Genomic DNA, 86,300 nt, shown 5'->3' with positions numbered 1-86,300 from the left:
TTGACCGCTCCGATCCAAGCACCGGCCGCGAACAGCAGGCATCCCAGCCAAAACTGCCGGCGCACCTGCTTGATGGATGCGAAGCTTGCTTTCATTCGATTGCTCATTCCATTTCCCCCTAAAATTAGGCTGAGGCGAATATCCTCTACGGACGGGCATAGATTGTACTAATCCATACAGCAAGCCAAGCTTGCCGCGAAAGGAGCCCGTTCATCGATGAATCATTTTTATGTGTTCAACGGAAGGAAAATCAGGCGTTATTTCTTCTTGGCCGTGGCCGTCATTTTTGCCGCCGGTGTCATTTATACCGAGAAGGACCAGATCTCCGTGTTCGCGAACGATCAGCCCGCCGCTATCTATGATGTGCCGACCAGCAAAAAAATCATTGCTTTGACCTTCGACATCAGCTGGGGAGAAAAGCGCGCGGAGCCGATCCTTGAGATCCTGAAAGAGAAAAACGTCAAGAACGCAACGTTCTTCCTCTCCTCTCCCTGGGCGCAAACTCATCCGCAAATCGTCAAATCCATCGCTGACAGCGGCTGGGAGATCGGCAGCCACGGCCACAAGCACGAGAACTACAGCAAGCTGACCGACGAGGAGATCAAGACCCAGATCCAGACAGCCCACTCCATCCTTACCCAGGAGACGGGAAAAGCACCCCAGCTCATCCGCCTCCCCAACGGGGATTTTGACAAAAGGGTGCTTCAAGTTTCGGAAAGCTTGGGCTACAAGGTCATTCAATGGGACACCGACTCCCAGGACTGGATGAATATCGGAACCCAAAACATTGTCGACCGCGTGCTCAAGCGCGCCCATCCCGGCGATATCGTGCTGCTCCATGCCAGCGATTCCGTGAAGCAGACCCATGAAGCGCTCCCGATTATCATCGACCAGCTGCGCAGCCAGGGTTATGAATTCGTCAGCGTCTCCCAGCTGATCAGCGGCACGGAGGCTTCCGGCAAGGAAGTGCGGGACAACGGCGTCTCCAGCGAGCCGGTCACCATCAATATGTAGGCAGCCGCAAGAATTGCTTCAGGCCGTCTTCGCCTCCGGCGCGTCGACGGCTTTTCTGCTGCCCGTAATGCGGTGGAGAAGCAGAATCTGGTAGGCATTGCAGACGACAAGCGGAGCCATCATGAAGAGGATGGCGCTGGTGCTTACACTGCCGTCATCTCCAGGCTGGAAGCTGGGCCATGCCTCGATCGCGGTCACGACCACCATCAGGAACAGCGTCGGGATGAAGGCATGGTTGTTCGTCATCCGGCTCTTCCATGCTCCGACCGCCCAAGACACGGCAGCGATTCCAAGCGGCAGCGCCCAGAAGACGACATTGCCCAGGTCGCCGCGGGCGCCGTATAGGACATAACCGAGAAAGCCGAGCGCGAAGATCGTCGTATACGCTTGCAAGGCATTCCAGAGATAAGCTTTGCGGAATACGCTCAGGGCGATGTAGTTGACCGTCAGATAAGCAAAGAAGCCCATCTGGCTGAAGGCGCCGATCAGCAAGCCCACCAGCATCATGTTGAAGAGGTTGAAGCCGAACCCGGACCAGCCGAATACGCTGAAGCTCTTATCGGTCAAAAGCATCAGGACCCCGACGATCAATGTCGTCGCGGCGCCCAAGGCTAGCGTTGTCCAGAACAGGTGAAACCACTTGCGGATCGTCATGCGGATGTATCCCCCCAGAGAAGTTGGCCATATCCTTCATCTTACCATGAACGGAATAAAAAGCTAAGGCTTTCCCTGATATTCGCCCTTCCCTTCGCGCATACTGTACGTATCATCGCCGCTATCCTACACTTGGCGGCACAGCGAAGAAAGGGGAACCTCGACATGAAGCTCAAGCGGGCCTTGTACTGCTTTTCGATATCGGCTTTTGCTGCCGTTCTGCTGACTGGATGCGGCGCCGAGCCGCAAGGAGGAGGCGGCCAGCAGACCAGCTACAAAGACATGAAATCCATGGTGATCGACATTCTCAAGACCGAGGACGCCCAAAAAGCGCTGCAGGAAAGCCAAATGAGCGCTGCGGGAACGTCGAGCAGCGGCATCAAGTCGCTGTCGGTCCAGGATGCGGAGAGCGTGCGCATGGCTGTCAAGGAAACGATCACATCGCCGGATTACGACAAAGTGATCAAGCAGCTGATGACGGACACCCGTTTTGCAGGCGATTTCGCCAAAGCGGTCAACAAAGAAAACAAGGATATCCACAAAGAGCTGATGAAAGATCCCGGATACCAGAAGGAATTGATCTCGGCGATGAAAACGCCGGAGATGGACAAGATGATTCTCGAAGTGCTCATGAGCTCGCAATACCGCAAGCAGGTCATGACCATCATGCAGGAATCGATGTCCAATCCGCTCTTCCGCGTGGAAATCCTCGACCTGCTCAAAAAAGCGGTTCAGGAGGAGCTTCGCGTCAAGCCGGGCGAGAAAGTGGATACAAGCTCCGGCGGTGGCGGCGAAGGCGGCGACAGCGGCGGTGAAGACGGCGGCGGTGGAGGCGACGACAGCAAGGATAGCGGCGAAGGCAGCGGAACATCAAGCTGATGAGGCAGATAGGCGGCGACGACAGCAAGGATGGCAGCGGAGGCAGTCGAACATCACGATGTTGAGGCGGTCAGGCGGCGACGACAGTCGAACATCACGATGGTGAAGCAGACAGGCGGTTGAGCTTTATGCCAGGCTTTCAGCAAAGCAGGCAGCTAAGGATGACGCCAAAAAGGGCAGCACCCGGATCGAACCGGGGCTGCCCTTTTTGAATGGCAAGGAAGACAATCAATGAGCCGGCGCCAGCTTGATCACCTGATCGGCCAGCTCCAGATAGATGGTTCCCGTCTCCGTCTCCGCCTTGTAGACCGACGGAGAGAAGTCCGGCTCGGAGACATGGTTGTCCGGGGCGCCGAGAGGCACTTGAGCGAGCAGCGAGGTGTGGAGCGTCTCCGCCAGCTTCGCCCCTCCCCCGCGTCCGAACACATACTCTTTCTCGCCGGTGGACGGGCTCAGGTAATAGGACATGTTCTCCACGACACCAAGGATCTCATGCTGCGTCGTGATGGCCATCGCGCCGGCGCGGGCTGCGACGAAAGCGGCTGTCGCATGAGGGGTCGTCACGATGATTTCCTTGCTCTGCGGCAAGATCTGGTGAACGTCGAGCGCGACATCGCCCGTGCCCGGCGGCAAGTCCAGCAGCACATAATCCAGCTCGCCCCACTCGACCTCCTGGAAGAAGTTGCGGAGCATCCGGCCAAGCATCGGGCCGCGCCAGACGATAGGGCTGTTGTCCTCGACGAAGAAGCCCATCGAGATGACCTTCACGCCGAAGCGCTCGATCGGCTCAATCCGGCCGTCCACGATCTCCGGCCGCGATTCGATGCCCATCATGTCGGGCACGCTGAAGCCGTAGATGTCGGCATCGATCAAGCCGACCCGCTTGCCCCTGCGGGCGAGCGCCACCGCCAAATTGACGGTGACGGTCGACTTGCCGACGCCGCCCTTGCCGCTGGCGACGGCAATGAACTGCGTGCCGCTGCGCTCCGCAAGCAGCGGCAGCGCCTCCAGGCCCGCCCCGTGCCCCCGCACGGGTGCGGCGCCTGTGCCTGCGCCGGCAGCGGGCTTCGCCTCCGCTGCCGCGCCCGGGGCGCCTGCCGCGGCGGCAGCTGCGCCGCCGGCGGGCGCCTCGAGGGGCCCGCAGCCGCAGATGCACGGCTTCGGCCCCTGTCCGCGCCAGCGCTTCGCGCAGCGCGGCTTCCAGCGGCGGCTGCGCGCCGCCGCCGGGGGTGAGGACGGTCAGCGATACCTGACCGTCCCTCACCATAATATCGCGGACGGCAATCCCGTCCGCGGCAAAAGCGGCCGTCACCGAATTGACGGCCTCTATCACGAGTTCACGTGTAAGCATGTTCCACTCTCCACCTTCCGCATAAATCCATTCCATTATAGCATAATGAAATCGGATTTCTCTCCTCTCCTACGGCTTTGCGGCAGGAGATGGAAGCGGCGAAGACGGGCTGGAGGAGCTGCCGGAAGGGCGCTCCCCGCTGCTGTAGCGGAGAATGCCCTGATAGACCGCCGCCGCCACCTGCTTCTGGTAACCGGCGTCGCCAAGCCTGGCGGCCTCGCCCGGATGCGACAGGAAGCCGACCTCGACAAGAGCGCTCGGAACCGTATCGACGGCTTTGAGCAGATACACCGTATTGGGAGCCTTGGCGGCCACGCGCTCCGTATTCTGCAGGTTCACGCGGATCTCGTCCTGGATGAGGGCGGCAAGCGCGGCATTGCCTTCATGATTCGGATAGTAAAACGTCTGGGCTCCCGACCATTTCGGGGAAGGAATGCTGTTCATGTGTATGCTGATCATAAGATCCGCTTGATGCTCCTTCACGAATTTGGCCCTCTGCGCCAAATCCTCGCTTTTCCTTTTTCGGTAGGCCTTCGTATCCGGGGAAGCGAGATCGTTGTCCCCCTCCCTCGTCACGTATACTAGGGCGCCCGATTGCTGCAGATAATCCCGCAGCTGGAGCACGATCGCCAGGTTGAGATCCTTCTCGACCATGCCGCTTTTGCTGACGGCGCCGCCGTCCGGTCCGCCATGTCCCGCATCCAGCACGATCGTCTTGCCGCTCAGCGGCATCGACCAGTCGCTCCAGGTGCGGGCCGCCGGCATCTGCTCCGTCAGCATCCAGGCGAGAATCGCCAGCATGCCCGCGATAATGCCCAGCCGGGTCCAGCCCCGCGCATTCATCCAGACGACAAAGCGCCTGCGGCTGCGGTACAGACCATGCCTATTTTCTCCGGCCGCTTTTTTTATCAAAAAAACACCCCATCCCGCATACATGATCGGCAGCCGCGGGGCTCATGCAGCAAGCCATCCGCGCTCTAATCATTTATATGGGACAGGGCGTTCATTCATTCCGGTTTGTCCGGCTCAAGCGTTCGCAGGCTGCTCCTGCATGCCTTCGATGAGAATCTGGGCCACTTCCGGGCGGGAGAACTCCGGAGGCGGACAGATGCCTCCGCGCAGCATCTCGCGCACCTTCGTGCCCGAGAGCGCCACATGCTCCGACTTGTCATGCGGACAAGTCTTGCTCGTGGCCATGTTGCCGCATTTCTTGCAGAAGAAGCTGTGCTCGAAATACAGCGGGGTGATGTCCAGATCCTCCGCAGGGAACGTCTTCAGCAGATCCTGGGCCTCATAGGTGCCGTAGTAATCGCCGACTCCGGCATGGTCGCGCCCGACGATGAAATGCGTGCATCCGTAATTCTTGCGCACGAGCGCATGGAAGATCGCTTCGCGCGGGCCCGCGTAGCGCATGGCCGCCGGGAACACCCCGAGAAACGTCCGGCTCTCCGGATAGTAATTGTCCAGCAGGGCCAAATAGCTCTTCATCCGCACATTGGCCGGCACATCATCCAATTTCGTCTCTCCGACCAGCGGATTGAGGAAAAGGCCGTCTACAATCTCCATCGCGCATTTCTGGATGAATTCATGGGCGCGGTGGACCGGATTGCGCGTCTGGAAGCCAACGACGGTTTTCCAGCCTTTGTCGGCGAAGATCTGGCGCGTCTGGACCGGATCGAAATAGAACTCGCCGAACTTTTCCGGCTGCGGCCGGTTCAGCACGGTGATGGGACCGCCCACATACGTGTTCGGCCGGGAAAAGAGCTTCTTGACGCCGGGATGCTCGAGGTCGCCGGTCTTGAACACCTGCACGGCTTCATGCTTCTGATCGACCGAATAAACGCTCTCCACGTCCAGCAGCGCATAAACGACTCCATCCTCGCCCCTGAGAGCGACGCGCTGTCCCGCCGACAATTCGGAAGCGAAGGCTTCATCTACAGCCAGCGTAATCGGAATGCTCCATACGATTCCGCTTGTCAGACGCATCCGGTCCACGACCGAACGGTAATCCTCTTCGCCGAGGAATCCCGTCAACGGCGAGAACGCTCCGACGCCGATGAGATCGAGATCCGAGATCGTCCAATTGTCTACGGTCAAAGCCGCAAGGCCGCCTGCTTCCTGCAGCAGACGCTCGCGCTCGGCTCCTTCGGCGATCCGGTTCACCAGTTCTCCGCCATGAGGCTTGATGCTTGCCATGTCCTTATCCTCCCCGCGGCTCATTTATGCAGTCCGCATTCGGTTTTGTCGTTGCCGGACCAGCGTCCGGCGCGAGGATCCTCGCCCGGAGCGACTTGGCGCGTGCACTGCTCGCAGCCGATGCTCGGGAAGTTGCGGTCATGCAGAGGGTTGTAGATGATTTCATTCTCCCGGATATAGTTCCAGACATCCTCGGAAGTCCAATGCGCGATCGGGTTGAATTTGACGAGCCCGAATTTCGTATCGTACTCGATCTTCTTGGCGTTGGCGCGCGTAGGAGCCTGATCGCGGCGGATGCCGGTGATCCACGCCTCGTACTGGGACAGGATGCGGGTGAGCGGTTCGACCTTGCGGATGTTGCAGCAAGCGTTGGGATCGCTCTTCCACAGCTCCCCGCCATGCTGCGCCGCTTGTTCCTCCGGCGTGAGCACCGGCTTCACCTGAACGAATTTGATGCCGTATTTGGCTTCCATCCGGTCGCGTGTCTCATATGTCTCCGCAAAGTGGAAGTCGGTATCCAGATAGAAAATGTCCGACCGCGGGCTGACTTTCTGCAGCATGTCGACGAGAACGACGTCCTCGGCTCCGAAGCTGCAGGCAAACGTAATATTCGGGAAGGTGTCGACTGCGTATTTGAGGATTTCCTCCGGCGATGCCGTTTCCAGCTTAACCGCCTGCTCGGTAATCAGGGCTTCTTTTTCCAAAAGGTTCAAGGTGGTTCCCCTCCTAATCATCAATACCAAGTAATAAACTATGCTTTACTATGATTATAAGGGGAACGATGCCGTTGAGCAATTGTTTAATTCACCAAAAAAGCCCGAAATTCCTTGCTGTATAAGGGTTTCTTATCCAAGGGATAAGGCTACCTTATGCGGTAGACTCCATCCTTGTCCGCGTTGCGGGCAAGCTCCGTCAAGTACTCGAAGAAAGCATCGCGGTTCACGTCGTCCACGACCGTGACCTTTCTTCCGTCTTCCTTTTCCACCGTGCGTCCTTGAGAAGGACCGGAAGGAATGACGTCGCAAGTCGCATCTCTCGAGGATACGAGCTCAGGCTTGCCGATGATCGCGGTCGTCAGGACATCCCACAGGTAATAAGTGGAGTTGGTGGCGAAGTGAACGAGCGGAGGAACGGTCGCATAACATTGGCCCAGGAAGTCGATTCCCTCGTGACGGCGGTTTTGCGCCCACTCCTTGCGGGTTTCCACCATGAGCGGCACCTTGTTCGTGCTTTCCAGCGCGACCATGTCGATGGCGATGCCGCTGTCCCATACACGCTTGGCTGCCTCCGGATCCCAATAGCTGTTCCATTCCGCCGTGCCGTCATGCTCGGGCTCATGCACGTTGCCGTCCGGGAGGAACGTTCCGCCCATCCAGTACAGCTTCTCGATTTTGCTTTCAAGGGTGCTGTCCGCATCGAGAGCTCGGGCAAGATCCGTGAGCGGACCCGTGAACAGCAGCGTCACCGGCTCCTTGCTCGCCAGAAGCTTGTCCACGATATCCAGATGCGCCGGCTTCGCCGCCTCTTTCGTGAGGACCTCTGGACGCTCATTCAGCAAAGGAAGGGCATCGACATAGAATGCGTGCATGCGCCAATCCTTTGGAAACGGGTTCTTTCCCCGGGAATTGGAACGGGCTACTTCCAATCCCTTCAGCTCCGGAGCGCCATAACGGTCGATGATCTTGCGGCTCGCCGATACGGCCGGCTCCACGTAGCAATCCGCATCGATCACGGATACGCCGATCAGATCGACATCCCTCATCTGCAGCAGCAAAAAGAGGGAGACGAGATCGTCGACGCCTCCGTCATGATTGAAGTAAACGGGTTTCTGGGTATTCGAATTCATTGGTCATCTTCCTTTCTTATGTAAGCCTCGGTGATGGATCCCTTCATTGCCTTCGACGAATAAGTGTTCCTTCAACCAAGACCATAGGCTGCCTCTTTTGCGATTGCAGTCCTATATATCCTTCGCCAGCCACCTACAAAAAACACCTTTTCCGCGACAGCGGAAAAGGTGCTTGTAGAACATATTAACGTTTGGAGAACTGAGGAGCACGACGAGCTGCTTTGAGGCCGTACTTCTTACGTTCTTTCATCCGCGGGTCACGCGTCAGGAAGCCTGCGCGCTTCAGGGATGGACGGAACTCCGGATCTGCTTTGAGCAGAGCGCGGGAGATGCCGTGACGGATGGCTCCGGCTTGACCGGAAGTGCCGCCGCCATGCGCGATGACGATAACGTCGTATTTGCCGACTGTTTCCGTCAGGGCAAGCGGTTGTTTAACGATCAGCTTCAGCGTTTCAAGACCGAAGTAATCATCCATTTCGCGCTTGTTGATAATGATTCGTCCTTCACCCGGCACGAGACGTACGCGTGCTACGGAGTGCTTACGACGACCAGTTCCATAGTATTGAACTTGAGCCATTGTAGGGTCCTCCTTCTAATTAACCGCGCAGCTCGTAAGCTACCGGATTTTGTGCTTGGTGCGGATGTTCCGATCCAGCGTATACTTTGAGCTTCAGCTTCATTTTGTTGCCGAGACGGTTTTTAGGAAGCATGCCGTGTACGGCGTACTCAACGAGGCTCTCAGGCTTCTTGATCAGCTGGTCCTTGGCAGGAGTCACTTTCAGACCGCCTGGGTGCATGGAGTGACGGTAGTAGTTCTTGTCATTCCATTTGTTGCCGGTCAGAACGATTTTCTCTGCGTTGATGACAACGACGAAATCGCCGGTGTCGATATGTGGAGTGAATTGCGGCTTGTGCTTGCCGCGGATCAGGCTTGCAACTTCGCTGGCAAGACGGCCAAGCGTTTGGCCTTCAGCATCAACGATGTGCCAGTTGCGTTGAACTTCGGTAGGCTTAGCCATATAAGTGGAGCGCATGAGGGGATCCTCCTTCAATGTTTACGATCATTTATCATGAAACACACGTTTCAAGGTCAATTATCATGGTAGGTTGTTGCTTGTGTTGCCTTTCGGGTTGTGACTTTCTTACGCGGGGCTGTGGGAGAGCCAATAAGAAAGCACAAGTTATATATTACAATAACGGAGCGCCCAGTGCAAGGATTTTTGGAATCGAATCACGATAAAATCACGATAACAGACCGGTATATTTATCCTAGGAATCTGTTCCAACCATCTGTTGACAGGATTGCTCTCCATAATCCACTTCAACCAGCGTCAATCCATAAGGAACGGCCGTCGGACCGGCTGCTTGACGATTCTTGGCCAGAATGATTCCGCCCATCGAATCCGGATCCAGCTTGCCTTTGCCGACGAGCAGCAGCGTACCGGTTATGATCCTGACCATATTGTAAAGGAAGCCGTTCCCCGTCAAGTAAAGATCCAGGTTAGGGCCCTCCTGCCGAAGCTCCGCCTCGTAAATCGTCCTCACATGCGAGGTTTTGTCCGAATGGACCGTTGTGAACGATGTGAAGTCATGTTCGCCAACGATATATTCAAGCGCTCTGCGCATGGCCCCGACGTTCAACTGTGGTGCTGGATGATGAAAATGATAATTACGGCGGAAGACGTCATTGAACTTGCCCGTATAGATCGAATAGCGGTATGTCTTGCGCTTGGCTGCATACCTGGAGTGAAATTCCAGCGGCACTTCCACCGCATTCTCCACAATTCTAATATCGGAGGGCAGCCGGCTGTTGAGAGCCAGGGACCACCGTTCGACCGCTATCTGCGCCTCGGTGTAAAAGTTGAATACCTGACCCAGGGCATGCACTCTGGCATCCGTGCGTCCTGAGGCCGTGATATGGGTCTTAGCATCCGTAAGCACCTCGATAGCCTGCTCAATGACGTCCTGGACCGTATTCCCTCCCGGCTGGGATTGAAATCCGCTGTAGGCGGTGCCGTCGTAGGCTACCTTCATCCGTATGTTTCTCAAAGCTTTTCTCTCCTTGGCCGCCTTTGAAAATTCTATCCTTGGCTTTGCAAAGATTCCTCGTGTTCAGACTGCCTGCCGGCTCCGCCGCTGCGCAATCAAATGATCGTTCCGATCGCTGTTGAAGCCGTATTTCCTGATCAGATTCAACAGGGTTGAAATCCGTCTTCAAAGGCGAACACTAACGTTTCTCCACGATTCATTCGATTGCTCCGCTGCTATGTGCAAGCATCTTCCATCGCGGAACCTTTGCATCCCGTCTGAAATTCCACACGCCTCCAAAGGGGTCAAAGGCATGCTGCACGGCCAGCCGGAGGGCAAAAGAAAAAAGGTGGCCGCTTAGGTCCACCTTTTGCTTGCCGCCGGCAGCGGCAGCGGGTGCTATTTACGCGCGGTCAACCAGTTCGAGGAAGACCATAGGAGCCGAATCGCCGCGGCGAGGTCCCAGCTTGAGGATACGAGTGTATCCGCCAGCGCGCTCGGAGTAGCGGCTCGCAAGTTCCGAGAACAGCTTTTGGATTGCGTCCTGCTCTCCGTCGATCGTCTCGCGGCGCACGTATGCAGCCACTTGACGGCGGGCGTGGAGATCTCCGCGCTTCGCTTTCGTGATCAGTTTTTCTGCAATCGAACGCACTTCTTTCGCTTTCGCTTCGGTCGTTTGAATGCGCTCGTACAGGAACAGGTCGGTAACAAGGTCACGGAACAGTGCTTTCCGCGCGCTTGCGTCGCGTCCCAGTTTAGAGTATGCCATCGATTTCCCCTCCTTGATGCTTATTCTTCCGTGCGGAGGCCAAGACCCAGCTCTTCGAGCTTCTCCTGAACTTCTTCCAAAGACTTGCGGCCCAGGTTGCGGACCTTCATCATGTCTTCTTCCGTCTTCAGGGTCAGTTCTTGAACGGTGTTGATGCCAGCACGTTTAAGGCAGTTGTAAGAACGGACGGACAGGTCCAGTTCCTCGATCGTCATCTCGAGAACTTTCTCCTTCTTGTCCTCTTCCTTCTCAACCATAATTTCCGCGTCTTTAGCTTCATCGGTCAGTCCGACGAACAGGTCCAAATGCTCGGTCAGAATTTTAGCGCCGAGGCTTACAGCCTCTTCGGGGCGGATGCTTCCATCCGTCCATACTTCAAGCGTCAGCTTGTCGTAGTTGGTCACCTGACCGACACGTGTATTCTCAACGCTATAGTTCACACGAGTAATTGGCGTGTAAATCGAATCAACGGGGATGACGCCAATCGGCTGGTCTTCACGCTTGTTGCGGTCTGCTTGCACATAACCGCGGCCGCGATTGGCGAAAATCCTCATATGGAGCCGTGCGCCGGAAGCCAAGGTTGCGATATGAAGATCAGGGCTGAGAATCTCGACATCGCTGTCTGCGCGGATGTCGCCCGCCGTTACGTTCCCTTCGCCTTCTGCATCAATTTCCAGCACCTTCTCTTCGTCGGAGTGGATCTTGAGCGACAGGCCTTTCAGGTTCAGGATCATTTCGGTAACGTCCTCCATGACCCCCGGAACCGTGGAAAACTCGTGAAGAACTCCGTCAATCTGCACGGACGTCACTGCCGCGCCGGGAAGCGACGAGAGCAGGATGCGGCGAAGCGAGTTTCCGAGTGTCGTGCCGTAACCCCGTTCCAGGGGCTCGACGACAAATCGGCCATACGCTCCGTCGTCACTCAGCTCAACGGTTTCGATTTTCGGCTTTTCGATCTCAATCACTATAGTACCCTCCTTCAAAACGTCGCTCCGTATCAATAACGTTCAATGGCGTCAAATCATGTAGTATGCCAAACCTTCACAACCATTATTCACAAGTTGCAGCAATTTGATACCACAGACCGACGAACTATACGCGACGGCGTTTCGGCGGACGGCAGCCGTTGTGAGGAACCGGAGTTACGTCCTTGATCAGGTTCACTTCGAGGCCAGCGGCTTGAAGGGAACGGATCGCGGCTTCACGGCCGGCGCCAGGTCCTTTAACCATGACTTCAACGGCTTTCATGCCATGTTCCATAGCGGCTTTAGCAGCGGATTCAGCAGCCATTTGAGCGGCGTAAGGCGTGCTTTTGCGCGAGCCTTTGAATCCGAGGTTGCCGGAGCTTGCCCAGGAGATGGCGTTGCCGTGCGGATCCGTAATCGTGACGATCGTGTTGTTGAACGTCGAGCGGATGTGCGCTACGCCGGATTCGATATTCTTCCGGTCACGGCGTTTGGTGCGAACCACTTTTTTAGGTTTAGCCATTGTTCTTTATCCCCCCTTATTTCTTCTTGTTCGCTACAGTCCGACGAGGACCTTTACGCGTACGGGCGTTGGTCTTCGTGCGTTGTCCGCGAACCGGCAGACCGCGGCGGTGGCGGATACCACGGTAGCATCCGATTTCAACAAGACGTTTGATGTTGAGGGAAATCTCGCGGCGGAGATCGCCTTCCACTTTAACAGACTTGTCGATTACTTCGCGCAGCTTGCTTACTTCGTCTTCCGTGAGGTCGCGAACGCGCGTGCTTGCGCTGACGCCAGTTTCAGCCAGGATCCTCTTAGCGGTCGTTTGACCGATGCCGAAGATGTACTGGAGAGCAATCTCAACGCGCTTGTCGCGCGGCAAATCCACACCAGCTATACGTGCCATGGGCAGTGTCCTCCTTTCTTAACCTTGTCTTTGTTTGTGTTTCGGATTTTCGCAAATGACCATAACGTTGCCTTTGCGGCGAATGACTTTGCATTTCTCGCAAATAGGCTTAACCGAAGGTCTGACCTTCATTGGTAATTACCTCCCGATTCCTTCTTCCGTCGAACCCGCGGTTCTACTTCCGATAGGTAATGCGTCCTCTGGATAAATCGTAAGGCGACAACTGGATAACCACTTTGTCTCCGGTCAGAATACGGATAAAGTGCATTCTGAGCTTGCCGGATACATGAGCGAGAATCTGGTGACCGTTCTCCAGTTCAACCCGGAACATGGCGTTAGGCAGCGGTTCGATAACCGTTCCTTCGACTTCAATGACGTCTTCCTTGGCCATCCTCATTCTCCTTTCGATCAGCGTACTTCTGTATGACGAATCTAAGCTTGGCATTGGTCACCCGGCCCGTCTCGGACATGCTGTCCGAAACTTCGCTGCTGAGAGCCGGCAGTAACTGAAGATGCTGGATGTTTTTCTTCTTCGGCGAGTCGAAGCGCCGACCGTCTCCATCGGCGATCAAGACGAACCGGTCGTCGATCAATCCGATGATGATGGCGCAGCTGCCCTCGTCCTTGCCTCGAAGCACTTTGACAAGACGGCCGATCTGAGCCAGCGGATCCAAGTTCCTCTTACTCCGAATCCGGCAGCTTCGTCAAAATCTCGCAGCCGTTCTCCGTGACCGCAACCGTGTGCTCGAAATGAGCGCACCAGGAGCCGTCAACCGTTACAACCGTCCAATTGTCCGTCAGTGTCCGGACATAACGCTCCCCGATGTTCACCATCGGCTCGATGGCCAGCACCATGCCTGGTTTGAGCCTCGGGCCCCGGTCCGGAATGCCGTAGTTCGGAATCTGCGGCTCTTCGTGAAGATCCTGGCCGATTCCGTGACCTACATATTCGCGAACGATGGAGAAGCCCTCGTCTTCCACCGCTTTCTGGATGGCGTGCGAGACCGTATACAGCCGAACATCCGGTTTGACCTGTTCAAGCCCGGCGAACAGCGAACGTTCGGTGACCTCCAGCAGGCGGGAGACTTCATCCGTAACCGTCCCTACCGGATAGGTCCAAGCCGAATCCCCGTGGTAGCCCTCGTACTGAGCGCCGATATCGAGCGTGATGATATCGCCTTCGTTCAGCTTGCGGGATCCAGGGATGCCGTGCACCAGTTCTTCGTTGACAGAAGCGCAAATGCTGCCAGGAAATTGATTGTAGCCTTTAAACGACGGAATAGCGCCTTGACTGCGAATGTAGCGATCGGCGATATCATCCAGCTCGCGGGTCGTAATGCCCGCCCGCACAGAAGCAGCCATAAGACGGTGTGTCTCGGCTACTATGCGTCCCGCCTCTCTCATGAATCGCAGTTCGGCTTCAGACTTGCAGATTATCATTCGTTCGAACCCCGCAGAGCGGCAACGATCTCGGCCGTTACTTGGTCAATTTCCTTCTCTCCGTCCACTTCGCGCAGCAAGCCTTTGCCGCCGTAGTATTCCAGAAGAGGAGCCGTCTTCGAGATGTACTCGTCGAGGCGTGTACCGACCTTCTCCTCGGTGTCGTCCGAACGCTGGTAAAGCTCTCCGCCATCCTTGTCGCAGATGCCTTCAACCTTGGGAGGGTTGAACATCACGTGATAAGTGGTGCCGCAGGTTTTGCAGATGCGGCGTCCCGTCAGCCTGGCGAGCAGCAGACCGCGATCGACATGTAGGTTGACTACATGGTCGATGCCGCGTCCCATTTCCGCCAGCATGGCGTCAAGCGCTGCAGCTTGCTGAAGAGTGCGCGGGAAGCCGTCCAGCAGGAAGCCTCTCTCGCAATCAGCCAGCAGCAGGCGTTCCCGCACGATCCCGTTGGTGATTTCATCCGGGACAAGAAGACCTTGATCCACGAATTCCTTCGCCTTCTGGCCAAGCGGAGTGCCCTGCTTCATCGCCAGCCGGAACGCATCGCCGGTGGAGATGTGAGGAACGTTGAACTTTTCTACGATTCTCTCGGCCTGGGTGCCTTTGCCGGCCCCCGGAGGACCCATGAAAAGAATGTTCATCCTGTCTTCCTCGCTTTAAGCACAATAGGCACGCGCGGGCCGACCACTACCTCCAGCTGGAGCCAGCAAGCCGCCCGTTCGAAGCCCAGTGTTATTTATTGATAAACCCTTTGTAGTGACGCTTGATCAATTGGGTTTCGATCTGCTTCATCGTGTCGAGAGCGACGCCGATGACGATCAGCAGCGAAGTACCGCCAAGCTGAATCGAACGATCCAAGCCGGCCAAGGATCCGAACAGTATCGGCATCAGCGAGATAACCGCCAGGAACAGAGCTCCGAAGAGGGTTATGCGGGACATGACGCGCGTAATGTAGGTCGAGGTCGGTTTGCCCGGGCGAACGCCTGGGATATAGCCGCCGTTCTTCTTCATTTGATCCGCCATCTGTACAGGGTTGATCTGCACGAAGGTGTAGAAGAAGGTGAAGCCGATAATCAGTATAACATAGATCACCATGCCGAGCGCCTTATCGTAGCTCAGGTGGTTGATGATCCATTGAGCCCAGCTGTGGCCGGACCAGAACTGAGCGATCGTCGATGGGAACATCAGCAGCGATACCGCGAAGATGACCGGGATAACCCCTGCGCCATTGACCTTCAGCGGAATATGCGTCGATTGTCCGCCGTACATCTTGCGTCCGACAACACGCTTGGCGTATTGGACAGGGATCTTGCGGATGCCCTGTTGGACGAAGATGACGCCGACGAGCACGGCCAGAACCACAATCAGAATGGCCAGAACCTTCAGCACGCCCATGAATACTTCACCAGGCTGATCCACGAAGTACGTCGTGTAGATCTTCCCGATGTGGCCCGGCATGGCCGCGATAATACCCGCGAAGATAATTACCGAGATGCCGTTGCCGATGCCGCGCTCCGTAATCTGCTCGCCCAACCACATGAGGAAGGCTGTACCGGCCGTCAGGATGACGGCGATCATCGCATAGGTAGCGAAGCCCGGATTTTGAACCAGTTCCATGTTAGTGAGACGATTGAAGCCTACTGCCGTGGCAAAGCCCTGAACAAGACCCAACACAATGGTACCATAGCGCGTAATCTGCGCCAGTTTCCGTTTGCCGTTCTCGCCTTCCTTGGCCCATTCTGCGAAGCGCGGAATGACATCCATGGAAAGCAGCTGCACGATGATCGATGCCGTGATGTACGGCATGATTCCGATCGCGAAGATCGAGAATTTGAAGAGCGCGCCGCCCGTGAACGTGTTCAGCAAACCGAACAGATCCGAACCTTGGTTATTGCTTGTGAAGACGCTCTTGTCGATGTTGGGCACCGGAATGAAGGAACCGATGCGGTATACAAGCAAAATGAAAAGGGTAAAGAGGATCCTCTTGCGAAGGTCTTCCACTTTCCAAATGTTTGAAACCGTCTTGAACAATTAGATCACCTCGGTTTGACCGCCGGCAGCCTGGATCTTCTCTACCGCAGATTGAGAGAACTTGCTTGCTTTAACCGTAAGTTGAACCGTTACTTCGCCATTGCCGAGAATCTTGATTCCTGCGAGAGGGTTTTTGATGATGCCCTTCTCAACGAGAACTTCAGGAGTTACTTCGGAGCCAGCTTCAAATACATTCAACTCTTCGATGTTGACAATCGCGTACTCTTTGCGGAATGGATTGTTGAAACCACGCTTAGGCAGACGACGATACAGCGGGTTTTGACCGCCCTCGAATCCAGGACGCACGCCGCCGCCGGAACGGGCATTTTGACCTTTATGGCCTTTGCCCGCCGTTTTGCCGTTGCCGCTACCGATACCGCGTCCTTTGCGGAACGGGCTCTTGCGGGAACCTTCAGCTGGTTTAAGATCATGCAATTTCATCGTTCGTTGCACCTCCTTGTTGCTCTTTGAAAGTCTATGGATAGCGATTTGCTCGCTCTTATACTTCTTCTACTTTAACCAGGTGGTTAACCGTGTTCACCATACCGCGGATAGCGGGGCTGTCGTTAAGGACAACCGTCTGGCGAATTTTGCGAAGACCGAGCGATGCGACCGTTGCGCGCTGCTTCTCGTTGCGGCCGATCAGACTGCGGACGAGGGTTACTTGCAATTTAGCCATCGTGTTCCCCTCCTTAACCCAAGAGCTCTTCGACAGTTTTTCCGCGAAGCTTGGCAACATCTTCAGCGCGTTTCAGGCGGGAAAGGCCTTCGAGCGTTGCGTTAACCATGTTCATGGAGTTGGAAGAACCGAGGGATTTGGTCAGGATGTCGCCGACACCTGCCAGTTCCAGTACTGCACGCACAGGGCCGCCGGCGATAACGCCGGTACCTTGGGATGCTGGTTTGAGCAGAACTTCACCAGCGCCGAAGTGGCCGAGCACCAAGTGCGGGATCGTCGTGTTCACAAGCGGAACAGAGATCAGGTTTTTCTTGGCATCCTCAATACCTTTGCGAATGGCTTCAGGTACTTCAGCTGCTTTGCCGATACCAGCGCCTACATGTCCTTTGCCGTCTCCGACAACAACCAGGGCGCTGAAGCTGAAGCGGCGTCCGCCTTTAACTACTTTTGCTACGCGGTTGATGTGGACGACCTTTTCAGTCAGTTCACCCAACGCATTTGCATCAATACGCAAGTCGATTTACCTCCTTTTAGTTAGAATTGGAGACCCGCTTCACGGGCTGCATCAGCCAGTGCTTGAATCCGTCCATGGTACAGGTAGCCTCCACGGTCGAATACGACGCTCTCATGGCCTTTATCCTTCGCACGCTTCGCGATCAGTTCGCCTACGAGCTTAGCGGATTCGACGTTGCCGCCGTTGTTCACTTTCTCAGCAAGCTCTTTGTCCAGCGTAGATGCGGACGCGATCGTTACTCCAGCCACATCGTCGATCAGCTGAGCGTAAATGTGCTTGGAGGAGCGGTAAACGGAAAGCCGAGGACGCGCTACAGTGCCGTTGATTTTCTTGCGCACGCGCAGGTGGCGTTTCAGACGGGCTTTGTTTTTGTCGCCTTTGGTGATCATTGAGGGATCCTCCCTTCTTGAATAGATGAACCTCTATACCAATAAGCATAGCCTTATGCTTATTTTTTCTTACCGGCTTTGCCTTCTTTGCGGATAATGCGCTCGCCTTCGTACTTGATGCCTTTGCCTTTGTATGGCTCTGGCTCGCGTACGGAGCGGATTTTCGCAGCCGTTGCGCCGACAAGCTCTTTGTCGATGCCGCGGACCGTGATTTTGTTGTTACCGATCACTTCGAACTCGATGCCGTCAGCAGGCACGATTTCGACCGGGTGGGAGTAGCCGACGTTGAGGACGACTTTCTCGCCGGATTTGCTAGCGCGGTAACCAACGCCTACCAGCTCAAGATTCTTGGAGAATCCATCCGTTACACCGCTGACCATGTTCGCGATGATGCTGCGGGTCGTGCCGTGCAGGGAGCGGTGCAGCTTGTTGTCGGAAGGACGTTCCACGAGGATCGTGCCTTCTTCCAAGTTGACTTTGATATCTTTGTGAACCGGACGGCTAAGGGAACCTTTCGGTCCTTTTACCGTGATCACCGTTTCGTCCAGGGAAACATTCACGCCGCTAGGGACGGTAATCGGTTTGCGACCAATACGGGACATTGTTGCACCTCCTATCGTTGTGGCGATTTATTACCAGACGTAGCAGACGACTTCGCCGCCAGCTTTGCCTTGACGTGCTTCTTTGTCGGTCATAACTCCCTTGGATGTGGAGATAATCGCGATTCCGAGACCGCCGAGTACGCGCGGAACCTCGTTGGATTTCGTGTAAACGCGCAGGCCAGGCTTACTGATACGTTTCAGACCAGTAATGACACGCTCGTTGTTGGAGCCGTATTTCAGGAAAATACGGATCATCCCTTGCTTGCTGTCCTCGATATATTCAGCGTCACGAATGAAGCCCTCGCGCTTGAGAATATCAGCGATTTGCTTCTTGATTTTCGAAGCGGGCATTTCAACGGTTTCATGACGAACAAGATTCGCGTTGCGGATACGGGTAAGCATATCTGCGATCGGATCAGACATAACCATTCTTGTGTACCTCCTTCCCGACTAAAGCTGATTACCAGCTGGCTTTTTTGACGCCAGGGATCTGGCCTTTGTATGCTAATTCACGGAAACAAATCCGGCAAATTTTAAACTTTTGCAGAACCGAGTGCGGACGTCCGCAACGCTCGCAACGAGTGTAGGCGCGGACTTTGAACTTCGGAGCGCGTTGCTGCTTAACTTTCATCGAAGTTTTTGCCACTTTGGTATTACACCTCCTGATTCGCGATTACTTCGCGAACGGCATTCCCAGTTGGGTCAGCAGCTCACGAGATTCTTCGTCCGATTGAGCCGTCGTTACGATAACGACGTCCATACCGCGGACTTTATCGACTTTATCGTATTCGATCTCCGGGAAGATCAGCTGCTCTTTAAGGCCAAGGGTGTAGTTGCCGCGACCGTCGAAAGCTTTGGTCGATACGCCGCGGAAGTCGCGTACGCGAGGCAGGGCAACGTTGAACAGCTTGTCGAGGAAGTAGTACATGCGGTCACCGCGCAGTGTAACTTTAACCCCGATCGGCATATTTTCACGAAGCTTGAAGCCGGCGATGGACTTCTTAGCACGCGTGATAACCGGTTTTTGACCGGAGATGAGGCGGAGATCTTCGACAGCGACGTCAAGCACTTTGGAGTTGGCAACAGCTTCGCCTACGCCCATGTTGATGACGACCTTCTCGATCTTCGGCACTTGCATCACCGTCTGGTAGCTGAACTTCTGCATCAGAGCAGGAGTGATTTCATTCAGAAAACGATCTTTCATTCTTGCTGCCATGGTAAAGGGTCCTCCTTTCCGTAAAGAGTAATTAGTCGATAACTTCGCCGGAGCGCTTAGCTACGCGGACTTTTTTGCCGTTATCAAGCACTTTGTAGCCGATGCGCGTTACTTTGCCGCTCTTCGGATCTACGTGCATCACGTTGGAAACGTGGATCGGAGCTTCCTGCTCGAGGATGCCGCCCTGCGGGTTCGCTTGGGAAGGACGCGTATGCTTCTTCACCATGTTAACGCCTTCGATCAGGACACGGTTCTCACGAGGGTAAGCTGCGATGACGCGGCCTTTTTTGCCTTTATCCTTGCCCGTGATGACGATAACGGTATCGTCTTTCTTCACGTGCAGCTTGTTGTTGTGGGATTCCAGAACTTTTTTAACCTTTGGCATGTGTTACACCTCCTGCTCCTTGACTTCAATCACGCCGCCAGGGCGTTAATTAGATAACTTCCGGTGCAAGCGATACGATCTTCATGAAGTCTTTCTCACGAAGCTCACGGGCAACTGGTCCGAAGATACGGGTGCCGCGCGGGCTCTTGTCTTCCTTCACGATGACTGCTGCATTCTCGTCGAATGCGATGTAGGAACCGTCCTTGCGGCGAACTGTACGCTTCGTGCGCACGATAACCGCTTTGACTACATCGCCTTTTTTGACAACGCCACCGGGTGTTGCTTGTTTGACAGAGCAGACGATCAGATCGCCGATGTGTCCTACGCGACGTCCCGTACCACCCAGAACGCGGATACACATCAGTTCCTTTGCGCCAGAGTTGTCAGCAACCGCAAGGCGTGTAAAAGGTTGAATCATTGAAATGTCCTCCTTTCAGTCATGATGGCCGAATCGTCTTAAAGTACAACGGCTTCTTCGACGACTTGAACCAGTCTCCAACGCTTGTCTTTCGACAGCGGACGAGTTTCCATGATTTTAACCGTATCACCGATTTTCGCAGTGTTGTTTTCATCATGGGCTTTGAATTTCTTCGTGTATTTGATGCGCTTATGGTAGAGATCATGTTTTTTGTAGGTTTCTACAGCCACCACGATCGTTTTATCCATTTTGTCGCTGACCACTTTGCCAATCTGAACTTTGCGGTTGTTGCGTTCGCTCATGTTCTTCCTCCTTCCTCAGGCTGGGCCGTTCAGGCACAGGGCTGAATTAGCTGCTGATTCCCAGTTCTCTTTGGCGCAGTACCGTTTTGGCACGTGCGATTTCTTTCCGTACCGCGCTGATGCGGGTCGGATTATCCAATTGGCCGGTAGCCAGTTGGAAGCGGAGGTTGAACAGCTCTTCTTTAAAGCCGGCAACCTTTTGGTTCAGCTCGTCAGTGGTCAGGTTGCGGAATTCATTAGCTTTCATTTGCTTCACCACCCACTTCTTCGCGTTTCACAAACTTCGTTTTTACCGGGAGCTTGTGGGCCGCAAGGCGCAATGCTTCGCGCGCGATTTCCTCGGATACGCCGGCAAGCTCAAACATCACTTTGCCCGGTTTAACGACGGCAACCCATTTCTCCACGTTACCTTTACCGCTACCCATCCGGACCTCGAGAGGCTTCTGGGTGATTGGCTTGGAAGGGAAGATCTTGATCCATACCTTACCGCCACGTTTGATGTAACGGGTCATGGCGATACGAGCGGATTCGATCTGACGGTTCGTGACCCAACCAGGCTCAAGCGCTTGAAGGCCGAATTCACCGAAGTGAACTTCCGTGCCGCCTTTAGCGCGGCCTTTCATATGTCCGCGTTGTTCTTTGCGGTGTTTGACGCGTTTAGGTACCAACATGATTAGTTGCCTCCTTCCTGGACGGCTGCTTTCTTCTTCACAGGAAGGATTTCACCGCGGTAGATCCATACTTTTACGCCGATGCGGCCGTAAGTCGTATGTGCTTCAGCTGTGCCGTAGTCGATATCGGCGCGCAGCGTATGAAGCGGCACGGTTCCTTCGCTGTATCCTTCTTGACGAGCGATCTCGGCGCCGCCGAGACGACCGCTGACAGAAGTTTTGATTCCTTTTGCGCCTGCGCGCATCGAGCGCTGCAGAGCTTGCTTCATCGCGCGGCGGAACGAAGTCCGGCGCTCAAGCTGTTGTGCGATGCTTTCGGCAACGAGCGTTGCGTCCAGATCGGCTTGTTTGATTTCGGAGATGTTGATGTGCACTTTTTTGCCGTTCGTCAGGCGAGTCAGCTCGTTGCGAAGGTTCTCGACTTCAGAACCGCCCTTGCCGATGACCATGCCTGGCTTCGCGGTGTTGATCGTGACGTTCACGCGGTTCGATGCGCGCTCGATCTCGATGCGGGACACAGCAGCGTCTTTCAGCTTGCCTTTGAGGAATTCGCGAACTCGAACGTCTTCCATCAGAAGATCGCCGAAATCTTTACCGGCGTACCATTTGGATTCCCAATCCCGGATGACCCCGATGCGAAGACCAACCGGATTTACCTTTTGACCCACTCGTTATCCCTCCTTATTTTTCAGATACGACCAGCGTGATGTGGCTGGTGCGCTTGTTGATGCGGCTTGCGCGGCCCATAGCGCGCGGCATAAACCGTTTCATAGTCGGCCCTTGGTTAACGAATACCTGGGATACGACCAGTTTGTTCACGTCGAGCTGGTAGTTATGCTCGGCGTTCGCAATTGCAGAGTTCAGAAGTTTTTCCACGATCGGGGATGCAGAGCGCGGAGTGTGGCGCAGGATTGCGATCGCTTCGCCAACTTGCTTGCCGCGGATCAGGTCAACAACGAGCTGAGCTTTGCGGGGTGCAATGCGCACTTGGTTAGCATGTGCTTTAGCTTCTGCCATGACAGGTACCTCCTCTCAAACAGCGATGGTATGGAAAGGGCAACGCAACTTAACGTCTGCCCGTTTTTTTGTCGTCGTCGTGACCTTTGTAGGTACGAGTCGGCGCGAATTCACCGAACTTGTGTCCAACCATGTCTTCCGTCACGTATACCGGCACGTGCTTGCGGCCGTCATAAACAGCCAGCGTGTGTCCGATGAATTGCGGGAAGATGGTGGAACGGCGGGACCAGGTTTTGATCACCGTTTTCTTGTTCGCTGCATTCAGTTCTTCAACTTTCTTCAGCAGGTACCCGTCGATGAAAGGACCTTTTTTCAAACTACGACCCATGGATCTGCTCCTCCCTTCCTCGAAGCGTTAGCGTGACGTACTTACGTCACGCACAATCGCTCAAGCGGTTATTATTTCGTACGGCGACGAATAATATATTGGCTCGATGCTTTCTTCTTCTTGCGCGTTTTGGCACCAAGGGTTGGTTTGCCCCATGGAGACATAGGCGACTTGCGTCCGATTGGAGCGCGGCCTTCACCACCACCGTGAGGGTGATCGTTAGGGTTCATGACTACGCCGCGAACTTCAGGACGCTTGCCCAGCCAACGGGAACGGCCGGCTTTACCGATTTTCACGAGCTCGTGATCCTCGTTGCCAACAGAGCCGATCGTTGCACGGCAAGTTTTCAGGATGCGGCGCACTTCACCGGAGCTGAGACGGATAACCACGTAGGTTTCCTCTTTACCGAGAAGCTGAGCTTCCGTACCGGCTGCGCGAACAAGTTGTCCACCTTTGCCAGGCTTCAGCTCGATGTTGTGGATAAGCGTACCGACCGGAATGTTTTCCAGTGGAAGCGCGTTGCCCACTTTGATGTCTGCGGATGGACCGGAAACGATCGCATCGCCGACTTTAAGGCCTTTAGGCGCGATGATGTAGCGCTTTTCGCCATCGACATAGTTGATCAGAGCGATATTCGAAGTGCGGTTCGGATCGTATTCGATCGTCGCTACGCGGCCTTCGATGCCGTCTTTGGTCCGCTTGAAGTCGATGATGCGGTATTTGCGCTTGTGCCCGCCGCCGTGGTGACGAACCGTGATTTTACCCTGGTTGTTGCGGCCGGCTTTTTTGAAAAGCGGCGCCAGGAGCGATTTCTCCGGTACGTTTGTTGTGATCTCTTCGAATGTCGAGACCGACATGTGGCGACGAGCCGGGGAAGTCGGTTTGTACTTCTTGATAGGCACTTTGTTTCCCTCCTTATCTTGTCAGGTTAGACCGACTCGAAGAATTCCAGCTCTTTGCTGTCTTCGCTCAGTTGAACGAAGGCTTTCTTCCACTCGGACGTATATCCGGAATGACGGCCGTAGCGTTTAGGCTTGGCTGGCACGCGAAGCGTGTTCACGTTCGTCACTTTAACGCTGAAGATCTGCTCGATGGCAGCTTTGATTTCCGTTTTGTTGGCACGAATGTCAACTTCGAACACATAGCGTTTTGCGCCCATGAGCTCAGTTGTCTGTTCCGTGATAACCGGGCGCTTGATAATATCGCGTGGATCTTTCATTACGCAAGCACCTCCTGTACTTTCTCGACCGCATCCTTGGTGATGATGAGTTGGTCATGCGACAGCACATCCAGAACATTGATGCCCGAGGCTGCGACGAACTTCACACCAGGAATGTTGCGGGCGGACAGAGCCACGTTGTTCTCGAATTCAGCCGTTACGACGAGCGCTTTGCGGCCTACTTTGAGGTTGTTCAGAACGGCTTGGAATTCCTTGGTCTTCGGAGCAGCGAAGCTCAGTTGATCGAGAACGATCAGCTCGCTAGCGATGACTTTGGAAGAAAGTGCCGAACGAATAGCCAGACGACGAACTTTGCGTGGCAGCTTGAAGCTGTAGCTGCGCGGAGTCGGTCCGAATACCGTACCGCCGCCAACCCATTGCGGGGAGCGGATGGAGCCTTGACGCGCGCGTCCGGTTCCTTTTTGCTTCCAAGGTTTGCGGCCACCGCCGCGAACTTCGGAGCGTCCTTTGGTTTTGTGCGTGCCAGCGCGCTCGGCTGCTTGTTGCAGCAGAACTGCGCTATGCAGGACGTGAGTGTTAGGCTCGATGCCGAAGACATGCTCGGAGAGCTCAATGTCGCCGACTTTTGCGCCGCTCACATTTACCACATCTACTTTAGGCATAGCTTGTTCCTCCTTTCTTCAGGCGGCGAGTTATTTCTTCACCGTTTGTTTGATTTTAACGAAGCTGTTTTTAGGACCCGGAATGGAGCCTTTAACGAGCAGTACGTTGCGTTCAGCATCGACGCGTACGACTTCAAGTTTCTGAATCGTAATCGTCTCATGGCCCATGTGTCCTGGAAGGCGTTTGCCTTTAGGTACGCGGTTCGCTTGGATGGAACCCATCGAACCAGGACCGCGGTGGTAACGCGAACCGTGCGCCATAGGGCCGCGGCTTTGTCCCCAGCGTTTGATCACGCCTTGGAAGCCTTTGCCTTTGGATACGCCCGTCACGTCAACGAACTCGCCTTCAACGAACAGGTCAGCTTTGATTTCTTGGCCGACTTCGTATTCGCCCAGGCTGATGCCACGAATCTCACGAACGTAGCGCTTAGGAGCCGTATTGGCTTTTTTGGCATGGCCGACTTGCGGCTTGTTGGCGTTTTTCTCTTTTTTGTCAGAGAAACCGAGCTGAACAGCTTCGTAGCCATCATTTTCTTGGTCTTTCTTTTGCAGGACGACACATGGGCCGGCTTCGATAACCGTGACTGGCACGACATTACCTTCAGCTGTGAACACTTGCGTCATTCCGAGCTTTTTACCTAAGATACCCTTCATGTTGACACCTCATTTCGTTCTCACTTTAGCTTACGCTTGTGGATAACTTACAGTTTGATTTCGATATCTACACCGGACGGCAGGTCCAGGCGCATCAGAGCATCGACCGTTTGCGGAGTCGGGTTCACAATATCGATCAGACGCTTATGCGTACGCTGTTCGAATTGCTCGCGCGAATCCTTGTACTTGTGTACTGCACGGAGAATGGTGATGATTTGCTTTTCCGTCGGAAGCGGAATCGGACCGGAAACGCCTGCCCCGGAACGTTTTGCAGTTTCAACGATTTTCTCTGCAGACTGATCAAGAATGCGGTGATCGTATGCTTTCAAGCGAATACGAATCTTTTGCTTTGCCATATAAGTCCCTCCTTCTATCGCCCAATTTAGTATCGGACATACTCCGCGTGAACTCCTTACACATGCTCCATGGCAAAGGAGCCGGGTGTGTCAGCAACCTCCCGCATCATCGCAACGTCACAGACCAACAGACAATATTTTATCACGTCACACATGCTAATGCAACATGTAAATAGGCTCGAGCTCATGTTTCCTTCTTTTGCTCTAAAAAGCCTTCTAAAGGCCGTTTTTTCGTTGACCGCTCAGCACGTATTCGAGCTTTCGGAAGATTGTATTCCTTTCTGGAAGGGAGAAGTTAGAATGAGTTTCTTCTATATAAATAGAGATGCCGAATAAACATGCTTTTTATGGTCTTATAGGTGAGGGAAGCTCATCCGCCTCATCCCAAATTCTTTTGCCTTCAACCAAGCGCTGGATCGATTCTGGAATACAAAAAAGCCCCCGCCGAAGCGGGGGCTTGTCCGGTCCGCAGCTAATGCTGCAGGATCCTTATTTTTGGATGGATGCTACGGCGCCAGCGCCTACCGTACGGCCGCCTTCGCGGATCGAGAAGCGAGTTCCTTCTTCGATAGCGATTGGAGCGATCAGTTCAACGGTAACCGTGATGTTGTCGCCAGGCATAACCATTTCCGTACCTTCAGGCAGGTTGATGATGCCCGTTACGTCCGTTGTACGGAAGTAGAACTGTGGACGGTAGCCTGTGAAGAAAGGCTTGTGACGTCCGCCCTCTTCTTTAGTCAGGACGTAGATTTGAGCCGTGAAGTTCGTGTGCGGCTTTACCGAACCCGGTTTAGCCAGAACTTGTCCACGCTCGATGTCTTTACGGTCAACACCGCGAAGCAGTGCGCCGATGTTGTCGCCCGCTTGAGCGGAGTCCATCAGCTTGCGGAACATTTCCACGCCCGTAACGACGGATTTGCGGGATTCTTCAGCCAGACCGATGATTTCAACTTCATCGGAGACTTTGACTACGCCACGGTCGATACGGCCAGTTGCAACCGTACCACGGCCCGTGATCGTGAACACGTCCTCGACAGGCATAAGGAAAGGCTTAGCCGTGTCGCGCTCAGGAGTCGGGATGTACGTATCAACTTGCTCGAAGAGCTCGATGATTTTGTCAGCCCAAGGACCGTCTGGGTTTTGCAGAGCTTCACGAGCAGCGCCGCGGATGATTGGAGTGTCGTCGCCTGGGAACTCATACTCGTTAAGAAGGTCGCGAACTTCCATTTCAACCAGCTCGAGGAGCTCTTCGTCTTCAACCATGTCGCATTTGTTCAGGAATACGACGATGTAAGGCACGCCTACTTGGCGGGAGAGCAGGATGTGCTCGCGCGTTTGCGGCATAGGGCCGTCAGCTGCGGATACAACCAGGATCGCGCCGTCCATTTGAGCTGCGCCGGTGATCATGTTTTTAACATAGTCGGCGTGGCCTGGGCAGTCAACGTGTGCATAGTGACGGTTAGGCGTTTCGTACTCGACGTGAGCCGTGGAGATCGTGATACCGCGCTCGCGCTCTTCTGGAGCTTTGTCGATTTGGTCGAAAGCCGTAGCTACGCCGCCGTATTTTTTGGAAAGAACAGTCGTGATGGCAGCCGTCAGCGTCGTTTTACCATGGTCGACGTGACCGATCGTACCGATGTTAACGTGCGGTTTATTACGTTCAAATTTAGCTTTTGCCATTGAACTTAATCCTCCTTAAGGTCAGGAAAGTTTATGTTAGGTGACAGACGAACGCCGCAAGCGGCTCTTCGCCTGTCACAGCGAACCTATATAGAGATTACTCCGATTTGCTCTTGGAAACAATCTCTTCTTGGATCGATTTCGGAACTTCTTCGTAGTGCGAGAGTTCCATGGAGAACACGCCGCGACCTTGGGTACCGGAACGAAGTGTCGTGGAGTATCCGAACATCTCGGCGAGAGGCACCTTGGCACGAACGATTTGCGCGCCTGCGCGCGAATCCATGCCTTCGATGCGTCCGCGACGGGAGTTCAGCATGCCCATGACGTCGCCCATGTACTCTTCAGGAATCGTGACTTCGACCTTCATGATCGGCTCGAGAATGACAGGCTTACACTTGTCTTTCGCGGCTTTGAGGGCCATGGAGCCTGCGATCTTGAACGCCATCTCCGAGGAGTCGACGTCATGATAGGATCCGTCGACGATCGTAGCTTTGATGTCGACCAGCGGGAAGCCGGCTACGACACCATTCTTCATGGACTCTTCGATACCCGCTTGAGTCGGGCCGATGAATTCACGAGGTACGACGCCACCGACGACTTTGTTCTCGAAGACAAAACCGCTGCCCGGCTCGAGTGGCTCGAATTCGATCCACACGTGGCCGAACTGGCCGCGTCCGCCGGATTGGCGAACGAATTTGCCTTCGACCTTAGCCGCTTGACGGAAGGTCTCACGGTAAGCTACTTGCGGCTTGCCGACGTTCGTCTCTACTTTGAATTCGCGGAGCATGCGGTCAACGAGGATTTCAAGGTGAAGCTCACCCATGCCTGCGATGATCGTTTGTCCCGTTTCTTCGTCCGTATGAGCACGGAACGTCGGATCCTCTTCCGAGAGCTTCTGCAGAGCGATACCCATCTTGTCTTGGTCAGCCTTGGTCTTAGGCTCGACCGCGAGTTGGATAACCGGCTCAGGGAAGTTCATGGATTCGAGGATGACCGGATTCTTCTCATCGCACAGCGTATCGCCAGTCGTTGTATCCTTAAGGCCTACTGCAGCGGCGATGTCGCCGGAGTAAACCGAACTGATCTCTTGACGGCTGTTGGCATGCATTTGAAGAATACGTCCGACCCGCTCGCGCTTGCCCTTCGTTGCGTTCACAACGTAAGAACCGGAGTTCAGCACGCCGGAGTAAACGCGGAAGAAGGTCAGCTTGCCGACGAAAGGATCCGTCATGATTTTGAATGCGAGAGCCGAGAACGGCGCTTCGTCGGAAGATTCGCGGGTCGTCTCCGTTCCATCCTCAAGGGTACCCTTGATTGCAGGAACGTCGATTGGAGCCGGCAGATAGTCAACGACTGCATCCAGCATCATTTGCACGCCTTTGTTGCGGTACGAGGAGCCGGCGATGACCGGGAAGATCTTCACTTCGACAACGCCCTTGCGGAGCGCCGCTTTGAGTTCTGGAATGGTGATTTCTTCGCCTTCCAGATACTTCATCATGAGTTCTTCGTCCAGCTCGGCCACTTTCTCGACCAGCTCTGCGCGGAGCTCTTCGGCTTGCTCAGCCAGCTCGGCAGGGATCTCGACTTGCTCAGGATCTTTCCCGAGGTCGTCTTTGTATTTGTAGGCAACACGTTCAACGAGATCGATTACGCCGACAAAATCATTCTCGGCGCCAATCGGCAGTTGAATCGCGACAGCATTGGCTTGCAGACGATCGCGCATGTCTTTGATGACATTCAGGAAGTCAGCGCCGATGATGTCCATTTTGTTGATGTAAGCAATCCGGGGAACGTTGTAGCGGTCAGCCTGGCGCCATACAGTTTCGGACTGAGGCTCAACGCCTTCCTTTGCACTGAAAACACCAACTGCCCCGTCCAATACGCGCAGGGAACGTTCAACTTCAACGGTGAAGTCAACGTGTCCCGGGGTGTCGATGATATTGATGCGGTTGCCCTTCCACTGAGCGGTCGTCGCGGCAGACGTGATCGTGATGCCGCGCTCCTGCTCTTGCTCCATCCAGTCCATCGTCGCCGCACCTTCGTGCACTTCGCCGATTTTGTGGGTACGGCCTGTGTAGAACAGGATCCGTTCGGTCGTGGTGGTTTTACCCGCATCGATATGCGCCATAATCCCGATGTTGCGCGTATTTGCCAAGGAGAACTCTCTTGCCATTGGAATGTCTCCCTTCAAATTGTACTGCTAGAATCCTACCAGCGGTAGTGAGCGAATGCTTTGTTGGCTTCCGCCATTTTGTGCGTGTCTTCGCGTTTTTTAACGGAAGCGCCAGTGTTGTTGGAAGCGTCGAGAATTTCAGCTGCAAGACGCTCTTCCATCGTTTTCTCCCCGCGGTTACGCGAGTAGTTCACGAGCCAACGGAGACCAAGCGCGGTACGGCGCTCAGGTTTAACTTCGATCGGCACCTGGTAGTTGGCGCCGCCTACACGGCGGGCTTTAACTTCCAGTACAGGCATGATGTTCTTCAGGGCTGCTTCGAACACTTCCATTGGATCTTTACCGGAGCGCTCTTGAATCAGTTTGAAGGCATCATACAGCAGCGTTGCGGCAACGCCGCGCTTGCCGTCGATCATGATGCGGTTGATGAGACGTGTAACGAGCTTGCTGTTGTAAATAGGATCCGGCAGTACGTCGCGTTTTGTTACAGGACCTTTACGTGGCATGTAGCAAGTCCCCCTTTCCCTCAGTATCTAATAAGTTGAAGTTTATAAAAGTCTTACTTTTTAACTTTAGGACGCTTAGCGCCATATTTGGAACGAGCTTGCATACGGTTGTTGACGCCAGCCGTATCCAATGCACCGCGAACGATATGGTAACGTACGCCCGGAAGGTCTTTTACACGTCCGCCGCGAATCAGAACGACGCTGTGCTCTTGCAGGTTGTGTCCGATACCCGGAATGTAAGCCGTAACCTCTACGCGGTTCGTCAGACGAACACGAGCGTATTTGCGAAGTGCGGAGTTAGGCTTCTTCGGAGTCATCGTGCCTACGCGAGTGCAGACACCGCGTTTTTGCGGAGCGCTGATTTCCGTTGCCTCACGCTTCAGGGCATTGAATCCCCGCTGCAGTGCTGGCGATTTGGACTTGACCACTTTTGCTTGACGGCCCTTGCGGACCAGTTGGTTAATTGTTGGCATGTCGGTTGCCACCCCCTTCCCATAATTCATGAAACGCTGAACTGATTGACGCTCATTATTTAAGCCCACAGATCCAGGCGGTTCATCTTTGGACAAACAAAAGTTTTTGCCTGACGTATTGAGCGGAAAAATCCGAACCTTACCGGCAAAAACAACGTCCTACTCTTCATCTCCAACCATTGCCGCCATCGCGGCTCCGACGTCAATCCCGCATTGCTCTCCGAGATCGGTCATCGTCTCCGTCCAAGTCACTGGCACGCTCATTCTTCCGCATAACTCGACGATAGCGCCGGTCAGCCTGTCATCAGCGTCTCTGGCTACATAGACGTGAATCGCCTTGCCTAATTCAACGGTCTTGGTCGTCTGTTTCGTGCCAATCTTGTAAGCCATGGATTCACCATCCTTGCTTAAGCACAGAAATCCACTCACAGGCACACTTCGATATAGTAGCACTAGACTTATCCCCATGTCAAGATGGGCTTGTCCATTTGCTCGAAAGATATTCCGTCCCAAAGAGCGCGCCCATAAAAGAGCAGCCGCCCGAAGGCCGGGCAGCTGCTGATGTTGAGCGGTGTCGCAAGGCCCGTCGAATCAGGATTCGACCGGAACCGTCTCGCTGAGCTCGGCTTCCGCAGCTACGGTCTCGAGTTCGTCCTCTTGGCCGACGAAGCGGATGCTGCGGTAACGGTTCATGCCCGTACCGGCAGGGATCAGCTTGCCGATGATGACGTTCTCCTTGAGGCCGAGCAGCTGGTCGACCTTGCCTTTGATGGCAGCGTCGGTCAGGACGCGGGTCGTTTCCTGGAAGGATGCCGCGGAAAGGAAGGAATCCGTCTCCAGGGAAGCCTTGGTGATGCCGAGCAGGACCGGCTTGGCGACTGCCGGCTCGCGGCCGGACAGAAGCACCTCGCGGTTGGCTGCTTCGTATTCATGCACATCGACAAACGCGCCAGGCAGAAGCTTCGTGTCGCCGGCATCGACGATGCGGATTTTGCGGAGCATCTGCTTGATCATGACTTCGACGTGCTTGTCGTTGATTTCTACGCCTTGGTTCCGGTATACGCGCTGAACTTCCTGCAGGATGTAGTTCTGTACCCCGCGGATGCCTTTGATGCGCAGCATTTCCTTCGGATCGATGGAGCCGTCTGTCAGCTCGTCGCCGGCTTCCAGATGCTGGCCTTCGATGACGCGGATCCGGGAACCGTAGCTGACCGGATACACTTTGGACTCGGCTTCGCCTTGAACTTCGATCTCACGGCGGTCCTTCGTTTCGCGGATGCTCTTCACGACGCCGTCCAGTTCGCTGATGATCGCTTGGCCTTTAGGGTTACGCGCCTCGAAGAGCTCCTGGATACGCGGCAGACCTTGCGTGATGTCGTCGCCGGCAACGCCGCCGGTATGGAACGTACGCATGGTGAGCTGGGTTCCCGGCTCGCCGATCGATTGGGCCGCGATGATGCCTACGGCTTCGCCGATCTCTACATGCTTGCCGGTCGCCAGGTTGCGGCCGTAGCAGATCTTGCAGACGCCGTGACGGGCGCGGCAGCTCAGTACGGAACGGATCTGAAGCTTCTCTACGCCTGCATCGACGATCGCATCGGCCTTCTCGGCGTCGATGAGCTCGTTGCGGGCAACGATGACTTCTCCCGTCTGCGGATGACGGATCGTCTCGAAGGAATAGCGGCCCTCGATACGGTCGTACAGATCCTCGATGACTTCCTTGCCGTCCTGAATCTTGGCGACCATGATGCCTTTGTCCGTGCCGCAATCGTCCTCGCGGACGATAACGTCCTGGGCGACGTCGACGAGACGGCGGGTCAGGTAACCGGAGTCGGCTGTACGGAGGGCGGTATCGGCAAGACCTTTACGCGCGCCGTGAGTCGAGATGTAGTACTCGAGTACCGTCAGGCCTTCACGGAAGTTCGACTTGATCGGGAGCTCGATGATGCGGCCGGATGGGTTGGCCATCAGACCCCGCATGCCGCCCAGCTGGGTGATCTGCGATTTGTTACCCCGCGCTTTGGAGTCCACCATGAGCATGATGGAATTGTAGCGGTCCATCGATTTCATGAGGATTTCGGTGATCTGGTCTTTGGTCTTGCTCCAGATCTCGATGACGCGGTCATAACGTTCTTCGTTGGTGATCAGGCCGCGACGGTACTGGTTCGTGACGACTTTGACCTTCTCGTCGGATTGCTTCAGGATTTCTTCCTTCTCCGGCGGCACGATGACGTCGGAGACGGCAACCGTGATGCCCGCGCGGGTCGAGTACGTGAATCCGAGCTCCTTGATCTTGTCAAGGATGACCGACGTCTTGGTCGTGTGGTACTGGCGGAAGCATTCCGCGATCAGAAGACCGAGGTATTCCTTGCCGACAGCGCCCATTTGCGGCACGTTGTCCAGGAAGGAGTTCAGGTCCGCGCCTTTTTCGTACACGAAATATTTATCCGGCGTTCCATCCATCAGGTTGGTCTTGGTAGCCTCGTTGATGTAAGGGAACGAGCTCGGGAAGATCTCGTTGAAGATGACTTTGCCGACCGTCGTCGAGATGAGCGAGCTGTTCTGCTGATCCGTGAAGGCATCCTTCTTGAGGACCTTCGCCGGAATGAAGATGCGCGCATGCAGCGACACGATGCCCCGCTGGTAAGCGGAAACGGCTTCGTTGACGGAGCCGAAGACAGAGCCGGATCCTTGGGCTTCCTTGTTGTCCATCGTCAGATAGAAGGAGCCGAGGACCATATCCTGGGACGGAGTTACGACCGGCTTGCCGTCCTTAGGGTTGAGGATGTTGCCTGCCGCCAGCATGAGAAGGCGGGCTTCCGCCTGCGCTTCCGCGGACAGCGGGACGTGGACGGCCATCTGGTCGCCGTCGAAGTCGGCGTTGTAGGCCGTACATACGAGCGGGTGAAGCTTGATGGCGCGTCCTTCGACAAGGATCGGCTCGAAAGCCTGGATGCCGAGTCTGTGAAGCGTAGGGGCACGGTTCAAGAGAACCGGATGCTCCTTGATGACTTCTTCAAGAACGTCCCAAACCTCGGCGCTGACGCGCTCGACCTTGCGCTTGGCGCTCTTGATGTTGTGGGCGAGCCCTTTGTTGACCAGTTCCTTCATGACGAACGGCTTGAAGAGCTCCAGCGCCATTTCCTTCGGAAGGCCGCATTGGTACATCTTCAGGCTCGGTCCGACAACGATAACGGAACGGCCGGAGTAGTCGACGCGCTTGCCGAGAAGGTTCTGGCGGAAGCGGCCCTGCTTGCCCTTCAGCATATGGCTGAGGGATTTCAGGGGACGGTTGCCGGGACCCGTAACCGGGCGGCCGCGGCGGCCGTTGTCGATGAGGGCATCGACGGCTTCCTGCAGCATGCGCTTCTCGTTCTGCACGATGATGTCGGGAGCGCCGAGATCGAGCAGGCGCTTCAGACGGTTGTTGCGGTTGATGACGCGGCGGTACAGGTCGTTGAGGTCGGAGGTCGCGAAGCGTCCGCCGTCCAGCTGGACCATCGGACGAAGCTCCGGCGGAATGACCGGGAGCACATCGAGAATCATCCAATCCGGCTTGTTGCCGGAATGGCGGAACGCCTCGATGACCTCGAGACGCTTGATGGCGCGGTTGCGGCGCTGGCCTTGGGCCGTGCGCAGCTCTTCCTTGAGCTGATCCAGCTCGCGCTCGACGTCGATGTCCTGAAGCAGCTTCTTGACGGCTTCGGCGCCCATGCCGGCTTGGAATCCATAGCCGTATTTTTCACGGTAGCTGCGGTATTCCTTCTCGGACAGAAGCTGCTTTTTCTCCAGCGGGGTTTCGCCCGGATCCGTCACGACATAGCTTGCAAAGTAGATGATTTCCTCGAGCGAGCGGGGCGACATGTCGAGAGCCAGCCCCATCCGGCTAGGAATTCCTTTGAAGTACCAGATATGGGAGACAGGAGCGGCAAGCTCGATGTGTCCCATGCGCTCGCGGCGCACTTTGGCGCGGGTGACTTCAACGCCGCAGCGGTCGCAGACGACGCCTTTGTAGCGGACGCGCTTGTACTTGCCGCAGTGGCATTCCCAATCCTTGGTCGGGCCAAAGATCTTCTCGCAGAAGAGCCCTTCCTTCTCCGGCTTGAGCGTCCTATAGTTAATGGTCTCCGGCTTCTTGACTTCTCCGCGGGACCAAGAGCGAATCTTCTCCGGCGATGCAAGGCCGATCTTCATGTACTCGAAGTTGTTCACATCCAACAAGGAGCAACCCTCCTTAGTTCAAGTATGGCTTAGGCTTATTCCGCGCCAGCTTCGGCGCCTTCCAGGTTGAGGTTCAGCTTGTCGCTGGTGCCTTCGTCCTCGTCGTCGATTTCCTTCATTTCGATCTCGTTTTCGTCCTCGTTCAGGATTTTGACGTCCATGCCGAGAGACTGCAGCTCTTTGATCAAGACCTTGAACGACTCCGGAACGCCCGGCTCCGGCACGTTCTCGCCCTTCACGATCGATTCGTACGTCTTCACCCGGCCGACCACGTCGTCGGATTTGACCGTCAGGATCTCCTGGAGGGTGTAAGCCGCGCCATAGGCCTCGAGCGCCCATACTTCCATCTCGCCGAAGCGCTGGCCGCCGAACTGGGCTTTGCCGCCGAGAGGCTGCTGCGTCACGAGCGAGTATGGACCCGTGGAACGGGCGTGGATCTTGTCGTCGACCATGTGCGCCAGCTTGATCATGTACATGACGCCGACGGTGACTTCGCGCTCGAACGTCTCGCCCGTGCGTCCGTCATACAGAACCGTCTTGCCGTTGCGCTGCATGCCCGATTCTTCCATCGTGTCGAACACGTCGTACTCGCGCGCTCCGTCGAATACCGGCGTAGCGGCGTGGATGCCCAGACGCTTGCAGGCCATGCCGAGATGGACCTCAAGCACCTGGCCGATGTTCATCCGGGAAGGTACGCCCAGCGGGTTAAGAACGACTTCTACAGGCGTTCCGTCCGGCAGGAAAGGCATATCCTCTTCCGGCAGGATGCGGGCGATGACGCCCTTGTTGCCGTGGCGTCCGGCCATTTTGTCGCCTTCGGAGATTTTACGCTTCTGGGCGATGTAGACGCGGACCAGCTGGTTCACGCCAGGAGGCAGCTCGTCGCCGTTCTCGCGGGTGAACACTTTGACGTCGACGACGATGCCGTCCGTGCCGTGAGGCACGCGCAGGCTCGTGTCGCGCACTTCGCGCGCTTTTTCGCCGAAGATGGCGTGCAGCAGGCGCTCTTCCGCCGTCAGCTCCGTTACGCCCTTAGGCGTTACTTTGCCGACGAGGATGTCCCCGGCGCTGATCTCGGCGCCGACGCGGATGATGCCGCGCTCGTCGAGGTTCTTGAGCGCTTCTTCGCCGACATTCGGGATGTCGCGCGTGATTTCTTCAGGTCCGAGCTTCGTGTCGCGGGCTTCGGACTCGTATTCCTCAATGTGGATGGACGTGTACACGTCTTCCTTCACAAGCTTCTCGCTGAGCAGGATGGCATCCTCGTAGTTGTAGCCTTCCCAGGTCATGAAGGCAACGACGACGTTGCGGCCCAGAGCCAGCTCGCCCTGCTCGGTCGAAGGACCGTCGGCGAGGATATCGCCCTTCTTGACGACGTCGCCCTTGCGCGCCAGCGGACGCTGGTTGATGCAAGTGCCTTGGTTGGAGCGCATGAACTTGTGCAGCTTGTGCTTCACGAGATCTCCCGTGACCTGCTTGCCGTCCACCATCTCGACGCGGCGCAGCCAAATCTCGTTGGCCGAGGAGCGCTCGATGATGCCGTCATGCTTGGCGACGATGCAGACGCCGGAATCCTTCGCGGACTTGTGCTCCATGCCGGTGCCGACAAGAGGCGCCTTCGGAATGAGCAGAGGCACCGCTTGCCGCTGCATGTTGGATCCCATGAGCGCGCGGTTGGAGTCATCGTTCTCGAGGAACGGAATGAGAGCCGTCGCGACGGATACGACCTGCTTCGGCGATACGTCCATGTAGTCGACGCGCTCGGTCGGCATCGTCAGGATGTTGTCGGCCTGCTTGTTGTAGCGCACGACGACCTGATCGTCGACGAACTTGCTGTCTTCCGTCAGGAGGGCGTTTGCCTGTGCGATGACGTAGTTGTCTTCCTCATCCGCGGTCAGGTAAGCGATCTGCTCCGTGACGATAGCGGTCTTCGGATCCACCCAGCGGTACGGAGCTTCGATGAAGCCGTACTCGTTGATGCGGGCGAAGCTGGACAAGGAGTTGATCAGACCGATGTTCGGTCCCTCAGGCGTCTCGATCGGACACATCCGCCCATAGTGGGAGTGATGGACGTCTCGGACTTCCATGCCGGCGCGTTCCCGGGTCAGACCGCCGGGTCCGAGTGCGGACAGACGGCGTTTGTGCGTCAGCTCGGCCAGAGGGTTCGTCTGGTCCATGAACTGCGACAGCTGGGAGGAGCCGAAGAACTCCTTGATGGACGCGATGACCGGACGGATGTTGATCAGTGCCTGCGGCGTGATCGCGTTGGCGTCCTGGATCGACATGCGCTCGCGGACGACGCGCTCCATGCGGGAGAGGCCGATCCGGAACTGGTTCTGCAGCAGCTCGCCTACGGAACGCAGGCGGCGGTTGCCCAGATGGTCGATGTCGTCCGTGCTGCCTACGCCGTGCAGTAGGTTGATGAAGTAGTTGATCGACGCAATGATGTCGGCCGGCGTGATATGTTTGACCGACTTGTCGATGACGTCATTGGAAATGACCTTGATGATTTTGCCATCTTCGTTGGGAGCGAATACGCTCACCGTCTGCAGTGGGATACTATCTGCATCCAGAACGCCGTTGGCGACGTGATACGTTTTGCTGTTCAGCTGCTTTTCCAGGAATGGAAGCAGCTCATCCAGCAGGCGGCGGTCGATCATCTGGCCGGCTTCGGCCAGAATTTCGCCCGTCTCGTTGTCCACGAGAGTTTCAGCCAGACGCTGGTTGAACAGACGGTTTTTGATGTGGAGCTTTTTATTGATCTTGTAACGGCCTACATTGGCCAGATCATAACGTTTAGGGTCGAAGAAGCGCGCGACGAGCAAGCTCTTCGCATTGTCAAGCGTAGGCGGCTCGCCTGGACGCAGGCGCTCGTAGATTTCGATCAGGGCTTTTTCCGTGGAGTCGGTGTTATCCTTGTCCAGCGTGTTCTTGATGTACTCGTCCTGTCCGAGCAAGTCCAAGATTTCGGCATCGCTGCCGAATCCAAGGGCGCGAAGAAGCACCGTTACCGGAATCTTCCGGGTACGGTCGATGCGCACGTAGATGATATCCTTGGCATCCGTCTCCAGCTCCAGCCAAGCACCGCGGTTAGGAATGACAGTGGCCGTGTATGTGCGCTTGCCGTTTTTGTCGACCTTGGTGCTGAAGTACACGCTGGGGGAGCGTACCAATTGGCTGACGATAACGCGTTCCGCACCATTGATGATGAAGGTGCCGGTCTCGGTCATCAGCGGAAAATCGCCCATGAACACTTCCTGTTCCTTAACCTCGCCCGTTTCCTTGTTAAGGAGCCTTACCTTAACGCGAAGCGGCGCTGCATACGTAACGTCGCGCTCTTTCGACTCGTCGACGGAATACTTAGGCTCTCCCAGGCTATAATCGATGAATTCCAACGAAAGATTCCCCGTGAAGTCCTGAATCGGAGAAATATCCTGGAACAACTCCAGGAGATCGCTCTCCAGAAACTTCTCATAAGACTTTTGTTGGATTTCAATCAAGTTCGGGACTTCGAGCACTTCGTGAATCCGGTTATAGCTCCTGCGCGTGCGTCGACCATACTGAACAAGTTGTCCTGCCAACTTAACCTCACCCCTCATGTCTGCTTCTCAGCGTGATAAGCGCACTCATGAAACATGACCTAGCCAGACCTCAGCCGGTTACCTTCGGGCCGGCCGGTTTGAGCCTCAATCCCATGGTGGTAAATAAAGAAAAGCCCTTATCGAAGTGGTTTCGAAAAAAGAGCATACTTCCGGTCTGAAACCTCGGCCTCCCCCGCATGGACGAACCATAGGGAAGACATGGTCTCCTATCATGTAATTTTGCCCAAAATCTAAACATTATACGTCAAAAACCAATTTTGTATGCATTGCGCATCAAATAAATAATTCTTGACATTTTAGCGGACTAAAGAGATTCCGCCTATTTTAATGCTGACATTTCATAATAATAGCACATCGACAAAGGCGAGTCAACAAAAATGAGAATTTAGTCTCTAGCCAAAGCGAAAGCTTGCCCTTCATGTCGATCGGCCGTTCTTCCAGCGCTTCGCATACCGATAACCGTCCAATCGCTGTTGTCGCCAGATTCCTTCCATTACGGCTCAATAGGTTGGAATCCGGCGGCAAGGCGACCTCCCCGCGCTTTTGCAGGATCATTCCGTTACTCCGCCGCTGCAGGCGACATTCATTGCAGGCACTGCTCCGTTTCTGGCCAGCCGGCTAATTCTCGACCGAACGGATCGCCTTGAATATCCGGAACCCTTTATCCTTGCCGACTTCCTTGACACGGCCGAACAGCTGCAGCAGCTTGGCTTCGGCGGAAGGAGCCCCCTGCTTCTTTTGGATGACCACCCACATGCTGCCGCCGGGCTTCAGCAACGAATGCCCTTCCTCGAAGATTCGGTGAACCGTCGCTTTGCCTGCCCGAATCGGCGGATTCGTCAAGATCACATCAAACGGCTCGCCGCCTGCCTTCTCGAACAGATCGCTCTGCTGGATGCGTATATTGGCGATTCCATTCAGCTTCGCATTCTCTCCTGCCAGCTCTACGGCTCGCTCATTGATATCCAGCATGACAACCTGACCTTGCGGCGCCAGCCTTGCTGCCGTCAGTCCGATCGGTCCATAGCCGCAGCCGACATCGAGCACGCGGTCAGCCTCGCCGATCTCCATTTCCTCGATGAGGAAACGGCTGCCGTAATCGATTCCGCTTTTGGAAAAGACTCCGTTGTCCGTCATGAACTGAAACCGGAAGCCTCTCAGCTCCGTCTCGTGCTTTTGCCGGTTCTGCTGCGTTCCCGGCGTACGGGAATAGTAGTGGTCCGACATCATGTCCCTCCTTCCGGATATGCCTCCTCATAGAGAGAACCCCTTGGAACCGCGAGGCTCCAAGGGGTTCTCAAGCTTTTAGGAGAAAGCTTATTTCACTTCTACAGCTGCGCCTGCTTCTTCAAGCTTAGCTTTGATAGCGTCTGCTTCTTCTTTAGCTACTTTTTCTTTGATTGCTTTTGGAGCGTTGTCGACAACTTCTTTCGCTTCTTTCAGGCCAAGACCTGTCAGCTCGCGAACGACTTTGATGACGTTGATTTTGGAAGCGCCAGCGCTCATAAGGATAACGTCGAATTCGGATTGCTCTTCAACTTCAGCAGCGCCGCCGCCAGCAGCTACAACCGTAGGTGCAGCAGCCGTTACGCCGAATTCTTCTTCGATTGCTTTAACGAGATCGTTCAGTTCCAGAACGTTCATGCCTTTAATGGCTTCCAAGATTTGTTCGTTGCTCATGGTTGAACCTCCATTGGGTATAAGTTTTTTTGGTGGTGATGGGATGCCGGACTATGCCGGCGCAAGGATCAAGCAATTCCTGCCGGCAGCCGCAAGGCCGCCGGACGGAGGAAAATCGTTCTTAAGCTTCTGCTTCTTGCTTTTCCGCCACGGCTTTGACCGCCAGCGCGAAGTTGCGCATAGGAGCCTGGAGGACGCTGAGGAGCATGGAGAGCAGGCCGTCGCGGGATGGCAGGTCTGCCAGCGCCTTGATTTGGGCTGCGTCTACGACTTGGCCTTCGAGGATGCCGCCTTTTACTTTCAGGGCGTCATTTTTCTTGGCGAAGTCGGAGATGATTTTTGCAGGAGCTACGACGTCGTCCGCGCCGAAGGCGATAGCCGTCGGACCCGCGAGAACTTCCGTCAGAGCGGAGAGCTCGGCGGATTCGGACGCGCGGCGAACGAGGGAGTTTTTGAGAACCTGGAATTCGATGCCTGCTTCGCGAAGCTGCCTGCGCAGTTCCGTTACTTGAGCCACGTTCAGTCCACGGTAGTCAGCTACAACCGTCGTCGTGCTTGCTTTCAGCTTGGCGGCGATTTCTTCCACCTGCTGCTGCTTGGATTCGATAACTTTTACGTTTGCCATTTTGTTTACACCTCCCGATGTGGATATCCGTTGCATCCTTTAGAACGGTTTACCTTCAACCTGCCGGTGCATGAATAAAGGCCTCCGCCAAGACAGCGAAGGCCATGATTGTCCGTTTACGGGAAACGTATATCATAACACCTCGGTAGGGAATTAAGCCCGAAGGCGCCTACTGTCTTAGGTATGCGTGTTCTGAAGTTAGAATCGCAGCTCTTAGCGGAACGTGGAAACGTTGACGCGAGCGCCAGGTCCCATCGTGGAAGATACAGCGATGTTTTTCAGGTAAACCCCTTTGGCCGATGCCGGTTTGGCACGGTTCAGAGCGTCGATCAGCGACTTGAGGTTCTCAGCCAGCTTCTCGGCGTCGAACGACACTTTGCCGATCGGTGCATGGATTTGACCTGCACGGTCAAGACGGTATTCGATCTTGCCGGCTTTGATCTCCTGAACAGCCTTCGTCACGTCGAACGTTACCGTGCCGGCTTTAGGGTTAGGCATGAGGCCTTTGCCGCCGAGGATACGTCCGAGCTTGCCGACTTCAGCCATCATGTCAGGCGTAGCCACGCAGACATCGAATTCGAACCAGCCTTGTTGAATTTTGTTGATCATGTCCGCATCGCCGACGAAGTCAGCGCCTGCAGCTTCGGCTTCCTTCGCTTTGTCGCCTTTGGCGAATACGAGGACGCGCTTTGTTTTGCCCGTACCGTGCGGGAGTACAACGACACCGCGAACGGCTTGGTCTTGTTTCCGCGGGTCAACGCCCAGACGGACAGCCACTTCGACGGATTCGTCGAATTTGGCGGTTGCTGCTTTTTTCACGAGCTCGATTGCTTCAGACGGCTCGTAAGTCGCTTCGCTGTCGATCAGCTTAGCGGCTTCAACGTATTTCTTGCCATGCTTTGCCATGAAGAGTTCCTCCTTATGTGGTGTGTAGCGGAACGCCTGACGTACAGCCGTCCCTCCCACTGCGAAACCAGATGGTCCCGCTGTGACGCCGCGCCGAGAGGCGCGTCCTGGATTAGTCGACGATCGTTACGCCCATGCTGCGGGCAGTACCTTCGACCATGCGCATTGCGGCTTCTACGGATGCAGCGTTCAGATCCTGCATTTTTTGTTCTGCGATCTCGCGGACCTTGGAACGGTTGACCGTAGCGACCTTCTTCTTGTTCGGTTCGCCGGAACCCTTCTCGATGCCTGCTGCTACGCGGAGCAGTACGGCTGCTGGAGGAGTTTTCGTCTCGAACGTGAAGGAGCGGTCTTCGAATACGGTGATGACGACCGGAATGATCAGGCCGGCTTGATCAGCCGTACGAGCGTTGAACTCTTTACAGAACGCCATGATGTTGACGCCTGCTTGACCGAGTGCAGGACCGATTGGCGGAGCCGGGTTGGCTTTGCCTGCCGGAACTTGCAGCTTGACGAGTTTGATGACTTTCTTTGCCATGTGTTACACCTCCTGCGATCGAAGTCAGTTGCCTGACATGAAATGCTCATGCCGCCATCCGGATGAATCCGGAGGCCGGAAACCGGTTCATTATACCTTCTCGACCTGTGTGTAGTCAAGTTCAACCGGAGTTTCACGACCAAACATGTTGACATGGACTTTCAGCTTGCTCTTGTCCATTTGAATTTCTTCAATGACGCCGACAAAGTTAGCAAACGGACCTACTGTAACGCGAACGGTTTCTTTCAGCTCGAATTCCATCTTCGGCTTAGGCTCGGACATTCCCATATGGTTGAGAATGGCGTCCACTTCCTCCGGAAGCAGTGCCGTCGGCTTGGAGCCGGAACCTGTAGAGCCCACGAATCCCGTTACGCCAGGCGTATTGCGAACAACATACCAAGAATCGTCGGTCTGAATCATTTCCACCAGGACGTATCCCGGATAGACTTTGCGCATGACGGTCTTTTTCTTCCCGTCCTTGTTCACGATTTCTTCTTCCATCGGAACCAGCACGCGGAAGATCTTGTCTTCCATGCCCATCGATTCGACGCGGCGCTCGAGGTTGGCTTTCACCTTGTTCTCATAGCCCGAGTAAGTATGAACCACATACCATCTTTTTTCCATTAACAATCCACCTTTGGACCCTTCTTAAACAATCAGTTCAACCAGAGATGAGATCCCGATGTCAAGAAGCCAAAAGTAAATCGTCACAAACACGATCGTGACGAGAACTACGATCGTATAGCTTGTCAACTCTTTACGGTTTGGCCAGCGAACTTTCTTCAGCTCAGCCCAACTGTCTGCAAAAAAACCAAACGTCGATCCGAAGTTTTGCTTCAGCTTTGCGATAAAAGTCACCTGAACCCACCTCCTGACTATCTCGTCTCGCGGTGAGGAGTATGCTCGTTGCAGAACTTGCAGAACTTCCTCATTTCCATGCGGTCGGGGTGATTGCGCTTGTTCTTGGTGTTCGTGTAGTTTCTTTGCTTGCAGTTCGTGCATGCAAGCGTGATAATAACCCGCATTTAGGTCACCTCCCGATCTTAAGAGTGCGCTTCGTCAAACAACGTGCGATAGGACCCGAGAGGGCCTCAGGCCTGATCCGAGTCACTCTAAGTACCTTATCATAACGGATTCTTGCATGTCAATGCAAAATGGAAGGCTTCCGGGCGGCCCGGAAGCCGCACGCAGAGCGGCGGGAAGGCTGGAGAGGCAGGCGGCGCGCAGCCCTTGCCGGCATCGGGACCGGGGGACGGCGCGCTGCTTTCATCGCTGTTTCCAAGTATAGCCGTTTTGATAGAGTTCTAAACGGCCGTCCATCGCCAGCCGGCGGCTTGCAAAGAAAAAAGACCCGTCGCCGGGTCTTAAAGCAGGCACGTTGAGGACAGGACGGCAGCCTAACAGCTGACGTCCCGCAGCTCGAGGTACTTCTCCAGCTTGCGCTTCACTCGCTGAAGGGCGTTGTCGATCGATTTGACATGCCGGTCCAGATCAACGGCGATCTCCTGGTAGGAGCGGCCATCGAGGTACAGCATCAGAACCTTGCGCTCCAGATCGCTCAGAATCTCGGACATCTTGTCCTCGAGGCCGTCGAACTCCTCCCGATTGATGATGAGCTCTTCCGGATCGCTGACGCGGGTGCCGCAGATGACATCCAGCAGCGTGCGGTCGGAATCTTCATCATAGATCGGCTTGTCCAGCGAAACGTAGGAGTTCAGCGGAATATGCTTCTGCCGGGTCGCCGTCTTGATTGCGGTTATGATTTGGCGGGTGATGCACAGCTCCGCGAAAGCTTTGAAGGAAGCCAGCTTGTCCCCCCTGAAGTCGCGGATGGACTTGTAGAGCCCGATCATGCCTTCCTGCACGATGTCTTCCCGATCCGCTCCGATGAGGAAATAAGAGCGGGCCTTGGCCCGGACGAAATTCCGGTATTTGTTGATCAGATACTCCAGCGCTTCGCTGTCGCCCGTCCGCACCGCCTCGACAACGTCTTCGTCCGTTCGGCAGTCATAATCGTGCGTACTCCATTCTCTGAGGTCGATGCTCACCAACTATCCCTCCGGCCTGCAAAGCGTGCACTGCAAGGTCTATTTTTCTTAAGTCAGGAAAGCTCTCCTTCCGCTATCGTCCGGACTGGAAAACCAGGCGGCGACAAACGGCGGAAAAGCGGACAATTTTGCCAGAAATAATAAGGACAGTATACAAGACCACTCTTGACATCGTCAACGCAAACGAGCGTTCTATAAACGATAGGATCTTGAAAAATTGTAAACAGATGGTTTGAAACCGCTGTTGCGGAGGCAGATAAGCTTACACGCCTATCTCCGCAACCGCCGCTTCCGCCCGTTTCATTGCCCCCGTCTCATCCTTTCCAGCATCGTCCTCATTTCCAGCGACAGCTTGGCATCGATCGTATTGCGGGATTTGGCGCTGTCCGACCGCAGGGACTTGTCGATCTCGCGGCGGTTCTGCTGCAGCTCGAGCTCCAGCTCCCGGGCCGAGATCCGCAAGGCGCCTTTGCCGAACGCGACATGCTGCTCGACGGAGTCCGAGGTCGCCACATAGATATGGCGGCTTCGCTTCTTGAGCTCGGAGACGAGACGCTCGATGCACTCGTCCGCCGTTTCCTTTTCCTTCGTGAATACGACCGTCAGCTTGTGCTGCTTGTAGGCCGAGCGGCTGCCGGGAACCTGATGCGCATCGAACACGACGTACACCTGCTGCCCCGTATAGCCTTGATAGTCGGCCAGCAGGTCGAGCAGCCGGTCCCTCGCTTCCTCCAGATTGCTCTCCTTCAAGCGTTCCAGCTCCGGCCAGGCGCCGATGATGTTGTAGCCGTCGACCAGCAGGACGTCCGACTGGCGGGACACGGCAGCTAGACGCCCCGGCGCTGCCGGACGACCTCGTACATGAGCACGCCGGCGGCCACGGAGGCGTTGAGCGAATTGAGCTGGCCCAGCATCGGGAGCTTGACGAGGAAATCGCATTTCTCGCGGATCAGCCGGCCCATGCCTTTGGCTTCGTTGCCGATGACGATGGCGAGAGGAAGATCGAAGCTGGTCTTGTACACATCCTGCTCGGCCGAAACGTCCGCGCCCGCGATCCAGATTCCCTCCTGCTTCAGGCTCTCCATCGTCTGGGCGAGGTTGGTCACGCGCGCCACCGGCACATGCTCGGCCGCTCCGGCGGAGGTTTTCCACACCGTCGCCGTCAGGCCGGCGGCGCGGCGCTTCGGAATGATGACTCCGTGCACGCCCGTGCATTCCGCCGTCCTCAGGATGGAGCCGAGGTTATGGGGATCCTCGATCTCATCCAAAATAAGCAGCAGAGGCGTCTCGCCGCGGTCCTTGGCCCGCTGCAGCAGCTCTTCCAATTCGGCGTACCGGTAGGCCGCCGCCTGGGCTACGACTCCTTGGTGGGAAACTTCAAGGCCCAGCTGGTCGAGCTTGCGCTTGTCCACGAACTGGACGACGATTCCCGCCTTCTTGGCTTCGGCCATGATCGGGGATACCGACGGCTTCTGCACCGTGTCGGCGATCCAGATCTTGTTCAGCTCGCGGCCCGAGCGGAGCGCCTCCAGGACGGGATGTTTGCCCGCGATCCATTCCTGCTGCTCCTGCTCGTTCTGGTCATTCTGTTCCTTCTTCTGCCTGTCACTGGCCATTCCCAGTCTCCTTTCCGCGTTCCGCTTCCTTCTCCGAGAAAGCGGCCGCCATCAACTCCCGGATCCGTTCGGTCCGGCCTTTGTAATATAAATACCCCATCAGACTCTCAAGAGCGGTCGCCTGCTTGTAATCGGCCGGATCCGCATTGCGCGGAGACTGGCCGGACTTGGCGTTGCGGCCGCGCCTGACGATGTCGGCCTCTTCCTCCGACAGCATCGGCGCCCAGCGCTCCAGCAGCTGACGCTGCCCCTTGGCCGACACCATGCCGGTCGCCTCGCGATGCAGATGATGCGGCTTGAGATTTCGCTGGGCGAGCAGATGCTGGCGCACCAGCAGCTCGAACACCGCGTCGCCGGCGTAAGCGAGCACGATAGGGTTCAGCAGCTCCGGCGTCTTGGACGGCGGCTCGTAAGGGAGCTCGCGGCTTTGTTCCTTCAGAGGCTCGTTCATTTGCGGCGCCACCGGATGCCCTGCGGGGTGTCCTCCAGCAGTATGCCTTGCTCTGCCAGCAGGTCGCGGATTTCGTCCGCGCGCTTCCAGTTCTTCGAAGCGCGGGCTTCCGTGCGCTCGACAATCAGCGCATCCACCTCGGCATCCAGCAGTCCATGCTGCCCGGACGCGGCCGGGAGCAAGCCCAGCACGCTGTCCATGGCGTCCATCAGCGCGATGAAGGCAAGCGCCTCGCTGGCCGTCACGACAGGCCGCTGCAGATGCTGGTTCGCTTCGGTCACCAGATCGAACAGCACCGTGATGGCATCCGGCGTATTGAAATCATCGTCCATCTTGGCCGTGAAGCGGCCGCTCAGCTCCAGAAGCCGGGCATCCAGCTCGGCATTTCCGGAATTCGGCGCGAACCGGAGCGAGCCCAGGCCGGCGGAGCCGCTGCCTTCGGCATCGACGGCAGCAACGGCTTCCAAGGAACCGCCGACAGCCGACAGCCGATGCAGCAGGTTGGTGCGGCAATTGGCGATCCGCTCCACGCTGCCGAGCGCCTGCTCTACCGTGTCGTCGCTGAAGTTGAGCGGCGAGCGGTAATGGCCGGATAACATGAAGTAGCGGATCGCTTCCGGCTTGATCCGGGTCAGCATGTCATGGACCGTAATGCCGTTGCCGAGCGACTTCGACATCTTCTGGTTGTCGATGTTGATGAAGCCGTTATGCATCCAGTAGTTGGCGAGCGGCTTGCCGCTCAGCGTCTCGGACTGGGCGCATTCGCACTCATGATGCGGGAACTGCAGGTCGTTGCCTCCTCCATGGATGTCGAGGGTATCGCCCAGATGCCGCTTCGCCATCGCAGAGCATTCGATATGCCAACCCGGACGGCCCGGCCCCCATGGACTGTCCCATTTGATCTCTCCCGGCTTGGCGCCCTTCCACAGGACGAAATCCTGCGGATCCTCCTTGCGCTCGTCGATGCCGATGCGGATGCCCATCTGCAGCTCCTGCATGTTCTGGTGGGAAAGCTGGCCGTAGTCCGCGAAGGATTTCGTCCGGAAATAGACATCTCCGCCGCTTTCGTAGGCCGCTCCCTTGTCGACGAGATCCTGGACGAAAGCGATGATTTCGGGCATATGCTCCATGACGCGGGGATTCAGCGACGCACGGTGGACGCCGAGCCCTTCCGTATCCTCGTAATACGCGGAGATGAACCTGTCCGCGAGCTCCGGCACCGTAATGCCGAGCTGCTCCGACTTGCGGATCATCTTGTCGTCCACGTCGGTGAAGTTGACGACATATTTGACCTCGTATCCGACCGCTTTCAGATAACGGCGCACGACGTCGAAGAAGATCGCCGGCCGCGCGTTGCCGATATGGATATAGTCGTAGACCGTCGGGCCGCAGACGTACATTTTGACCTTGCCCGGCTCTTGCGACTTGAACGTTTCCTTGGTCCTGCTCATCGTATTGTAGATTTCCAGACTCATTTACGCTTCGCCTCCGCTTACCGGCATTTTACCGGTTCCTCCCTGTATTCGCGAACGGCCGCCGCAGACTGGCTGAGCCGGTCGACCTCCGCCTTGAGGGAATTGATTTCATTCTGCATGCCGCGGATCATCTCGATGAGCGGATCGGGCAGCTTCGCATGGTCGAGCCTGTCGCCGACCTTTTCTCCGTTGCGCTTGACGATGCGCCCCGGGTTGCCCACAACCGTGCTGTTCTCGGGCACTTCCCGGAGAACGACGGCGTTGGAGCCGATATTGGAATAGTCTCCAACCTGAAACGATCCTAAAACCTTCGCTCCCGAGCCGATGACGACGTTGCTGCCTATGGTAGGATGGCGCTTGCCCTTTTCCTTGCCCGTGCCGCCGAGGGTGACGCCTTGATAGATGATGACGTCGTCCCCGATCTCGCAAGTCTCCCCGATGACGACGCCCATGCCGTGGTCGATGAACAATCGGCTGCCGATTCTGGCTCCGGGATGGATTTCGATTCCGGTCATGAACCGGCTGACCTGAGAGATGACGCGGGCGGCCGTGAACCATTTGCGCTTGAACATATAGTGCGCGGCGCGATGCGCCCAGATGGCATGCAGTCCCGAATAGGTGAAGATCACCTCGAACACGCTGCGCGCAGCGGGGTCGTTGTCGAACACGGCCCGTATATCGGATTTCATGTGACGCAACATCGGCTTCAGCCCCCTTCGGGCGAGATGATCCAAGCTTACTTCCGTCCAATCAAAAAAATAAGCCTCCGCAGCCCTAAGGCTGCAGAGGCGTACAGACGCGGTCCCACTCTGCGGCACAGGGCCGCATCCGCCCGGGAGAAACGCGCGCGCAGCGGTCTCAAGCGGGTCAGGATGCCTGGCGGCCCTGTCTCGTAGCCTGTAACGCCGGCCATGCGTTGCCGCCTACCCGAGCGGAAGAGAAGCTTCCGCAAGATCGGAGCAAGGCTCGCAGGTGCATGAACCCGCCGCCGGAATGGACAACTCCCAGCCGTCACCCTCCCGGCGCGTCGCGATGTGCTGCGGCCGGATGCGTGGCGGTTGTCCTCTCTGCAATCCCGGATATGGCGGTTCTCTCCTGGTCAAAGCCTGTAAAAAGGTTCAATTACTTGTAGTATACCCGATAACCCGCAAAGTGCAAGAAGCCGGGGCGCGGAAATATATGCGAGGCCGTCCTCAGCCCAAGCGGGCGCGCAGGCGCTGTGCGACTTTGACCTGGCCGAGCAGCGCGATGGTGCGGTTGAGGTCCGGTCCGTGCGTCTGCCCGGTGACTGCGGCCCGGATCGGCATGAAGAGCGATTTTCCCTTGCAGCCGGTTTCCTTCTGGACCGACTTGATGAGCGCTTTGATGCCCTCCTCGTTCCAGGCCTCGGGCTCCAGCGTCTCGACGCCGGACAGGAAGGCTCCAAGCACCGTCGGCACCGTTTCTTCCTCCAGCACGGTGACAGCCTCCGCCTCGTCCTGCAACGATTCCAGGAAGAACAGCTCGGTCAAAGGCACGATCTCGGCTCCCCAGCGCAGCTTGTCGCGGTAGAGGCCGATCAGGTCGGCCGCCCATTCTCGCTCGCCGGCCTCTGGCTCCTCCGATATCCGTCCCGCCTTCTGCAGATGCGGCAGGCAGAGGTCGACGAGACGCGGAAGCTCCAGCGACTTGATGTATTCGTTGTTCATCCAGGCCAGCTTGTTCGTATCGAACACGGCCGGGCTGCGGCTGAGGCGCGATTCGTCGAACGCCTCCACGAGCCCCTCGCGCGTGAACAGCTCCTGCTCGCCCTCCGGCGACCAGCCCAGCAAGGCGATGAAGTTGAACAGCGTCTCCGGCAGGTAGCCGAGATTCTCGTACTGCTCGATGAACTGGATGATGGACTCGTCCCGCTTGCTCAGCTTCTTGCGGGATTCGTTCACGATCAGCGTCATATGGGCGAACAGCGGCGGCTCCCAGCCCAAAGCTTCGTAGATCATCAGCTGGCGCGGCGTATTGGAGATATGGTCCTCGCCGCGGAGCACATGGGAGATCTTCATGAGATGGTCGTCGACCGCAACCGCGAAGTTGTAGGTCGGGATGCCGTCCTTCTTCACGATGACGAAATCTCCCGTTTCCTTGGTGTCGATGCTGATCGTGCCCTTCACCATGTCGTCCCATGTGTACGTGCGGTCCTCCGGCACGCGGAAGCGGATGCTCGCGACGCGCCCTTCCGCTTCGAAGGCGGCCTGCTGCTCGGCGGTCAGATCGCGGTGGCGGCCCGAATACCGCGGGGTTTCGCCGCGCGCGCTCTGCTCTTCCCGCTCCTGCTCGAGCTCCGCTTCCGTACAGTAGCAGCGGTAAGCCTTGCCCTCGTCGAGCAGCTGCTGCCAGTACCGGCTGTAGATGTCGAGGCGTTCGGTCTGGCGGTACGGTCCATAGCCGCCTCCGATGTCGATGCTTTCATCCCAGGTGATGCCGAGCCAGCTCATGTACTTCAGCTGGCTCTCCTCGCCGCCGGCCACGTTGCGCTTCACGTCCGTATCCTCGATGCGGACGATGAGCTTGCCGCCATGCCTGCGGGCGAACAGATAGTTGAACAGCGCGGTGCGCGCGTTGCCGATATGCAGATGTCCCGTCGGCGACGGAGCATAGCGGACGCGGATTTCCTGCGTTCCTTGGTCTGCCATCTTGAATTCCCCATTTCGTTCTTGTTTTCGTCCGGGGCCTCGCCCTATGGACGCTATTTATGTAAGTGGAACCGCTACGGCGCCGGAGGCAGCGGCAGCATGATGGAGCAGACGCAGCGTTCGCCTATGAAACCGAATTCCACTGTGGATGGGCGGGACGAGGACTACGGGTTCACAGCGATCGGAATCATGTTCCGCTTGCCTGAGCCTCCTGTACGGTTACACTTAGCAGCCTAAAATAAGTGCCATCATAGCATATTTTTCACGAGGCAGACAACCGCCTGGGCAGCGATTCCCTCGCCCCGTCCGGGAAATCCGAGCCGTTCCGTCGTCGTCGCCTTGACGTTCACCTGGTCCTGCTCCGCTCCCAGCACGCGGGCGATCACTTCCACCATCGCGGGAATGTACGGCGCCATCTTGGGAGCCTGCGCGATAATCGTGCAGTCCAGGTTCCCCAGCGCATATCCCCGCTGAACCGCAAGCGCCCATACATGCTCCAGCAGCTTGACGCTGTCGGCATCCTTGAACGCAGGGTCCGTATCCGGGAAATGCTTGCCGATATCGCCGAGCGCAAGCGCGCCGAGCACCGCATCCGCTACCGTATGCAGCAGCACGTCGGCATCGGAATGGCCGAGCAGCCCTTTTTCAAATGGAATGGCGACGCCCCCGATAATGCATGGACGGCCCTCCACCAGCTGATGCACGTCGAATCCTTGTCCCACTCTAATCATCTCTATCGTCCCCTCTCCCTCTGCTCCAGAAGAAATTCCGCGTAGGGCAGATCTTCCGGGGTCGTAATCTTGATGTTCGTATATTCCCCTTGGGCCACGGCGACCGGATCCCCGAGCCGCTCCACGACCATGGAGTCGTCCGTTCCGAGAAAGCCGTCCGCAAGAGCCCGCTCGTGGGCTTCCGCGAGACGGGCGCGGCGAAAAGCTTGCGGGGTCTGGATCGCCCACAAGCTGCTCCGGTCCGGCGTCGACTCGATGACGCCCGCCGCGTCCACCTTCTTGATCGTGTCCTTGACCGGCACGGCCAGCACGGCCGCGCCGGTCTCCTCGGCATGCGCCAGGCAAGCGGACACCGCGGCCTCGCTGACGAGCGGACGGACGCCGTCATGGACAAGCGCCCAATCCGCCGTGAGCGAGTCCAGCCCGATCCGCACCGAATGCTGGCGCTCGGAGCCGCCCTCGACGATCGCGGCCACCTTGGTCAAGCCGTACTCCCCGCACCAGCGGCGGCATCGTTCGGCATCCGCCGCTCCCGTGACGAGCACGATTTCCCGGATGGCGGCCATCCCCTGGAACAGCTCCAGCGTATGGACCAGCACCGGCTTGCCCCGCAGCAGCAGGAACTGCTTGCTCTCCGGGGTGCCCATCCGCGTGCCGCGTCCGGCCGCCACGATGACGGCCCCCCAGCGATCCTCCCGGAAGCCGACAAGCGCCGCATCCGAAGACGCGGCGCCCGGGGCGGCCTGAGAGGTTGCGGCTTGCTCGCCGCCATATTGCTTGTCCATCTTCCGAAGCTCACTTCCCGCTGTAACGTTTATTCCCTATCATACCCTGTTACAGCGCTTTTTCCAACAGCTTGGGCTTCGCGAAGATCATCCGCCCCGCCGAAGTCTGGAGGACGCTCGTCACGAGCACCTCCATCGTCATGCCGATGTAATCCCTGCCGCCCTCCACGACGATCATCGTGCCGTCGTCGAGATAGGCGACTCCTTGCCCATGCTCCTTGCCGTCCTTGATGATCTGCACGACGATCTCCTCGCCCGGCAGCACGACCGGCTTGACCGCATTGGCCAGATCGTTGATGTTCAGCACCGACACTCCCTGCAGCTCGCAGACCTTGTTGAGGTTGAAGTCGTTCGTGAGCACCTTGCCCCGCAGCAGCTTGGCCAGCTTGACGAGCTTGCTGTCCACCTCGCCGATCTCCTCGAAATCCCCTTCGTAGATAAGGACCTTCACGTCAAGCTCCTTCTGGATCTTGTTCAAGATGTCCAGGCCGCGGCGGCCGCGGTTGCGCTTGAGCAGATCGGAGGAATCGGCGATATGCTGCAGCTCCTCGAGGACGAACTCGGGAATGACGAGCGTGCCTTCGATGAAGCCCGTCTTGCAAATATCCGCGATCCGGCCGTCAATGATGACGCTTGTGTCCATGATCTTATGCTCTTCGAAGTTGACATGCTCTTCCTTCTCCGGAGCGGGCAGCGTCTTCGGCTGCATCATCGCGTGGAGCCCTTCCGTCAGCTCCTCTTTCTTTCTCAGCCCGACGCTCAGTCCCACGTAGCCGAGTCCCAAAGTGAGCAGCGCCGGGGCGATCGTCGCCGCCGCGCCCGGGAGCTGGGACACCGAGGGATAGAGCAGGGCCGAAAGGATAAGCCCGCCGGTCAATCCCGCCGCGCCGGCCAGCAGATCCGCCGCCGGCATGTCGGAAGCGCGGCGCACGCCTTCCCCGAGCATTTTCTCCAGCCTTCCGGCAAGGGCGGTCGCCAGCAGCAGGCCCGCCAGCGCGCCTGTCGCCATTCCGGTGTAAAATCCGAAAGAACCGTAGCTCCCTGCGAGAGGGCTGTAGCTTCCAAGGCCGGCCGGAAGCGCTCCGCCTGTTCCATTGCCGAACTGAGAGCCGATCATGCCGCCGAATACGATACCGAGTAATTGCAGAATACGTTTTATCATCGCTTATGCCACCTCCATTAGCCAGTATGTTCCAATTTGGAGAAGGCTAAACCGTCCCAGCCAAGCAACAATTCCGCAGCAGAATCGAAGGGCGTGCCTGATTCCCGTCCATGGACCGCAAGCGCTGCCGGAGACGCGTCATGAAGGATTTCTCATAATGGCGATTTCGTTTTTGTATTCTGGACAGGGCGGGCTTATAATGGATTCAGGCCATCGCCGTCCAGCATACGGCGGATGAAATCGCATGCTCGACCCATGACATGCATTCCCATAACAGCAAAAATCGCGAAAGAGGTGGATACCGATGAGCGCTCCAACGCTCCAAGAGTTTCAGCAGCAAGTATCGGAATTGCTCCTGCGTCACCGGAGCATGCTCGATGTCCTGTCCAAGTTCGGACAGACGGGCGCAGCTGTCAACCGCGCAGTCACGAAAGCCGTGACCGAATGCGGCTGTATTGAAATCCAGGCCAGCAAGCAGCCTTATTCGGACGATCCCGAGCTCGAGAGCGCCAAGCAGCTTCTGGGCACCCACATGGACGGCCATGTGTGCGAGAACTGCCGCGATGTGCTGAAAAACGAGCTGGGTCGCCACCTGTTCTACATGTCCGCGCTCTGCAATCTGCTGGAAATCGATCTCGGCGAGGTTCTGTCCGCCGAATCCGATAAATGCTCCACGCTCGGCATTTTCAATTTGACCTGAACCGGATCTTCTATCCGGACATTGAAAAAAAGCAGTCCATCCTCCATTGGAGGGCGGACTGCTTTTTATTTGCTGACTTCAACGGCGACGACGGCTATGGCCGGGAATCGGCGAGCCCATCTCCGCCAAGGCAAAATCTCCGCAGACAAACAACAAACCCGGCACCGGGTCATGAGGAAGTCGACGCTGCATCGCAGCAGTGGATTCCATGCCTGCGGCAAGAGGAAGCTACACGCTCCGCTTGCGGACGTTCTCTTCTTCGCCTTCGGAACGGCGGGATCTGCGGCGGCGCAGGCGTCCCTGGACATTAACGTTTTTTTTTAGGCCGTACAGCGCATAGAGCAGCAGCGGCACGAAGATGATCTTGGAGATCTGATCCGGGAAAGCGACGCCGAGCACGACCGCGACGACGACGACGATCGGAATGCTCCAGATCGCGCCCTTGGGCAGTCCGATCTTCTTGAAGTTCGGGTACTTCACCGTGCTGACCATCAGCAGCGCGAGAACGAGCGTGCTCGCCATCAGCACCCAAGGCTGGATATCCGTGTAGAACAGGGCCAGCGTAGCCAGAACGCCGCCGGCTGCCGGAATCGGCAGGCCGACGAAGTAGCCCGGAATGCCGGAGATGACGTTGAACCGGGCGAGCCGGAGAGCTCCGCAGATCGGGAAGATCGCGGTCACGATCCAAGCGGCCGGCTGCGAGCTGAGATCCTGGAAAGCCACGACATACATGATGAAAGCAGGGGCGACACCGAACGATATGATATCGGACAAGGAATCGAGCTCCTTGCCGAATTCGCTTTGAACATTGAGCGCGCGGGCGACGCGGCCGTCGACCCCGTCCAGAAGCATGGCGATAATGACCATCATGGCGGCGACTTCAGGCTTCTCATTGAACACCATAATAATAGCGACGATCCCGAGGAACAGGTTGCCTATGGTAAAAAGACTCGGCAATGATTTTGCAAACACTTCATTTCCACCTCATCTCTACTATGCCTTGGGATATCATGGACATCGATGGAAAAAATGCCACCATCATCCAAGCCCTCCTGTCGGCATTCCCCCATTCTAGGGGAATCAGATTTGTCTGTCAATGAACATTTGATCTTGAATCCGGCGCAATCCTTCCTTGATCGCCCGGGCGCGCACCTCGCCGATTCCGTCCACTTCGTCCAATTCGCCGATCGTGGCCATGACGATATTGGGCAGATTTCCGAATTTCTCGATCAGATTGTTCATGATGATGAGCGGAAGACGCGGAATTCGGTACATCTGGCGATAGCCTCGCGGATGAACGGCCTCATCCGCGATCGTCGCTCCTTGCGGATAGCCGAGCAGCCGGATGACATGAGGCGCGTCCATCAGCTCGTCGTTGCTGAGCTTTTTGAGCCCGGTCCGGATGTCCCGGATCTTCTCGTCGCTGTTGTCGCGGGCATAATCCTTGAGCAGGAACCAGGCATCCTCCTCCACGCCTCCGATGAGCTCTTCCATCTGCATGCTGATGAGACGGCCCTCCGTTCCGAGCTCGTTGACGTACCGCTTGATCTCCATTTTGATCCGCAGCACCATCTCCACCCGGTGGATGACATGCGCGACCTCCTGCAGCGTCACCAATTCCTCGAATTCAAGCGCAGACAGATTCGTGAACGACTGCCTGAGCACGGCCTTGTACTTCTCCAGCGTCTGGATCGCCTGATTCGCCTTCGTAAGAATAACGCCCATGTCCTTCAGGGAATACCTTAGATTACCCATATACAAGGTGATGATATTACGCCTTTGCGAAATAGATACCACCAGCTTGCCGGTCTGCTTGGCCACCCGCTCCGCGGTGCGGTGCCTGATCCCGGTCTCGATCGACGAAATCGAAGGGTCCGGAATGAGCTGGGTATTGGCATACAGGATCTTCTTGAGATCCTCGCTCAGAATGATGGCCCCGTCCATCTTGGCCAGCTCGTACAGATAGTTCGGGGAAAAGTCGCAATTGATGGAAAACCCGCCGTCCACGACCTCCATGACCTCGGGACTGTAGCCGACGACGAGCAGCGCGCCCGTTTTTGCCCGCAGCACGTTGTCCAGCCCTTCGCGGAAAGCGGTGCCCGGCGCGACCAGCTGCAGCAGCTGATTCGTGATTTCGATCTCTCTGTTCTCTTTCATGATTTCTAGCGAACCCCCTATTCCAGCGCCGCGCGCAATGCTTCGGATACGGTATTCACGCCGACAATCGTTATATCGTCCGGCGGCTTCCAGCCCTTGAGGCTTTTCTCGGGCATGATGACCCGCTTGAAGCCCAGCTTCTGGGCTTCCTTGACCCGCTGCTCGGCTCGGGACACGGCCCGCACCTCGCCGGTCAGCCCCACTTCGCCGAAGACGACGTCGAACGGACGCGTCGGAGCATCCTTGAAGCTGGAGGCAAGCGCGACGGCGGCGGCCAGATCGACAGCGGGCTCGTCAAGGCGCACGCCTCCGGCGGCGTTCAGGTAAGCATCCTGCGTCTGCAGGAACAGCCCGATCCGTTTTTCCAGCACGGCGATGATCAGCGCCATCCGGTTGTGGTCGTAGCCGGTGGACGTCCGGCGCGGCGACGGGAAATGCGTAGGCGCGACAAGCGCCTGAAGCTCGACGAGCACAGGCCTCGTTCCCTCCATGCTCGCCACGACGGTGGAGCCGGAGACGCCCAGCGGCCGCTCCGACAGGAACAGCTCCGACGGGTTCGCGACTTCGCGCAGCCCGCTCTCGCCCATCTCGAAGATGCCGATCTCGTTGGTGGAGCCGAAGCGGTTTTTGACCGCGCGGAGCAGGCGATAGGAATGATGGCGTTCCCCCTCGAAGTAAAGGACGCAGTCCACCATATGCTCCAGCAGCCTCGGGCCGGCGATCGCGCCCTCCTTGGTGACATGTCCGACCAGCACGGTCGCGATGCCTCCCAGCTTGGAGACGCGCATGAAGTGGGCCGTGCATTCCCTCACCTGGGCGACGCTGCCCGGTGCGGACTGGACGCTAGGGTCGTAGACGGTCTGGATGGAGTCGATGACGAGAAAATCAGGCTGGACGGTATCGATGGCATCATTGATATGCTCCATGTTCGTCTCGCAGAGCACGAACAGCGACGCGCTCAGCGCGCCGAGTCGATCGGCGCGGAGCTTCGTCTGGCGAACGGATTCCTCGCCCGATATATAGAGCACCTTGAGTCCGGCGGCCGACAAGGCATGGGATGTCTGCAGCAGCAGCGTCGACTTGCCGATGCCGGGGTCGCCGCCGACGAGGATGAGGGAGCCGGGCACGACGCCGCCGCCCAGCACCCGGTTCAGCTCCCCGATGCTGCTTTCGATGCGGGGCTCATGCCCGGTATCTATGTCTATGATGGAACGCGGCTTTTCTTTCGTCCCGCGGGCCATTGGGGAGGATAATCCGACGCCGGCGGTTTTGACCACCGTCTCCTTTTCCTCCACCATCGTGTTCCAGGCGCCGCAGCCGGGGCATTTCCCGAGCCATTTGGGCGATTCCGTTCCGCATTCCGTACAGGCGAATTTCACTTTTAGTTTGGCCATCGAAGGCTCCTTTTACGGATATGACGTACCTTCAAAGTTTACCATTTCAGAGGCCGCAACAAAAGAAAATCATGCGAACATTCTTTCGAGAAGAAGCCGGCAGAGCTTCTTTTTCCCCGATGTCCGGCAATCTAAGAAAAAGATAAGAACTTTTCCGTTATACTGGCAGAAAAGAGAGAGGAAGCGGTGGGACATGAACGAAGAAACGGTGCTGCTCGTCGATGACGAGCCCGAAATCGTCAAGCTGATGGGACTTTACCTCAAGCAGGAAAGGTTCCGCCTTCTGACCGCGGCCAGCGGCGGCGAGGCGCTTGACATCATCCGGAAGGAAAAAGTGGATCTGGTCGTGCTCGATGTCATGATGCCCGGCATGAACGGAATCGACACCTGCATGGCGATCAGGGAGATCCGGCAGATGCCGATCATCTTCCTGTCCGCCAAAAGCGAGGAGATCGACAAGATCCATGGCCTCAGCGTCGGGGCCGACGATTATGTGTCCAAGCCGTTCAGCCCGCTGGAGCTGCTCGCGCGGATCAAAAGCCAGCTGCGCCGATATGGCATCTACGGAGCCGCATCCGGCGACGCCGCCTCGCCGGATGCCGTCACGATCGACGGCGTCACCTTCAATTCCGCGACGCGCGAAGTGACCGTCGAGGGCCAGGAGGTGCGGCTCACTCCCCGGGAATTCTCCATCCTGGAGCTGCTCGGGCGCAATCCCGGCCGAGTGTACAGCATCGAGCAGCTGTACGAGATGATCTGGCAGGAAACTTTTTTTGAAGCGGGAAATACCGTCATGGTCCATATCCGCAAGCTGAGGGAGAAGATCGAAGCCGATCCGAGGCATCCCAGGTACATCAAGACCGTATGGGGCGTCGGCTACAAAATGGAGAAGCTGTAGGGCGAGAGCATGTTCGATGCATCGAAGCACGGACGCATTCGCATGACGCCGGCATTCTTGCTCGCAGAGACGTCCGGCCTGTCCCAGTCACTTGCTCATGATCCGAATCCGATCGAGAAGCCGCAGAACGACGTCCGTCTATGAGGGAGGCACATCTTTGGCCAGCCGCATCTTCCAAACCTTTCTATGGAAATTCATCCTCAGCTTCGCCGCCAGCCTGCTCGGCATGGGAGTCCTTCTTTTGCTGGGCAATTACCTGGCGGAGCTGCTCATCCGGTTCAATCCGTCGAAGTCCTTTTTCCTGACGCAGGCGCTTGCCTACACCATCAACTGGATCGGCTCCGGCCCCGTTCGGGTCATCGTCGGACTGCTGCTGTTCATCTCCCTGTTCTTTTCCTTGTCCAGGGGCATCATCAAGCGCTTCGACACACTGACGAGCGCCCTGCAGGCGATCTCGGCAGGTGATCTGTCCCACCGCATCGACGAGAGCAGCAGCGATGAGCTCGGGGTCGTTGCGCGCAGCGTCAACGAAATGGCCCGCAGGCTGCAGCTCGCCCAGGAAGAGGAGAGGGCTGCCGTGCAAGCCAAGGACGACCTCATCACCGGCGTGTCCCATGATCTTCGCACTCCGCTCACCTCGGTGCTCGGGTTCCTGGAATATATCGAGGACGACCGGTACCGGGACGAGGTCGAGATGCGGCAGTATGTCCACATCGCCTATGAGAAGTCTCTCGTCCTGCGCAAGCTGATCGACGATCTGTTCGAATATACCCGCGTCACCAGCAGCGGTTTCCCGCTCCAGCGCGAAACCGTCGATCTCAATCCCTTTCTCGGGCAGCTTGCCGAAGAATTCATGCCGGCGCTGGAGGAAGCCGAAATGGCCTGCCTCGTCCATCCCGCCGAGAGCCCCCTGATCGTGGATGCGGATCCGGAGCTGCTGCTCCGCGTCTTCGAGAATCTGATCAGCAATGCGATCCGGTATGGAGCAGACGGAGGCGCGCTTGACATTGTCCTGCGCAAGGACGAGCTTGAGCCTGCTGCGGAAATCATCTTCCGGAACTACGGCGAGCCGATTCCGCAGGACCAGCTCCCGCGGCTGTTCGAGCGGTTCTATCGAGTCGACGCCTCCCGCTCCAAGGCGACCGGCGGCAGCGGCATCGGGCTTGCCATCGTCAAGAGCATACTGGATCTGCACGGAGGAGCGGCATCCGCAACCAGCTCCAGGCGCAAGACGGAATTCATCGTCCGACTTCCTCTGTCCCATGTCTCCGGCGCGCTACCGGCGGAACCCGGAACGAGCGATTAAGAATAAGTTAAGATTACCGTCGGCCCGCTGTTAAGAACCCGCCTCTATACTGATTTCATTACCCGGAAAAAGGGGATGGAATGCTTGAGGATTTTCATGTTCGCTGTCGTTCTGACGTTGTCCGCGGGAGCTGCCTTCCAATGGAAGAGCAGTAAGGTCCCGCTTCGCCAGGCGCTTCTCTGGAGCTCTGTCGCTCTCGCACAGCTCGCCGTCATTTTGGCTCCTTCCTTCATGAAGGGCGGCTGATCACGCCTCTGCTGCACAGCCGTTCAGGATATTGCCATTTCATATTTATTCGCCGCCAATAAGGATGGGAAGGCAAGTTTTCCTGTCTTTTTTGGCGATTCATCGTTTGGATTGAAATAGTGGATTAAGCTCCCTGCACCGATTCAAAGGAGCTTAAATAGGATGGATACAGGCATGATCGCAAAACAGGGATCTTCACAAATGCCCCCATTCTCCTCCTCCGCTTCCTGATAACCAGCCGTCCTATGTATAACTTGCGATTCAATGGCCGATGCTAAACATATATACAACGGACTAGAGCCTGTACAAGCTCGTCATCGTCATGCGAACTCATTTTCCATGATTCGAAGGAGGAACAACTTATGCCCGATCTGCTGAGACTCGCCCTGATCGCCATCGCCCTGCTGTTCGTCGGCCTCGTCATGCACTGCGTCCGCAAGGGAGTGCTTCGGGACCGCTACGCGCTGCTCTGGATTACCGTCAGCGGAAGCATACTCGGCTTGTTCCTGCTCCCCTTCCTGCCGCTGGGCCACGGCTGATGGCCGACTGCGGCCACCAACAAAAAAAGCTGTCTCCTCCATGAGAGAGGAGACAGCTTTTTTTAGGATTCCGCGCCCAGGCGGAACAGAACCTCGTGGATGCTCAGCTTGGAGCCGAGCATCAGATCCCTTGGATTCGGCGCGCTTGCCGTCGCCGCCCCGTGCCCTGCTTCCTGAGCGCCGCTGCCCGGATGCCCGCCGGCTCCGCCCGGATGCCCGGACGCTGCTGCAGCCGCATGCTCCGGCGCCGGATTGCCGTCTGCCGCCGTACCGCCCATCGGCTGCGCTCCTCCAGCCGGAGCTGCGTTCTCCGCTCCCTCGGGAGCGCGCCGCGCATGCGCTTGCTTGAACGAATCGCTGTTCACCCAATTGTCGAAGCTCGCCTTGTCCGTCCAATGCGTCACGACCTTCAGCTCGTCCGATTCCTCCTTGCGGTCGAGCAGCAGCTCCATGCCTGCGAAGCCCGGCATCGTATGGACGCCTTTCGGATTTTTGAACCTTTCCGCCACCTGTTCTCCGAAGCCCGACTTAATCTGAATCGTATTCGTTACGACGATCATTACCTTTCGCCTCCTTCGAGAATGGGAACGCTCTTTCCTCAGTTTAACAGCCTGGGCGGCACGGCACAAACGCCGCCTCTGCCATGGCTTTCCTGCCCTTCCCGCTGGAAAGAAAAAGCCTTCGTTCCAAAATGGAACGAAGGCTTTTTTGAAAGTTCTTCCGAAGGCCCCGGCATCAGCCGTTCGGCCCTTCGACACCGGCAAGGCTGGCGGTTTACTTCGCTGCCGTCTCTTCCGGCTCGGCTTTATGCTGCTCCGGATGAGGCTTGACGGTCAGCCCGCCGTTCTCCTCGTCGATGACCAGCATATCGCCTTTCTTGATATTGCCCATCAGCAGCTCTTCGGACAGCCGGTCCTCGATATGCTTCTGGATCGCACGGCGCAGCGGACGCGCGCCATAGGCAGGATCGAAGCCTTCCTTGGCCAAGAAGTCCTTCGCTTTGTCCGTGAGATCGAAGTCGACTTCCTGCTCGCGCAGCCGCTTGCGCAGCTCGTCGGACATCAGCGTCACGATGCGGGCGATATGCTCCTCTCCGAGGGAGTGGAACACGATGGACTCGTCGATCCGGTTCAGGAATTCGGGACGGAAGCTTTTCTTCAGCTCGCCCATGACCTTTTCCTTCATCTGGTTGAACTCGCGTCCGGCATCATGCTGGGCCGTGAATCCGAGCGTTGAGTTGCGCTTGATCTGGTCGGCGCCGACGTTGGACGTCATGATGATCAGCGTATTCCGGAAATCGACCACGCGGCCTTTGGAATCGGTCAAGCGGCCGTCCTCCAGCACCTGCAGCAGAATATTGAACACTTCCGGATGCGCCTTCTCGATTTCGTCCAGCAGCACGACGGAGTATGGCTTGCGGCGGACCTTCTCGGTCAGCTGGCCGCCTTCCTCATAACCGACATATCCCGGAGGAGCGCCGACGAGGCGGGAGGTGGAGTGCTTCTCCATATATTCCGACATGTCGATGCGGATGACCGCATTCTCGTCGCCGAACATCGCTTCGGCCAGAGCGCGTGCCAGCTCGGTTTTGCCGACGCCGGTAGGACCGAGGAAGATGAAGGAGCCGATCGGACGCTTCGGATCCTTGAGTCCGGCACGGGAGCGGCGAACGGCGCGGGAGACGGCCTTGACGGCATCCTCCTGGCCGATGAGGCGGCTGTGCAGGATCTCTTCCATCTTCAGCAAGCGCTCGGTTTCTTCCTCAGCCAGCTTGCTGACCGGGATACCCGTCCAGTTGGCGACGACCTGAGCGATGTCCTCCGGCGTTACTTCGGAATCCGTGCGTCCCTGCTTTTCTTTCCACGTGTTTTTTGTCGTATCGAGCTCTTCGCGAATTTTCTGCTCCGTGTCGCGGAGCGCCGCGGCCTTCTCGAATTCCTGGCTCTGGACTGCCGCATCCTTCTCCTTGCGCACCTCGTCGAGGCGCCCTTCCATCTGCTTCAGATCCGGCGGGATCGTATAGGTATGCAGGCGGACCTTGGAGCTGGCTTCGTCGATCAGATCGATCGCTTTGTCCGGCAGGAAGCGGTCGGTGATGTACCGGTCGGACAGCTTGACTGCAGCCACGATGGATTCATCCGTGATTTTCACGCGGTGATGGGCTTCGTAACGGTCGCGAAGTCCATGCAGGATCTGGATCGCTTCGTCCGGAGTAGGCTGATCCACCGTGATCGGCTGGAAGCGGCGCTCGAGGGCGGCATCCTTCTCGATGTACTTGCGGTACTCGTCGAGCGTGGTGGCGCCGATGCACTGCAGCTCGCCGCGGGCGAGCGCCGGTTTCAGGATGTTGGAGGCGTCGATGGCGCCTTCCGCGCCGCCGGCTCCGATCAGGGTGTGCAGCTCGTCGATGAACAGGATGATGTTGCCCGCTTGACGGATCTCATCCATGATCTTCTTGAGCCGGTCCTCGAATTCGCCGCGATACTTGGTGCCTGCCACGACGGAGCCCATATCCAGCGTCATGACGCGCTTGTCGCGAAGCGTCTCGGGAATTTCGTTGGCGATGATCTTCTGCGCCAGGCCTTCGGCGATCGCCGTCTTGCCGACGCCGGGCTCGCCGATCAGCACAGGATTGTTCTTCGTCCGGCGGCTGAGAACCTGGATGACGCGCTCGATCTCCTTGCTGCGTCCGATGACCGGATCCAGGTTGTTTTCACGGGCGGAGGCTGTCAGGTCGCGTGCCAAGCCGTCCAGGGTCGGCGTGCTGACGTTGGCCGGCGCTCCGTGGTTGCTCGATACCGCCTCGCTGCTGCCGAGCAGCTGCAGCACTTGCTGCCGCGCCTTGTTCAGGCTGATGCCGAGGTTGTTCAGCACGCGGGCGGCCACGCCTTCGCCTTCGCGGATCAAGCCGAGCAGGATATGCTCCGTGCCGACGTACGTGTGCCCCAGCTTGCGGGCTTCGTCCATGGACAGCTCGATGACCTTCTTCGCACGGGGCGTGTAGGCGATGTTGCTGGGCTGCTCTTGGCCGCGGCCGATGAGCGATTCCACCTCATCCTGTATTTTCTCGAGTCCCAGGCCGAGCGCGATCAGAGCTTTGGCCGCGATGCCTTCGCCTTCCCGAATGAGGCCGAGCAGAATATGCTCCGTGCCGATATTGTTATGTCCAAGCCGCACCGCCTCTTCCTGGGCGAGAGCAAGCACCTTCTGCGCACGTTCCGTAAATCGTCCAAACATCATTCGTAAGCACCTCCATCATGGGTTACAGGGAGCAGCCGGCTGCGGATCAGCTCCGCGCGCCTTGCATCGCGCTGCTCCGTATTCAATTTCTCCTCGAATGCCTGCTGCAGGAAGCCAGGCTGGGTCATTACCATCAACTCATTCATAACCTGCGGGGAAACTTCCCGAATCATGCCCAGATCGATGCCAAGCCGAACATCCGACAATCTCTGGGCCGATTCCTTGGAATCCATGATCGCGGCATGCGACAGGATGCCGTAAGATCTCATCACACGATCCTCGAGCCGCAGGCGGGACTCCGCCTGCAGACGCTCGCGGGCCGCCTTTTCATGCTCGATGATCTGCCTGACGACGCCATGCAGATTGTCGATGATCTCATCCTCGGACTGGCCCAGAGTGATCTGGTTGGAAATCTGGAACAGATTGCCGAGCGCCTCGCTTCCCTCGCCGTAGAGCCCCCTCACGGCCAGCCCCACTTGGGTGATGGCGGAGAGGATCCGGTTGATCTGCTGCGTGAGCACGAGCGCCGGCAGATGCATCATGACGGATGCGCGGATGCCGGTTCCCACGTTGGTGGGACAGCTGGTCAGAAATCCGCGTCTCTCATCAAAAGCATAGTCGACGGCCTCCTCATAAATGTCGTCGATTTTGCTGGCCAGCTTCCATGCCTCCTGGACCTGGAAACCCGGATATAAACATTGGATGCGCAAATGATCCTCTTCGTTAATCATAATGCTGACGGATTCGTTCTCGCTCATGACGACCGCTCCCGCACGGGCCTCGTTCGCCAGCGCGGGACTGATCAGATGCTTCTCCACCAGCACCCTGCGCTCAAGCTCGCTGAGATCCGAAAGCACGACCGTCTCGAACGGGCCGATCGGCTCAAGCTTCCCTTCCTGCGCCACGGAAGCAAGCTTGCTCATGACTTCCGCGGACTGCTGGCTGGTGGCCAGAATCGGAAAGGGATAATTGTGCAGGTTGCGGGCGATTCTTACCCGGCTGCTGAAGACGATATCCGAATCGGGTCCGTCTCCCTTCATCCACTCGCTCAGCGCCTTCTGGGCAAACCGGTTGGCTGCCAATCCAATCCCTCCCTACCGTGCAGCCGCCTTGCGGAAGCTGCGCTTGTGATGTCTATCTGGATGCTTCCAACCATCAGGCTTCCTTGATCTGCTTCTCCAGCTCGCGGATCTCGTCCCTGAGCTTGGCGGCGGCTTCGAACTCTTCTTTCTGGATCGAGCTCTTCATTTCCTGCCTCAGCCGGTCGATTTCCCTCTGCGTTTGAATCCGTCCGCCCGAGCGGCGGGGAATCTTGCCGACATGAACCGTATTGCCATGCACTCTCTTCAGCAGAGGATCGAGCCTTTCCCCGAAATGCTTGTAGCAGGAGCTGCAGCCGAACCTTCCGAGCTTGGAGAACTGCGAATACGTAAGACCGCATTCCTCGCAGCGCGGCACCGCCTGCTTCGTCCCTGCCAAGCTTGCCGCAGGCTCGAAATCCATAAGCCCCGACAGCAGGCTGTGGATGGAAAAGCCGTTGGGAGCTCCCGGAATGCCCTCTCCCCTTTCGCGGGCGCAGGCTTCGCAAATATGGAACTCCGTCTTCTCTCCGTTGACGATCTTGGTAAAATGAAGCGTTGCCGGCCTTTTGCCGCATTCCTGACAAAGCATGCCGCGTCCCTCCTCACCGGTCCTTCTCTATTGCTTACCCAGAAGCGAGATGAGCATCGCCTTCAGCAGCCTGGCCCGAAGCTCGTCGCGCTGCGGCAGCTTGATTGCGATGGACTCCCGGCATACAGCCGCCCGGAGCAGGCTTCCCTCTCGCTTGGAAATGAACAAAGCTTCCTCCAATTGGTAAATAAGTCCTTCGGCGGCGCTTTGATCGACTTGATTGCCGATCGTATGATGAATATGGCCGTGGATGGCTTTGAGCGCAGGCAGCTCGATCCGTTGGATTCGGATATAGCCTCCTCCCCCTCGCTTGCTCTCCACGAGGTATCCCTTCTCGAGCGTGAAGCGGGTACTGATGACATAATTGATCTGCGACGGCACGCAGGAGAAGCTGTCCGCCAATTCGTTGCGCTGTATTTCCACCGCACCTTCGGGACTGTCCTGAAGCAGCTGCTTCAAATGCTGCTCCAATGCATCGGAAATGTTTCGCATATCACCCACCTCCCTATGCCGGGGGCACCTTCAGGATTTTTCTTGAATTGCGGTTAGAAGCCAAACAGCCAAAGGCCGGATGCGTCCCTGTAGCATTCCCTCATCGGCGCAAATTACGACCCGCGAACGGGAACCGGAAGAAAAGGATCTTCGCCTTGCATAAGGCTGGATCAGACTCAACTGACTTTGACTTTCTTTGACTTATACCTTGATTATACTCCTTTTTCAGAAAAGGTCAAGGGAACTTCCACTGCTGCCAACTATATAGGAAAAGCCGCCTCGCCCTGCTGTCGTTACCAGCTTGGGATAAGACGGCCCGCTTTATACTCCGGCTAGAAGAAGTCCATGAAATTCGTCATCGCGTCAGGGATCCGGCTGCCCAGACGGACGGCCTCCGAGCGCGGACCGGAGATATGATCCATCTGCTGCAAATCCCGGGCGGACTTGTATCCGATAAGAAGGGAGGCCAAAGTTCCGATGGAGAGATCCAGCCGTTTGGACGAAGTTCCATCCTGATATCGGGAAAGGCTGCCCTTGCCCTCATCCGTGATGTCCAGCATCCACAAGCCGTCATTCCAGGATGCATCCTCGTCATGAATCTGGAGGACGAACTGATCCCGGACTCCAGGCTGGAACGGAAGCTGCTTGACGAGCCATTGGACATCGACGATGCGAACCATGAAATAAGGATGGATGCTCTGCTCGATGCGCGGATCGGTGAGCTGATAAGGCAGCGGATCCCCCGAATAGGTGTGCAGAACAGCGGATTCGATCATGGAATCATGATTGCTGAAGAAATTCCACAGCCCCACCCTCGCCTCTTCGGTCAGATAGACGAGCTCATGGATGTCGAGACGCCTGTCCTTCACCTTGTAGAGGGCATATCCTTCCGGCGTTCCGTTCTGGGTCCGGTACAGCACCGCACTTCCCTGCTTCCGCTTGAAGACCGAATGCTCCCACCAATCCGCCGTTCTGGCCAGCGTTCCATTGAAGCCCTCCGAATAGGTCTCGTAAAGGATGCCCAGCAGCTCGGCATGATCACGCACTTGTATCCGTTCGACTTTGCCGTTGTTGTGCATCCGTTGAGGCAGCTTGTCCGTCGCCAAGGTGTACTTGACCCGGTCGATGAACAGCTCCCAGCCGTATTTGCGGTAAAATCCGATCGAAAACGGCGCCAGCATAGAAATGGACTGGCCGTTCGCTTTCATCTCTTCCATTGCATGACGGAGCAGCTTGCCCACATGCCCGGAGCGCCTCGATTCCGGCCAGCTTGCGACAGAAGAGACTCCGCCCATCTTCAGCACGATGCCGTTCCAGTTCACCTCGAAGGGAATGATTCTGACCTGGGAAACGATACGTTCCTGCTCGACACCTACGATAACTTCCTCGCACTTGGCTCTTGCCTTGGCCTGCTCCAGCTCCTCAGCGGAAAGCTCCATTTGAAAGGCGTATTGGCTAAGCTTCATATGTTCATCGAATTCTTCCGGCTTCAAAGTTCTGATCTTCATCCTGCACCCGCTTCCCCAAGATGTTAGGTATAGATGTATTATGACACATATTGTATTTTTTTCCCACTTGCATCCTTTTAATAGGGTTCATTTTAAACGCCGCAAACGGTTTCCCCCCTTAGCTTTACACGTTTTTAAGGTTCATTTGGGTTTAAGCTCTCCATGGCAGGAATGCTTTCTTGAGGAAAAAAATCAAAAAAAGCCTGATCGGCGATTGCTCGCGGATCAGGCTTCACTCTGTGCTTGGCGACGTCCTACTCTCCCAGGACCCTGCGGTCCAAGTACCATCGGCGCTGGAAGGCTTAACGGTCGTGTTCGGGATGGGTACGCGTGGTTCCCTTCCGCCATCGCCACCAAACGTTACGCGTGTTCAAGACGTGGCTTGCGCCTTGAAAACTGGATCGAACCAATAGGATGGATGCTGAGTCCATTTGCTTTTTCTTACATGACCAGCGAATCGTATTCGGATTCATTCTCGCCATGTCTCGCCCACGTTCATCGTCTTGCGACGATCTCCCGTGATGCTTGATCCATAGGATAAGCCCTCGACCGATTAGTATTCGTCAGCTGCACGCATTGCTGCGCTTCCACCCCGAACCTATCAACCTGGTCGTCTACCAGGGGTCTTACATACTGGGAAATCTCATCTTGAGGGGGGCTTCGCGCTTAGATGCTTTCAGCGCTTATCCCGTCCGTACGTAGCTACCCAGCGGTGCTCCTGGCGGAACAACTGGTACACCAGCGGTACGTCCATCCCGGTCCTCTCGTACTAAGGACAGCTCCTCTCAAATTTCCTGCGCCCACGACAGATAGGGACCGAACTGTCTCACGACGTTCTGAACCCAGCTCGCGTACCGCTTTAATGGGCGAACAGCCCAACCCTTGGGACCTACTTCAGCCCCAGGATGCGATGAGCCGACATCGAGGTGCCAAACCTCCCCGTCGATGTGGACTCTTGGGGGAGATAAGCCTGTTATCCCCAGGGTAGCTTTTATCCGTTGAGCGATGGCCCTTCCATTCGGTACCACCGGATCACTAAGCCCGACTTTCGTCCCTGCTCGACTTGTAGGTCTCGCAGTCAAGCTCCCTTATGCCTTTGCACGCTGCGAATGATTTCCAACCATTCTGAGGGAACCTTTGGGCGCCTCCGTTACATTTTAGGAGGCGACCGCCCCAGTCAAACTGCCCGCCTGACACGGTCCCTGTACCGGTTTCACGGTACCAGGTTAGAACTCCGATACGATCAGGGTGGTATCCCAACGGTGCCTCCACCGAAGCTGGCGCTCCGGCTTCCTAGGCTCCCACCTATCCTGTACAGATCGTACCAAAGTCCAATATCAAGCTGCAGTAAAGCTCCATGGGGTCTTTCCGTCTTGTCGCGGGTAACCTGCATCTTCACAGGTATTAAAATTTCACCGGATCTCTCGTTGAGACAGCGCCCAAGTCGTTACGCCATTCGTGCGGGTCAGAATTTACCTGACAAGGAATTTCGCTACCTTAGGACCGTTATAGTTACGGCCGCCGTTTACTGGGGCTTCGGTTCACAGCTTCGGGTTGCCCCTAACCGCTCCCCTTAACCTTCCAGCACCGGGCAGGCGTCAGCCCGTATACTTCGCCTTACGGCTTCGCACAGACCTGTGTTTTTGCTAAACAGTCGCTTGGGCCTTTTCACTGCGGCCCCCTCGGGCTATTCACCCTACCGAGGCACCCCTTCTCCCGAAGTTACGGGGTCATGTTGCCGAGTTCCTTAACGAGAGTTACTCCGCGCGCCTTAGCATGCTCTGCTCGCCTACCTGTGTCGGTTTGCGGTACGGGCACCTTCGCCTGGCTAGAAGCTTTTCTTGGCAGCTGGAGATCATGACCTTCGGTACTAAAATTTCCCTCCCCATCACAGCCCAGCCTTACGGTTTGCGGATTTGCCAACAAACCAGCCTCACTGCTTGGACGGACACATCCATCGGTCCGCGTCACTACCCTTCTGCGTCACTCCATTGCTCGTAACGGCTTACGGTGGTACAGGAATATCAACCTGTTGTCCTTCGACTACGCCTTTCGGCCTCGCCTTAGGTCCCGACTTACCCTGAGCGGACGAACCTTCCTCAGGAACCCTTAGGCTTACGGCGGATCAGATTCTCACTGATCTTTTCGTTACTCATACCGGCATTCTCACTTGTGTACTGTCCACCAGTCCTTGCGGTCTGACTTCAACCTATACACAACGCTCCCCTACCCAAGTACTCTAAAGTACATGCCATAGCTTCGGTGGTGTGTTTAGCCCCGTTACATTTTCGGCGCAGAGTCACTCGACCAGTGAGCTATTACGCACTCTTTAAATGGTGGCTGCTTCTAAGCCAACATCCTGGTTGTCTGGGCAACTCCACATCCTTTCCCACTTAACACACACTTGGGGACCTTAGCTGATGATCTGGGCTGTTTCCCTCTTGACGATGGATCTTAGCACTCACCGTCTGACTCCCGGTTATACATGACTGGCATTCGGAGTTTGACTGGACTTGGTAACCCTTGGCGGGCCCCGCACCCAATCAGTGCTCTACCTCCAGCATGCTCAACACCGAGGCTAGCCCTAAAGCTATTTCGGGGAGAACCAGCTATTTCCGAGTTCGATTGGAATTTCTCCGCTACCCCCACCTCATCCCCGAATTTTTCAACATTCGTGGGTTCGGGCCTCCAGTGCGTGTTACCGCACCTTCACCCTGGACAGGGGTAGATCACACGGTTTCGGGTCTACATCCACGTACTATGGCGCCCTATTCAGACTCGCTTTCGCTGCGGCTCCGTCTTCCCGACTTAACCTTGCACGTGAACGTAACTCGCCGGTTCATTCTACAAAAGGCACGCCATCACCCATATAGAGGGCTCTGACTTTTTGTAAGCGCACGGTTTCAGGTTCTATTTCACTCCGCTCCCGCGGTGCTTTTCACCTTTCCCTCACGGTACTGCTTCACTATCGGTCGCCAGAGAGTATTTAGCCTTGGCAGATGGTCCTGCCGGATTCCCACGAGGTTTCACGTGTCTCGCGGTACTCGGGATCCGTCTCGGAGGGAATGGACTTTTGGGTACAGGGCTTTTACCTCTTGTAGCGGGCCTTTCCAGACCTCTTCGCCTAACCCATTCCTTTGTAACTCCATGTGAGACGTCCCACAACCCCAGGAGGCAAGCCTCCTGGTTTGGGCTAATCCGCGTTCGCTCGCCGCTACTGACGGAATCACTATTGTTTTCTCTTCCTCAGGGTACTTAGATGTTTCAGTTCCCCTGGTATGCCTCACGCAGAGCTATGTATTCACTCTGCAGTAACTGGACATTACTCCAGCTGGGTTTCCCCATTCGGAAATCCCCGGATCAACGCTTGCTTACAGCTCCCCGAGGCCTATCGTGGTTCGCCACGTCCTTCATCGGCTTCTGGCGCCTAGGCATCCTCCGTGCGCTCTTAGTAGCTTAACCTGAGGCTGTATAGCCTGGTTAAGAAACAGCTAAGGATGTTTCAGCATTTCTTATTGGTTCGTATCCAGTTTTCAAGGAACAAGTGTTTTTACGGTCGGGCCGCCTACCGAGTGTGACCTCAGCAAAAGACACTTCCAATAAAAATTGTATTTACGGAGATCTCTCATACAGAGGATAACCTCTATAAAGACATTCCATAAAACTTGCGATGGTGGTTGCATGGTGGAGCCAAGGAGGATCGAACTCCTGACCTCCTGCTTGCAAGGCAGGCGCTCTCCCAGCTGAGCTATGGCCCCAGGCAAATTCCATCAAAGCTGAACAAATGATTTAAGCCAGTCCATTTTCAGGACTTTAAATTCGACGGTTTTGAAACCCGAAGGTTTCTCGTGAGGCATCTGGCGATGCCTCGGTTTTGAATGCTTCCGTTGCAGAAAGCGATTCTCCATAGAAAGGAGGTGATCCAGCCGCACCTTCCGATACGGCTACCTTGTTACGACTTCACCCCAATCATCTACCCCACCTTCGGCGGCTGGCTCCCTTGCGGGTTACCCCACCGACTTCGGGTGTTGTAAACTCTCGTGGTGTGACGGGCGGTGTGTACAAGACCCGGGAACGTATTCACCGCGGCATGCTGATCCGCGATTACTAGCAATTCCGACTTCATGCAGGCGAGTTGCAGCCTGCAATCCGAACTGAGACCGGCTTTTTAGGATTGGCTCCGCCTCGCGGCTTCGCGGCCCGTTGTACCGGCCATTGTAGTACGTGTGTAGCCCAGGTCATAAGGGGCATGATGATTTGACGTCATCCCCGCCTTCCTCCGGTTTGTCACCGGCAGTCATTCTAGAGTGCCCACCCGAGGTGCTGGCAACTAAAATCAAGGGTTGCGCTCGTTGCGGGACTTAACCCAACATCTCACGACACGAGCTGACGACAACCATGCACCACCTGTCTCCCCTGTCCCGAAGGCCGCTGCTATCTCTAGCAGATTCAGGGGGATGTCAAGACCTGGTAAGGTTCTTCGCGTTGCTTCGAATTAAACCACATACTCCACTGCTTGTGCGGGTCCCCGTCAATTCCTTTGAGTTTCACTCTTGCGAGCGTACTCCCCAGGCGGAATGCTTATTGTGTTAACTTCGGCACCAAGGGTATCGAAACCCCTAACACCTAGCATTCATCGTTTACGGCGTGGACTACCAGGGTATCTAATCCTGTTTGCTCCCCACGCTTTCGCGCCTCAGCGTCAGTTACAGCCCAGAAAGTCGCCTTCGCCACTGGTGTTCCTCCACATCTCTACGCATTTCACCGCTACACGTGGAATTCCACTTTCCTCTTCTGCACTCAAGCCTTGCAGTTTCCCGTGCGACTTGGGGTTGAGCCCCAAGATTAAACACCGGACTTACAAAGCCGCCTGCGCGCGCTTTACGCCCAATAATTCCGGACAACGCTTGCCCCCTACGTATTACCGCGGCTGCTGGCACGTAGTTAGCCGGGGCTTTCTTCTCAGGTACCGTCATGGCGGAAGCAGTTACTCTTCCACCCGTTCTTCCCTGGCAACAGAGCTTTACGACCCGAAGGCCTTCCTCACTCACGCGGCGTTGCTCCGTCAGACTTGCGTCCATTGCGGAAGATTCCCTACTGCTGCCTCCCGTAGGAGTCTGGGCCGTGTCTCAGTCCCAGTGTGGCCGATCACCCTCTCAGGTCGGCTACGCATCGTCGCCTTGGTGAGCCGTTACCTCACCAACTAGCTAATGCGCCGCAGGCCCATCCCCAAGTGACAGATTGCTCCGTCTTTCCCGATCTCTCCAGGAGGAGAAACCGCATATCCGGTATTAGCATCCGTTTCCGGAGGTTATCCCAGTCTTGAGGGCAGGTTGCCTACGTGTTACTCACCCGTCCGCCGCTAACCTTGTCCCGAAGGACAAGATCCGCTCGACTTGCATGTATTAGGCACGCCGCCAGCGTTCGTCCTGAGCCAGGATCAAACTCTCCATAAAAGAAGACTTCGTGTCCGAAGGACGAAGAAGTGCTTCAAGGTGTTTGACTTGCTCATTGTAAAACGTTGTCGAATTTATAGCTTAATCATTTGTTCAGTTTTCAAAGAACTTGGTTGGTCACAAGAGAATACTTTATCATACAGAGCATTCCTTGTCAACAGCTTGTTTTTCTTTTTTGTTTCCGTTCGCCGTTGTTTTTGCCGTGCCGCCGAAGCGACAAGAAGTAATATACCACAGTCTCCAAACCATATGCAACCCCTAAATCAAAAAAATGTCGATTTGATTTTCCACCCCATGATCAAGGGGCCTTGCTGACGGTTCAGACGCTTAAGAGAAAAACGAAAGGAACCGGAAAGGGGCGTCCCCTTTTCGGTTCCTTCTCTTCTCCCGTTCAGGGAGCATCGAGGCTTCCGCGGGCTATGCTTCCGTCCGCTTCAATCCATGCCAAGCAGCCGGCGTATCTCCTGCTCGTCCTCGATGACAGCTACGCCCAAGGCACGAGCCTTGTCGAGCTTGCTCCCGGCGCTCTCGCCGGCAAGCACGAAATCGGTCTTCTTGGAGACGCTCCCGCTTACCTTGGCTCCCAGCGCCTCCAGACGGCGCCCGGCTTCATCCCGCGTCATCGTGTGCAGCGTGCCGGTCAGCACGACCGTCTTTCCGCTGAACGGACTGTCCACGGCAATCGGCTCGACCTTGTCCGCCTCCGCCTTGACGCCCTTCTCCCGCATGCGGCGAATGCTCTCCATAATAAGCGGCTCCTTGAAGAAGCCGACGATGCTCTCCGCCACGATGCCGCCGACATCCGGCAAAGCGGTGAGCTCCTCTGCCGTTGCTGCCATGATGGCGTCGAGGCTGCCGTAATGGTCGGCCAGCATGCGCGTGGTCGCTTTGCCCGTGTTCGGAATGCCGAGAGCGTTGAGGAAGGAAGCCAGGTCGCGGTCTTTGGACTTCTCGATCGCATCCATTAGATTGCGCGCCTTTTTGTCCCCGAACCGCTCCAGCTTGATCAGATCGTCATAACCGAGATCGTACAGATCGGCCGGATCATGAACCTCGCAGGAATCCAGCAGCTGCTCAGCCGTCATGACGCTGAACGTCTCGATGTCCATGGCGTCTCTGGAGGAGAAATGAGTGATCCGGGCGATGATCTGAGGCTTGCAGCCGAGACGGTTCTCGCAGAACAGATGGGCTCCGCGCTGCACAAGGGGCGTGCCGCAGGCCGGGCATGTCTCGGGATAGACAATTTCCTCCCCTTGCTCTTCTTCATCTGCTCTGCCGAGAATCTCGGGAATGACGTCGTTGGAACGCCGGATGAAGACGCGGGTGCCGAGAGCGTGCTTCAGCCCCTTGCGCTCGATATCCCCGGTATTGTTGAGGGTGCAGTTCTGCACCGTGACGCCGGCCAGCTCCACGGGCTCCACCCGCGCGAGCGGGGTCACTTTACCCGATAAGCATATTTTTTATTTTTGACTTTTGTTTAAAAACAGACATCTAGATTAAGGTTTTGTATTATACTCGCAAGTGAATATTTCGGCGTGGCAGAGCCGTGGGGTTAATAAGTGAGAGCCATGACGTTAAACGGGAGAGCCATCAATCGAAGAATGGCTCTCCGTGTACCAGTTTAACTATCGTCTCCCGTTAGAGTTTAATCAACCTTCTACGCTTTACCACATATATGTGATACGGTTCGCCGCGCTGTCACTAACGGCAAATTTCTCTCACGTTTACGACGACATTCCCCTTCTTATGTTTTTGTTCGACATAACGATGGGCGTCGGGAATTTGTTCCAACGAATAGCGTCTATCGATGACTGGTTTAATTTTACCGGCCTCAAGTAGCTCTTGGAGGAATATGAGGTCTTCAACGCGAGGCTTTTGTGACAGATGCACATTCACATATTTTCCGTTCGTACGCAGTGCTTTCTTGAATGTCGATTTTTTGATTTTCGATATCTGTTTCCCGACGGCATCAAAGATTAAGTCATAGCTTTCACCAAGCGTCGTGAAATCCTGTTTCGTATAATCTATGACCCGATCGGCTCCTATAGATCTCACCATCTCAAGATTGGCGGTACTGCATACCCCTGTTACATCTGCCCCGTAATATTTGGCAAGCTGCACCGCATAAGTACCTACACTTCCAGAGGCTCCATAAATAAGAACCTTCATTCCACTCGCGATATTCCCCTTCCTAAGAGAATTAAACGCGGTTATTCCCCCGATGGGAACAGCGGCAGCCTCCTCATAGCTCACATTGACCGGTTTGATGACCACTATTCCATCTTCAGGCAAACATTTGTACTCGGCATATGCACCGAAGCCAAAACCACAAAACGCAAATACTTGATCACCGATCTTAAATCGTGTTACATCTTTGCCTGCGGCTTCAACTTCCCCAGCTAACTCAAACCCCAATATCGTTACTTTTTTGGGCCTTAGAAGACCATTGTACAGTCTTGAAAGGAATGGGTCGGCCTTTCGCATGCGCCAGTCCCCCGCCGTTACCGTTGTCGCATATATTCTGACCAGTATTTCATTGTCCTTGGGTGTAGGTTTCTCTACCTCCTTGAGATGAAGAACATCGGGCGATCCGTATTTGGCATATACAATTGCTATCATCCTTGCCCCTCCTTGATTATGCTATTTTCCATTCTAGTGTTTGCTTAAATGGACTGCAGATCCATTAAACCCTTTCGTGATGAGCCACACCGCAAGGGTCATTTCATTGGCGAATATCGGAAGCGCCAAGATCGCCCCCCAAGCAGAGACTTGATCAATGACCCCGAACATTTCTAATAAGGCTGCAAGAAAGATCAATGCTGACCCTGTCAAACCCAATATGGGGATGAACCTGGGTACAAGCTTTGACTTATAAAAGATATAACTATACATCATCGTATTAATTCCCAGAAAAAAATTAGGTCCAAGCAAAAATGTATAGTCATGCACTGCTTTTAGCAATGTACCCGAAACCTGATAAGACGCGATATCCGGGGACCCCGCTGCTACATAGTCCTGGCTTAAGGCCAACAGGGACAGTACGCTGATGACCCCTACCGTAATAACAATAGCCTCCAAAAACCGGAAACAAACATGCCAAAGAGCAATCGTTTCATTAAATTTCCGTAAAAAAGGAAACATGGTGGTTGCAGTGCCTACCGCCGAAATGACAAGGATCAATTCCATAACCGCGCCAAGCACCACCTCGTTAGCGTGCGCGGAACCTTGAACCAGGTAATCGGGATCATTTAGGATTGGTTTGTATAAGATAAGCCCTCCTATGATTGATGTAACGGCTGCAAGGATAAACAGAACACCTACAATTTTTGATGCCGTCTTGTTTGAAAATTCATTTTCATCATCCCTTTTCCGTATTTTCCCCATAGAAGAATACTTCCTCCAACGGCAAGTTAAAGGCACGAGCAATTCGAAAAGCCAACTCCAAAGACGGTGAATAGTTGCCCTTCTCCAGGGCTACGATCGTTTGTCTGGTTACGCCCGCCATGTCGGCTAACTGCTGCTGGGTCATCTCATTGTGGTTAAATCGTAATTTTCTGATATGGTTGCCGACAAAATTTTTACCCATCTTAGACTCCTCTCCTGTAGTGATACAGTCTCGATAGGGATCCCGTTACATCCGAAAGAAAGCCGGAGGCGATCAAGATGATGAACATCACCTTCGAGGGCTGATCCATAACCAGGGAACCCATAGCCACAAGAAAACCGATGACAAACACGAAAAAAGAATTGCGGAAGGCTTTCAAGTCAATAAGCTTATCAAGTTCATCCGCGAATGAAGGTTCCTTTTCACCTGTCGTCATTCGGAAAACGATGTTAAAAACGATGCTGATCACGATATGCGCTGCGATAGTGACCACGGTCAAAACGAGTACGAAGGACCCCCAGTAATGGAAGACTTCCTTTGAATCCATTACCCCTTCAGGATACTGCGGGTACCTGTACAAGCAATAAGCTGCAAAAATGAGAATGGAACTGATTAACGATACAATACTCTTCTTTTCTTGATAGGTCATATACGACACCGCCTTCATCAAAGTCAAACCCGCTAAACATAATGAATATCAAACTTTACATTAAGTCAACTTTGTCGTACAAAAAAACCGAATCACCCCTGAATAGGTCGTGATCCGGCTAGGTCGATTGGCTAGGGTGATTACTTGCCGTCACTTGTGGTACGATTCAGCGCGACTAATCTTAATCTATTTTGCCCGTTCATATTAGTCCTTCAAGTGACTCTGAACATTAACATCATGGCTCTGTTTTATTAACAAGATGGCCCTCACAGATTAGCCCAATGGCTCTCTACCGCCGAAATATACACAAGATTATCATATAGAATATATCGACTTTTTTCCTGCGCAATATGGGCACTTTGAACCTTTTACCCTTCGTTCCGTTGGAGCAAGCCAACTATGTCCTTTTTTGCATTTCCACCAGATCATTTTGCTGGAACCTTCTGAAATTGAATTTATATTTATCCCAACATTTTTATCATGATCAAATTCGATTAAAAGCATTGGATACTTATTGAATATTGAATCTTCTTCTGAGATTCTTGCCCCAGAGCAAAAAGGGCATTTCTTTCTTTTTGTCATTGAGCCAATTCTTTCATTCCATTTGTGCTTCCCGCAAATCCAATTAACCTCTTTATTGCTGTGTGGAAAAAAGTTTTCCGGCTTTAAATCGCCATTCGAATCATAATCCCAATAACTTGCTGCTTCCGGTTCTAATGCTTTAAAACTGTTTATATCAGGGATGACAGCCGTGTTATTACAGAATGGACACTTTTTTCTATTGCTTACCCTTTCACATATAACGTCATTCCATTCATGTCCTTCCTTACACTGCCACCAAACTTTTTTGTTGCTCTTCTCTTTAAATTCATAAGGTTTTAATTTTCCATTCTTTATAGTATGCCATTCAGAAGCTATGTCCTTATGTAAAGTTTCTAAGTCATTTTCGCCCCTAACCGCTATTCTACCAGAACAGTACGGGCATCCATTTCCGCTAGCCCTTGAGTGTATTGCCGCTTCCCATTCATGCCCCTTTTCACATTCCCACCAAACTTTTTTAGAAGATCCGCGCATAGCCATCTGCGGTGTAAATTTCCCATTTTTGGTAGAATGCCATTCTTTTGCCAAAAGGGGTTCTGTTGTTGAAAAATCATTTTCTCCAACTATCGGGACCTGACCAGTACAATAGATGCAACCATGATCACGGACTGCCCTATTTTTAACCAAGGCTTTCCATTCATGGCCTTTTTCGCATTTCCACCAAACTGGATCCGGGTAACTAGCATAAATATCTTCCACTGGAACTGAATTCTTCTCTTTATTATACTCTCTGGATATACTCGGGTAATCGTTTACTATGTACTTCCTTGAACTCATGTTAAACTCCTATATATTTTTTATTCTGTTTATTAACTCATAACTTATTTTATCATCTTCAATATTAGGGAAAGTATCTTTTACTATCTCTATGATGTCAGCATCGACATCTGCAATCACCCTATCTTCAGTTAATTCAACGCCATCATCTTCAAAAACACCATTTTTCTTTAATATTTTTTCAGCTTCCCTATCCCATAATATATGTGCCAGTTCGTCTTGTTGCTTCACTTTTATGGTTAATTCCTGTATCTTTCGTTTTTGTTCATCCAGCATTTCTTTAGAAGCTTCCACGCGTTTTTGATATTCAGCATATTTTTCAACAATCTCTTTATTCATTCTTCTTATTTCTGTATCTTTTTCTTGAACCCGAGTTTTTATTTTTAAATTTTCTTTAATAAGCTCTGTATTTGCATTTGACATATCTTCGAGCAGAACATTAAGGTTACTTAACGCAACCTTTAAATCATCCTTTTTCATAGAAAGATAACTATTTATATCAATTTGAGTAAATACAGATTTTGTAATTAGTATTTTCTTATCAGAAAGGCCTGTTATTCTCCCATTCAGACCCTCTAAATATTCTTTTGCTTCTGGATCCCTATTAATAACGTAGTACTTGAAATTGGGTAATTCCAATTCGTCATTCGCGTATTTAGCAATTTTAGAGGCATTTAAGAAGACTGTTCCTCCCGTATAAGCCAAATAAGAGTCAATTATGTTCTTTATTTCTTCTGTCGCATAAGCTTTAGGTCTTCCCATTTTATTTGTCATTCATGTCCCCTCCCCCCAATTCTTCAACATACGCATTTATTAAATTTTCAACACTCGCCTTTAATTGACTTTTCAAAATCACATATTCATCCGTATTTCTATATTCCTTCTCAGAAGATATCCACCTTTTAAGTCTTTTTAATCTTTCTTCCACTTTTAGTTCCTGTTTTTTTATCAATTCTTTTCGGTTCTTATTACCTTGAATATACCTGCATATATCGCAATCACCCGCGACTGCATAGCAATCTTCCATATTCCCTTCGATAAATAATGGTGAATAGCATCTCCCTTGATCATTTTCAACGAAGTTTGCTAATTCGCCTCCACGTATTATAAAATCTTTGCCGTTACCTGCTACTGATTCAACAATAATTTCTTTTCTTTTTGACAACTCAAATAAGCTGTACGCCTTACATTTTATGAGGTTTTTCATGTTACCTGAATAATGAAATATCATATCTACATTTTCGTGACCTGTAATTTCTTTTGCCATAAGAATATTGGCTCCGTTAAGAAGCATATTCTGCATAGCTATATGTCTAGAATCACCTAATGAAATCTTCACTATTTCATTAACTTTCAATTTATATGCCTCGCCAACAATATTTGTCTCTTTTAATTTATCTTTTGGAATTACTCTATAGTTATAATATTTCTCAATAACATCACAATAAAAAACATCTAATAACCTAGAAAAATGTTTTGTATGAAAGAAACCATGATCTTTAAGCCGGTTACTTGCATTTACATATACTTCATTAACAAACAATGAATCTATGTTTGATTCTTTATAATCCTTTACCAGTTTCTTGTAATCGGAAATCATTGCTGCTATTTCATTCGAAACAGCATACTCATAAATCTTATAATCCTCATCTATCTTATAAGTAATATTTCTATTTCTACTTGCGTTGCCTTTCATTTTTGATCTTCTTATTTTAAGATACTGGACCCCACTTCTGCCCTCTACACATTCTTTTGGTATTAAGGTAAACTCAGTGACTCGCACCGGAAGTATCATGGTGATATTCCACCATAAATAAATCGGGTAAAAGAATGTTTTTTCATCGATAGTCGCATTGCTCTTCCAATACTCCTCCAGTATTCTTCCGAATAAAAAATAGCTCTGATATTCTGCTAAATCTCTTCTTTTTACATAATTATATTTATATCGTTCTTCCTCAAGGATAATATCTTCTGAGGTAAAGGGCATTAATTCAATAAAATCTTGAATTCCTGTTTTAAATAATAAATAGCGCTTTGTAGGGATTTTCGTTAAGCATTCCGTATTGTATAACAACTCTTTAATGTTATGTACCAATTCTTGCAAAGTGCCTATAATGTACTGTCCTATACAAAAACTAATAAAGCATTTCAATACTTCTTTAAATTCCGTTACAGAATAATGATTCATATACTTTTTTACATACACTTCATCAAAAGTAAAATCTAAAGTAACCGAATCCTTTTCATCAGATAGAATCCATGCATCATCGTTAAATTCGGTTTGTATAATACCATCTTTTTGATAGATTTCAAATTTTTCCAAAGCAATTTCCTTCTCTTCAGTGCCTATTGTTGAAACCACTTTATGCCGGTTAATATTTTTATTTTGAGTGATTAATGCTAACATCGCCTTTAATCCTCCCCCAAGAAAAGTCTTTGATATTCTGTTATATCCTGTTTATAGATATACTTCATTGACGTTAAAACTTCATAGGCAGCAGGATACAACTTGTTTTCTAAAATCGCCTTCCATTTTAATCTTTCAGCTTTAGTTTTCGCATTTTCAAATTTCATTCTATCCACTTTTATTTCATTATGAAGATCGCTCAGGAATGTTTTTAAATACATTTCCGAACCACAACCTATGCAATGTTCCCTATTAGGCATGTTACACTCTTCTCCAAATGCCTTTCTAATGCAATATACATCTTCATTCTTCCCTACGCATCTACCATCAGCAATTTCCTTCAATGCATTTCCCACAATCTCTGTTGCATTTTCATCACTTATGTACTTAATTATTTCCGATATTGTCTGTTTCGCTTTTAATTCGACTTTTTCGTCTGTTTGCAGAAGCAACTCTATTTCATGTGGTATCATTCCAAGCTCTTTTATGGTTTCTGTTTGTTTGTCTATATGTTTTTTTTCAAATTCATTATCATACAAAGCACTGCACAATAAATAAGGAACAAAACTACAAACACCTCGTTCAAAAAGAATTCTAGTAATATCGTCAACAGAATACCCGTCCATCTTTGCTTTAAGATATTTGGATGTTACTTCTGGTAATGACCCTAAGCCTCCCTTATGGCTTCTGGCATAGGAAGCTAGCAAATAACCATTGTTATTATTTTTGTCACCGCTTTCCATGATTCTTTCCATATATGCCTTATTAGCTTTTCTATTTGATATTAATCTTCCGGCAAATAAACTAGTATAATCTGTTCCAAACAATTCATCGGCATACTTGACATTATTAGGGTGCCGGCATATGGGGCTCCCTTTTCCCTCCAATATCGAATGAGCTTCGCATAATGCTAGAAGCATGCCAATTGTTGATCTTAAACTTTCAGGGATATACATCTTTAAATTAGGTGAGTTCTCATGCCTTTTTGATTTTCGTGGTTTTTTACTTTCAAACCCAACTCTTACTACTAACTCATTAACATATGGAATCCAAGTTGCTTCACTATAATCATGCTCCTTGACCATTCTAATTATTTCATCCGGCTCAACGTTTAAAGTTACATGCGGAATGTTATTTACAATATCTGCTTTACGCCAAGCGCAAACATAATGCATTGCATGATATAACCACGTTGTTGCTAGAGGTTTACTATCTGATGCTTTGATCAACATATCCTTTTCTTTCCAATATTCTTCATTAAAAACCATATATGCTAATTTTAAATAAACAGCATCATCATATGCACTACTATCTTTTTTAACAACACCTACACGTTCATCGAACTGGTTAATTATAGAGAATGAACATTTATCCGTTTGGCTTATATTGAATATAAGATTTGAGAATAGTATGTTGGCATTCTTTGTAATATTATCTGCTGCAAACTCCATATATGTAGAGATTTCTTCATCGTTATATTGATTTATTTCTTTTTTACAGGTTGATCTTAAAAAGTTTGCCAGCTCATTAATGGCGTTTTCCATATCGCGCGGGCTATTCTTTGCAAGTTTCATCAACGCCGTCTTAGTTTTATGATTACAACTAAAGAAATCATCTTCTAGAAGAATTCTTAATTTCTCATCTTTTGTTTTATTATATAATTTTAGTTTTAAAACTATTTTGCTTTTGAATTGTTCCTTATCGTCCTTATTTATATAAAATACTATTGGATTATATGGTTTTGAAATTAGTCTGTGTCTTACTGTAATCCCGAAATAATTTAACCCTGTAAAAAACGAATGCAGTTCACTGTATTTCGCTTGGCTCTCTCTGTTTGTAAAATCGACCGTTATATCTTCATATTCATTAATACATTCTGATATAACATCCTTTAAGCCAATCATTGATTTATCTAATCTGTCGGCTTCTTCAAAGTCTACTTTAGACATATAAGCCACATTCTGATACTTGATAATACTGATTCCCATTGCCTTCATATTGCGCATTAATGTTTCTGCAGAAATACCAAAATGTGCCGATGACATATTTATTGAAATACGTTCAGTTCCATCTATCATTTTATAATCCATAGAAGTCTTCCTTATTAATAGCGTTTATAATATCATTTCCAACCTCTTCACTTGCTTTTTCGTACTGACGCATTATCTCCCCCTTATTTTGTAAATATGTTAATGCCGTTTCAAGAGAAGAATCACCACGCCAGAAAGCAATTCCGTTTATATCTTCACCATTTAATACGAGCTGTACTGTAAACCAATGCCTAAACGCGTGTAACCCCCAATTGCTCTCATTAAGCATCATACCAAACACTTTTAATTCAATATCGTCGGATCTTAGTAGTTCAGGAAGAACAATTTCTCGCATAATATTAACAATCTTTTTACAGTATGATTGTTTAGAAATGGCCATTCTTTTTCCGGTTTTCGCATTTATACTACTATTAACAAACAATGGAGCTTCAGGCTCTAAGTATTTTTCATGTATCATTTTTAAGTGCTCTTCATATGCTTCTTGTATTACTTCAAGGAAAATCGGATAGATAGATTGTGTGCGTTTAATTTTAATTTTACCAGTTTTCTTTCCGTCACTTCTTAATACATATTCCTTATTTAAATCAACTTCAAAACTTGTAAATTTTCCGTTTTCTTTCACATAGCGGATTCCATTAGGGTAAATACTATTCGCCCTACGAATATTTACTATTTCACCTTCTCTAATCCCTGCACAAAGCTGAAGCAAAACGGCTAATACCAACTCTGGCTCTTCCCGTTTTACTGCTCTTAAAAGGATAGGTATCGCTTTCTGTGGAATATCTCTCAATAAACCGTAACTCGAATCACCTAAATATTTCGCCGGTATCTCATATTCCCAAACAGCTCTGCTTCTCTTTTTACCTTTCAATTTATTTGTACTTGTAGTTTCCACCAAAACCTTTCTAACATAATAATGCTCATCATAATCAGATCTTTTCTCTTTTAGATTCTTCATGAAATGACAAATAGCATATCTCTCTTTTTCAACAGATTGCATACTTGGGTAATTCCCCATAGAACTCTTCGTCTTAGAATATTCATTTATATAATCCACAGCGGATTGAAACGGTATATCCGTAATCCTTTTTACTTTATATCTGCCATAATGTTTAAAAAGAGCATATGTAAGAAAATTGCATACTCTTCTGACAGAGTCATTATCAATATAATAAGCGTATTCAGACCCATTAACCGCACCAACATACTTATGATAGTCAGTCAATCTTATCAATGTTCTATCTAGTTGTATTGAAATTAAGGACCATTCATGTTTTATTCCGTCTTCTTCTATCCAATTGTATTGATACGGGGCAAACATCAAATGTTCTGATATTTGAATCTTGTTCATCATATAAGTCACTTCCCTCCCTCTGAATACAGGGGTCCAAGCAGAACCTCTTAGGTTCGAGCTCGAAGATTCGTTTCATGTATTTGTAGTGACCAAGAAAAACTTCCTTTGCTCTACCGTTAAAATAACCCATTTGCAGCATTTCAGCAATGACCCCTTGTGCATAATGTTTATACATCGTTCGCCGGCTTGTCATCCTTCCCATAATTTGTCCCCGTTAATTATTCTTGACTATGCGTTAGCCACACTTCCCTATAGATCTTTTCAGCTTCTTCGCTGCTTAGTTCGTTAAGTAGCTCTTCAAATGTTAGGACGACGTATGCAGCATCCATCGCCTCCGGGAATTGAACTTTTTCGACTGCTGCAATTAAATATCCAATTGCTTGGGTATGAGTTATTTTCATCTAACCATCCTTCCCCATGCCATATCAATCAATTATTATATTTACTCCTTCACCCTGATACCTGCGGCCTTGTCTCATCATTCTAACGATCACTAATGCATGCTTAACTCCTTTGATTTTCCCTTTCAAGAATTGATTTTGCAGATCTTCTTGCAATTCAGCTTCCAGCTCTTCCAAGTACCTTTCAAAATAACTAATTATAGAGTCAATTTCGGAAATACTGTGTTCAAGGTTTTCAAAAAACAGAATACTATTAGAAATTGCCGCCTTTTGAAGGATTGAATCATGGGTTTTTAAGAAGCCTTGAATTGATTCGATGTAGTCTCTAAATGAATTCTCGCTCGGAATTTTTTCCATATGGTTGCCAAACAAGTCGATCAAAAACTGCACTTTTTCTGTGTCATTCAATAATCTCATTTTATCACTCCTTGGCATTGGATTTTCTTCAGATATAGAAATAGACCGCCCTCGCCTTGGAAGACAGTCCGGTCATTTCATTTAGCTAATTGATTAGCACTTCATCAATTTTTCGAAGTGGACGTATAATCATATCTAGACTCCACTTCCCCTGCTGATCCTCTGTTATGAACGCCACTCCCAAAGCCACATAGAGATCAATAACATCAACTATCGATTTCGGATACAGAAGTCCATTAGCCTGTAATTTTTGCTCAATTTCAGTCTCCCTCTCGTATAAAGACTGTACCTCATCATCCTCATGATCCCTTTTATCTGCCCCATTATCGCCTAGGTCAATAAACGTATTCGGTTTGACCTTTTTCTCCATAAAGGCGACAGTTTCTGCCCAGTTAAAACCGCTTGCTACAGAAACACTAAAGTAGGGCAATAACGTAATATTCGGCATAGGAAGCCATCTCCCCCAGCCTCCCTCATAAAACCGGTTAGGAATCACACACTGCCCTTTAGGGATAAGCCCTAATTGCGAAAGCCCCCTTACAGTAACCCTGCCATTAGTTATAAAATTCAAAGCATCATTCTGAAAAGAACACATGTTCAGCCCCCGTCTGGATAATATAAGGAAGAATATCAATTGGCTTCTCGTCGGAAATCTTAAATTCTAAAGATAATCCACCCTTAGTTTCCACTTTATTGAAACTTATTCCTATAACCCAATATTCTTCATCTGAATCGATTGGACTAGCTTGAGTCTTCGTATGACCCTCGCGGAAATAATCAATCAGTTCTTCAAACTCTTCCTTTTTAGGTCCAATCAATTTAACTGCGTCATCACAACATTTTATTTTCAGCACTTTTTGTTTATCGTTCCGCTGAAGAATCAAAAATTGAGCGCCATTGTGAAAAATGATTTTCCGAAATTGAGCTACAAATTGATCAGACGATTGATTCGTCAAAATAAGTGATTCCACTGATCTCACTTTTGGAATCATTTTGCTCACCCCTAGATATAATAACAGCAACTTGATTTTATCACTTTTAAGTGATTATTTCAATTTATGTCACTTATGATGATATATATTTTTTAGGTCATAGCACTTACCCTTAAGTTGGGAGGTTATATATCTATGTCTGAACTAAAAAAACTGATCGGTGATAAAATCCGAATCATTCGTAATAATAAAAATCTGACTTTACATCAATTAAGCCAACTCACCGGACAGCAAGCCTCATATTTGACCGAAGTCGAACTTGGCAAAAGAAACCTCTCCATTGATTCACTGGAAAAAATTATGGAGGCTCTTAACATAAAACCGGGGGACCTTCTTGATTTCCGAGAAATCGAACCAGACTCCCAGGAATTTGAGACCAGATCTATCCTTGAGGTACACTACCAATACCTAACGAAGAAAAAATGCGAAGATGTAAAGATGATCCATAAGATAACACAGGAAATTTTCAAATCAATTGAGTCTTCTGCTAAATCTGAATAGTTATTTTAATCGATGTACACAAAAAAGAGCGATTCCCCTTTTTACGCGGGATTTCGCTCTTTGTTTCTTGGAGTTAAACCTTAAAAACACTATGCATTATGGAATGAATATTTCGATGTGATTAATAAGCTAACTATTTCGTATACAACGTGGCTCCCACTCATTATCCATATGGCTCTGCCGAGCCTTTATCCTATAACCCAATATAGCTATTACTGCCTTCGCCATTCAGGACTTGAACCCTAGGTATAGCTTACAAGATGGGCTTTTGATCTATTGCACTCTTTGAATAGGGCGATCAGGCAAAGAGTCAAATAATTTCAAGTATGTCATTCCTGCTTCATCCAACATTTTG

96 protein-coding genes, 1 tRNA gene, 3 rRNA genes, 2 pseudogenes and 1 other annotated feature (2 of these 103 running past the window's edge) are annotated in these 86,300 nt (G+C 53.7%); of the genes and pseudogenes, 8 read left to right on the top strand and 94 right to left on the bottom strand.

Annotated features, from left to right (window positions below; all coding sequences use genetic code 11):
- On the bottom strand, positions 1–107 hold the beginning of the coding sequence (locus tag CIC07_RS03515) for a stage II sporulation protein M (RefSeq protein ID WP_083688740.1). 520 nt of this gene lie to the left of the window's left edge; only the first 107 of its 627 coding nucleotides appear in the window; it begins with the start codon at positions 105–107; its stop codon lies beyond the left edge, outside the window.
- Positions 108–216: 109 nt separating this feature from the next.
- Here CIC07_RS03515 and pdaB point away from each other — a divergent pair, with 109 nt between their 5' ends.
- On the top strand, positions 217–1,014 hold the full coding sequence (gene pdaB / locus CIC07_RS03510; protein WP_076360251.1) for a polysaccharide deacetylase family sporulation protein PdaB: 798 nt from the start codon (positions 217–219) through the stop codon (positions 1,012–1,014).
- An 18-nt stretch (positions 1,015–1,032) separates the two neighbouring features.
- Here pdaB and CIC07_RS03505 read toward each other — a convergent pair whose 3' ends face one another.
- On the bottom strand, positions 1,033–1,668 hold the full coding sequence (locus tag CIC07_RS03505) for a KinB-signaling pathway activation protein (RefSeq protein ID WP_076360249.1): 636 nt from the start codon (positions 1,666–1,668) through the stop codon (positions 1,033–1,035).
- Positions 1,669–1,833: 165 nt separating this feature from the next.
- On the opposite strand from CIC07_RS03505, the gene gerD reads away from it, so the two are divergent.
- The gene (gene gerD, locus CIC07_RS03500) at positions 1,834–2,547 is read left to right on the top strand and encodes a spore germination lipoprotein GerD (protein ID WP_094248329.1); all 714 of its coding nucleotides are present in this window, start codon (positions 1,834–1,836) and stop codon (positions 2,545–2,547) included.
- Between the two features lie 228 nt (positions 2,548–2,775).
- On the opposite strand, the pseudogene CIC07_RS03495 reads toward gerD, so the two are convergent.
- From CIC07_RS03495 to CIC07_RS03180, 64 genes and pseudogenes are all read right to left on the bottom strand, one after another.
- Positions 2,776–3,898 (bottom strand): annotated as a pseudogene (locus CIC07_RS03495) (Mrp/NBP35 family ATP-binding protein).
- A 69-nt stretch (positions 3,899–3,967) separates the two neighbouring features.
- Entirely contained in the window at positions 3,968–4,774 is an 807-nt protein-coding gene (gene cwlD, locus CIC07_RS03490) for an N-acetylmuramoyl-L-alanine amidase CwlD (RefSeq protein ID WP_076360259.1), read from the bottom strand.
- 150 nt (positions 4,775–4,924) lie between these two features.
- Positions 4,925–6,094: a sulfate adenylyltransferase gene (gene sat / locus CIC07_RS03485; RefSeq protein WP_076360245.1), complete on the bottom strand. Its 1,170-nt coding sequence runs from the start codon at positions 6,092–6,094 to the stop codon at positions 4,925–4,927.
- A gap of 20 nt (positions 6,095–6,114) precedes the next feature.
- Positions 6,115–6,807 (bottom strand): phosphoadenylyl-sulfate reductase, encoded by a 693-nt coding sequence (locus CIC07_RS03480; RefSeq protein ID WP_076360243.1) that lies wholly within the window; start codon positions 6,805–6,807, stop codon positions 6,115–6,117.
- A 149-nt stretch (positions 6,808–6,956) separates the two neighbouring features.
- Entirely contained in the window at positions 6,957–7,940 is a 984-nt protein-coding gene (locus tag CIC07_RS03475) for a nucleoside hydrolase (protein WP_076360241.1), read from the bottom strand.
- A gap of 184 nt (positions 7,941–8,124) precedes the next feature.
- Positions 8,125–8,517, bottom strand: a complete 393-nt coding sequence (rpsI, locus tag CIC07_RS03470; RefSeq protein WP_021878300.1) for a 30S ribosomal protein S9 — start codon at positions 8,515–8,517, stop codon at positions 8,125–8,127.
- Between the two features lie 19 nt (positions 8,518–8,536).
- Positions 8,537–8,974: a 50S ribosomal protein L13 gene (gene rplM, locus CIC07_RS03465; protein ID WP_048743578.1), complete on the bottom strand. Its 438-nt coding sequence runs from the start codon at positions 8,972–8,974 to the stop codon at positions 8,537–8,539.
- Positions 8,975–9,209: 235 nt separating this feature from the next.
- Positions 9,210–9,989 carry a tRNA pseudouridine(38-40) synthase TruA gene (truA, locus tag CIC07_RS03460; protein WP_076360239.1) on the bottom strand — a complete coding sequence of 260 codons (780 nt, stop codon included), beginning with the start codon at positions 9,987–9,989 and terminating at the stop codon, positions 9,210–9,212.
- A 382-nt stretch (positions 9,990–10,371) separates the two neighbouring features.
- Positions 10,372–10,737: a 50S ribosomal protein L17 gene (rplQ, locus tag CIC07_RS03455; RefSeq protein ID WP_048743581.1), complete on the bottom strand. Its 366-nt coding sequence runs from the start codon at positions 10,735–10,737 to the stop codon at positions 10,372–10,374.
- Positions 10,738–10,757: 20 nt separating this feature from the next.
- Entirely contained in the window at positions 10,758–11,702 is a 945-nt protein-coding gene (locus CIC07_RS03450; RefSeq protein WP_049868849.1) for a DNA-directed RNA polymerase subunit alpha, read from the bottom strand.
- Between the two features lie 127 nt (positions 11,703–11,829).
- A complete protein-coding gene (gene rpsK / locus CIC07_RS03445) occupies positions 11,830–12,225 on the bottom strand; it encodes a 30S ribosomal protein S11 (protein ID WP_021878306.1) in 396 nt (131 codons plus the stop codon).
- 16 nt (positions 12,226–12,241) lie between these two features.
- Positions 12,242–12,610 carry a 30S ribosomal protein S13 gene (gene rpsM, locus CIC07_RS03440; RefSeq protein WP_048743584.1) on the bottom strand — a complete coding sequence of 123 codons (369 nt, stop codon included), beginning with the start codon at positions 12,608–12,610 and terminating at the stop codon, positions 12,242–12,244.
- An 18-nt stretch (positions 12,611–12,628) separates the two neighbouring features.
- Positions 12,629–12,742 (bottom strand): 50S ribosomal protein L36, encoded by a 114-nt coding sequence (gene rpmJ / locus CIC07_RS03435; RefSeq protein ID WP_021296640.1) that lies wholly within the window; start codon positions 12,740–12,742, stop codon positions 12,629–12,631.
- A 43-nt stretch (positions 12,743–12,785) separates the two neighbouring features.
- Positions 12,786–13,001, bottom strand: a complete 216-nt coding sequence (gene infA, locus CIC07_RS03430; protein ID WP_048743586.1) for a translation initiation factor IF-1 — start codon at positions 12,999–13,001, stop codon at positions 12,786–12,788.
- Positions 12,979–13,284 (bottom strand): KOW domain-containing RNA-binding protein, encoded by a 306-nt coding sequence (locus CIC07_RS03425; RefSeq protein ID WP_076360237.1) that lies wholly within the window; start codon positions 13,282–13,284, stop codon positions 12,979–12,981. Before CIC07_RS03425 ends, infA begins: the two co-directional genes overlap by 23 nt.
- 7 nt (positions 13,285–13,291) lie before the next feature.
- Positions 13,292–14,050 (bottom strand): type I methionyl aminopeptidase, encoded by a 759-nt coding sequence (gene map / locus CIC07_RS03420; RefSeq protein ID WP_021878309.1) that lies wholly within the window; start codon positions 14,048–14,050, stop codon positions 13,292–13,294.
- On the bottom strand, positions 14,047–14,700 hold the full coding sequence (locus CIC07_RS03415) for an adenylate kinase (protein WP_021878310.1): 654 nt from the start codon (positions 14,698–14,700) through the stop codon (positions 14,047–14,049). The genes map and CIC07_RS03415 overlap by 4 nt, the downstream gene beginning before the upstream one ends.
- A 91-nt stretch (positions 14,701–14,791) precedes the next feature.
- Positions 14,792–16,090, bottom strand: coding sequence for a preprotein translocase subunit SecY (gene secY, locus CIC07_RS03410; RefSeq protein WP_021878311.1), 1,299 nt, complete (start codon positions 16,088–16,090; stop codon positions 14,792–14,794).
- The gene (gene rplO / locus CIC07_RS03405; RefSeq protein WP_048743590.1) at positions 16,091–16,531 is read right to left on the bottom strand and encodes a 50S ribosomal protein L15; all 441 of its coding nucleotides are present in this window, start codon (positions 16,529–16,531) and stop codon (positions 16,091–16,093) included.
- A 58-nt stretch (positions 16,532–16,589) separates the two neighbouring features.
- Entirely contained in the window at positions 16,590–16,769 is a 180-nt protein-coding gene (gene rpmD, locus CIC07_RS03400; RefSeq protein ID WP_076360235.1) for a 50S ribosomal protein L30, read from the bottom strand.
- Positions 16,770–16,782: 13 nt separating this feature from the next.
- Positions 16,783–17,283, bottom strand: a complete 501-nt coding sequence (rpsE, locus tag CIC07_RS03395; RefSeq protein WP_048743592.1) for a 30S ribosomal protein S5 — start codon at positions 17,281–17,283, stop codon at positions 16,783–16,785.
- 20 nt (positions 17,284–17,303) lie between these two features.
- The gene (gene rplR, locus CIC07_RS03390) at positions 17,304–17,672 is read right to left on the bottom strand and encodes a 50S ribosomal protein L18 (RefSeq protein ID WP_048743594.1); all 369 of its coding nucleotides are present in this window, start codon (positions 17,670–17,672) and stop codon (positions 17,304–17,306) included.
- Positions 17,673–17,731: 59 nt separating this feature from the next.
- Positions 17,732–18,274 (bottom strand): 50S ribosomal protein L6, encoded by a 543-nt coding sequence (rplF, locus tag CIC07_RS03385; protein ID WP_049868848.1) that lies wholly within the window; start codon positions 18,272–18,274, stop codon positions 17,732–17,734.
- Positions 18,275–18,304: 30 nt separating this feature from the next.
- Entirely contained in the window at positions 18,305–18,703 is a 399-nt protein-coding gene (gene rpsH, locus CIC07_RS03380; RefSeq protein ID WP_021878317.1) for a 30S ribosomal protein S8, read from the bottom strand.
- Positions 18,704–18,734: 31 nt separating this feature from the next.
- Positions 18,735–18,920 carry a type Z 30S ribosomal protein S14 gene (locus CIC07_RS03375; RefSeq protein ID WP_010348808.1) on the bottom strand — a complete coding sequence of 62 codons (186 nt, stop codon included), beginning with the start codon at positions 18,918–18,920 and terminating at the stop codon, positions 18,735–18,737.
- 27 nt (positions 18,921–18,947) lie between these two features.
- Positions 18,948–19,490, bottom strand: a complete 543-nt coding sequence (gene rplE, locus CIC07_RS03370; protein ID WP_021878319.1) for a 50S ribosomal protein L5 — start codon at positions 19,488–19,490, stop codon at positions 18,948–18,950.
- A 31-nt stretch (positions 19,491–19,521) separates the two neighbouring features.
- Positions 19,522–19,875, bottom strand: coding sequence for a 50S ribosomal protein L24 (rplX, locus tag CIC07_RS03365; protein WP_021878320.1), 354 nt, complete (start codon positions 19,873–19,875; stop codon positions 19,522–19,524).
- Between the two features lie 49 nt (positions 19,876–19,924).
- Positions 19,925–20,293, bottom strand: coding sequence for a 50S ribosomal protein L14 (gene rplN, locus CIC07_RS03360; protein ID WP_048743599.1), 369 nt, complete (start codon positions 20,291–20,293; stop codon positions 19,925–19,927).
- 38 nt (positions 20,294–20,331) lie between these two features.
- A complete protein-coding gene (rpsQ, locus tag CIC07_RS03355) occupies positions 20,332–20,595 on the bottom strand; it encodes a 30S ribosomal protein S17 (protein ID WP_021878322.1) in 264 nt (87 codons plus the stop codon).
- Between the two features lie 46 nt (positions 20,596–20,641).
- Positions 20,642–20,842, bottom strand: a complete 201-nt coding sequence (gene rpmC / locus CIC07_RS03350) for a 50S ribosomal protein L29 (protein WP_048743602.1) — start codon at positions 20,840–20,842, stop codon at positions 20,642–20,644.
- Complete coding sequence (gene rplP / locus CIC07_RS03345; protein ID WP_076360233.1) at positions 20,832–21,266, bottom strand: 50S ribosomal protein L16; 435 nt, start codon at positions 21,264–21,266, stop codon at positions 20,832–20,834. Before rplP ends, rpmC begins: the two co-directional genes overlap by 11 nt.
- 2 nt (positions 21,267–21,268) lie before the next feature.
- The gene (rpsC, locus tag CIC07_RS03340) at positions 21,269–21,934 is read right to left on the bottom strand and encodes a 30S ribosomal protein S3 (RefSeq protein ID WP_021878325.1); all 666 of its coding nucleotides are present in this window, start codon (positions 21,932–21,934) and stop codon (positions 21,269–21,271) included.
- A 13-nt stretch (positions 21,935–21,947) separates the two neighbouring features.
- Entirely contained in the window at positions 21,948–22,283 is a 336-nt protein-coding gene (rplV, locus tag CIC07_RS03335; RefSeq protein ID WP_021878326.1) for a 50S ribosomal protein L22, read from the bottom strand.
- A 49-nt stretch (positions 22,284–22,332) separates the two neighbouring features.
- The gene (gene rpsS, locus CIC07_RS03330; RefSeq protein WP_021878327.1) at positions 22,333–22,611 is read right to left on the bottom strand and encodes a 30S ribosomal protein S19; all 279 of its coding nucleotides are present in this window, start codon (positions 22,609–22,611) and stop codon (positions 22,333–22,335) included.
- Between the two features lie 71 nt (positions 22,612–22,682).
- A complete protein-coding gene (rplB, locus tag CIC07_RS03325; RefSeq protein WP_076360231.1) occupies positions 22,683–23,513 on the bottom strand; it encodes a 50S ribosomal protein L2 in 831 nt (276 codons plus the stop codon).
- Positions 23,514–23,539: 26 nt separating this feature from the next.
- Positions 23,540–23,830, bottom strand: a complete 291-nt coding sequence (gene rplW / locus CIC07_RS03320; protein ID WP_021878329.1) for a 50S ribosomal protein L23 — start codon at positions 23,828–23,830, stop codon at positions 23,540–23,542.
- Positions 23,830–24,453, bottom strand: coding sequence for a 50S ribosomal protein L4 (rplD, locus tag CIC07_RS03315; RefSeq protein ID WP_021878330.1), 624 nt, complete (start codon positions 24,451–24,453; stop codon positions 23,830–23,832). The genes rplW and rplD overlap by 1 nt, the downstream gene beginning before the upstream one ends.
- 30 nt (positions 24,454–24,483) lie before the next feature.
- Positions 24,484–25,107 (bottom strand): 50S ribosomal protein L3, encoded by a 624-nt coding sequence (rplC, locus tag CIC07_RS03310; RefSeq protein ID WP_076360229.1) that lies wholly within the window; start codon positions 25,105–25,107, stop codon positions 24,484–24,486.
- Between the two features lie 47 nt (positions 25,108–25,154).
- Complete coding sequence (rpsJ, locus tag CIC07_RS03305) at positions 25,155–25,463, bottom strand: 30S ribosomal protein S10 (protein ID WP_017692074.1); 309 nt, start codon at positions 25,461–25,463, stop codon at positions 25,155–25,157.
- Between the two features lie 489 nt (positions 25,464–25,952).
- Positions 25,953–27,143 (bottom strand): elongation factor Tu, encoded by a 1,191-nt coding sequence (tuf, locus tag CIC07_RS03300; protein ID WP_021878333.1) that lies wholly within the window; start codon positions 27,141–27,143, stop codon positions 25,953–25,955.
- Between the two features lie 97 nt (positions 27,144–27,240).
- The gene (gene fusA, locus CIC07_RS03295; RefSeq protein ID WP_076360227.1) at positions 27,241–29,316 is read right to left on the bottom strand and encodes an elongation factor G; all 2,076 of its coding nucleotides are present in this window, start codon (positions 29,314–29,316) and stop codon (positions 27,241–27,243) included.
- Positions 29,317–29,351: 35 nt separating this feature from the next.
- Positions 29,352–29,822 carry a 30S ribosomal protein S7 gene (gene rpsG, locus CIC07_RS03290; RefSeq protein ID WP_048743619.1) on the bottom strand — a complete coding sequence of 157 codons (471 nt, stop codon included), beginning with the start codon at positions 29,820–29,822 and terminating at the stop codon, positions 29,352–29,354.
- Positions 29,823–29,875: 53 nt separating this feature from the next.
- A complete protein-coding gene (rpsL, locus tag CIC07_RS03285; protein ID WP_048743621.1) occupies positions 29,876–30,295 on the bottom strand; it encodes a 30S ribosomal protein S12 in 420 nt (139 codons plus the stop codon).
- Between the two features lie 159 nt (positions 30,296–30,454).
- Positions 30,455–30,685, bottom strand: coding sequence for a ribosomal L7Ae/L30e/S12e/Gadd45 family protein (locus CIC07_RS03280; protein ID WP_076360225.1), 231 nt, complete (start codon positions 30,683–30,685; stop codon positions 30,455–30,457).
- A 201-nt stretch (positions 30,686–30,886) separates the two neighbouring features.
- Positions 30,887–34,516: a DNA-directed RNA polymerase subunit beta' gene (gene rpoC / locus CIC07_RS03275; protein ID WP_076360223.1), complete on the bottom strand. Its 3,630-nt coding sequence runs from the start codon at positions 34,514–34,516 to the stop codon at positions 30,887–30,889.
- 35 nt (positions 34,517–34,551) lie between these two features.
- Positions 34,552–38,097 (bottom strand): DNA-directed RNA polymerase subunit beta, encoded by a 3,546-nt coding sequence (rpoB, locus tag CIC07_RS03270; RefSeq protein WP_076360221.1) that lies wholly within the window; start codon positions 38,095–38,097, stop codon positions 34,552–34,554.
- 639 nt (positions 38,098–38,736) lie between these two features.
- Entirely contained in the window at positions 38,737–39,345 is a 609-nt protein-coding gene (locus CIC07_RS03265) for a class I SAM-dependent methyltransferase (RefSeq protein ID WP_076360219.1), read from the bottom strand.
- Positions 39,346–39,435: 90 nt separating this feature from the next.
- Entirely contained in the window at positions 39,436–39,798 is a 363-nt protein-coding gene (rplL, locus tag CIC07_RS03260; RefSeq protein ID WP_076360217.1) for a 50S ribosomal protein L7/L12, read from the bottom strand.
- Between the two features lie 121 nt (positions 39,799–39,919).
- The gene (gene rplJ, locus CIC07_RS03255; protein WP_076360215.1) at positions 39,920–40,423 is read right to left on the bottom strand and encodes a 50S ribosomal protein L10; all 504 of its coding nucleotides are present in this window, start codon (positions 40,421–40,423) and stop codon (positions 39,920–39,922) included.
- 64 nt (positions 40,424–40,487) lie between these two features.
- Positions 40,488–40,623: a sequence feature (ribosomal protein L10 leader region), on the bottom strand.
- A 13-nt stretch (positions 40,624–40,636) separates the two neighbouring features.
- Positions 40,637–41,329, bottom strand: a complete 693-nt coding sequence (gene rplA, locus CIC07_RS03250) for a 50S ribosomal protein L1 (RefSeq protein ID WP_076360213.1) — start codon at positions 41,327–41,329, stop codon at positions 40,637–40,639.
- 112 nt (positions 41,330–41,441) lie between these two features.
- Positions 41,442–41,867: a 50S ribosomal protein L11 gene (rplK, locus tag CIC07_RS03245; protein WP_021878535.1), complete on the bottom strand. Its 426-nt coding sequence runs from the start codon at positions 41,865–41,867 to the stop codon at positions 41,442–41,444.
- A gap of 90 nt (positions 41,868–41,957) precedes the next feature.
- Positions 41,958–42,491, bottom strand: coding sequence for a transcription termination/antitermination protein NusG (gene nusG, locus CIC07_RS03240; protein ID WP_048743635.1), 534 nt, complete (start codon positions 42,489–42,491; stop codon positions 41,958–41,960).
- 24 nt (positions 42,492–42,515) lie between these two features.
- Positions 42,516–42,725 (bottom strand): preprotein translocase subunit SecE, encoded by a 210-nt coding sequence (gene secE / locus CIC07_RS03235; protein ID WP_021878533.1) that lies wholly within the window; start codon positions 42,723–42,725, stop codon positions 42,516–42,518.
- A gap of 17 nt (positions 42,726–42,742) precedes the next feature.
- Positions 42,743–42,892 (bottom strand): 50S ribosomal protein L33, encoded by a 150-nt coding sequence (gene rpmG / locus CIC07_RS03230; protein ID WP_021878532.1) that lies wholly within the window; start codon positions 42,890–42,892, stop codon positions 42,743–42,745.
- Between the two features lie 372 nt (positions 42,893–43,264).
- A complete protein-coding gene (sigH, locus tag CIC07_RS03225; RefSeq protein ID WP_076360211.1) occupies positions 43,265–43,915 on the bottom strand; it encodes an RNA polymerase sporulation sigma factor SigH in 651 nt (216 codons plus the stop codon).
- A gap of 300 nt (positions 43,916–44,215) precedes the next feature.
- Entirely contained in the window at positions 44,216–44,737 is a 522-nt protein-coding gene (locus tag CIC07_RS03220; protein ID WP_076360209.1) for an NYN domain-containing protein, read from the bottom strand.
- A gap of 5 nt (positions 44,738–44,742) precedes the next feature.
- Positions 44,743–45,531, bottom strand: a complete 789-nt coding sequence (gene rlmB / locus CIC07_RS03215; protein WP_076360207.1) for a 23S rRNA (guanosine(2251)-2'-O)-methyltransferase RlmB — start codon at positions 45,529–45,531, stop codon at positions 44,743–44,745.
- Positions 45,521–45,982, bottom strand: a complete 462-nt coding sequence (locus tag CIC07_RS03210; protein ID WP_076360205.1) for a Mini-ribonuclease 3 — start codon at positions 45,980–45,982, stop codon at positions 45,521–45,523. The genes rlmB and CIC07_RS03210 overlap by 11 nt, the downstream gene beginning before the upstream one ends.
- Positions 45,979–47,457: a cysteine--tRNA ligase gene (cysS, locus tag CIC07_RS03205; protein WP_076360203.1), complete on the bottom strand. Its 1,479-nt coding sequence runs from the start codon at positions 47,455–47,457 to the stop codon at positions 45,979–45,981. The genes CIC07_RS03210 and cysS overlap by 4 nt, the downstream gene beginning before the upstream one ends.
- A gap of 17 nt (positions 47,458–47,474) precedes the next feature.
- Complete coding sequence (gene cysE / locus CIC07_RS03200) at positions 47,475–48,158, bottom strand: serine O-acetyltransferase (protein WP_175619226.1); 684 nt, start codon at positions 48,156–48,158, stop codon at positions 47,475–47,477.
- Positions 48,159–48,650: 492 nt separating this feature from the next.
- Positions 48,651–50,126 carry a glutamate--tRNA ligase gene (gene gltX / locus CIC07_RS03195; RefSeq protein WP_076360201.1) on the bottom strand — a complete coding sequence of 492 codons (1,476 nt, stop codon included), beginning with the start codon at positions 50,124–50,126 and terminating at the stop codon, positions 48,651–48,653.
- A gap of 248 nt (positions 50,127–50,374) precedes the next feature.
- Complete coding sequence (gene ispF / locus CIC07_RS03190; protein ID WP_048743647.1) at positions 50,375–50,857, bottom strand: 2-C-methyl-D-erythritol 2,4-cyclodiphosphate synthase; 483 nt, start codon at positions 50,855–50,857, stop codon at positions 50,375–50,377.
- A gap of 2 nt (positions 50,858–50,859) precedes the next feature.
- Positions 50,860–51,504, bottom strand: coding sequence for a 2-C-methyl-D-erythritol 4-phosphate cytidylyltransferase (gene ispD, locus CIC07_RS03185; protein ID WP_234993120.1), 645 nt, complete (start codon positions 51,502–51,504; stop codon positions 50,860–50,862).
- A gap of 187 nt (positions 51,505–51,691) precedes the next feature.
- A complete protein-coding gene (locus CIC07_RS03180; RefSeq protein WP_076360199.1) occupies positions 51,692–52,804 on the bottom strand; it encodes a PIN/TRAM domain-containing protein in 1,113 nt (370 codons plus the stop codon).
- A 304-nt stretch (positions 52,805–53,108) separates the two neighbouring features.
- Here CIC07_RS03180 and CIC07_RS03175 point away from each other — a divergent pair, with 304 nt between their 5' ends.
- A complete protein-coding gene (locus CIC07_RS03175) occupies positions 53,109–53,504 on the top strand; it encodes a nucleoside triphosphate pyrophosphohydrolase family protein (protein WP_021878523.1) in 396 nt (131 codons plus the stop codon).
- A 228-nt stretch (positions 53,505–53,732) separates the two neighbouring features.
- Here CIC07_RS03175 and pssA read toward each other — a convergent pair whose 3' ends face one another.
- The 3 genes from pssA to radA form a co-directional block, all read right to left on the bottom strand.
- The gene (gene pssA / locus CIC07_RS03170) at positions 53,733–54,476 is read right to left on the bottom strand and encodes a CDP-diacylglycerol--serine O-phosphatidyltransferase (protein ID WP_076360197.1); all 744 of its coding nucleotides are present in this window, start codon (positions 54,474–54,476) and stop codon (positions 53,733–53,735) included.
- Positions 54,477–54,584: 108 nt separating this feature from the next.
- Positions 54,585–55,661 (bottom strand): DNA integrity scanning diadenylate cyclase DisA, encoded by a 1,077-nt coding sequence (gene disA, locus CIC07_RS03165; protein WP_021878521.1) that lies wholly within the window; start codon positions 55,659–55,661, stop codon positions 54,585–54,587.
- A gap of 17 nt (positions 55,662–55,678) precedes the next feature.
- Positions 55,679–57,055 carry a DNA repair protein RadA gene (radA, locus tag CIC07_RS03160; protein ID WP_021878520.1) on the bottom strand — a complete coding sequence of 459 codons (1,377 nt, stop codon included), beginning with the start codon at positions 57,053–57,055 and terminating at the stop codon, positions 55,679–55,681.
- A 193-nt stretch (positions 57,056–57,248) separates the two neighbouring features.
- On the opposite strand from radA, the gene CIC07_RS03155 reads away from it, so the two are divergent.
- The 4 genes from CIC07_RS03155 (at position 57,249) to CIC07_RS03140 (ending at position 60,044) form a co-directional block, all read left to right on the top strand.
- Positions 57,249–57,953, top strand: a complete 705-nt coding sequence (locus CIC07_RS03155) for a response regulator transcription factor (protein ID WP_076360195.1) — start codon at positions 57,249–57,251, stop codon at positions 57,951–57,953.
- Positions 57,954–58,110: 157 nt separating this feature from the next.
- On the top strand, positions 58,111–59,259 hold the full coding sequence (locus CIC07_RS03150; RefSeq protein WP_076360193.1) for a sensor histidine kinase: 1,149 nt from the start codon (positions 58,111–58,113) through the stop codon (positions 59,257–59,259).
- Positions 59,260–59,343: 84 nt separating this feature from the next.
- On the top strand, positions 59,344–59,505 hold the full coding sequence (locus CIC07_RS03145; RefSeq protein ID WP_157742013.1) for a hypothetical protein: 162 nt from the start codon (positions 59,344–59,346) through the stop codon (positions 59,503–59,505).
- A gap of 362 nt (positions 59,506–59,867) precedes the next feature.
- A complete protein-coding gene (locus tag CIC07_RS03140; protein ID WP_121234953.1) occupies positions 59,868–60,044 on the top strand; it encodes a DUF2304 family protein in 177 nt (58 codons plus the stop codon).
- Between the two features lie 62 nt (positions 60,045–60,106).
- Here the strand turns inward: CIC07_RS03140 and CIC07_RS03135 are convergent, their stop codons facing one another.
- From CIC07_RS03135 to CIC07_RS03020, 24 genes and pseudogenes are all read right to left on the bottom strand, one after another.
- Complete coding sequence (locus CIC07_RS03135) at positions 60,107–60,604, bottom strand: antibiotic biosynthesis monooxygenase (RefSeq protein WP_076360191.1); 498 nt, start codon at positions 60,602–60,604, stop codon at positions 60,107–60,109.
- A 214-nt stretch (positions 60,605–60,818) separates the two neighbouring features.
- Positions 60,819–63,284: an ATP-dependent protease ATP-binding subunit ClpC gene (gene clpC / locus CIC07_RS03130; RefSeq protein WP_076360189.1), complete on the bottom strand. Its 2,466-nt coding sequence runs from the start codon at positions 63,282–63,284 to the stop codon at positions 60,819–60,821.
- On the bottom strand, positions 63,281–64,366 hold the full coding sequence (gene mcsB, locus CIC07_RS03125) for a protein-arginine kinase McsB (RefSeq protein WP_076360187.1): 1,086 nt from the start codon (positions 64,364–64,366) through the stop codon (positions 63,281–63,283). The genes clpC and mcsB overlap by 4 nt, the downstream gene beginning before the upstream one ends.
- Positions 64,367–64,439: 73 nt before the next feature.
- Positions 64,440–64,955 (bottom strand): protein-arginine kinase activator protein McsA, encoded by a 516-nt coding sequence (gene mcsA / locus CIC07_RS03120; protein WP_076360185.1) that lies wholly within the window; start codon positions 64,953–64,955, stop codon positions 64,440–64,442.
- 27 nt (positions 64,956–64,982) lie between these two features.
- Entirely contained in the window at positions 64,983–65,447 is a 465-nt protein-coding gene (locus tag CIC07_RS03115; RefSeq protein ID WP_048743656.1) for a CtsR family transcriptional regulator, read from the bottom strand.
- Between the two features lie 332 nt (positions 65,448–65,779).
- Entirely contained in the window at positions 65,780–66,955 is a 1,176-nt protein-coding gene (locus CIC07_RS03110; protein ID WP_076360183.1) for a GNAT family N-acetyltransferase, read from the bottom strand.
- A 241-nt stretch (positions 66,956–67,196) separates the two neighbouring features.
- Positions 67,197–67,313: ribosomal RNA gene (gene rrf, locus CIC07_RS03105) — 5S ribosomal RNA — on the bottom strand.
- 175 nt (positions 67,314–67,488) lie between these two features.
- Positions 67,489–70,417: ribosomal RNA gene (locus CIC07_RS03100) — 23S ribosomal RNA — on the bottom strand.
- A 220-nt stretch (positions 70,418–70,637) separates the two neighbouring features.
- A tRNA-Ala gene (locus tag CIC07_RS03095) sits at positions 70,638–70,713 on the bottom strand.
- Positions 70,714–70,865: 152 nt separating this feature from the next.
- A 16S ribosomal RNA gene (locus CIC07_RS03090) occupies positions 70,866–72,411 on the bottom strand.
- Together the 16S, 23S and 5S rRNA genes with 1 tRNA gene alongside form the textbook arrangement of a ribosomal RNA operon.
- A 434-nt stretch (positions 72,412–72,845) precedes the next feature.
- Positions 72,846–73,859: pseudogene (gene ligA / locus CIC07_RS03085) on the bottom strand (NAD-dependent DNA ligase LigA); the annotation flags it as partial.
- A 253-nt stretch (positions 73,860–74,112) separates the two neighbouring features.
- Positions 74,113–75,030 (bottom strand): NAD(P)-dependent alcohol dehydrogenase, encoded by a 918-nt coding sequence (locus CIC07_RS03080; RefSeq protein ID WP_076360175.1) that lies wholly within the window; start codon positions 75,028–75,030, stop codon positions 74,113–74,115.
- A 33-nt stretch (positions 75,031–75,063) separates the two neighbouring features.
- Positions 75,064–75,795, bottom strand: coding sequence for a DUF4386 domain-containing protein (locus CIC07_RS03075; RefSeq protein WP_076360173.1), 732 nt, complete (start codon positions 75,793–75,795; stop codon positions 75,064–75,066).
- Positions 75,770–75,997: a helix-turn-helix transcriptional regulator gene (locus tag CIC07_RS03070; RefSeq protein ID WP_076360171.1), complete on the bottom strand. Its 228-nt coding sequence runs from the start codon at positions 75,995–75,997 to the stop codon at positions 75,770–75,772. The genes CIC07_RS03075 and CIC07_RS03070 overlap by 26 nt, the downstream gene beginning before the upstream one ends.
- A 1-nt stretch (position 75,998) precedes the next feature.
- A complete protein-coding gene (locus tag CIC07_RS03065; RefSeq protein ID WP_076360169.1) occupies positions 75,999–76,445 on the bottom strand; it encodes a hypothetical protein in 447 nt (148 codons plus the stop codon).
- 315 nt (positions 76,446–76,760) lie between these two features.
- Positions 76,761–77,822 (bottom strand): zinc-ribbon domain-containing protein, encoded by a 1,062-nt coding sequence (locus tag CIC07_RS03060; RefSeq protein WP_076360167.1) that lies wholly within the window; start codon positions 77,820–77,822, stop codon positions 76,761–76,763.
- A 9-nt stretch (positions 77,823–77,831) separates the two neighbouring features.
- Positions 77,832–78,596, bottom strand: coding sequence for a hypothetical protein (locus CIC07_RS03055; RefSeq protein ID WP_076360165.1), 765 nt, complete (start codon positions 78,594–78,596; stop codon positions 77,832–77,834).
- The gene (locus CIC07_RS03050) at positions 78,586–80,229 is read right to left on the bottom strand and encodes a hypothetical protein (RefSeq protein ID WP_076360163.1); all 1,644 of its coding nucleotides are present in this window, start codon (positions 80,227–80,229) and stop codon (positions 78,586–78,588) included. Before CIC07_RS03050 ends, CIC07_RS03055 begins: the two co-directional genes overlap by 11 nt.
- A gap of 5 nt (positions 80,230–80,234) precedes the next feature.
- Entirely contained in the window at positions 80,235–82,319 is a 2,085-nt protein-coding gene (locus CIC07_RS03045) for a hypothetical protein (protein ID WP_076360161.1), read from the bottom strand.
- The gene (locus CIC07_RS03040; protein ID WP_076360159.1) at positions 82,309–83,634 is read right to left on the bottom strand and encodes a site-specific integrase; all 1,326 of its coding nucleotides are present in this window, start codon (positions 83,632–83,634) and stop codon (positions 82,309–82,311) included. Before CIC07_RS03040 ends, CIC07_RS03045 begins: the two co-directional genes overlap by 11 nt.
- Positions 83,635–83,852: 218 nt before the next feature.
- Positions 83,853–84,035 carry a hypothetical protein gene (locus CIC07_RS03035; protein WP_076360157.1) on the bottom strand — a complete coding sequence of 61 codons (183 nt, stop codon included), beginning with the start codon at positions 84,033–84,035 and terminating at the stop codon, positions 83,853–83,855.
- 24 nt (positions 84,036–84,059) lie between these two features.
- On the bottom strand, positions 84,060–84,452 hold the full coding sequence (locus tag CIC07_RS03030) for a hypothetical protein (RefSeq protein WP_076360155.1): 393 nt from the start codon (positions 84,450–84,452) through the stop codon (positions 84,060–84,062).
- Positions 84,453–84,537: 85 nt separating this feature from the next.
- Entirely contained in the window at positions 84,538–84,900 is a 363-nt protein-coding gene (locus CIC07_RS03025) for a DUF6042 family protein (RefSeq protein ID WP_076360153.1), read from the bottom strand.
- Between the two features lie 127 nt (positions 84,901–85,027).
- Positions 85,028–85,444, bottom strand: coding sequence for a hypothetical protein (locus CIC07_RS03020; protein ID WP_076360151.1), 417 nt, complete (start codon positions 85,442–85,444; stop codon positions 85,028–85,030).
- 135 nt (positions 85,445–85,579) lie between these two features.
- Here CIC07_RS03020 and CIC07_RS03015 point away from each other — a divergent pair, with 135 nt between their 5' ends.
- Positions 85,580–85,945 carry a helix-turn-helix domain-containing protein gene (locus CIC07_RS03015; RefSeq protein WP_076360149.1) on the top strand — a complete coding sequence of 122 codons (366 nt, stop codon included), beginning with the start codon at positions 85,580–85,582 and terminating at the stop codon, positions 85,943–85,945.
- A 273-nt stretch (positions 85,946–86,218) separates the two neighbouring features.
- On the opposite strand, the gene CIC07_RS03010 is transcribed toward CIC07_RS03015, so the two are convergent.
- On the bottom strand, positions 86,219–86,300 hold the end of the coding sequence (locus CIC07_RS03010) for a helicase C-terminal domain-containing protein (RefSeq protein ID WP_076360147.1). 2,465 nt of this gene lie beyond the right edge of the window; 82 of the gene's 2,547 nt are visible here — the last part of the coding sequence; its start codon lies off the right edge, out of view — the gene reads right to left on this strand; its stop codon occupies positions 86,219–86,221.

This window comes from Paenibacillus sp. RUD330 (assembly GCF_002243345.2).
Classification (GTDB): Bacteria; Bacillota; Bacilli; order Paenibacillales; family Paenibacillaceae; genus Paenibacillus_O.
Note: the sequence above shows the minus strand (reverse complement) of the source record. Positions and strands in the feature narration are given on the sequence as shown.

Bases quoted from the DNA above. Each gene is read 5' to 3' on its own strand.
- pdaB (WP_076360251.1), top strand. From the start codon at position 217: ATGAATCATTTTTATGTGTTCAACGGAAGGAAAATCAGGCGTTATTTC.
- CIC07_RS03505 (WP_076360249.1), bottom strand. From the start codon at position 1,668: ATGACGATCCGCAAGTGGTTTCACCTGTTCTGGACAACGCTAGCCTTG.
- gerD (WP_094248329.1), top strand. From the start codon at position 1,834: ATGAAGCTCAAGCGGGCCTTGTACTGCTTTTCGATATCGGCTTTTGCT.
- sat (WP_076360245.1), bottom strand. From the start codon at position 6,094: ATGGCAAGCATCAAGCCTCATGGCGGAGAACTGGTGAACCGGATCGCC.
- CIC07_RS03475 (WP_076360241.1), bottom strand. From the start codon at position 7,940: ATGAATTCGAATACCCAGAAACCCGTTTACTTCAATCATGACGGAGGC.
- rpsI (WP_021878300.1), bottom strand. From the start codon at position 8,517: ATGGCTCAAGTTCAATACTATGGAACTGGTCGTCGTAAGCACTCCGTA.
- rplM (WP_048743578.1), bottom strand. From the start codon at position 8,974: ATGCGCTCCACTTATATGGCTAAGCCTACCGAAGTTCAACGCAACTGG.
- rplQ (WP_048743581.1), bottom strand. From the start codon at position 10,737: ATGGCATACTCTAAACTGGGACGCGACGCAAGCGCGCGGAAAGCACTG.
- rpsK (WP_021878306.1), bottom strand. From the start codon at position 12,225: ATGGCTAAACCTAAAAAAGTGGTTCGCACCAAACGCCGTGACCGGAAG.
- rpsM (WP_048743584.1), bottom strand. From the start codon at position 12,610: ATGGCACGTATAGCTGGTGTGGATTTGCCGCGCGACAAGCGCGTTGAG.
- rpmJ (WP_021296640.1), bottom strand. From the start codon at position 12,742: ATGAAGGTCAGACCTTCGGTTAAGCCTATTTGCGAGAAATGCAAAGTC.
- infA (WP_048743586.1), bottom strand. From the start codon at position 13,001: ATGGCCAAGGAAGACGTCATTGAAGTCGAAGGAACGGTTATCGAACCG.
- map (WP_021878309.1), bottom strand. From the start codon at position 14,050: ATGATAATCTGCAAGTCTGAAGCCGAACTGCGATTCATGAGAGAGGCG.
- CIC07_RS03415 (WP_021878310.1), bottom strand. From the start codon at position 14,700: ATGAACATTCTTTTCATGGGTCCTCCGGGGGCCGGCAAAGGCACCCAG.
- rplO (WP_048743590.1), bottom strand. From the start codon at position 16,531: ATGAAATTGCATGATCTTAAACCAGCTGAAGGTTCCCGCAAGAGCCCG.
- rpmD (WP_076360235.1), bottom strand. From the start codon at position 16,769: ATGGCTAAATTGCAAGTAACCCTCGTCCGCAGTCTGATCGGCCGCAAC.
- rplR (WP_048743594.1), bottom strand. From the start codon at position 17,672: ATGATCACCAAAGGCGACAAAAACAAAGCCCGTCTGAAACGCCACCTG.
- rplF (WP_049868848.1), bottom strand. From the start codon at position 18,274: ATGTCCCGTATTGGTCGCAAACCGATTACCGTCCCTAGCGGCGTGAAT.
- rpsH (WP_021878317.1), bottom strand. From the start codon at position 18,703: ATGGTTATGTCTGATCCGATCGCAGATATGCTTACCCGTATCCGCAAC.
- rplE (WP_021878319.1), bottom strand. From the start codon at position 19,490: ATGGCAGCAAGAATGAAAGATCGTTTTCTGAATGAAATCACTCCTGCT.
- rplX (WP_021878320.1), bottom strand. From the start codon at position 19,875: ATGCCAAAGGTTAAAAAAGTTCTGGAATCCCACAACAACAAGCTGCAC.
- rplN (WP_048743599.1), bottom strand. From the start codon at position 20,293: ATGATTCAACCTTTTACACGCCTTGCGGTTGCTGACAACTCTGGCGCA.
- rpsQ (WP_021878322.1), bottom strand. From the start codon at position 20,595: ATGAGCGAACGCAACAACCGCAAAGTTCAGATTGGCAAAGTGGTCAGC.
- rpmC (WP_048743602.1), bottom strand. From the start codon at position 20,842: ATGAAAGCTAATGAATTCCGCAACCTGACCACTGACGAGCTGAACCAA.
- rplP (WP_076360233.1), bottom strand. From the start codon at position 21,266: ATGTTGGTACCTAAACGCGTCAAACACCGCAAAGAACAACGCGGACAT.
- rplV (WP_021878326.1), bottom strand. From the start codon at position 22,283: ATGGCAGAAGCTAAAGCACATGCTAACCAAGTGCGCATTGCACCCCGC.
- rpsS (WP_021878327.1), bottom strand. From the start codon at position 22,611: ATGGGTCGTAGTTTGAAAAAAGGTCCTTTCATCGACGGGTACCTGCTG.
- rplW (WP_021878329.1), bottom strand. From the start codon at position 23,830: ATGAAAGATCCACGCGATATTATCAAGCGCCCGGTTATCACGGAACAG.
- rplD (WP_021878330.1), bottom strand. From the start codon at position 24,453: ATGCCTAAAGTAGATGTGGTAAATGTGAGCGGCGCAAAAGTCGGCGAC.
- rplC (WP_076360229.1), bottom strand. From the start codon at position 25,107: ATGAAGGGTATCTTAGGTAAAAAGCTCGGAATGACGCAAGTGTTCACA.
- rpsJ (WP_017692074.1), bottom strand. From the start codon at position 25,463: ATGGCAAAGCAAAAGATTCGTATTCGCTTGAAAGCATACGATCACCGC.
- tuf (WP_021878333.1), bottom strand. From the start codon at position 27,143: ATGGCAAAAGCTAAATTTGAACGTAATAAACCGCACGTTAACATCGGT.
- fusA (WP_076360227.1), bottom strand. From the start codon at position 29,316: ATGGCAAGAGAGTTCTCCTTGGCAAATACGCGCAACATCGGGATTATG.
- rpsG (WP_048743619.1), bottom strand. From the start codon at position 29,822: ATGCCACGTAAAGGTCCTGTAACAAAACGCGACGTACTGCCGGATCCT.
- rpsL (WP_048743621.1), bottom strand. From the start codon at position 30,295: ATGCCAACAATTAACCAACTGGTCCGCAAGGGCCGTCAAGCAAAAGTG.
- CIC07_RS03280 (WP_076360225.1), bottom strand. From the start codon at position 30,685: ATGGCTTACAAGATTGGCACGAAACAGACGACCAAGACCGTTGAATTA.
- CIC07_RS03265 (WP_076360219.1), bottom strand. From the start codon at position 39,345: ATGTCGGACCACTACTATTCCCGTACGCCGGGAACGCAGCAGAACCGG.
- rplL (WP_076360217.1), bottom strand. From the start codon at position 39,798: ATGAGCAACGAACAAATCTTGGAAGCCATTAAAGGCATGAACGTTCTG.
- rplJ (WP_076360215.1), bottom strand. From the start codon at position 40,423: ATGGCAAACGTAAAAGTTATCGAATCCAAGCAGCAGCAGGTGGAAGAA.
- rplA (WP_076360213.1), bottom strand. From the start codon at position 41,329: ATGGCAAAGCATGGCAAGAAATACGTTGAAGCCGCTAAGCTGATCGAC.
- rplK (WP_021878535.1), bottom strand. From the start codon at position 41,867: ATGGCAAAGAAAGTCATCAAACTCGTCAAGCTGCAAGTTCCGGCAGGC.
- nusG (WP_048743635.1), bottom strand. From the start codon at position 42,491: ATGGAAAAAAGATGGTATGTGGTTCATACTTACTCGGGCTATGAGAAC.
- rpmG (WP_021878532.1), bottom strand. From the start codon at position 42,892: ATGCGGGTTATTATCACGCTTGCATGCACGAACTGCAAGCAAAGAAAC.
- rlmB (WP_076360207.1), bottom strand. From the start codon at position 45,531: ATGGCCAGTGACAGGCAGAAGAAGGAACAGAATGACCAGAACGAGCAG.
- CIC07_RS03210 (WP_076360205.1), bottom strand. From the start codon at position 45,982: ATGAACGAGCCTCTGAAGGAACAAAGCCGCGAGCTCCCTTACGAGCCG.
- cysS (WP_076360203.1), bottom strand. From the start codon at position 47,457: ATGAGTCTGGAAATCTACAATACGATGAGCAGGACCAAGGAAACGTTC.
- cysE (WP_175619226.1), bottom strand. From the start codon at position 48,158: ATGTTGCGTCACATGAAATCCGATATACGGGCCGTGTTCGACAACGAC.
- gltX (WP_076360201.1), bottom strand. From the start codon at position 50,126: ATGGCAGACCAAGGAACGCAGGAAATCCGCGTCCGCTATGCTCCGTCG.
- ispF (WP_048743647.1), bottom strand. From the start codon at position 50,857: ATGATTAGAGTGGGACAAGGATTCGACGTGCATCAGCTGGTGGAGGGC.
- ispD (WP_234993120.1), bottom strand. From the start codon at position 51,504: ATGGGCACCCCGGAGAGCAAGCAGTTCCTGCTGCTGCGGGGCAAGCCG.
- CIC07_RS03180 (WP_076360199.1), bottom strand. From the start codon at position 52,804: ATGATAAAACGTATTCTGCAATTACTCGGTATCGTATTCGGCGGCATG.
- CIC07_RS03175 (WP_021878523.1), top strand. From the start codon at position 53,109: ATGAGCGCTCCAACGCTCCAAGAGTTTCAGCAGCAAGTATCGGAATTG.
- disA (WP_021878521.1), bottom strand. From the start codon at position 55,661: ATGAAAGAGAACAGAGAGATCGAAATCACGAATCAGCTGCTGCAGCTG.
- radA (WP_021878520.1), bottom strand. From the start codon at position 57,055: ATGGCCAAACTAAAAGTGAAATTCGCCTGTACGGAATGCGGAACGGAA.
- CIC07_RS03155 (WP_076360195.1), top strand. From the start codon at position 57,249: ATGAACGAAGAAACGGTGCTGCTCGTCGATGACGAGCCCGAAATCGTC.
- CIC07_RS03140 (WP_121234953.1), top strand. From the start codon at position 59,868: ATGCCCGATCTGCTGAGACTCGCCCTGATCGCCATCGCCCTGCTGTTC.
- CIC07_RS03135 (WP_076360191.1), bottom strand. From the start codon at position 60,604: ATGATCGTCGTAACGAATACGATTCAGATTAAGTCGGGCTTCGGAGAA.
- clpC (WP_076360189.1), bottom strand. From the start codon at position 63,284: ATGATGTTTGGACGATTTACGGAACGTGCGCAGAAGGTGCTTGCTCTC.
- mcsA (WP_076360185.1), bottom strand. From the start codon at position 64,955: ATGCTTTGTCAGGAATGCGGCAAAAGGCCGGCAACGCTTCATTTTACC.
- CIC07_RS03115 (WP_048743656.1), bottom strand. From the start codon at position 65,447: ATGCGAAACATTTCCGATGCATTGGAGCAGCATTTGAAGCAGCTGCTT.
- CIC07_RS03110 (WP_076360183.1), bottom strand. From the start codon at position 66,955: ATGAAGATCAGAACTTTGAAGCCGGAAGAATTCGATGAACATATGAAG.
- CIC07_RS03080 (WP_076360175.1), bottom strand. From the start codon at position 75,030: ATGATAGCAATTGTATATGCCAAATACGGATCGCCCGATGTTCTTCAT.
- CIC07_RS03075 (WP_076360173.1), bottom strand. From the start codon at position 75,795: ATGGGGAAAATACGGAAAAGGGATGATGAAAATGAATTTTCAAACAAG.
- CIC07_RS03070 (WP_076360171.1), bottom strand. From the start codon at position 75,997: ATGGGTAAAAATTTTGTCGGCAACCATATCAGAAAATTACGATTTAAC.
- CIC07_RS03065 (WP_076360169.1), bottom strand. From the start codon at position 76,445: ATGACCTATCAAGAAAAGAAGAGTATTGTATCGTTAATCAGTTCCATT.
- CIC07_RS03060 (WP_076360167.1), bottom strand. From the start codon at position 77,822: ATGAGTTCAAGGAAGTACATAGTAAACGATTACCCGAGTATATCCAGA.
- CIC07_RS03055 (WP_076360165.1), bottom strand. From the start codon at position 78,596: ATGACAAATAAAATGGGAAGACCTAAAGCTTATGCGACAGAAGAAATA.
- CIC07_RS03050 (WP_076360163.1), bottom strand. From the start codon at position 80,229: ATGTTAGCATTAATCACTCAAAATAAAAATATTAACCGGCATAAAGTG.
- CIC07_RS03045 (WP_076360161.1), bottom strand. From the start codon at position 82,319: ATGGATTATAAAATGATAGATGGAACTGAACGTATTTCAATAAATATG.
- CIC07_RS03040 (WP_076360159.1), bottom strand. From the start codon at position 83,634: ATGATGAACAAGATTCAAATATCAGAACATTTGATGTTTGCCCCGTAT.
- CIC07_RS03035 (WP_076360157.1), bottom strand. From the start codon at position 84,035: ATGAAAATAACTCATACCCAAGCAATTGGATATTTAATTGCAGCAGTC.
- CIC07_RS03030 (WP_076360155.1), bottom strand. From the start codon at position 84,452: ATGAGATTATTGAATGACACAGAAAAAGTGCAGTTTTTGATCGACTTG.
- CIC07_RS03025 (WP_076360153.1), bottom strand. From the start codon at position 84,900: ATGCCGAATATTACGTTATTGCCCTACTTTAGTGTTTCTGTAGCAAGC.
- CIC07_RS03020 (WP_076360151.1), bottom strand. From the start codon at position 85,444: ATGATTCCAAAAGTGAGATCAGTGGAATCACTTATTTTGACGAATCAA.
- CIC07_RS03015 (WP_076360149.1), top strand. From the start codon at position 85,580: ATGTCTGAACTAAAAAAACTGATCGGTGATAAAATCCGAATCATTCGT.